Origin of the sequence: Neotabrizicola shimadae (assembly GCF_019623905.1) — a bacterium.
GTDB lineage: Bacteria > Pseudomonadota > Alphaproteobacteria > Rhodobacterales > Rhodobacteraceae > Neotabrizicola > Neotabrizicola shimadae.
In genome coordinates this window covers 960,911-1,069,852 of record NZ_CP069370.1, presented here as the reverse complement: position 1 = coordinate 1,069,852, position 108,942 = coordinate 960,911, and the positions used below count along the sequence as shown (strand labels likewise).

The 108,942-nt window shown below is 66.9% G+C and carries 118 protein-coding genes and 2 tRNA genes (2 of these 120 only partly in view); 31 read left to right on the top strand and 89 right to left on the bottom strand.

Going from position 1 to position 108,942, the window contains the following annotated elements:
- From JO391_RS05095 to JO391_RS05000, 20 genes are all read right to left on the bottom strand, one after another.
- Window positions 1–521 carry the 5' portion of a phosphatidate cytidylyltransferase gene (locus JO391_RS05095; RefSeq protein ID WP_220663109.1) on the bottom strand. The gene continues 430 nt to the left of window position 1, outside the view, so only the first 521 of its 951 coding nucleotides appear in the window; it begins with the start codon at window positions 519–521; its stop codon lies beyond the left edge, outside the window.
- On the bottom strand, window positions 518–1,174 hold the full coding sequence (locus tag JO391_RS05090; RefSeq protein WP_259444827.1) for a lysophospholipid acyltransferase family protein: 657 nt from the start codon (window positions 1,172–1,174) through the stop codon (window positions 518–520). Before JO391_RS05090 ends, JO391_RS05095 begins: the two co-directional genes overlap by 4 nt.
- A gap of 19 nt (window positions 1,175–1,193) precedes the next feature.
- Window positions 1,194–2,003, bottom strand: coding sequence for a serine O-acetyltransferase (cysE, locus tag JO391_RS05085; protein WP_220663108.1), 810 nt, complete (start codon window positions 2,001–2,003; stop codon window positions 1,194–1,196).
- A gap of 55 nt (window positions 2,004–2,058) precedes the next feature.
- Complete coding sequence (locus JO391_RS05080) at window positions 2,059–5,955, bottom strand: baseplate multidomain protein megatron (protein WP_220663107.1); 3,897 nt, start codon at window positions 5,953–5,955, stop codon at window positions 2,059–2,061.
- 11 nt (window positions 5,956–5,966) lie between these two features.
- The gene (locus JO391_RS05075) at window positions 5,967–6,401 is read right to left on the bottom strand and encodes a C40 family peptidase (RefSeq protein WP_220663106.1); all 435 of its coding nucleotides are present in this window, start codon (window positions 6,399–6,401) and stop codon (window positions 5,967–5,969) included.
- Window positions 6,398–7,285, bottom strand: coding sequence for a phage/gene transfer agent baseplate hub protein (locus tag JO391_RS05070; protein ID WP_220663105.1), 888 nt, complete (start codon window positions 7,283–7,285; stop codon window positions 6,398–6,400). The genes JO391_RS05075 and JO391_RS05070 overlap by 4 nt, the downstream gene beginning before the upstream one ends.
- Window positions 7,282–7,914, bottom strand: a complete 633-nt coding sequence (locus JO391_RS05065) for a DUF2460 domain-containing protein (RefSeq protein ID WP_220663104.1) — start codon at window positions 7,912–7,914, stop codon at window positions 7,282–7,284. The genes JO391_RS05070 and JO391_RS05065 overlap by 4 nt, the downstream gene beginning before the upstream one ends.
- A gap of 9 nt (window positions 7,915–7,923) precedes the next feature.
- Window positions 7,924–8,574, bottom strand: coding sequence for an RcGTA-type gene transfer agent tail tape measure protein (locus tag JO391_RS05060; protein ID WP_220663103.1), 651 nt, complete (start codon window positions 8,572–8,574; stop codon window positions 7,924–7,926).
- Complete coding sequence (locus tag JO391_RS05055) at window positions 8,492–8,788, bottom strand: rcc01693 family protein (protein WP_220663102.1); 297 nt, start codon at window positions 8,786–8,788, stop codon at window positions 8,492–8,494. The genes JO391_RS05060 and JO391_RS05055 overlap by 83 nt, the downstream gene beginning before the upstream one ends.
- Window positions 8,785–9,102 carry a gene transfer agent family protein gene (locus JO391_RS05050; protein WP_220663101.1) on the bottom strand — a complete coding sequence of 106 codons (318 nt, stop codon included), beginning with the start codon at window positions 9,100–9,102 and terminating at the stop codon, window positions 8,785–8,787. Before JO391_RS05050 ends, JO391_RS05055 begins: the two co-directional genes overlap by 4 nt.
- Complete coding sequence (locus tag JO391_RS05045; RefSeq protein ID WP_220663100.1) at window positions 9,102–9,515, bottom strand: phage major tail protein, TP901-1 family; 414 nt, start codon at window positions 9,513–9,515, stop codon at window positions 9,102–9,104. The genes JO391_RS05050 and JO391_RS05045 overlap by 1 nt, the downstream gene beginning before the upstream one ends.
- Before the next feature lie 21 nt (window positions 9,516–9,536).
- The gene (gene gp17 / locus JO391_RS05040) at window positions 9,537–9,935 is read right to left on the bottom strand and encodes a tail completion protein gp17 (RefSeq protein ID WP_220663099.1); all 399 of its coding nucleotides are present in this window, start codon (window positions 9,933–9,935) and stop codon (window positions 9,537–9,539) included.
- Window positions 9,932–10,270, bottom strand: a complete 339-nt coding sequence (locus JO391_RS05035; RefSeq protein ID WP_220663098.1) for a head-tail adaptor protein — start codon at window positions 10,268–10,270, stop codon at window positions 9,932–9,934. The genes gp17 and JO391_RS05035 overlap by 4 nt, the downstream gene beginning before the upstream one ends.
- A complete protein-coding gene (locus JO391_RS05030; RefSeq protein ID WP_220663097.1) occupies window positions 10,267–10,863 on the bottom strand; it encodes a head-tail connector protein in 597 nt (198 codons plus the stop codon). The genes JO391_RS05035 and JO391_RS05030 overlap by 4 nt, the downstream gene beginning before the upstream one ends.
- A 142-nt stretch (window positions 10,864–11,005) precedes the next feature.
- Window positions 11,006–12,193, bottom strand: coding sequence for a phage major capsid protein (locus tag JO391_RS05025; RefSeq protein ID WP_220663096.1), 1,188 nt, complete (start codon window positions 12,191–12,193; stop codon window positions 11,006–11,008).
- Between the two features lie 24 nt (window positions 12,194–12,217).
- Window positions 12,218–12,772, bottom strand: coding sequence for an HK97 family phage prohead protease (locus tag JO391_RS05020; RefSeq protein WP_220663095.1), 555 nt, complete (start codon window positions 12,770–12,772; stop codon window positions 12,218–12,220).
- Between the two features lie 3 nt (window positions 12,773–12,775).
- The gene (locus JO391_RS05015; protein WP_220663094.1) at window positions 12,776–13,003 is read right to left on the bottom strand and encodes a GTA head formation protein, RCAP_rcc01685 family; all 228 of its coding nucleotides are present in this window, start codon (window positions 13,001–13,003) and stop codon (window positions 12,776–12,778) included.
- Window positions 13,000–14,193, bottom strand: a complete 1,194-nt coding sequence (locus JO391_RS05010; protein WP_220663093.1) for a phage portal protein — start codon at window positions 14,191–14,193, stop codon at window positions 13,000–13,002. The genes JO391_RS05015 and JO391_RS05010 overlap by 4 nt, the downstream gene beginning before the upstream one ends.
- Window positions 14,194–14,290: 97 nt before the next feature.
- Entirely contained in the window at window positions 14,291–15,640 is a 1,350-nt protein-coding gene (locus JO391_RS05005; protein WP_220663092.1) for a DNA-packaging protein, read from the bottom strand.
- Window positions 15,597–15,914, bottom strand: coding sequence for a hypothetical protein (locus JO391_RS05000; RefSeq protein ID WP_220663091.1), 318 nt, complete (start codon window positions 15,912–15,914; stop codon window positions 15,597–15,599). The genes JO391_RS05005 and JO391_RS05000 overlap by 44 nt, the downstream gene beginning before the upstream one ends.
- A gap of 264 nt (window positions 15,915–16,178) precedes the next feature.
- On the opposite strand from JO391_RS05000, the gene JO391_RS04995 reads away from it, so the two are divergent.
- The gene (locus JO391_RS04995) at window positions 16,179–16,823 is read left to right on the top strand and encodes a Crp/Fnr family transcriptional regulator (RefSeq protein WP_220663090.1); all 645 of its coding nucleotides are present in this window, start codon (window positions 16,179–16,181) and stop codon (window positions 16,821–16,823) included.
- Between the two features lie 72 nt (window positions 16,824–16,895).
- Window positions 16,896–17,102 (top strand): YgaP family membrane protein, encoded by a 207-nt coding sequence (locus JO391_RS04990; RefSeq protein WP_220663089.1) that lies wholly within the window; start codon window positions 16,896–16,898, stop codon window positions 17,100–17,102.
- Between the two features lie 120 nt (window positions 17,103–17,222).
- On the opposite strand, the gene JO391_RS04985 is transcribed toward JO391_RS04990, so the two are convergent.
- The 6 genes from JO391_RS04985 to JO391_RS04960 form a co-directional block, all read right to left on the bottom strand.
- A complete protein-coding gene (locus tag JO391_RS04985; RefSeq protein ID WP_220663088.1) occupies window positions 17,223–17,525 on the bottom strand; it encodes a hypothetical protein in 303 nt (100 codons plus the stop codon).
- Window positions 17,526–17,639: 114 nt separating this feature from the next.
- On the bottom strand, window positions 17,640–18,818 hold the full coding sequence (mltG, locus tag JO391_RS04980; protein WP_220663087.1) for an endolytic transglycosylase MltG: 1,179 nt from the start codon (window positions 18,816–18,818) through the stop codon (window positions 17,640–17,642).
- Window positions 18,818–20,080, bottom strand: a complete 1,263-nt coding sequence (gene fabF / locus JO391_RS04975; RefSeq protein WP_220663086.1) for a beta-ketoacyl-ACP synthase II — start codon at window positions 20,078–20,080, stop codon at window positions 18,818–18,820. The genes mltG and fabF overlap by 1 nt, the downstream gene beginning before the upstream one ends.
- 99 nt (window positions 20,081–20,179) lie before the next feature.
- A complete protein-coding gene (locus JO391_RS04970; protein WP_220663085.1) occupies window positions 20,180–20,950 on the bottom strand; it encodes a glycosyltransferase family protein in 771 nt (256 codons plus the stop codon).
- A 14-nt stretch (window positions 20,951–20,964) separates the two neighbouring features.
- On the bottom strand, window positions 20,965–22,203 hold the full coding sequence (locus JO391_RS04965; RefSeq protein ID WP_220663084.1) for an MFS transporter: 1,239 nt from the start codon (window positions 22,201–22,203) through the stop codon (window positions 20,965–20,967).
- Window positions 22,204–22,356: 153 nt separating this feature from the next.
- Complete coding sequence (locus JO391_RS04960; RefSeq protein ID WP_220663083.1) at window positions 22,357–23,229, bottom strand: NAD(P)-binding domain-containing protein; 873 nt, start codon at window positions 23,227–23,229, stop codon at window positions 22,357–22,359.
- 306 nt (window positions 23,230–23,535) lie between these two features.
- Between JO391_RS04960 and JO391_RS04955 the strand changes: the two genes are divergently transcribed.
- Complete coding sequence (locus JO391_RS04955; protein WP_220663082.1) at window positions 23,536–23,976, top strand: GbsR/MarR family transcriptional regulator; 441 nt, start codon at window positions 23,536–23,538, stop codon at window positions 23,974–23,976.
- Window positions 23,977–24,241: 265 nt separating this feature from the next.
- Here the strand turns inward: JO391_RS04955 and JO391_RS04950 are convergent, their stop codons facing one another.
- From JO391_RS04950 to fabD, 4 genes are all read right to left on the bottom strand, one after another.
- A complete protein-coding gene (locus tag JO391_RS04950; RefSeq protein ID WP_220663081.1) occupies window positions 24,242–25,180 on the bottom strand; it encodes an arginase family protein in 939 nt (312 codons plus the stop codon).
- 130 nt (window positions 25,181–25,310) lie between these two features.
- Window positions 25,311–25,544: an acyl carrier protein gene (locus JO391_RS04945; protein ID WP_220663080.1), complete on the bottom strand. Its 234-nt coding sequence runs from the start codon at window positions 25,542–25,544 to the stop codon at window positions 25,311–25,313.
- 149 nt (window positions 25,545–25,693) lie between these two features.
- Window positions 25,694–26,431, bottom strand: coding sequence for a 3-oxoacyl-ACP reductase FabG (gene fabG / locus JO391_RS04940; protein ID WP_220663079.1), 738 nt, complete (start codon window positions 26,429–26,431; stop codon window positions 25,694–25,696).
- Between the two features lie 14 nt (window positions 26,432–26,445).
- Window positions 26,446–27,375: an ACP S-malonyltransferase gene (fabD, locus tag JO391_RS04935; RefSeq protein ID WP_220663078.1), complete on the bottom strand. Its 930-nt coding sequence runs from the start codon at window positions 27,373–27,375 to the stop codon at window positions 26,446–26,448.
- A gap of 350 nt (window positions 27,376–27,725) precedes the next feature.
- Between fabD and rpsF the strand changes: the two genes are divergently transcribed.
- The 4 genes from rpsF to JO391_RS21700 all read left to right on the top strand — a co-directional run bounded on the left by rpsF (window position 27,726) and on the right by JO391_RS21700 (window position 30,523).
- On the top strand, window positions 27,726–28,175 hold the full coding sequence (rpsF, locus tag JO391_RS04930) for a 30S ribosomal protein S6 (RefSeq protein WP_220663077.1): 450 nt from the start codon (window positions 27,726–27,728) through the stop codon (window positions 28,173–28,175).
- 29 nt (window positions 28,176–28,204) lie between these two features.
- Window positions 28,205–28,432: a 30S ribosomal protein S18 gene (gene rpsR / locus JO391_RS04925; RefSeq protein WP_220663076.1), complete on the top strand. Its 228-nt coding sequence runs from the start codon at window positions 28,205–28,207 to the stop codon at window positions 28,430–28,432.
- Window positions 28,433–28,445: 13 nt separating this feature from the next.
- On the top strand, window positions 28,446–29,015 hold the full coding sequence (gene rplI, locus JO391_RS04920; RefSeq protein ID WP_220663075.1) for a 50S ribosomal protein L9: 570 nt from the start codon (window positions 28,446–28,448) through the stop codon (window positions 29,013–29,015).
- 158 nt (window positions 29,016–29,173) lie between these two features.
- Complete coding sequence (locus JO391_RS21700) at window positions 29,174–30,523, top strand: calcium-binding protein (protein WP_220663074.1); 1,350 nt, start codon at window positions 29,174–29,176, stop codon at window positions 30,521–30,523.
- Window positions 30,524–30,550: 27 nt separating this feature from the next.
- Here JO391_RS21700 and JO391_RS04910 read toward each other — a convergent pair whose 3' ends face one another.
- From JO391_RS04910 to JO391_RS04900, 3 genes are all read right to left on the bottom strand, one after another.
- Window positions 30,551–31,525, bottom strand: a complete 975-nt coding sequence (locus tag JO391_RS04910) for a DMT family transporter (protein ID WP_220663073.1) — start codon at window positions 31,523–31,525, stop codon at window positions 30,551–30,553.
- 145 nt (window positions 31,526–31,670) lie between these two features.
- Window positions 31,671–33,005, bottom strand: a complete 1,335-nt coding sequence (tig, locus tag JO391_RS04905) for a trigger factor (RefSeq protein WP_220663072.1) — start codon at window positions 33,003–33,005, stop codon at window positions 31,671–31,673.
- A gap of 24 nt (window positions 33,006–33,029) precedes the next feature.
- Window positions 33,030–33,114, bottom strand: a tRNA-Leu gene (locus JO391_RS04900).
- Between the two features lie 179 nt (window positions 33,115–33,293).
- Between JO391_RS04900 and JO391_RS04895 the strand changes: the two genes are divergently transcribed.
- A complete protein-coding gene (locus tag JO391_RS04895; RefSeq protein ID WP_220663071.1) occupies window positions 33,294–33,773 on the top strand; it encodes a Hint domain-containing protein in 480 nt (159 codons plus the stop codon).
- Between the two features lie 3 nt (window positions 33,774–33,776).
- On the opposite strand, the gene JO391_RS04890 is transcribed toward JO391_RS04895, so the two are convergent.
- Window positions 33,777–34,934 (bottom strand): low temperature requirement protein A, encoded by a 1,158-nt coding sequence (locus JO391_RS04890; protein WP_220663070.1) that lies wholly within the window; start codon window positions 34,932–34,934, stop codon window positions 33,777–33,779.
- An 86-nt stretch (window positions 34,935–35,020) separates the two neighbouring features.
- Between JO391_RS04890 and JO391_RS04885 the strand changes: the two genes are divergently transcribed.
- The 7 genes from JO391_RS04885 to JO391_RS04855 all read left to right on the top strand — a co-directional run bounded on the left by JO391_RS04885 (window position 35,021) and on the right by JO391_RS04855 (window position 41,678).
- The gene (locus tag JO391_RS04885) at window positions 35,021–35,935 is read left to right on the top strand and encodes a DMT family transporter (protein ID WP_220663069.1); all 915 of its coding nucleotides are present in this window, start codon (window positions 35,021–35,023) and stop codon (window positions 35,933–35,935) included.
- Window positions 35,936–36,028: 93 nt separating this feature from the next.
- Entirely contained in the window at window positions 36,029–37,159 is a 1,131-nt protein-coding gene (locus JO391_RS04880) for a hypothetical protein (RefSeq protein WP_259444826.1), read from the top strand.
- A gap of 197 nt (window positions 37,160–37,356) precedes the next feature.
- Entirely contained in the window at window positions 37,357–38,217 is an 861-nt protein-coding gene (locus JO391_RS04875; RefSeq protein WP_220663068.1) for an ATPase, read from the top strand.
- A gap of 47 nt (window positions 38,218–38,264) precedes the next feature.
- The gene (gene metA / locus JO391_RS04870) at window positions 38,265–39,188 is read left to right on the top strand and encodes a homoserine O-acetyltransferase MetA (protein WP_220663067.1); all 924 of its coding nucleotides are present in this window, start codon (window positions 38,265–38,267) and stop codon (window positions 39,186–39,188) included.
- Window positions 39,178–40,137, top strand: a complete 960-nt coding sequence (locus JO391_RS04865; RefSeq protein ID WP_220663066.1) for an alpha/beta fold hydrolase — start codon at window positions 39,178–39,180, stop codon at window positions 40,135–40,137. Before metA ends, JO391_RS04865 begins: the two co-directional genes overlap by 11 nt.
- A 52-nt stretch (window positions 40,138–40,189) precedes the next feature.
- Window positions 40,190–41,065, top strand: a complete 876-nt coding sequence (ppk2, locus tag JO391_RS04860; protein ID WP_220663065.1) for a polyphosphate kinase 2 — start codon at window positions 40,190–40,192, stop codon at window positions 41,063–41,065.
- 1 nt (window position 41,066) lies between these two features.
- Window positions 41,067–41,678, top strand: coding sequence for a TetR/AcrR family transcriptional regulator (locus JO391_RS04855; RefSeq protein WP_220663064.1), 612 nt, complete (start codon window positions 41,067–41,069; stop codon window positions 41,676–41,678).
- 151 nt (window positions 41,679–41,829) lie between these two features.
- Here the strand turns inward: JO391_RS04855 and JO391_RS04850 are convergent, their stop codons facing one another.
- From JO391_RS04850 to JO391_RS04830, 5 genes are all read right to left on the bottom strand, one after another.
- Window positions 41,830–42,906 (bottom strand): ABC transporter ATP-binding protein, encoded by a 1,077-nt coding sequence (locus JO391_RS04850; protein ID WP_220664448.1) that lies wholly within the window; start codon window positions 42,904–42,906, stop codon window positions 41,830–41,832.
- 17 nt (window positions 42,907–42,923) lie between these two features.
- Entirely contained in the window at window positions 42,924–43,730 is an 807-nt protein-coding gene (locus JO391_RS04845) for an ABC transporter permease (RefSeq protein ID WP_220663063.1), read from the bottom strand.
- Entirely contained in the window at window positions 43,731–44,618 is an 888-nt protein-coding gene (locus JO391_RS04840) for an ABC transporter permease (RefSeq protein WP_220663062.1), read from the bottom strand. It lies immediately after the preceding gene.
- Between the two features lie 329 nt (window positions 44,619–44,947).
- On the bottom strand, window positions 44,948–45,208 hold the full coding sequence (locus JO391_RS04835; protein ID WP_220663061.1) for a hypothetical protein: 261 nt from the start codon (window positions 45,206–45,208) through the stop codon (window positions 44,948–44,950).
- A 197-nt stretch (window positions 45,209–45,405) separates the two neighbouring features.
- Window positions 45,406–46,806, bottom strand: coding sequence for an aminotransferase-like domain-containing protein (locus tag JO391_RS04830; protein WP_220663060.1), 1,401 nt, complete (start codon window positions 46,804–46,806; stop codon window positions 45,406–45,408).
- 85 nt (window positions 46,807–46,891) lie between these two features.
- Between JO391_RS04830 and JO391_RS04825 the strand changes: the two genes are divergently transcribed.
- Window positions 46,892–47,107, top strand: coding sequence for a DUF1127 domain-containing protein (locus JO391_RS04825; RefSeq protein ID WP_220663059.1), 216 nt, complete (start codon window positions 46,892–46,894; stop codon window positions 47,105–47,107).
- 153 nt (window positions 47,108–47,260) lie between these two features.
- On the opposite strand, the gene rpsI is transcribed toward JO391_RS04825, so the two are convergent.
- From rpsI to JO391_RS04805, 4 genes are all read right to left on the bottom strand, one after another.
- Window positions 47,261–47,752: a 30S ribosomal protein S9 gene (gene rpsI / locus JO391_RS04820; protein ID WP_220663058.1), complete on the bottom strand. Its 492-nt coding sequence runs from the start codon at window positions 47,750–47,752 to the stop codon at window positions 47,261–47,263.
- Between the two features lie 2 nt (window positions 47,753–47,754).
- On the bottom strand, window positions 47,755–48,219 hold the full coding sequence (gene rplM, locus JO391_RS04815) for a 50S ribosomal protein L13 (protein ID WP_220663057.1): 465 nt from the start codon (window positions 48,217–48,219) through the stop codon (window positions 47,755–47,757).
- A 271-nt stretch (window positions 48,220–48,490) separates the two neighbouring features.
- Window positions 48,491–48,721 (bottom strand): hypothetical protein, encoded by a 231-nt coding sequence (locus tag JO391_RS04810; RefSeq protein WP_220663056.1) that lies wholly within the window; start codon window positions 48,719–48,721, stop codon window positions 48,491–48,493.
- Complete coding sequence (locus JO391_RS04805; RefSeq protein WP_220663055.1) at window positions 48,721–49,050, bottom strand: TraR/DksA family transcriptional regulator; 330 nt, start codon at window positions 49,048–49,050, stop codon at window positions 48,721–48,723. The genes JO391_RS04810 and JO391_RS04805 overlap by 1 nt, the downstream gene beginning before the upstream one ends.
- A gap of 145 nt (window positions 49,051–49,195) precedes the next feature.
- Between JO391_RS04805 and JO391_RS04800 the strand changes: the two genes are divergently transcribed.
- Both JO391_RS04800 and JO391_RS04795 read left to right on the top strand, forming a co-directional pair.
- Complete coding sequence (locus JO391_RS04800) at window positions 49,196–50,059, top strand: MBL fold metallo-hydrolase (RefSeq protein ID WP_220663054.1); 864 nt, start codon at window positions 49,196–49,198, stop codon at window positions 50,057–50,059.
- A 111-nt stretch (window positions 50,060–50,170) separates the two neighbouring features.
- A complete protein-coding gene (locus JO391_RS04795) occupies window positions 50,171–50,599 on the top strand; it encodes a protein tyrosine phosphatase family protein (RefSeq protein ID WP_220664447.1) in 429 nt (142 codons plus the stop codon).
- A gap of 4 nt (window positions 50,600–50,603) precedes the next feature.
- Here the strand turns inward: JO391_RS04795 and JO391_RS04790 are convergent, their stop codons facing one another.
- The 13 genes from JO391_RS04790 to JO391_RS04730 form a co-directional block, all read right to left on the bottom strand.
- A complete protein-coding gene (locus JO391_RS04790) occupies window positions 50,604–51,548 on the bottom strand; it encodes a FliM/FliN family flagellar motor switch protein (protein ID WP_220663053.1) in 945 nt (314 codons plus the stop codon).
- A gap of 72 nt (window positions 51,549–51,620) precedes the next feature.
- Window positions 51,621–54,314, bottom strand: coding sequence for an ATP-binding protein (locus JO391_RS04785; protein ID WP_220663052.1), 2,694 nt, complete (start codon window positions 54,312–54,314; stop codon window positions 51,621–51,623).
- Window positions 54,315–54,620 (bottom strand): hypothetical protein, encoded by a 306-nt coding sequence (locus tag JO391_RS04780; RefSeq protein ID WP_220663051.1) that lies wholly within the window; start codon window positions 54,618–54,620, stop codon window positions 54,315–54,317.
- A gap of 7 nt (window positions 54,621–54,627) precedes the next feature.
- Window positions 54,628–55,020 (bottom strand): response regulator transcription factor, encoded by a 393-nt coding sequence (locus JO391_RS04775; RefSeq protein WP_220663050.1) that lies wholly within the window; start codon window positions 55,018–55,020, stop codon window positions 54,628–54,630.
- Window positions 55,021–55,105: 85 nt separating this feature from the next.
- Window positions 55,106–56,356 (bottom strand): XRE family transcriptional regulator, encoded by a 1,251-nt coding sequence (locus JO391_RS04770; protein WP_220663049.1) that lies wholly within the window; start codon window positions 56,354–56,356, stop codon window positions 55,106–55,108.
- A 101-nt stretch (window positions 56,357–56,457) separates the two neighbouring features.
- Window positions 56,458–57,441 carry an ABC transporter substrate-binding protein gene (locus tag JO391_RS04765; RefSeq protein ID WP_220663048.1) on the bottom strand — a complete coding sequence of 328 codons (984 nt, stop codon included), beginning with the start codon at window positions 57,439–57,441 and terminating at the stop codon, window positions 56,458–56,460.
- Window positions 57,442–57,485: 44 nt separating this feature from the next.
- Window positions 57,486–58,331: an ABC transporter permease gene (locus JO391_RS04760; RefSeq protein WP_220663047.1), complete on the bottom strand. Its 846-nt coding sequence runs from the start codon at window positions 58,329–58,331 to the stop codon at window positions 57,486–57,488.
- A gap of 9 nt (window positions 58,332–58,340) precedes the next feature.
- Window positions 58,341–59,438, bottom strand: coding sequence for a porin (locus tag JO391_RS04755; protein ID WP_220663046.1), 1,098 nt, complete (start codon window positions 59,436–59,438; stop codon window positions 58,341–58,343).
- A complete protein-coding gene (locus JO391_RS04750; protein ID WP_220663045.1) occupies window positions 59,435–60,307 on the bottom strand; it encodes an ABC transporter permease in 873 nt (290 codons plus the stop codon). Before JO391_RS04750 ends, JO391_RS04755 begins: the two co-directional genes overlap by 4 nt.
- Window positions 60,308–60,320: 13 nt before the next feature.
- Window positions 60,321–60,836: a hypothetical protein gene (locus JO391_RS04745; protein WP_220663044.1), complete on the bottom strand. Its 516-nt coding sequence runs from the start codon at window positions 60,834–60,836 to the stop codon at window positions 60,321–60,323.
- Window positions 60,833–61,165, bottom strand: coding sequence for a DMT family transporter (locus JO391_RS04740; protein WP_220663043.1), 333 nt, complete (start codon window positions 61,163–61,165; stop codon window positions 60,833–60,835). Before JO391_RS04740 ends, JO391_RS04745 begins: the two co-directional genes overlap by 4 nt.
- Window positions 61,165–61,683, bottom strand: coding sequence for a hypothetical protein (locus JO391_RS04735; protein ID WP_220663042.1), 519 nt, complete (start codon window positions 61,681–61,683; stop codon window positions 61,165–61,167). The genes JO391_RS04740 and JO391_RS04735 overlap by 1 nt, the downstream gene beginning before the upstream one ends.
- Window positions 61,680–62,477, bottom strand: a complete 798-nt coding sequence (locus tag JO391_RS04730; RefSeq protein WP_220663041.1) for an ABC transporter ATP-binding protein — start codon at window positions 62,475–62,477, stop codon at window positions 61,680–61,682. The genes JO391_RS04735 and JO391_RS04730 overlap by 4 nt, the downstream gene beginning before the upstream one ends.
- A gap of 170 nt (window positions 62,478–62,647) precedes the next feature.
- Between JO391_RS04730 and JO391_RS04725 the strand changes: the two genes are divergently transcribed.
- Window positions 62,648–62,818 carry a hypothetical protein gene (locus JO391_RS04725; protein ID WP_220663040.1) on the top strand — a complete coding sequence of 57 codons (171 nt, stop codon included), beginning with the start codon at window positions 62,648–62,650 and terminating at the stop codon, window positions 62,816–62,818.
- Between the two features lie 98 nt (window positions 62,819–62,916).
- On the opposite strand, the gene JO391_RS04720 is transcribed toward JO391_RS04725, so the two are convergent.
- The 3 genes from JO391_RS04720 to JO391_RS04710 all read right to left on the bottom strand — a co-directional run bounded on the left by JO391_RS04720 (window position 62,917) and on the right by JO391_RS04710 (window position 66,404).
- Window positions 62,917–63,576 (bottom strand): SDR family oxidoreductase, encoded by a 660-nt coding sequence (locus JO391_RS04720; protein WP_375155698.1) that lies wholly within the window; start codon window positions 63,574–63,576, stop codon window positions 62,917–62,919.
- Between the two features lie 38 nt (window positions 63,577–63,614).
- The gene (gene hydA, locus JO391_RS04715; RefSeq protein WP_220663038.1) at window positions 63,615–65,066 is read right to left on the bottom strand and encodes a dihydropyrimidinase; all 1,452 of its coding nucleotides are present in this window, start codon (window positions 65,064–65,066) and stop codon (window positions 63,615–63,617) included.
- 87 nt (window positions 65,067–65,153) lie between these two features.
- Complete coding sequence (locus tag JO391_RS04710) at window positions 65,154–66,404, bottom strand: Zn-dependent hydrolase (RefSeq protein ID WP_220663037.1); 1,251 nt, start codon at window positions 66,402–66,404, stop codon at window positions 65,154–65,156.
- A 132-nt stretch (window positions 66,405–66,536) separates the two neighbouring features.
- Between JO391_RS04710 and JO391_RS04705 the strand changes: the two genes are divergently transcribed.
- Complete coding sequence (locus JO391_RS04705) at window positions 66,537–67,190, top strand: TetR/AcrR family transcriptional regulator (protein ID WP_220663036.1); 654 nt, start codon at window positions 66,537–66,539, stop codon at window positions 67,188–67,190.
- An 8-nt stretch (window positions 67,191–67,198) separates the two neighbouring features.
- On the opposite strand, the gene JO391_RS04700 is transcribed toward JO391_RS04705, so the two are convergent.
- From JO391_RS04700 to pip, 9 genes are all read right to left on the bottom strand, one after another.
- Window positions 67,199–67,275, bottom strand: a tRNA-Arg gene (locus tag JO391_RS04700).
- 53 nt (window positions 67,276–67,328) lie between these two features.
- A complete protein-coding gene (speB, locus tag JO391_RS04695) occupies window positions 67,329–68,306 on the bottom strand; it encodes an agmatinase (protein WP_220663035.1) in 978 nt (325 codons plus the stop codon).
- A 9-nt stretch (window positions 68,307–68,315) separates the two neighbouring features.
- Entirely contained in the window at window positions 68,316–69,440 is a 1,125-nt protein-coding gene (locus JO391_RS04690) for an aminotransferase class V-fold PLP-dependent enzyme (protein WP_220663034.1), read from the bottom strand.
- Between the two features lie 57 nt (window positions 69,441–69,497).
- A complete protein-coding gene (locus JO391_RS04685; RefSeq protein WP_220663033.1) occupies window positions 69,498–70,889 on the bottom strand; it encodes a phosphomannomutase in 1,392 nt (463 codons plus the stop codon).
- Window positions 70,890–70,976: 87 nt separating this feature from the next.
- Window positions 70,977–72,566, bottom strand: coding sequence for an ABC transporter ATP-binding protein (locus tag JO391_RS04680; protein WP_220663032.1), 1,590 nt, complete (start codon window positions 72,564–72,566; stop codon window positions 70,977–70,979).
- Window position 72,567: 1 nt separating this feature from the next.
- Entirely contained in the window at window positions 72,568–73,689 is a 1,122-nt protein-coding gene (locus tag JO391_RS04675) for an ABC transporter permease subunit (RefSeq protein ID WP_220663031.1), read from the bottom strand.
- Entirely contained in the window at window positions 73,682–74,605 is a 924-nt protein-coding gene (locus JO391_RS04670) for an ABC transporter permease subunit (RefSeq protein ID WP_220663030.1), read from the bottom strand. The genes JO391_RS04675 and JO391_RS04670 overlap by 8 nt, the downstream gene beginning before the upstream one ends.
- An 84-nt stretch (window positions 74,606–74,689) precedes the next feature.
- The gene (locus tag JO391_RS04665) at window positions 74,690–76,267 is read right to left on the bottom strand and encodes a peptide ABC transporter substrate-binding protein (protein ID WP_220663029.1); all 1,578 of its coding nucleotides are present in this window, start codon (window positions 76,265–76,267) and stop codon (window positions 74,690–74,692) included.
- A gap of 82 nt (window positions 76,268–76,349) precedes the next feature.
- Window positions 76,350–77,309 carry a prolyl aminopeptidase gene (gene pip / locus JO391_RS04660; protein WP_220663028.1) on the bottom strand — a complete coding sequence of 320 codons (960 nt, stop codon included), beginning with the start codon at window positions 77,307–77,309 and terminating at the stop codon, window positions 76,350–76,352.
- Between the two features lie 191 nt (window positions 77,310–77,500).
- On the opposite strand from pip, the gene JO391_RS04655 reads away from it, so the two are divergent.
- Window positions 77,501–78,388, top strand: coding sequence for a lysophospholipid acyltransferase family protein (locus JO391_RS04655; RefSeq protein WP_220663027.1), 888 nt, complete (start codon window positions 77,501–77,503; stop codon window positions 78,386–78,388).
- Between the two features lie 6 nt (window positions 78,389–78,394).
- Here the strand turns inward: JO391_RS04655 and JO391_RS04650 are convergent, their stop codons facing one another.
- From JO391_RS04650 to JO391_RS04640, 3 genes are all read right to left on the bottom strand, one after another.
- Window positions 78,395–78,964 (bottom strand): RSP_2648 family PIN domain-containing protein, encoded by a 570-nt coding sequence (locus JO391_RS04650; RefSeq protein WP_259444824.1) that lies wholly within the window; start codon window positions 78,962–78,964, stop codon window positions 78,395–78,397.
- A complete protein-coding gene (locus JO391_RS04645; RefSeq protein WP_220663026.1) occupies window positions 78,961–80,187 on the bottom strand; it encodes an RSP_2647 family RNA methyltransferase in 1,227 nt (408 codons plus the stop codon). Before JO391_RS04645 ends, JO391_RS04650 begins: the two co-directional genes overlap by 4 nt.
- A gap of 66 nt (window positions 80,188–80,253) precedes the next feature.
- On the bottom strand, window positions 80,254–80,937 hold the full coding sequence (locus JO391_RS04640) for a DUF6778 family protein (protein ID WP_220663025.1): 684 nt from the start codon (window positions 80,935–80,937) through the stop codon (window positions 80,254–80,256).
- A 296-nt stretch (window positions 80,938–81,233) separates the two neighbouring features.
- Here JO391_RS04640 and edd point away from each other — a divergent pair, with 296 nt between their 5' ends.
- The 3 genes from edd (at window position 81,234) to JO391_RS04625 (ending at window position 84,385) form a co-directional block, all read left to right on the top strand.
- Window positions 81,234–83,039 (top strand): phosphogluconate dehydratase, encoded by a 1,806-nt coding sequence (edd, locus tag JO391_RS04635; RefSeq protein WP_220663024.1) that lies wholly within the window; start codon window positions 81,234–81,236, stop codon window positions 83,037–83,039.
- Between the two features lie 81 nt (window positions 83,040–83,120).
- Entirely contained in the window at window positions 83,121–83,762 is a 642-nt protein-coding gene (gene eda / locus JO391_RS04630; RefSeq protein ID WP_220663023.1) for a bifunctional 4-hydroxy-2-oxoglutarate aldolase/2-dehydro-3-deoxy-phosphogluconate aldolase, read from the top strand.
- Between the two features lie 161 nt (window positions 83,763–83,923).
- Complete coding sequence (locus JO391_RS04625; protein ID WP_220663022.1) at window positions 83,924–84,385, top strand: VOC family protein; 462 nt, start codon at window positions 83,924–83,926, stop codon at window positions 84,383–84,385.
- 21 nt (window positions 84,386–84,406) lie between these two features.
- On the opposite strand, the gene JO391_RS04620 is transcribed toward JO391_RS04625, so the two are convergent.
- The 3 genes from JO391_RS04620 to JO391_RS04610 form a co-directional block, all read right to left on the bottom strand.
- Window positions 84,407–85,291 carry a DMT family transporter gene (locus JO391_RS04620; protein WP_220663021.1) on the bottom strand — a complete coding sequence of 295 codons (885 nt, stop codon included), beginning with the start codon at window positions 85,289–85,291 and terminating at the stop codon, window positions 84,407–84,409.
- A gap of 208 nt (window positions 85,292–85,499) precedes the next feature.
- Window positions 85,500–85,769 (bottom strand): hypothetical protein, encoded by a 270-nt coding sequence (locus JO391_RS04615; RefSeq protein WP_220663020.1) that lies wholly within the window; start codon window positions 85,767–85,769, stop codon window positions 85,500–85,502.
- Window positions 85,759–88,566: a [protein-PII] uridylyltransferase family protein gene (locus JO391_RS04610; RefSeq protein WP_220663019.1), complete on the bottom strand. Its 2,808-nt coding sequence runs from the start codon at window positions 88,564–88,566 to the stop codon at window positions 85,759–85,761. The genes JO391_RS04615 and JO391_RS04610 overlap by 11 nt, the downstream gene beginning before the upstream one ends.
- 58 nt (window positions 88,567–88,624) lie before the next feature.
- Between JO391_RS04610 and JO391_RS04605 the strand changes: the two genes are divergently transcribed.
- The 4 genes from JO391_RS04605 to JO391_RS04590 all read left to right on the top strand — a co-directional run bounded on the left by JO391_RS04605 (window position 88,625) and on the right by JO391_RS04590 (window position 91,114).
- A complete protein-coding gene (locus tag JO391_RS04605; RefSeq protein WP_220663018.1) occupies window positions 88,625–89,113 on the top strand; it encodes a YbaK/EbsC family protein in 489 nt (162 codons plus the stop codon).
- A gap of 93 nt (window positions 89,114–89,206) precedes the next feature.
- On the top strand, window positions 89,207–89,686 hold the full coding sequence (locus tag JO391_RS04600; RefSeq protein ID WP_220663017.1) for a DUF2852 domain-containing protein: 480 nt from the start codon (window positions 89,207–89,209) through the stop codon (window positions 89,684–89,686).
- Between the two features lie 62 nt (window positions 89,687–89,748).
- A complete protein-coding gene (locus JO391_RS04595) occupies window positions 89,749–90,201 on the top strand; it encodes an RDD family protein (RefSeq protein ID WP_220663016.1) in 453 nt (150 codons plus the stop codon).
- 67 nt (window positions 90,202–90,268) lie between these two features.
- Window positions 90,269–91,114 carry an arginyltransferase gene (locus JO391_RS04590; protein WP_220663015.1) on the top strand — a complete coding sequence of 282 codons (846 nt, stop codon included), beginning with the start codon at window positions 90,269–90,271 and terminating at the stop codon, window positions 91,112–91,114.
- 336 nt (window positions 91,115–91,450) lie between these two features.
- On the opposite strand, the gene JO391_RS04585 is transcribed toward JO391_RS04590, so the two are convergent.
- The 12 genes from JO391_RS04585 to coxB all read right to left on the bottom strand — a co-directional run bounded on the left by JO391_RS04585 (window position 91,451) and on the right by coxB (window position 101,807).
- A complete protein-coding gene (locus tag JO391_RS04585; protein WP_375155684.1) occupies window positions 91,451–92,854 on the bottom strand; it encodes an FAD-binding oxidoreductase in 1,404 nt (467 codons plus the stop codon).
- A 39-nt stretch (window positions 92,855–92,893) separates the two neighbouring features.
- Entirely contained in the window at window positions 92,894–93,700 is an 807-nt protein-coding gene (locus JO391_RS04580) for an MBL fold metallo-hydrolase (RefSeq protein WP_220663014.1), read from the bottom strand.
- A 69-nt stretch (window positions 93,701–93,769) separates the two neighbouring features.
- Complete coding sequence (locus JO391_RS04575; protein WP_220663013.1) at window positions 93,770–94,291, bottom strand: DUF1697 domain-containing protein; 522 nt, start codon at window positions 94,289–94,291, stop codon at window positions 93,770–93,772.
- A 27-nt stretch (window positions 94,292–94,318) separates the two neighbouring features.
- Window positions 94,319–94,903 (bottom strand): GNAT family N-acetyltransferase, encoded by a 585-nt coding sequence (locus tag JO391_RS04570; RefSeq protein ID WP_220663012.1) that lies wholly within the window; start codon window positions 94,901–94,903, stop codon window positions 94,319–94,321.
- Window positions 94,903–96,159: a M16 family metallopeptidase gene (locus JO391_RS04565; RefSeq protein ID WP_220663011.1), complete on the bottom strand. Its 1,257-nt coding sequence runs from the start codon at window positions 96,157–96,159 to the stop codon at window positions 94,903–94,905. The genes JO391_RS04570 and JO391_RS04565 overlap by 1 nt, the downstream gene beginning before the upstream one ends.
- Before the next feature lies 1 nt (window position 96,160).
- Complete coding sequence (thrC, locus tag JO391_RS04560; RefSeq protein WP_220663010.1) at window positions 96,161–97,546, bottom strand: threonine synthase; 1,386 nt, start codon at window positions 97,544–97,546, stop codon at window positions 96,161–96,163.
- A 10-nt stretch (window positions 97,547–97,556) separates the two neighbouring features.
- Window positions 97,557–98,234 carry an SURF1 family protein gene (locus JO391_RS04555; protein ID WP_220663009.1) on the bottom strand — a complete coding sequence of 226 codons (678 nt, stop codon included), beginning with the start codon at window positions 98,232–98,234 and terminating at the stop codon, window positions 97,557–97,559.
- 64 nt (window positions 98,235–98,298) lie between these two features.
- Entirely contained in the window at window positions 98,299–99,111 is an 813-nt protein-coding gene (locus tag JO391_RS04550) for a cytochrome c oxidase subunit 3 (RefSeq protein ID WP_220663008.1), read from the bottom strand.
- A 52-nt stretch (window positions 99,112–99,163) separates the two neighbouring features.
- The gene (locus JO391_RS04545) at window positions 99,164–99,733 is read right to left on the bottom strand and encodes a cytochrome c oxidase assembly protein (RefSeq protein WP_220663007.1); all 570 of its coding nucleotides are present in this window, start codon (window positions 99,731–99,733) and stop codon (window positions 99,164–99,166) included.
- Window positions 99,730–99,912 (bottom strand): cytochrome c oxidase system small membrane protein, encoded by a 183-nt coding sequence (locus JO391_RS04540; RefSeq protein WP_220663006.1) that lies wholly within the window; start codon window positions 99,910–99,912, stop codon window positions 99,730–99,732. Before JO391_RS04540 ends, JO391_RS04545 begins: the two co-directional genes overlap by 4 nt.
- A gap of 1 nt (window position 99,913) precedes the next feature.
- Window positions 99,914–100,846, bottom strand: coding sequence for a heme o synthase (gene cyoE, locus JO391_RS04535; RefSeq protein WP_220663005.1), 933 nt, complete (start codon window positions 100,844–100,846; stop codon window positions 99,914–99,916).
- A gap of 67 nt (window positions 100,847–100,913) precedes the next feature.
- Window positions 100,914–101,807 carry a cytochrome c oxidase subunit II gene (coxB, locus tag JO391_RS04530; RefSeq protein WP_220663004.1) on the bottom strand — a complete coding sequence of 298 codons (894 nt, stop codon included), beginning with the start codon at window positions 101,805–101,807 and terminating at the stop codon, window positions 100,914–100,916.
- 163 nt (window positions 101,808–101,970) lie between these two features.
- Here coxB and tldD point away from each other — a divergent pair, with 163 nt between their 5' ends.
- Complete coding sequence (gene tldD, locus JO391_RS04525) at window positions 101,971–103,392, top strand: metalloprotease TldD (protein WP_220663003.1); 1,422 nt, start codon at window positions 101,971–101,973, stop codon at window positions 103,390–103,392.
- On the top strand, window positions 103,389–103,808 hold the full coding sequence (locus tag JO391_RS04520; RefSeq protein WP_220663002.1) for a hypothetical protein: 420 nt from the start codon (window positions 103,389–103,391) through the stop codon (window positions 103,806–103,808). Before tldD ends, JO391_RS04520 begins: the two co-directional genes overlap by 4 nt.
- Window positions 103,809–103,818: 10 nt before the next feature.
- Here JO391_RS04520 and JO391_RS04515 read toward each other — a convergent pair whose 3' ends face one another.
- From JO391_RS04515 to JO391_RS04505, 3 genes are all read right to left on the bottom strand, one after another.
- Window positions 103,819–105,132 (bottom strand): calcium-binding protein, encoded by a 1,314-nt coding sequence (locus tag JO391_RS04515; RefSeq protein ID WP_220663001.1) that lies wholly within the window; start codon window positions 105,130–105,132, stop codon window positions 103,819–103,821.
- A gap of 128 nt (window positions 105,133–105,260) precedes the next feature.
- Window positions 105,261–106,100, bottom strand: coding sequence for a class I SAM-dependent methyltransferase (locus JO391_RS04510; protein ID WP_220663000.1), 840 nt, complete (start codon window positions 106,098–106,100; stop codon window positions 105,261–105,263).
- Between the two features lie 5 nt (window positions 106,101–106,105).
- Complete coding sequence (locus JO391_RS04505) at window positions 106,106–108,436, bottom strand: Tex family protein (protein ID WP_220662999.1); 2,331 nt, start codon at window positions 108,434–108,436, stop codon at window positions 106,106–106,108.
- Between the two features lie 179 nt (window positions 108,437–108,615).
- On the opposite strand from JO391_RS04505, the gene JO391_RS04500 reads away from it, so the two are divergent.
- Window positions 108,616–108,942: the 5' end (the start) of a dimethylarginine dimethylaminohydrolase family protein gene (locus tag JO391_RS04500; protein ID WP_220662998.1), read on the top strand. It continues 474 nt past the right edge of the window; only the first 327 of its 801 coding nucleotides appear in the window; its start codon is at window positions 108,616–108,618; its stop codon lies beyond the right edge, outside the window.

The following is a 108,942-nucleotide window of genomic DNA, read 5'->3' as shown; positions in this document are numbered from 1 at the left end:
AGGTTGAGCAGGGCTGGCACATATGACGCACAATAGATGGCCAGCATGATGGCCCACTGTGTCTCTGCAATCCGATCAAGAAACCGGTCGGGCCCACCGCGCAGGGCCGAGAGCACGGGCAGCAGTAGGAAAGCGTATACGGGAATGAAGATCGAGTAGAGACCGTACCAGTCATGCCAGACCAGCAAATACTGAAGCGGCAGGATGACGTAGAACGCCAGAAGCAACGACCAGTGGTCGGCACGCGCCGTTCTGGTCAAACTGAGGAATTCGCGCAGGGCAGCGAAGGAGCAGACCGCGAACAAGAGGACAATTCCGGTCCGACCGGCCAGAAGTGCCAGCCCGATCAACACGACCATCGCCCACCAGGAGGCTATGCGCGCGTTGATCTCTTCGATGACCGGATTGGTTCGGTCAGGTGCCACACGTGACCGCAGGGTCTGGCCAGCGATGGTGGCAATCGAAAGGATGGCCCCGACGGCGACAAGGAAGCTGACGAGCTCAGACGGAGGGGCCGTCATGTCGCCACCGGCGCCAGCGCACGCAACTCGTTCGCGGCGCGAAGAAGGAAATCCGCCTTGGCCTCGCCTTCGTTCAGACGCAGAGGCGCGCCGAAAGTTACAGTGCAAAGCAACGGTAGCGGAATGATTTCGCCCTTGGGCATGATGCGACTGAGATTCGCGATCCAGACCGGGACGAGATCGACATCAGGTCGCGCGGCGGCAACATGATAGAGACCCGTCTTGAAAGGAAGCACCGCCTCGGCTGTCGTATTGCGCTTGCCTTCAGGGAATAGGATCAGGGAGTAGCCGTCGTCCAAAGCCGCAACAATCTGATCAACCGGGTTTTCAGTCCGCATGTCTGGTCGCCGGTCGATCAGAACTGCATTGAATACCCACCGCCCCGCAAAGGACCGCAGCCGCGAGGCCAGCCAATAGTCCGCTGCGGCGACAGGCCGGGTCTGCGATCGAAGAGACGGAGGAAGCGCCGTCCATACAACAACGAAGTCGCCGTTCGACGTGTGATTCGCAAAATAGACACGCTTGTCGGCGATGGGCTCGCAACCCAACCAGACAGGCCGAAGCGCCGTTATGAGGCGCGCGAAGAGTGACACCGCCGCACCCGTCACGCGGGCTATCGCATTGTACAGGTAAAGGCGAGCCTGCTCGATCACACGGCCTCTCGCTGCCAGATCAATCGCCGGACAGGATCTGGTTCATCGAGAGCGCCGGTTGATCACATCCCGCCTTGCCCACAACGCGTGCCGGGACACCGGCGACCGTCGTGTTTGGCGGGACGTCCTGAAGGACAACCGAACCCGCAGCGATGCGAGAGCACGAGCCAACCGAAATGTTCCCCAAAACCTTTGCGCCCGCCCCGATCAGGACGCCATTGCCGATCTTCGGATGCCGGTCTCCGTTCTCTTTGCCTGTGCCTCCAAGTGTAACGGAGTGAAGCATGGAGACATTGTCGCCCACAACCGCGGTCTCGCCGATGACGATGGAATGGGCGTGGTCGATCATGATGCCTTGGCCAATCTTCGCCGCCGGATGGACGTCGACACCAAAGACTTCCGATACGCGCATCTGCACGAAATATGCCAAATCGGTCCGGCTGTGCTGCCACAGCCAGTGACCAATGCGGTAGGCTTGGATCGCCTGGAAGCCCTTGAAGAACAACACGGGTTGAAGGAATCGGTGGCATGCTGGATCGCGGTCATGGACAGCAACGACGTCTGCTCGTGCCGCGCCTCCGATCGAGGGATCCGAAGCGAATGCCTCATCTGCGATCTCCCTAAGTATCTGCTCACTCATCTCGCCCGACGCAAGCTTAAGCGAAAAACGATAGGCTAGAGCGCGTTCCATCGTCGGGTGATGCAGAAGGCTCGAGTGGATCAAGCCACCGAGCAACGGCTCAAGCGCCACGGCATCCAGTGCCTCCGCGCGGATGCGTTCCCAAACCGGGTCAACAGATTTCAGCTTTGCCCTGGCGTCCGTGCTCATCCTCGACCTCCGCGTCAAGACATGAGCAGCACAGAAGCATGCGACAGTGGAAAGATCAAGAATCGCCCCATTCCGGAACGGCCGACGCCGCAAACGGGCCAAGTCCGAAGCGGGCCGATCCCTGGGCCACCGCTACCGTCAGGCGACCATACGACCTGTCTGCCAAGAGCAGTTCTTCAGCGTAAACCCACTCCGGTTCCGCGACACGATCTTCCCGCAGCAAAATCGCGCCCGCGTAGACTCTGATCACATACCATTCGCCCTCTTCCGCCAAGGGCACATCGAAGCCATCCCAGTTGTCGCCGTCGATGCGCGTGCGACGCGTCCAGCGCACTGTTGCCCCCCCGTCGCCACGAGCCACGACCTTCAGATGCACGACTGAGTATGGACGTAGACCATTGCCCGAGAACACCTCGGTTCGGACTTCGGTGCGAGAATCTGCGTAGCCCAATGAGGCAACGCCCGTCCGGTACACGCGTGTCAGACCACGCTGGTTGGGCGCAATGCCAATTTGCTGGAGTGCGCTGTCGATGATCACCACCAAGCATCCAGGCGGCCATTCGGCAACCATGTCACTTTCGGTACCTAGCTGCGCCCGAAGCCGCATCGAGAGTTCATACTCATCGGGGCCAACAACTGTCGCATCCGCGAACTGGAACAGCTCCCACCCACTGGCAGCCCCAGTTCCGATTGCCGCCAAGTTGGCCCCAGAGAGGACCGCCTCCCAACTTGCAGCGCTGACATCGCTGCGCGAGAACGATACTCTCAACGGCGCTCCGCGGTCCGGCAATCCAGGTTGTGCGGCGAGGAGAGAGTTTCTTGTAACACCCACAACCGCCGGCGAAGTGATGAGGGTATTCAAGCCAAACCCGTCTTGGCCAATTGCATCCCAGATTGCAACCGGCCCCGGCCATGAGGACGCAGCAACCGCCACATGGGGGGCATAAGGAATCTCGTCGCCACGTAGCAATGGCAGGTCTAGAAATACGACCTCTGGCTGCGTGCTCGTCATCGGCACCATGCAAGGTACCGCCTCGTCATCACTCGACACTGCCTCGAAGGCAGCCTGGTCTGTCCGGACCCCTTCAAGGATCAGATGGCCGGATCGCTCAACTCGGTCGATCCGAAACGGCGTCCGATCAATCAGAACGACATCGCCGGGCCCCAAGGCCGACTCCGACAAGGGCAAGGCAAGCTTGATCGTTTCACGGCCAAGGGAAAGCTCGGCATGCCAACGCTCAACAAGGGCACGGGCTTCCTTCTGCGTCAGAACCATCGGCACTTCCGACTCCGCGCGGCCTTTGGCAACTCCCAAGGCCTGCAAAGATTGGACTGTCGCTGTTTCAAAACTTCCTTGATCGCGCATGTAGGAGACGATGATGCTTTCGGCGTCCGACTCAGGCGCTTGGCGTTTACGCTCAACAAGGCCACCGAGTTCACTCTCAACCACTTCCCTTGCAGGGTCGATCGCCAACGTCGAACGAGCCGATCGGCCACGAATCTGTACTTCTCCATCGCGTTCGACGACATCAAGGCCGAATGCCAGCATCAGCGGCTGGATCGAGGACCGCGCCGAAGACAGACGAGGCACGCTGTAGCCGCGCACTACCCGGGGAATGTCTTTCACCACCAACCCGCCTTGAGTGAGTGAGGACAGGTCCTTGACAACGTTCTCGACACACTCGGAACCACTCCTTCCGTTTATCCAATGCCCAAGCTCAAAGTTCGGCCCGTCTGACCAAACCTCCCCAAGTGTCGGAAAGCTGGGAAACGGACGCGCATCCCAAGCCCAGGCAAAAGCATGTGTCATGTCGACCATCGACCCATTGTATAAGCCAGACGTCGGGTTGTTCTCGGGTCTATTCCAGAACTCTGCTATGGCCGAAAAGTAACCTATCTGAATGAAGTCATCACGTACCCCGGATGAACCTCTTGGCAACAGCGACTCGGACGACCTCTTGTCCACAAACACATTAGGCTGGTTCGTACCGAGATGAACCGCCGGGCACCCGTATTCCGTAAACCAAACGGGCTTGAGGCCGGGAACCCACGCAGTAGCTCGGCGCTCGCCAGAAACTCGATCGAAGTGCTCGTTCTCCCACCAACTGCGAATGTCCTTGACCCGAAATACCCAAGGCTCTCCAAATTCCCCATCAGATATTTCCGTGCGGCGCTGCTCCAATACCGCTTCTTTCGAGTCATAGTACCAGTCGAACCACTCGCCACCGGCGACATTGTTGTAGAGATAGTCCGGATTTGCGCAACTCCCCCACGGGCCATCCAAATTGCTGCCAGAGTCACGCCAGTCGCTCAACGGCAGATAGTTGTCGATGCCGATGAAGTCCAAGTTGGGATCTGCCCAAAGAGGATCCAGATGGAAGTACAGGTTTCCATCAGCCGCGTGATTGGCATACTCCGACCAATCCGCCGCGTAGCCGATCTTTGTCTTCTGCCCAAGTATTGAACGGACCTCGGCAGCGAGATCGATCAAGTGCTGAACAGCAGGGAAGGAGTCCCCTGAGGCCCGAATACAAGTAACCCCACGAAGCTCTGACCCGATACAGAATGCATCGACACCGCCGGCCAGCGCGCAAAGGTGAGCATAATGCAATACGAACCGCCGGTAGCCCCACTCGATTGGCCCGTTGTATGTGATCTTGCCACCTTGGACACGAAAATGTGCCCCGGTTGCGGTCCCGAAGAAGGCATCGACCTCGGTCTTTGCTGCGTCGGTACCGTCGGTTGTTCCGGGCTGTCCCGGAGCACGGTTCAGTGTGATACGGCCGCGCCATGGAAGTTGCGGTTGCTCCGTGTCGGGAGCCCAAGGGGTTGGCTTGCCATTTCCCTCAAGAATATCCATCAGGACGAACGGATAGAACATCACTTCCTGTCCACCCGATTTGATCGCCTTGATCGCTTCAACAACAGATTGATCCGAAGGTGTTCCGCCGTAAATGCTGCTGCCATTCAGTTTCGGCAGGATCTGGGCGGCCTTCCGTTCGATGCCGCCGGCTCGCCATTTCATGTTGCGGCCATCAACATCCTTCTGTTCGACCTTCGGACGGATGCTGCATGAGCCGCAGCGCAGATCATCTCCGAACCATGACACAACAAGCGAGACCGCCTTCACTTTCGGCAGTTCACCACGCAATTGGTCAAGCGAGACAGTAATGTCGGAAAGACCCTCTGCCGTGTTGACGTTGACAGTCCGCGAAGCGCCCGGAGCGGCTTCGAGTGTCACAGCGGTGGTCGCCAGAGCGTATTCGCCCGTTCCGGGGATAAGCGCGACCGCCTGAATTGTGTCGGCAAGCGTGGGCACGCGGTCAACGACATTCGCACAGCGCACCACCTCGAAACTGAACTGAGGGACGCGGTTGCCAAATCGCCCGAGGTCGAGGTCCTCGATGACAACATAAGCTGTCCCACGATAGGCGCATGCCAACCCATCGCCTTCGATCGCGTCGATCAGCGGGTCAGGGATCTGGTCATCCGTTCCTTCGTAGACTCGCATGTTCAGGCTTGATTTCGCGATCTCGTTGCCATCGGCCCAAACCCGACCAACACAACGGATGGGACCCTCGCAAAGCGCGATCGCCAAGCTTACCGAATATGCGTACTCGGTAACCGTCGTCTTGCGCCCGCCCCCCTTGCCACTTGACCGGCGGTTGAGGTCCTCGCGGAACCTGCTGGCCCAGATGACCTGGCCGCCAACCCGGAACCGCCCCCAGACACGCGGGATTGCCGCCCCCTCACTCGCTCCCATCAGCCGAAATCGGTCAACCCTGCCGACCTCGACCGCTTCGGAACCCGAACCGAGCAACTTCTCGTCGATCGACCGTCCGATCACAGCGCCCGCGGCCTGCCCCAAGGCCGCACCCGCGACCCCGAGGAATCCGGCACCCAAGGCACCACCAAGTGAGGCACCCACGGCCGACAGGATCAAAGTCGCCATCTTCTACCCTTTCAAGGAAACGAGAACCGGCCAGTGACACGGCGCGCCCAGGGGGCGGAAAGCGGGCTTTCAACCACGCCCTGCCCTGAATAGGCATGAATGATGCAAGGCGAAGCCTCGGTGCGGGAGACAATCGCCAGATGCTTGGCGACAGAAGCGTCATGCATCCTGAACAGCAGCACGATCCCTGGCACCAGGGGGCCGTCGGGGCATGGCCGCAGCCAGCGCCGCGCCGCCGCAAGCAGGTCTTCGCGACCCGAGGCTTCGGACCAGTCAGGCGTATAGGCAGGAACAGCCTCTGGCTCCTCACCAACCAGTTCCCTCCAGATTCCGCGGATCAGACCGAGGCAGTCGGTGCCCGCACCCCGACACGACTGCTGATGGCGGTAAGGCGTGCCAAGCCATGCCCGAGCCGCAGCGACAACATCTTCACGCGGCGCGGTCATCGCAGTTTGCCTCCGGAGTGAGCGCTGCCCGATGTCGGAAAGGACGTAAGCCAATCCTCGCCAGGAATGGTCGGGAACCCTCGAAAGTTCAGGAAGTTGGTGAACTTGTCTCGGCAGGTGGCCGCGCGCTTGTCGCATCCGGCTGTCAACTGCACTCGGTCACCTGGCTTTGGTGTGACGCCGAACGGCGTCCACACGGCGATCTCACGTCCCGCCGGCAGGCTTTGGTCAAGCCTGACCAGCGCGGCCTGCCCGATCCCCTCGCCGTTCAGAAGGCGCATCTGGCCACGGGCAAACCAACGGTCGGCAAAGCCTTCCAGGGGGGCAAATCCGAACCGGAACCCCTCCTCGATCCAAAGGATATCCGCCTCGGCCTGGTATCCCGCACGTTCAAGATCGAACCCGCACCGGGCATCGCCGAGACTGGCATCACAGCCGGCCTGAAACACGCGCCCCGTGGTCTGGTTCAACACGTCGGTCAACCCTCGCAACTCCACGCGAAAGCTGTTGCCGGCACGGACGATATCGCCCGTGCGGCCCGCGAACTCGATCATTCGCTCGTCCGGGTTTGCCCAATTCACCAGCCAGACGCGCACGACCGCGCCATCGTAGCGCCCCGCCAGGATGTCCTGCTCGTTGACGGCATCGCTTGACAGTATGCCAAGCGCCTCGGCGTTGTCGGGCGCCATGCCTGTGACCTGTTCAAGGACACTCGCGGTCAGGCCCGCTCCCGCCGCGAACCGGATGCCCTCGAACTCGAGGTCGCAATCATGATCCGTGAACCCAAGGACAGCCCCGTCCGTCCGATGCACCGACCAGGTGCGGCAGACGGTGGTTGTCCCGCTGGCCAGATGCGCCAGCAAGGCATCCTTCGATCCGCTCACAGGCGCACCTCCACAACCGGTACGCTCGGAACGTCACCCGCCTGAAACGAAGCGAGCGAAACCTGGATACGGTCGGTGTCGAAACGCACAGGCACATCGAACTCGAATCCGGCCGTGACCCGTGCACCGCGGGCTGGCGCCTCGAAGAACGTCACCAAGCCCGTCACGGTATCGACCATGAAGTCCGAGCCCTCCATCTGCGGCAACCCCGCGACCGCCACGCGGACCGACCCGGCAACCGGCTTCGCCACGGGCCGCACATAGGCCTGCTCGCCCGAGGCATAGCGCTTCATCAGCGCGAAGCGGTCCGTTGCCGCATCACCGACCCCCAGCACCTGATCCTCGGCCGACACAGTTCGCGACGCGGGACAGGACTTGAAATCCGACCAGTCCTTCCAGCGAAACCCGTACAACTGGCCCTGTCGCGCCTCGAAAAAGGCAATCAGCGCCTCCAGATCTTCCAGCGACCTCAAGCCGACCCCGGCATCATAGCGCCGCCGCGAATGGGCCCAGGGCGTGTTTCGCTCTTCGTGGCCGCTGGCCAGTGTCACGATGTCCGTCCGGCGTTCAGGCCCGCCCTGAGAACCGAAGCTCAGGTTTGCGGGAAACCGCACCTCATGAAACGCCATGGTCCCTCCTCAGCGGATGCGCTGGCTTTGCGACAAAGCGCGGGCCGCCCGCGCCGCAATCTGGGCGCGGCTGCGCTCGAACCCGGCAACATCGGGTGTCTGGATGTTCATCACCACGTTCACGGAACGCCCGCCGCCGCCGGCCCGCACCCCCAGCCGGCCATCCGGCCCGCGCGCCAGCGGCATGATCGCTTCGGGGCCCGCTTCGCCCATCAGCCCCGTCCCGCCCCGCATCGGAAAGCTCGTCGGGCTGGTCACCACCCCGCCCTGCGCAAAGGGCATCACACGGCCCTGGGCGAAAGGGGCGCCGTTGGCGAAGGGCAGAAGGTTGCTGACGATGCCCGAAATCCCGGTGCTCAGTGCGTTCGCGATGCCCTGGTTCAGCGGCTTCAGCGCCGCCGCGTAGGCCGCATCCAGCATCGACCGGCCCAGAAGCGACAGCGCGTCCGACAGCTTCATGCCATCCATGACCAGCCCGTCCATCGCCCGCTTCAGCCCGGACGAAAACCCCGTGGTCATCGACCCGGTCTCCTGACCGGTCGTCGCCATCGACTCCCTCATGCGAACGAGGGCGCTTTCAAAGGCCCCGACCATCGCGACCGACTGGTCCAGCGACGAATCCAGCGCCGAAAGTTCCTCTTCCAGTTTCCCCGTATCCATTCGTCTCTTCCCTTGTCAGGTCAGGAAAGGCCGCGGCCAGTTCGGCCAGCCGCGCCCGTGTCAGGGGGGCCGATCCGGCCTCGATCCCCAACATCATCCGAAGTTCCACGGGCGTCAGGCGCCAGAAACGCTCCGGCTCCAGCCGCAGCACCCGAAGCCCCGCCCGCATCAGGCCCGGCCAGTCCAGCCGCCGCTGCGTCTCGCCCTCGTTCATGTCCCCGCGGCCCCGAAGGCCCGCGCCAGCAGCATCGCCGCCACACGCGCCGCCTCGACCGGTCCTCCGCCGATCTCCACCGCCAGCAGGTCGGCCGCAGAGCCCCGCCAGCCGCCACCGCGCAGCCCGGCGACCACCAGCGCAAGGACATCACGGCTGGAAAACCGCCCCGCCTCGAAGCGCTCCACCAGATCGACCAGCCCGCCGACCTGCAGCTGTGCCTCCAACTCGGCCAGCGCGCCAAGCGTCAGCTTGGCGACATGAGGCACGCCATCCAGCAGCACTTCCACTTCGCCCGCGTAAGGATTGGCCATCAGAGCGCCGTGAAGCCCAGCACACCGGCCGAGGCGAGCGTCAGCTCGTAGGTCGCCTCGCCATTGTAGCTGCCGGCATATTCGATGCCGGTAATCTGGAACGGCCCCTGCACCACGCCGAAATCCGGGATCACCACCTGGAACTGCGGCACCTCGCCGTCAAAGAAGATCTGCCGCGCCCGCTCGTCGGTCGAGGCATCGCGGAACACGCCCGATCCCGAGATCGAGGCCGACTTGACCCCCGCCCCGGCCAGCAGCTCGCGCCAGCCGCCGGCGCTTTCAAGGCTCGTCACATCCACCGTCTCGGCGTTGAAGCTGATGCGCGTCGCGCGAAGCCCCGCCACCGTCTCGAAGGACCCGTCGCCCGTCAGGTCCACCTTCACCAGCAGATCCCTGCCGCTTTGCACGCCCATGCCCGTCTCCTTGCCTGTATCTCAGATCTCGACCCGCAGCCGGAAGGTCAGGTCGATGCGGCGCCGACGCCCGTCGTCGATCCGCCGCGCCACCGCCTTCACGAAGACCGTCTCAACCACCCGGCCCCGCGCCATCGCCGGCCGGCTGCCCGTCACGGCATCCGACACCGCGACAGCGGCCGCCTTTGCCGCGGCAAAACCTGCGGCATCGGTGATCACGCTCACCTGCACCCGATGCTCGGCCCCGCCGCCCGACCCGTCCGACCGGTCCAGCACCTCCTCCGGCCCGATCAGCACGAAGGTTCCCGTGCCGCCGCCCTTGGGCACCGCATCCATCACCGGCACACCGGCCAGGGCCGGAACCGCCGTGAGCAGATCGTAAAGGGCAGTCTGCACCGCCGCCGCCGCGCCATAGCTCATGCCGGGACCTCCTCGCGCGCCATGCAAGCCAGGTAGCGCCCGCACGCATCGCGCTCGCTCACAGCCAGGATGCGGAACAGCCGCCCCCCCTCGCGGAACCGCTGGCCGGGCTTCGGGCGGCGGGCATCGCCCACCGCCGCCGCCCGAACGGTGATCCGCAGCGGCACCTGCGCCGCCCAGACCTCCTCGCCTGCCGCCTCCCGGCCCGCGCCGGGCGCCACCTCGGCCCACAGCACCCCCAGGGCGACCCAGCTTTCCGCCAGCCCCCCCGCGCCGTCCCCCGCCGACTGCGCCTCTTCCAGCACCAGACGACGCCCCAACCGGATGCTGCTCATCCCGCACCCCCGCCGAGCACGCGGACGGTGCGCCAGCGCGCGATCAGCGCCTGCACCGTGCCCGGAAGCGCCGCCACCGGATCCCCCACCTCGTGCCGCCGCTCGTAGAACTCGGCCGCCAGCAGCAGGACCGCCTGCGCCAGATCGGGCGGCAGCGCCGCCCAGTCCGGCCCGAAGCCCGCCTCGAACACCACCTCGACACGGCCCTCCACCGGCACCACGGGCAGGGCACCGCCCTTGCCCGCCAGCTTCGGCCGGTGCGTGTCCCGCACCAGTCGGAACCGGCCGGCATCGACAGCCACCGCTTCCCCCGCCGCATCCACCAGCGTGACCGATGCGACCGAGACCACGGGCGCCAGCGGCAGGGGCTGTTCGACCCCCCGCCAGTCCTCCAGTTCCAGCCGGAAGGCCCGTGCGATCAGCGCCTTGCCGATCCGCCCCTCGATCGCCGCCATGGCGGCGCGAAGATGCCCCTCCAAGAGCCCGTCCTGCAGATCGGCCCCGGCAAAGCCCGACCCCAGCCGCAGATGCTCCCGCAGCGCCGCCACCGGCAGCGCCACGACCGGCACCTGGCTTTCTTCAACCAGCATCATCGCCAAACTCCTTACGCCCCATTCCGCAGGCCGTGGACGCGCGCCCCGCACCGCTCGGTCAGAGGGGGCTGGACAGCACGGGTTCCCGGCGCGCGCCCACCGCCGCGACAGGCCCGGCCCGCCGCGGCGTCAGGAACGCCCGTCAGGACAGGGCGAACTTCAGAAGCTTGATCGCCGCAAAGTCGGTGACGTCGCCGCCGACGCGCTTGGTCGCGTAGAACAGCACATGCGGCTTGGCCGAGAACGGGTCGCGCAGCACCCGCAGATCCGGGCGTTCGGCGATGGTGTAGCCCGACTTGAAATCGCCGAAGGCGATGGCATAGGCGTTGGCCGCGATGTCGGGCATGTCCTCGCAGATCAGCACCGGATAACCCATCAGCCGCGCCGGCTCCGCCGCCGCGAGGCCATCCGACCACATGAAGCGCCCGTCGGCGTCCTTCATCTTCCGCACCGCGCCGGCGGTCTTGGAATTCATAACGAAGGTCGCATTGGCCCGGTAATCCGCCGCCAGCGCATAGACCAGGTTGACGATGCAATCCGCTGCATTCGTCGTGGGGAAGTCCGACGCCGCGCCCGAGGGCACATAGCCAAGGCTGCCCCAGGTCCAGCTCGCATTGGCCACCTTGGCCGGAGTCAGGAACCCCTTGGGCTTGTCCACGCCGTCGCCGCTGACGAAAGCCGCCGATTCCGCACGGATGAACCGCGTGGCGATCTTGCCGGCCAGCCAGCCCTCCACGTCAAAGGCGCTGTCATCCAGCAGCCGCTGGCTCGCCTTGGGCATCGCCGACAACTCGTGCAGCTTGATCGAGATGCGCTCGATGGCCGGCGTGGCGCTTTCCGTCACCGCCGAGGCCTCGGTGATCCAGCCCGAGCCCACCTCGCTGCGGTCGATCAGCACGTCGAAGGACAGCGCCTCGACATGGGCCACCGAGGCAATCGACCGGATCGACGACGTCGAAACAAGCATCGAGCGGATCGTATCCGCGGTCTGCGGGTCGATCAGATAGCCGCCATCCGCTGCCACGGCGGTGGACATGGCCTTGCCCTCCAGCGCCAGGCCACGCAGCCCGTCGTCATCGCCCGACCGCAGATAGGCCGCAAAGGCCTTGCGGTGCGGCACCTCGACCTCGGCCGCCACCGAAAGCGCGGGGCGGGCATGGGTCATCGTCTTGCGGTCCAGCATCGTCATCCGTTCGTCCTGTTGTTTGAACGCCTGTTGCACGTCGCCCTGAAAGCTTTTGAACTCCTTCAGGAAACCTTCCATCGCGGCCAGCGCCGCGCCTTCCTGCGGGGACAAACCTTCCCCGGTCCGAGAACTGATCCCGGTCATCCGCCACCTGCCTTTCCGATCAAATCAGCGCGCCGCCAGCTCGGCCCGCGCCGTCTCCAGCACCTCGGCCAGCCGCTGCCAGCCCAGTCCCGTCCCCTCGCCCTTGGCCTGCACCCGCGCCTCGGGCAGCATCGGAAACGTCACCAGGGACACCTCCCAAAGCTCCACCTCGGCCAGCCGCCGCACCCCCTTGGCATCGCGCTCGGACCTTACCGTTCGATAGCCGATCGACAGCCCGTCGATAGCCCCCGCCGCCAGCAGGGCCGCCGCCTCGCGGCCCCGTTCCACCTCGGTCAGGATACGCCCCTTGACCCAGAGGCCGCGCTCATCCTCGCGCACTTCGTCCCACACGCCGATGGGCGCCGCCGGATCATGCTGCCACAGCATCTTCACCCGCCGCCCCGCCGCGCCCAGGGCCTTCAGCGAGGCACCATAGGCCCCCGGCAGCACCACATCGCCCCCCTGGTCCTTGCGGCCAAAGAGCGAGGCATAGCCCTCGACCACCCGGCCTTCCGTCACCACCAGCCCCGCCTCGGGGCGGTGATATTTCCGCTCCGGGGCGCCATATGCCCAGTCCATCCGTCACCTCGTCGCCGCGTGAATGATCGCCTCGGCCCCCTGCGCCAGCAGAAAGGCCGCCACCCCGTAAACCCCCAGCCAGATGCGCTTTTCCAGCCGCTCCAGCGCCCCGTCGATCTGCGCGAGGCGAAACTCGAGCGCCGTCCAGCGTTCCTCCATCACGCGCTCATGCGCGTCGATCCGGGCCGAGGCCGCATCGAAACTGTCGTATAGGAACCGCGACCCGCTCATGCGCCCCCCGCCAGCCGCGGCAGGCCCAGAAGCACCCGCTTCTCCTCGTCGGTCAGGAAGGGCGCCGCCGCCACCCGCGCCCATAGCTGGTCGCGCTCCACCGCCAGCGCCGGCACCTGATCCAGGTCCACCTTCACCTCCACCGCCTCGCCAGTCTGGCCCGAAAGCCAGAAGGACAGATCCGCCAGCACCTTCTGCGCCATCGGCAGCACCGTCAGCCGGTAGAAGGCCCGGTTGGCCTCCTGGTAATTCGCGTAAGTGGCATCCCCCGGAATGCCCAGCAGCATCGGCGGCACACCGAACGCCACCGCGATTTCGCGCGCCGCCGCGAGCTTCGTCTCGTGAAACTCCATGTCACTGGGCGAAAACCCCATGGGCTTCCAGTCCAGCCCGCCCTCCAGCAGCATCGGCCGCCCGGCGTTTCGAGCGCCCTGATGATGGCTCTCCATCTCGCTGAGCAGCCGGTCGTACTGGTCGGGGCTCAGGGTCCCCTGCCCGTCCTGCCCGCGATAGACGATGGCCCCCGATGGCCGCGCCGCATTGTCCAGCAAAGCCTTCGACCAGCTGGATGCCGCGTTGTGCACATCCACCGCCACCGCCGCCGCCTGCAAGGGAGACAGGCCGTAATGGTCGTCCTGCGGATGAAAGCCCTTCAGATGGCAGATCGGCTGCGCCTCGCCCGTCATGTCAAAGCGATGCGCCCGCCCGCCCACCGAATATTCATAGGCCACCGGCCAGCCATCCGGCCCCGGTACAAGCGCCATGCGATCCGGCCGCAGCACATGCAACTCGCCCGGCAGCGCCCCCGCCCCCGGCACCGCCTCGACATAGGCATTGCCGGACAGCAGCAGGAAGCCATACAGCGCCTCGAACAGCTCCGCCCGCCCCTGCGCCGGGTTGGGCCGCGCCAGAAGCGCACCCAAGGGATGCAGGTCATAGCGCCGGTCGGCATCCTGCACCACCAGCGGCAGGGCCGCCGCCGCTTCGGCCACCATCTTCACCGCGCGGAATCCGACCGGGTTGCCCTGGAACCCCGCCCGCGTCAGCGACACGGCATCGCGCGGCGACCAGGCCACCCGGCCCGAGCTCGCAAAGGCCACCACCCGCCCGGTTGCCGAGGCCTTCGTCTCAGGCACCCCGACCGGCGCGGCGGCCGCAGGGCCACCGCGTTTCAGGAAATCGAACACCATCCCGCATCTCTCCTTGCCCGCCTGGCAAAGCCAGCCGGCACCCGACCGCACGCATTCGAGTCAAATGCGCTTCATCTCGGCTCTACCGCTCCGCCAGCTACCCCAGCGTCCGCACCCGTGGCGCGCCCCGCAGCCGCTGCGCCGGCTCCACGATCAGCTCGGTCAGCGCCCAGACCAGCGCATCCACCCGGTCGGGCGAACCGCGCCCGGCATAACCCGTCACCGCCATCTGCCGCATCTGGTCCTCCAGCCGTCCCAGACCCGGCAGATGCGCGACACGCCCCTGCTCGTACAGCGCCGCCACCGGCTCGGCCCGCACCACCTTTCCCCGGCTCGCATGCACGCAGCGCAGGGGCACCGTTGCATCCAGCGACCGGATCACGCTCGCCACCAGATCGCCGCCCTGGTTCACCTCGGCCACCAGCCGGTCCGCGCCATGGCGGTCCATCGCCGCCAGCGCCGCTCGGGCCCAGCCCTCGGGGCTCGCGCCCTGCACGGTCGCATCCTCCAGAACCACCGCCCGCCAGTCCTGCGGCGGGCCGTCGGTCACGGCCCCGACCACCACGATGCCACATTCGTCCGACGTGCCCGTCCCGCTGACCGGCGGGTCCACCGCGACGACAACCCGCGACAGCCGCCCCGCTTCGGCCACCCGTGCCCGATCCAGCGTCCCGGCCGTCCACAGCGCGCCCTCGACCTCCTCGGTCAGCACACCGTCCAGCTCCCGCCGGCCGATGGTGGACCCGCCATAGCGCGCCCTCACCTCTTCCAGGAAGCTCGCCGCCAGATGCGCCTTGTTCGCCTCGGTCGGGGCATGGGTCACAACCGAAGACGGGTTCCGCAGAATCGCCTTCAGCACCCCCACATTGCGCGGCGTCGTCGTCACCACCGCCCGAGGGCTCTCCCCCAGCCGCAGTGCAAACTGCAGCTGGTCCCAGGCGTCCTCGGCCTTGGGCCATTTGGCCAGCTCATCCGCCCAGGCCGAATCGAACTGCGGCCCCCGCAGCGCCTCGGGATCATGCGCGGAATACAGCCGCGCCTCCGCCCCGTTCGGCCAGACCAGCCGCTTGCGCGTCGCCTGCCACTCCGGCCGCCGGTCGGGGGGCGAACAGGCCATGATCCCGCTCTCGCCCATCACCATCACCTCCCGCGCCTGCTCGATGGTCTCGGCCACCAGCGCCACCTTCCGCGCCCTGCCGGGGTCCGAGGGGGTGGCGCCTTCCACCTGCGCCCGCACCCACTCGGCCCCGGCCCGCGTCTTGCCGGCACCCCGCCCCCCCATGATGACCCAGGTGGACCACACCCCGTCAGGAGGCAGCTGATGCGGCAGCGCCCAGAACTCGAAAATCCAGGGCAGCGACAACAGCGCGTTGTCGCTCAACCCCCCAAGGAATTCCTCCACCTCATCCGGCGTCGCGGAGGCGAGCCAGCCGGCGCCCGATCTCATCGCGCGCGGCTCCCAGGTCGAGGGCGCCGGCTCCGACAGCCCCCGCGATCTCTCTGCGGCTCTTTTCAACTCGGTTCCTCTCTTCCATCACCAGATGAAGCGCGGCGCGAAGATCCTTCACCGCCTGCGTGGCGGTCTTCACCTCGCCCAGACTGCCCGCGCGGATGCCCTGCATCGCGCGGATCAGCTCTTCCGCCGTCTCCCGGTACAGCCCCTCGGTTGCCGCCAGCAGATCCACTGGCGGGTCGTCTCCGGTATCGAACCTGATCGTCATGCGCTGCCGTCCGCCTTTCCGTGTCACCCCCGACCGAGCGGAAATGAAAAAGCGGCACCGGGGTTGCCCCCAGGCCGCTTGCCCACCTCTTCCAGCATGTCACAAGGGATACACCGGACCGGCCGCGGGGTCAAGATAAAAATTCAGTCATAACAACGACTTGTTGCGCGCTGCATCAATAATTCGTTAACCCTTTCCGCCGCCCCTCAACGGCCTCCCCCGCCAGACACTTGCGTTTCGCCCCACATGGGCCATCACTGTCCCATGCCCTGGACCGATCACCTCACCGATCTCTCCGATCGCGCCAGCCACGCGCTTGCGGCGCTCCCGCCCCGCGACCTGCCCGCCGGCACAGTGCTCTTCCGCCCGGGCGACAGGGCGCAAGGCTTCCTCGTCGTGGTCAGCGGGCGGGTCGAGGTCTTCCTCACCGGCGCAACGGGCCGAGAGATCCTGCTTTACGCCGTCGAGCCGGGCCAATCCTGCATCCGGACCACGCTCGGCCTCATCGGCGGCGAGGCCTATACCGGCGAAGCCATCGCCGCCCATTCCCTTCGCGCAGTCCTGATCCCGGCCGGGCTCTTCGACCGTCTCATGCAGGACGAACCGGCCTTCCGCGGCTTCGTGCTGAAAAGTTTCGCCCGCCGCATGGCCGATGTCACCCGGCTTCTGGAACAGGTGGCCTTCGCCCGCGTCGAAAGCCGCCTCGCCGCAGCCCTGCTGGACCTCGCCCGCGACGGCACCGTCCATGCCACCCAAGCCGAACTTGCGGCCCGGATCGGCACCGCGCGCGAAGTCGTGTCCCGCCGGCTCGAAGCCTTCCACCGCGCGGGCTGGGTCGAAACGCAGCGCGGCGGCGTCCGCCTCATCGACAGCGCCGCGCTGGACCGCGTCGCCCGCGACGGACTGTGACCAGATCACAGACAGCCGCAGCCGCCCGGCGCAGTATGGTCACATCGGGATTGCCCCGCACAGGAGGTTCAGATGTTCAAGAGCAATGTCGGCGGCGCGGACCGCATCATCCGCATCGTGGTGGGGCTCGCCCTGCTTGTGTGGTTCTTCGTCGATCAGGGTTCAGGCACGGCCCACTGGCTCAAGCTCATCGGCATCGTGCCGCTGGTCACCGGCCTCTTCGGCACCTGCCCGCTCTACTCGATGCTGGGCTTTTCGACCTGCCCCGTCCGGGGCTGACGACAGCGCATAATGGGATTCGGGCCGTCTGACGCCCTTCTCCCTTTGCCGCCTCCGCCCCGAAGCAGAGATGCAGCAGGAATGTGCTCCGGGCGGTCCTGCCGCCCGGAGCACGACAGATCACTTGTTGACCAGGTCGATGACCACCTGGTTCACGTCCTGCCCGTCGCAGGCGCGGTTGATGGCGTTGCGCGCATCCGTGTCCGACAGGCTCAGGATCGCCGCCTGCAGCTTGGCGGTGTTCGGCGCATTGGCTGCATCCGTCGCCCAGGCCTTGGCATTTCTCAGGAAGGCAATCTGGACCGATTCATTGGAATCCCACCACTGAGAGCAGGTGAACGTGGTGGGGTCCGGGTCCATGGCAAGCGCCGGCAAAGCCAGCATCGGCGTCAGCAGAAGTGCAGCAAGAATACGGGTCTTCATGGCAGCCTCCTCCAGATAAGGGAATCAATTCTCCCCGGAATGCATCCTACACCATGCAACCGGAAACAGATCCGTGACGACATCGCAGTTCGTGACAAGACAGCGCGCGGGGCCTCAGTTCCCCTGCACGCCGCCCTCTTCCGCCTGCCCCCGCTCGGCCTCGATGGCCCGCCAGCGCGCGACATTCTCGTTGTGCTCGTCCAGCGTCGCGGCAAAGGCATGGCCACCCGATCCGTCTGCCACGAAGAACAGGTACTCCGTGACCGCCGGGTTCAGCGCCGCCTCGATCGACAGCTTGCCGGGGTTGGCAATCGGCGTCGGCGGCAGCCCGTCGATGACATAGGTGTTGTAGGGCGTCTCACGCCGCAACTCGCTCTGCCGCAGCCCCCGCCCCAGCACGCCTTGCCCGTTGGTGATGCCATAGATCACCGTCGGGTCCGTCTGCAGCCGCATCCCCTGCGCCAGCCGGTTGATGAAGACACTCGCCACCTGCGGCCGCTCTTCCGGCACGCCGGTTTCCTTCTCCACGATCGAGGCCATGATCAGCGCCTCTTCCGGCGTGTCATAGGGCAGACCGTCCACCCGCGCGGCCCACAGGTCCGCCAGGATCGCCGCCTGCCGCGCCGCCATCTGGTCCAGCAGTGCCTGCCGGTCGTCGCCGCGCGCCACCTCATAGGAATCAGGCGCCAGCGCCCCCTCGGGCGGCACGGTCTTCACCTCGCCCGTCAGGAACTCGGCCCGCTTCAGCGCCTCGACCACCTGCCAGCTCGTCACACCCTCGGCCAGCGTCACGCGGAACCGCACGTCCGGCTCCCCTGACACATCCACATAGGCCTGGGGCACCGCCTCCACGGCAGGGTCGAACTTCACCACCTCGACATAGCGGTTCGTCGCCGGATCCAGCTCGCGCAGGATCACGTCGGCCGCATTCACCCCGATGCGGAAGTTGATCTCGCGCCCGCAGGTCGATTGCCCGCTCGCCGTCAGGTCATCCAGCACCTCAGCCATCGAAGACCCCGGCCCGATCAGGTAGGACCCGAACTTCAGCCCACTGCCCTTGCCGGAATAGTCCGCCCCGATGCGGAAGATCCGCGCATCGCTGATCGCCCCCTGAGCCTCCAGCCCCCGGCTCACCGCGCTGAGCGAAGCCCCTTTCTCGACCCGGAAACAGATCGCCTCGGTCAGGGGGCCAGGCCCGGAATACTCCTGCCGGCCCCAGGCCAGCACCCCCGCCGCGACCACCAGGATCACGATGAACAGCGTCAGCGCGTTCGAGGCGACCGACCGCCACATCAGCCCGTCACCCGCTTCAGCACCAGGCTCGCATTCGTGCCGCCAAAGCCGAAGGAGTTCGACAGCGCCACGTCAATCCTGCGCGGCCGCGCCGCATTCGGCGCCAGGTCCAGCTTCGGCGCCACCGCCGGATTGTCCAGGTTGATCGTCGGCGGCGCCACCTGGTCGCGGATCGCCAGCACGCAGAAGATCGCCTCAACCGCGCCCGCCGCCCCCAACAAATGCCCGATGGACGACTTGGTCGAAGACATGGTCGCCCCCGCCGCCGCATCACCCATCAGCCGCTCCACTGCGCCCAGCTCGATCGTGTCGGCCATGGTGCTCGTGCCATGCGCGTTGATGTAATCCACGTCCGCGGGGGTCAGCCCCGCCCGCTTCAACGCCGCCGCCATCGACCGATAGCCGCCATCGCCATCCTCCGACGGCGCGGTGATGTGATAGGCATCGCCCGAAAGCCCATAGCCCACAACTTCCGCATAGATCTTCGCGCCGCGCGCCTTCGCGTGCTCGTATTCCTCCAGCACCACGATCCCTGCGCCTTCGCCCATGACAAACCCGTCGCGGTCCGCGTCATAGGGCCGGCTCGCCTTCGCCGGCTCGTCCGCCCGCTTGGTCGACAGCGCCTTGCAGGCGTTGAACCCGGCAATGCCGATCTCGCAGATCGGGCTCTCCGCCCCTCCTGCCACCATCACATCGGCATCGCCCCACATGATCAGCCGCGCCGCATCGCCAATGGCATGGGCGCCCGTCGAACAGGCCGTCACCACCGAATGGTTCGGCCCCTTGAAGCCAAAGCGGATCGACACCTGACCCGAGATCAGGTTGATCAGCGCACCGGGAATGAAGAAGGGCGACACGCGCTTCGTGCCGCGTTCCTTGATCAGCACCGCCGTCTCGGCAATCGAGGCCAGCCCGCCGATGCCCGATCCGATCATCACGCCCGTGCGCAGCTTTTCCTCTTCCGAGGGGTCCTCCCAGCCGGCATCGCGCACCGCCTGCACTGCCGCCGCCATGCCGTACAGGATGAAGTCATCGACCTTGCGCTGCTCCTTCGGCTCCATCCAGTCGTCCGGATTGAATGTGCCGTCAGAGCCGTCGCCGCGCGGAATCTCGCAGGCGTATTTGGTGATCACGGTCGAGGCATCGAACCGCGTGATCGGCCCCGCCCCCGATTGCCCGGCCAGAAGCCGGTTCCACGTCTCTTCCACCCCGCAGGCCAGCGGCGTGACCAGACCCAGACCCGTGACGACAACCCGACGCATGTCCCCTCCGCGCGCAGTTTCGCGCCCTGATACACGGCCCCCCCCACCGGCGCAACAATCGCCGCCCGAACGCGCAGCCCGACCGGCGGCGCCGCGCCCTCAGCCGCGCATCCGCCGCTTCACGCCCCGCGCCAGCCGCACCACCGGCGCCAGCAGGCCCACCCGGTCGAACCAGGGCCGCCCCAGAATATCGGTGGGCGAGGGCCGCTGAACGCCCAGGGGCGGCACCGCGGCCAGCGTCAGCCGATGCGGATGCGCCGCCCGATACCAGGAATAGGCCCCGTCCACATGCATCGGCCCGCCCTCGGGGCTGCCCGCAGGCCGCGCCAGCATCGCCTCCAGATAACCCACCAGCTCGCCGATGGCCGGCCCCCGCACCGCCATGAAATGCGTGCAGCGCACTCCCGCCGCCGGGTCCAGCCGCACCAGCCCCGCACCCGCGCGCTCGCCAGCCGGCACCTCGCCATAGCCGCCATAGAACAGGCTCCAGTCCTGCCCCTCCAGCGCGGACAGCACGGCCGGCAACCGCCCCGCGATGTCGGGCACGAAATCCAGATCATCCTCCAGGATCATCACGCGATCCCAGCCCGCCTCGCGCGCCAGACGCAACACGCCCAGATGGCTCAGGAAACAACCGCGCGTGCCGATGGTGGGAAACCCGCCCGCCTCCGCCGGCCGCACCGCCGCGAACAGCCGCACCGCCGGCCCATCCACCGCCAGCCCCAGCCGCGCCAGCTCCCCCGCCATCTCCGCCCGCCGGTCCGCCCGTTCGGCCAGGTTGATCACAACCCCCGGCCCCAAAGCCGCCACCAGGGCCGCGCCCGCCTGTTCGTTCATGCCCGCCGCCACCGCCCCCTGTCCTGTCCGCATCCGACTCCGCCCCCTCAGTCGAAGCGCAACCGCAGCACCGCATAGGCCATCAGCCCGGCACAAACCGCCGCCGCCACCAGATAGGGCGCATGAAGCGCCGCCTGCCGACCGATCTCTGGCGTCAACACCGTGACCAGCGCGCCGGCCGCCATCGCCCCGAAAGGCATCGCCCCCCAGCCGAAGAAGCGATAGACCGAATTCACCCGGCCCAGAAGCGCATCGGGGATCAGCCGCTGGCGATAGCTGACCGTGACCACGTTCCACAGCATCCCCGAAGCGGCCTCCAGGAACAGCGCCGCCGCCGCCAGGGCGGGGATACTGCCAAAGCCCAGCATCAGGTTCAGCGCCACGAACAGGCCCAGGGCCACCAGAAGACTCCGCCGCATCCCCAGCCGGGCCGCGACCTTCGGCGCGAGCAACCCGCCCGCCACCCCGCCCAGGGCACCAAAGGTCAGAAGCAACCCATAGCCCGCCGCCGACAGCCCCAGCACCTCCTGGGCATAAAGCACCAGGATCGTCGTGCCGCCGATGAAGACCGCATTGATCACGCCCAGCATGATCGCCAGCCGCAGGATCACCGGGTTCCGCCGCATCCAGCCGAAGCCCTCGCGCAGGGCCGGCCAGAACCGCGCGGTCTGCCCGGCGGCGCGCGGCGGCAGGGCGATCAGCCACAGCAACCCGGCCGAAAGCGCATAGATCGTGGCGTCCAGACCGAAGGGAAGCACCACCGCCGCCCCGATCAGAAGCCCGGCCAGCGGCGGGCCGACGAACTGCCCGGCCACCTGCTCGGCACTCCACATCTGGCCATTCGCCCGCTCCAGATCGCCCGCCGCAACAATCGAGGGCAGGATGGTCTGCGCCGCATTGTCCCGCACCACCTCGGCCGACGCGATCAGGAAGGCCACGAGGATCAGCGTCAGGACCGGCCCCGACCCTGTCTCTGCCGGCAAGGCCGCCTGCGACATCACCATCAGCACGGTCACGACCATCAGCGCGACCCGCACCAGGTCCGCCCGCACCATCAGAAGCCGCCGGTCCGCCCGGTCGGTCCAGACCCCGGCCGGCAGCGAGAACAGGAACCACGGCAGACGCTGCGCCGTGGCCACCGCCGCGACCAGCATGGCATTGTCGCTGAGCAGCGTCGCCAACCAGGGCAAAGCCACCGCGAGGACACCATCGCCAAGGTTCGAGACCGAACTCGCCGTCAGAAGCAGCCGATAGTCCCGGTTGGTCCGAACCAGAGCCCAGGCCATTTCCGCCCCCTGCGTGACACCGCCCAAGCCTAAGAGACAGGCCGCGCCGGACGCAAGCCGAAGAAACCCCGGCCTGCCCCGCCGCAGGCCGGGGTCCACCCCGCCATTCCCCTGCCCTCTGGCACGGTTCCGGCGCCTAAGACGGTCAGACGATCAGCCCTCCAGGGGCGCGGGCGCCTGCGCCACGAGCAGGCTTTCGAAAACGGCCGAGCCATCCTTGCCACCGAAACCTGCCGCCGATGCCCTGGCGAACATCGCTGCCATGGCCTCCAGAACGTCGGTGGGATAGCCCATGGCGGCAAAATCCGCCACGGCGTTGTCGGCCAGCGCCCGGAAGGCATCGACCGAGGCCGAAGCATCGGCATAGGCCCGCGCCATCATCTGCGGTACGGCATATTGCGCGGCGGGCAGGGCCGGATAGACATAGGTCGCAAGAATATCATCGGGCGTCCGGTCCCGTGCCACGACAGCGGCGACATGGGCTGCGGCGACCAACCCGAAAAGATAGGACATCAGAAGCGGCAATTCGGCCCGCGATGCATCTCCCACCTCCCCCGCGCGATGCACCACGCTTCCGATGCCGGTCAGAAGCCCGGTCCAAAGACCGGTGTCCGTCTCCGAGGCGCCCAGCAGATACATGCCCTGGCCTTCGCGAATCTGATCGGGGCCGACATTGACCGAAACCTCGGCCAGATCGGCGCCCTTGCCGGCAAGATCGGCGGCGATCTCGGCGATCTCGACCACGCGCGTCGTCGATGCATTCAGTATCTTTGCGCCGGATAGTGCCGCGGCCGGGATGCCGTCCAGCACCGCCTTGAGCGCCTTGCCATCCGTAACCGCCACCAGGACGACCCCGCCGGCCGTCATGGCCGCGGCGGGTGTGGCGACATGGGTCGCACCCAGGGCAACGAGACGCGCCACTTTGTCGGCAGAGCGGTTGTAGACGGTGACCTGATGGCCAGCCTTCAGGAACGCCTCGGCAAAGGCACTGCCGATGGCGCCGGTTCCCAGAACGGATATCTGCATGAAGGGTACTCCTTGGTTTTGCCCGGTGTGAACGCCCCTGTCAGGGGCGTCCGGGCGGGATGGTGTCTCTGGGTCGCCCGCCCGCCCTTCGCCTGCCTCTGCGCGCCCGAGGTGGCGGGCGTCGGGCGCTGTCAGGTCCGTGCAAAGCCGGAAGCGCCGTGCTGGCTTTGCCAGGGAAGGAAATGCGCGGCTCTGGCAAGGCAAGGTCGAGGCTTATTGTTCAGTTTGCACTGAACGCTCAGATAGGGGGGCTGGATAAGGCTGTCAACCGGCTCTATGTCGAATTCGGACAACCCAGGGTTCGCCATGGACAAACGCGCCGAGTTCATCGCCTTGATGCAGCGTATCGCGCCCCAGCAGGGCATGACGCCAATCGCCGGCGGCATTCTTGCCGTGCTCTTGTACGACGGGTCAGAACTGTCCTTCGGCGATCTGGCACGGGAACTGCAAGTCAGCCGCGGCAGCATCAGCACCAACACGCGCATGCTTGCCTCGTGCCATGTGATCGAACGCCTGCGCAAACCCCAAGACCGGCAGGACTATTTTCGCATCACCGGCGATCTCCATGTCGGTCTGCTGGGAGAGATGGTACGAAACTTGACCGAAACCTCAGAGGAAATCCTCGCGCTCAGCCGGACACTGCCGCCAGAAGCGGAAAGCCCCCGCACCCGGATCGCGGCCTATGCTTCGTTCTACGCCGACATCGCAAGCGCCCTCGGCGCCGTGATCGAACGGGGCAAGGGCTAGCGAACGGTTGGGTGAAGCCCACAGACCGGCAACACCAAGACTAGACTGCGGCATTCCCCCACCGCTGCAACAACGGTCACAACGCTTTGTTGCGCCCCCTCACCTGCGACGCCTTTGGTTCGGTGGGCTGGTCTCTCGGTTGGTCACCCTTCCAACCCGCGTAGGTCGGGGCTCACCCTTGGACAATCCTTAAGTCCAAGTTAATCCGCGCCAGTAACCCATTGAAATCACTATCACCACCAAAGCGTCCGAGCTCGGACGCCCCTCACCCCTGCCGGGCGATGACCCCCAGCACCCCGGTCAGAAGCTGGGCCGCGACCAGGGCCCCCAGCCCATCTATATCCCGGTCGGGCATGAACTCCGTCAGGGCAAAGCCCCCGATCCGGGCCCGCTCCGCCACCCCCCCGATCAGCTCCATCACCTGCCAGTAGGACAGCCCCCCCGAGGTCCGCCCGATGACCGCCGGCATGACCGAGGGGTCCAGGGCATCCACATCCAGGCAGACCACGACCTCGGACCCCTCGGGCACCAGATCCACCGCCCGCCAGACCCCGTCGCGGGCCACCTCCCCGGCGGGCACGAAGCTGACCCCCCAGTCCAGCGCCGCCCGGGCATCCTCCATCCGGGCCGAGCCGATGCCCCGCTGCCCCACCTGGACGATCCGCTCCACATGCCCCATCTCGCTGGCCCGCCTCATGGTGGACGACAGCCCCCACCGCTCGCCCCCCACCTCGTCCCGCCAGTCCACATGGGCATCGATCTGAAGCACGGTCAGCCGCCGCCCCCGCCCGGCCCAGGCGCCCAGCATCGGGATCGGCAGGGAATCGTCGCCCCCCAGCAGCACCGGTACGCCCCGCCGGTCCAGCACCGCCCCCACCGCCGCTTCGATCCGCGAACGGTTGCCCACCGGATCGTCGGGCGCCACGGGGATGTCCCCGGCATCCACCGCGGCAATGGCCCCCGGAAAGACCGGCCCGCCCAGATCAAAGTTCACATGGGCCAGGTTCGCCGCATAGGCCTGCCCCGCCGCCCGGATCGCCGCCGGCCCGCCGGCGCAGTAGAACCCGACCGAGGGATAGGGCGTGCAACCATCCGCCCCCATCACGGCAATCCGCCGGTCCAGCTGCCGCAGGTCGGCGCAGGCCGGAAGGCCGAGGAAGGTCTTCGCCTCCCCCGCCCCGAACATCGCTTTCAGACTGGCCATGTCACCCTCCCCGCTGCGCCGGGAGATCATGCCAGAGCCTCGACGGCGCCGCAGTGACAATTCGCCGGGACCTGCGGAAAAAGCAAAGGGCGCCCCACGGGGCGCCCTGCTGTCCGTCCTGACGGAAGGATCAGACGGCGGAGGAGATGAACTTCACCGCATCGCCGAAGGTCTGGATGGTCTCGGCCGCGTCGTCCGGGATCTCGATCGAGAACTCTTCCTCGAAAGCCATCACCAGTTCGACGGTATCCAGCGAGTCTGCGCCGAGGTCGTCGATGAACGAGGCATTCTCGGTCACCTTGTCCTCTTCCACGCCCAGATGCTCGACGACGATCTTCTTCACGCGATCGGCGATGTCGCTCATGTCACTTCCTCTGTTCCCGCGGGCCCTGCCCGCCTAGTTGTCTCTACCCTGGCCTGTACCAAGGGGGGCCGGTTTCCCGACCCGCATCGTTCGCTCCCATAGCAAGCGGGGGGACGCAAGGCAAACGCTTTCCCGCAGCCAAGGGGACGTCAGATCATGGCCATACCGCCATTGACGTGAAGGACGGCGCCGGTGACATAGCCTGCCTCGGGGCTGGAAAGGTACAGGACTGCCGCGCCGATCTCTTCTGCCGTGCCCATGCGGCCGGCCGGAACCTGCGTCAGGATCCGCGCCTTCTGGTCGTCGTTCAGCTTGTCGGTCATGGCCGTGGTAATGAAGCCCGGCGCCACGCAGTTCACCGTGATGTTGCGGCTTGCCACCTCGGCGGCGAGGCTTTTCGACATGCCGACCATCCCGGCCTTCGAGGCCGCATAGTTTCCCTGGCCCGGGTTGCCGGTGGCCCCCACCACGGAGGAGATGTTCACGATGCGGCCCCACCGCGACTTCATCATGCCGCGCAGCACACCGCGACAAAGACGGAAGGTCGAGGTCAGGTTGACGTCGATCACCGACTGCCATTCCTCGTCCGACATGCGCATGAAGAGGTTGTCGCGGGTGATGCCGGCATTGTTGACCAACACGTCAACCGCACCCATCGACTCGATCGCCTGCTTGGGCAACGCCTCGACGGCGGTGGCATCAGAAAGGTCGCAGGGTAGCACATGCACACGCGACCCCAGTTCTGCCGCCAAGTCTTCAAGCGGCCCGGTGCGCGTTCCCGACAGGGCAACCGTTGCTCCGGCACCGTGCAGCGCCTTGGCGATGGCACCGCCGATCCCGCCCGAGGCGCCGGTGATCAGCGCCGATTTTCCCGTCAGATCGAACATGTCCGTTCCCTTCTTCAGCCCTTGAGCGCCGCGATGTCTTCGGGCGTGCCAATCGACCGTGTGGCTGCGTCCTTGGCGATGCGCTTTACCATGCCCGAAAGCGCCTTGCCGGCGCCGATTTCCCAGAACTCGGTGACGCCCTGCCCGGCCATCCACAGGACCGACTCTCGCCAGCGGACCGAACCGGTAACCTGTTCCACCAGGAGGCGACGGATCGTCTCGGGGTCTGTCACCGCCTCGGCGCGGACATTTGCGACCACCGGTACAGCAGGTGCCCTGATCGTCACCTCGGCCAAGGCAAGGGCCATGCGGTCTGCGGCGGGCTGCATCAGGGCGCAGTGGAAGGGGGCGCTGACCGGCAGCAGGATCGCCCGCTTTGCGCCGCGCGACTTGGCAATCTCCAGGGCCCGCTCGACGGCGGCCTTGTGACCGGAGACGACGACTTGAGCCGGGTCATTGTCATTTGCGGCCTGGCAGACTTCGCCCTTGGCCGCCTCTTCCGCCACTTCGGCGGCGGCGGCGAAATCGAGCCCGAGAAGAGCCGCCATGGCGCCGAGGCCAACCGGGACGGCTTCCTGCATCGCGATGCCGCGGATGCGCAGCAGACGGGCGGTGTCGGACAGGTCCAGCGCGCCTGCGGCACAAAGCGCCGAGTATTCGCCGAGCGAATGGCCGGCCACGAAGGAGGTGAGGTCGAGCCCGAAGCCTTCGGCCTGCATGGCGCGAAGGGCGGCGATCGAGGTGGCCATGAGGGCAGGTTGCGCATTGGCCGTCAGCGTCAGGTCTTCGATGGTGCCGGACCAGATCAGGTCGGACAGCTTTTCGCCGAGTGCGGCATCGACTTCCTCGAACACGGCCCTGGCGGCCGGATAGGCCTCGGCCAAGGCCTTGCCCATGCCGATGGTCTGCGCGCCCTGTCCCGGAAAGACGAATGCCTTGCTCATCTGGGTCCCCCTGTTTGGCCCCGAATAGCCTTTGGCCGCGAAAGGCGCAACGCCGGGTCGCTGCGAGAGGCTTGCGACGGCCCGGCCCTGGCAGGGGCGTCCGAGCTCGGACGCTTGGCACGACCATTTAAAATCAATGCGTTACGTTTTCGTATTAACTCGGCGTTCATAATTGCCCATGATCGCCCGTCCAACACCTTAGCTTTCCGCGACTTCGCGCTTGCATCCAGGGCGCGGGCGTTTATAAGGCCGCATCCCGCCGCAAGCCCTGCTTGACCCGGCGCATACTCTCGTGGACGGAGCGGCCGGGATCGCCGTCCTTTGAAATGCGCCCGAAAATCGGAGTACACATGCCGCTTTACGAGCATGTCTTCATCTCGCGCCAGGATCTGTCCAGCGCCCAGGCCGAAGGCCTTGTCGAACACTTCTCCACCGTCCTCGCGGACAACGGCGGCAAGGTCGTGGAAAGCGAGTACTGGGGCGTCAAGACGATGGCCTACAAGATCAACAAGAACCGCAAGGGCCACTATGCCCTGCTGAAGTCGGACGCCCCGGCGGCCGCCGTGCAGGAAATGGAACGCCTGATGCGCCTGCATGACGACGTGATGCGCGTGCTGACCATCAAGGTCGACCAGCACGCCGAAGGCCCGTCGGTCCAGATGCAGAAGCGCGACGAGCGTGACCGTGGCGACCGTGGCGACCGTCCCGAGGGCGGCTTCGGCGGCGGTGAGCGTCGCGAGCGCAGCTTCGGTGACCGTCCCGACCGTGGCGACCGCCCGGCCGGCGGCTTCCGTCGTTGATCCAAGGCTTCAGGAAAGGACCATAAACCATGGCCACCAAACCGTTTTTCCGTCGCCGCAAGGTTTGCCCGTTCTCGGGCGACAATGCCCCGGCGATCGACTACAAGGACACGCGTCTGCTGCAGCGCTATATCTCGGAGCGCGGCAAGATCGTGCCGTCCCGTATCACCGCCGTTTCGGCCAAGAAGCAGCGTGAGCTTGCCGCCGCTATCAAGCGCGCGCGGTTCTTGGCTCTTCTGCCCTATGCCGTGAAGTGAGGAGATTACTGAAATGCAAGTGATCCTTCTCCAGCGCGTGGCCAAGCTCGGCCAGATGGGCGAAGTCGTGACCGTCAAGGACGGCTACGCCCGCAACTTCCTCCTGCCCCAGGGCAAGGCGCTGCGCGCCAACGAGGCGAACATCAAGTCGTTCGAGGCCCGCAAGGCACAGCTCGAAGCCGACAACCTGGAAACGAAGAAGGAGGCCGAAGCCGTCGCCGCCAAGCTCGACGGCCAGGTCTTCGTCGTGATCCGTTCGGCTTCGGACGCCGGCGCGCTTTACGGCTCGGTCACCAACCGGGACGCGGCGGATGCCGCGACCGAGGCGGGCTTCACCCTTTCGCGGTCGCAGGTCACGCTTGACCGTCCGATCAAGGACCTGGGGATGCACACCGTTTCGGTGGTGCTGCACCCCGAAGTCGTGGTCAAGGTGAAGCTGAACGTCGCCCGGTCGGTCGAAGAAGCCGAACTTCAGGCTTCGGGCAAGTCGATCCAGGAACTGGCGGCCGAGGCGGAAGCTGCGGCCGAGTTCGAGATCGCCGAACTGTTCGACGACATCGGCGGCGCTGCTTCCGAAGAGTGATTTCTGCCAAAAAGGCGGAAGAAAAGGCGCCCTCCCGGGCGCCTTTTTTCATTCTGTCTGACTATTCATCATTCCAACAAGCATGTTAGGCTCCACCGGGTTATGCAGCCTGCCCCGGCAGATTGTGACTTTGGCATTTTCCCAGGAGTTTCAGTTCAATGGCAATCAAGACCGGCACCCCCGACCCGGAGCTGCTGCAAGGCACGAACGACCCCGATTCCCTTTCTGGTCTGGGGGGCGACGATTCCATCTATGGCATGGACGGGAACGACACCCTGAAAGCCGGTGCCGGAAATGACCTGATCAACACCGGCAACGGCGGCGATCTGGCCTACGGCGGGGACGGCGATGACACGATCCTTGGGGGGTATGGGGGCATCGACACGTTGTATGGTGGCGCGGGGAGCGATGTGATGCAGTTGATGGAAGTCGTCACTGCCGGCCTGAGCGTTGCCTACGGCGGCACCGGGGACGACTATTTCAGCTGCACGGCAATCGGCAACGCCACTGTCTATGGCGGCGCGGGGATCGACGCGCTTGGGCTGTTCTGGCTGACCGACCTGACGCCCGCCGACATCTCGATCAGCGGGCCTTCGATCCATGCCCGCACTCTGGGTGGTCTGGAAGCCACCTTCACCTCGGTCGAGCGCCTGATCGTGCTGGTGGGCGACCGGGACGACACGATCCGGGGCGGCGCCTACGACGACAGCGTGACCGTCGGTGGCGGCGCGAACGAAGTGTCGATGATGGGTGGCAACGACACGCTGATGTACACACCGGTCGAGGCAAACACCCTGTACGGCGGGGCCGGCGATGACCTGCTTCGGGTCATGCAGGCAGACAGCTCGATCTATTTCATCGTCGACGGGTCGGATGGCAGCGTCGATGATGGGCAACTGTCCGTCATCCGCGGCTTCGAGCGATATGAGGTCATCGGATCGAACCACGATGACGTGGCCTCGACGTGGAACGGCGACGATATTCTATATGGCTGGGAGGGCAACGATACGCTGTTCGGAGCCGGTGGAAACGACATGATCCAGGGTGGCCAGGATGACGACCAGCTGTTCGGGGGCGCGGGAAATGACACGATCGCGCCCGGGCATGGCGCCGATACGGCAGATGGCGGCGAAGGCAATGACAGGCTGTTCTCGTCTGCCGATGGCGCGACGCTGACCGGAGGGCTTGGGAGCGACCTTTTCGTCTTCCGCAATTCAGAGCTGGGTCGCACCCTTGTCACGGATTTCGAAACCGGTGTGGACCGCCTGTCCATCGCCGCTTTCTATGCCACCGGCTACGAGCTGACCGGCCGGTTGCCCGAAGACAGGCTCTCGGTCGGAACGGCAGTCGGGCCCCAGGGCCAGTTCGTTCTGGTCTATGACAGTGTCGCCAACGAGACGATGCTGGTTTGGGACCGCAACGGAAGCGATCCCTCAGGCGGCGTGGATGCCATTGCCTTCTTTTCCGGAAATGTCTCGATGCAGGCTTCGGACATACTGCTGAGCTGAGTCCGGGGTTGGACCGGCCCAGATCGCCTATCTGTCGGACGTGGGATCGCTTCCAGGGGCCTCGACCGCGTGCCCCGACTCGCGCGGGGCAGCGCGGGCCAAAGCCATGGCAAGCCCCGCCCCGATGATCGCGGCGATCCCGAGCCAGCCAAGGGCATCCGGCCATTCGCCCCAGATCGTCCAGCCCCAGATCACGCCCCAGATCATGGCCGTGTATTCGAAGGGCGCAACCGTGCTGGCCTGGGCCAGCCGATAGGCGGTGGTCAGAAGCCACAGCCCGATTGCGGCGATCACGCCGGTCGCGGCCATGAGGCCAAGATCGGGAAGCGGGGCAGATTCCCATCCGCGCATCAGGAAGGACAGGCTGGGGTGCATGTCCCCGCCAAGGGACCCCCCTGCAAAGACCAGCGCCAAGCCCGCCGCGATGACAATGAAGACGGCGTTTCCCCAGAAGGCCATGGCTCCTGCGGACTCGGTCGCCCCCATCTTCCGCGCCGCGATCATCGCGACCCCGTAGGTCAGACCGGACAGCACCGGCAACAGCGAGGCCCAGTCGAAGATCCCGCTGCCTGGGCGCACCATGACCACGACGCCGGCAAAGCCGATGAGGACGGCCGCCCAACCCACAAGTCCGACTCTTTCTCGCAGAACCAGGACCGACAAGAGGGTGATGAACAGTGGCCCGGAGAAGTAGAGCGCAACCGAGGTCGGCAACGGCAGGGCCGCCAGGGCAAGGTAGAAGGCGGCGTAGGCCACGAACATCACGACCCCCCGCAGGATCATGGCGGGCAGGCCGGGCGTGAACAGAAGGTGCAGGCCGCCCTCGGCCCGGACCATGAGAAGAAGCAGCGGGAAGCTGACCAAGCCGCGCATCAGCATGATCTGGTAGAGCGGATAGCGGCTGGAGAGGAGTTTCAGGACGAGGTCCTGAACCGAAAAGACCGCGAGCCCGACAAGCAAGCACAGGATGCCGGCCAGCGGCGCAGAACGAAGGAATGGCATGAACGGAGCCCGGGTTTTCGCAACCCTATGCGCCGGCCCTTCGCCCTGCCCGCGCCAGCGCGACACAGGCTGTCGCAAGATGACGCGAAAGCGAAAGGGCGGCCCTTCGGCCGCCCTTCTGCCGATCCGCGTCGGTGCTACGCGATCAGAGCTCGTCCAGAGCCTCGACGGCCTTCTGCAGGTCGTCCTTCGAGGTCTCCTTGTCGGAAACCTTGGCCATGGCCACGATGTGATCGACAACCTTGTCTTCGAAGATCGGCGCGCGCAGTTGCTGCTGCATCTGGGCGTTCTTCTGCACGAATTCGAAGAAGGCGCGTTCCTGGCCCGGATACTGGCGGGCCGCCGCAAGCACGGCCTGGGTCATCTCGGCATCGCTGACGGTGACTTCGGCCTTCCGGCCGACCTCGGCCAGCAAGAGGCCCAGGCGCACGCGGCGTTCGGCAAGCATCTTGTGCTCGTCCGTGGCCTCAATGGACCCATGCTGGTGGCCGTGCTCTTCCGGATGCTCTTCGTGCCACAGCTGGTGGGCGATCTGCGCGGCCTCGGCCTCGACCAGGGCCGGCGGCAGGTCGAACTTCACCAGCGCGTCCAGCTGGTCCAGAAGCTTGCGCTTCAGCACCGCGCGCGAGGCGCCCTTGTATTCGGCCTCCAGGCGCTCGGCGATCTGGCCCTTCAGGGCGGCCAGATCCTCGGCACCGAACTTCTTCGCCAGTTCGTCGTCGATCTCGGCGGGCTTCGGCTCCTTCACCGACTTGATCGTGCAGTCGAACACGGCGGCCTTGCCGGCCAGATGGGCCGCGCCATAGTTTTCCGGGAAGGTCACGTTGACCTTGACCTCGTCACCGGCCTTGGCGCCCACCAGCTGCTCTTCGAAGCCGGGGATGAACGACCCCGATCCCAGGACCAGCGGGTAGTCTTCAGCCGAGCCGCCGTCGAACGGCACATCGTCCACCGAGCCCTTGAAATCAATGACGACCTGATCGCCATCCTTGGCCTTCGAGCCCTTCTTGCGGTCGTCGAAGCTCTTGGCCGAACCGGCGAGGTTCTCCAGCGCTTCTGCGACGGCCGCATCGTCGGCCTTCACGACAAGGCGCTCCAGCACGATGCCGGTCGCGTCGAATTCGGGAATCGGCGGCAGGGCTTCGTACGACATCTCGACCACGACATCCTGGCCTTCTTTCCAGCTGTCGCCGCCGACCATCTTCACGTCAGGCTGCAGCGCCGGGCGGTCGCCGGTGGCATCGAAATGGCCCTTCATGGCAGAGTCGATGGCTTCCTGCATCGCATCGCCCAGAACACGCGAGCCGAACTGCTTCTTCAGGATCGCCAGCGGAACCTTGCCCTTGCGGAATCCCTTGATCTCGACATCGGGCTGCGCCTCGATGAGCTTTTCCTGGACCTTGGCGTCCAGTTCGGCCGCCGTCACCGTGATGGTGTAGGCGCGCTTCAGGCCTTCGTTCAGGGTCTCGGTGACCTGCATCCGTCTTCTACCTTTCCGTTCCTCTGGTGCGGGTGAAGGGATTTGAACCCCCACGCCTTGCGGCGCCGGAACCTAAATCCGGTGCGTCTGCCAGTTCCGCCACACCCGCAAACGGGTCAGCCCCCGGCCCCTCCGGCCGAGCACCCCCCGAAAATCCGCGTCCTTCTAGCAAGAAGGCCAGTGGGATGCGAGAGGAAAAAACGCGCCGCGAAAACCCCTATCGCGAGCCGTATTCCTGCCCTATTCTACCACAAAACATAAAGAGCAGCAGTAACAGGACATCTTCGGATGATCATCACCCACCAGGGGCAGTCCGCTTCTGTCGCAGAGCCGCGCCAGATCGCGACCCCGACCACGTCCATGGGTCTGGCCTTCGGGTCGACCGTGCTGACCGCCCAGGGCGAACGCGCCGTGGAAACGCTGGCGCCCGGCGACAGGATCATCACCCGAGACGGGATCCGGCGGCTGACCGCAGCGATCACCGACGAACTTGCTGGCACGGTCATCCGGGTTTCGGCTTCGGCGCTTGGCCATGACCGCCCCGATGCCGATGTGTGCCTGGCGCCCGGTCAGTTGATCCTGTTGCGCGACTGGCGGGCACAGGCGCTTTACGGAACGGCGACGGCTCTGGTTCCCGTTTCGCGCCTGGTCGATGGCGAATACATCAGCATCGAGGACGCCGAGACGGTTTCGGTGGTGACACTTTGCTTCGAGTCCCCTTGCGTGATCTACGTCCACGGGCTGGAGGTCGCCTGCCCCGCCGGCTGACGTTCAGGCGGACGCGCGAGAATGGGAGGCGAGAGACCTGTCCTCCCAGATCGCGACAAGCACCAGCACAAGTGCCGACCCCAAGTTCAGCATCAGCAGGTCCAGCCAGGGCGCCAGCAGGAACAAGCCGGCAAGAAGCCCAAGGCCGAAAAGATGCGACAGCGGGAACCATTTGGACACCGCCTTGAACCAGCCGTTCCCGGCCAGGAACAATGCTGTGCCACCGACGATGGATGCGGCTTCACCCAACGAGCCCGGCGCATGAGGATGGGCGATGGCGCGTTCGGCGCCAACGGCAGCCAGCACGATTCCGGCGACTATGGGGATGTGGGCATAGGTGAACGCAAGGCGGGCGATGCGACCGGGATCATCCGACGTTGCGATCTGCGTGCTTCCCCGGTGGTATCCGATGTGGAAGTAGACCCACCACATCGCGATTGACGAGGTTGCCGAGGACAGGAAGGCCAGAAGACCGGCAATGTCCCAATGGAGGTCGGCAAAGGTCGCCCCAGAAACAAGCAGCGTCTCACCCAGGCAGATGATGACGAAGAGGCCCGCGCGTTCGGCAATGTGTTCGCCTTTCACGTTCCAGTTGGACGAGACATCCCTGCCAAGGCCCGGCAGCCAGAAGCCTGCAGCCGGTCCGACATACTCCACCACAAGGGCGGCCAGCCAGAACCAGAGCCGCAGATTCGGGTCTGCAAGGCCACCGCCGATCCACAGCAAAGCTGACGGAACGAACCAGATGAAGATCCGCAGATAGGTGCGCTTGACCACCTGGTCGTTTCCGGCCGCGAGGTACATGAAATGGGTGCGGCCGAGTTGCATGGCGGCGAAAGCCAGACCGAAGACCCACCCCCGCTCCCCGAATGCCTCCGGAATCGACATCGACAGGAACAGGCCGCAGACCATCATGGCGAAGATCAACCCGCGAACTGCGGGCGCTTCGGGGTCCAGGCGGTTCAGCACCCAGGTCGTGTAGATCCACACCCACCAGACAGCGAGGAGGATGAGCCCGGATTGGACCGCGCCCTTCACATCGTAATGGTGCAGAAGAAGGTGGCTGATCTGCGTGATCGCGAAGACGAAGACCAGATCAAAGAAGAGTTCCGCGAAACCGACGCGGTGGTCATGCTCTCCCCGAAGAAGCTTCTTGGTCACACCTGCCCCCCTGTTGCAGGGCCAGCCTAGCAGTCTGGACTTCGCCGGCAAGGCGGGAGATGAAGGCCTCCCTTGCCGGAGCCCGCATGTTGCCCCCCGCCCCTTCCAGGCCGGCCGACCGACCGCTGACTGCCGCGCTCTGGATGTCGGGCTCGATCACGGCATTCAGCGCCATGGCGATCGCTGGACGTGCCGTTGCCGAGCGACACGACACCTTCGAGATCATGACCTGGCGGTCCCTTGTGGGGTTCATCCTTGTCATCCTCGTCGCAGGCGGCCTTGGACGGTTGCGCGAGGTCCGGTCAGACCGGCTGGGCAGCCACTTCATGCGCAACCTCTTTCACTTCACGGGCCAGAACCTGTGGTTCTGGGCGCTCACCATGATCCCGCTGGCCCAGGTCTTTGCGCTGGAGTTCACCTCGCCGATCTGGGTGATCCTTCTGTCGCCGCTGGTGCTGGGTGAACGGCTGACCCGGCTGAAGGTCCTCGCTGCGGCGATGGGGTTTGCCGGCATCCTCATTGCCACCCGACCGGATTTCACCGCAATTCAACCCGGCATGGTTGCTGCTGCCGCCTCGGCGATCTGCTTTGCCGCCACCTCGCTGATGACAAAGGCGCTGACCCGGGGCGAAAGCATCGTGTCGATCCTGTTCTGGCTGACCCTGATGCAGTTCTGCTTCGGGCTCATTTTGGCCGGATGGGACGGCGTGCTGCATCTGCCGGATTCCCACACCCTGCCCTGGCTTGCCCTGATCGGCTTTGCGGGGGTCACGGCGCATACTTGCCTGACGACCGCCCTGTCCATGGCGCCGGCCAGCTTTGTGGTGATGGTGGATTTCCTGCGCCTTCCGGTCATCGCCGTTGTCGGAGCAATCTGGTACGCCGAGCCTCTGGACCCGCTGGTCATCGTTGGCGCGGCAATCATTCTTGCCGCGAACCTCGTGAACCTGAGAGCCCAGACCGTGCCGCAAGATCGGGTTCCTAACGTCACAAAACCGTGACGCAACGAAACAGATTGACCGACGACGGCGAGTCTTGAACTCTGGCCCAGGGGACAGCGCGGCGCGAAAGCCGTGCATCTGAGGGAGAAAAACGTGAAGACTTCGCTCGTGGCGATCAGCGCCGTGCTTGGCGCAGCAGGCGCAGCCCATGCCGGCGGCATCGACCGGTCAACGCAATCGGCCATGCTCCTGTTCGAACAGGGCAACTACGCCGAGTTCACACTCGGTACACTTGTCCCGGACGTGTCCGGGGTCGAGGTCAGCCCGTTCCTGGGCAACCAGTCTTCGGGCAGCATGGCCACCGACTACACCCTGTTCAACGGTGGCGTGAAGTTCGACATGCCCAACGGGTTCTCGGGCGCCGTCATTCTCGACAAGCCCTTCGGCGCCGATGTCGATTATCCTCTGGACACCGACTATTTCGCCGAAGGCTCGACGGCCACGCTCGACACCGGATCGATCACAGGCCTGCTGCGCTATACCACGCCTGATCAGATCAGCGTCTTTGGCGGTGTCCGGTACCAGACGCTTTCGGCCGATGCGCTGATCCCCTTCGTCACGGCTGGCAAGGGCGTGCCCTATCCCGGCGCGCCGTACGAAGCCTCTGGCGACGAAAGCGGCGAGTTCGGCTATGTCGTTGGCGTCGGCTGGGAAAAGCCCGAGATCGCGGCCAAGGTCGCGCTGACCTACAATTCGGCCATCGACTATGAGATGGCCACCTCGGAAAGCTCGGCCATCGGCTCGCTGGACAGCACCACGCCGGTGACCACGCCGCAATCGGTGAACCTGGATTTCCAGACCGGCGTGGCGCCCGGCTGGCTGGTGTTCGGTTCGGTCCGCTGGGTCGATTGGGAGCAGTTCGAGATTGCGCCCGAGATGTATGCGCAGCTGACCAACGGCGCCGCGCTCGTGTCGTACAACGGCCCGACCACGACATCGACCATCGGCGTCGGTCACCAGTTCAACGAAACCTGGTCCGGGGCCGTGACCTATACCTATGACACACCGCTGAGCGGCTATCAGTCGAACCTGAACCCGATCAACGGCTACAATGCCGTGGGCCTTTCGGCGACCTACACCTCCGGCCCGTTCAAGGTGACCGCGGCCGCGCGCTATTACGCGCTAGGCGATGCGGAGACGGCGGTCGGGCAAATCGCCCCGGCGGCCAACTTCGAAGACAACGACGCGATGGCCTTCGTCCTGCGCGTGGGCTACTCGTTCTGATCCAGGCAGGGGGCCGGCCCGGTCCGGCCCCCCTGCCGCGCGGCCCCTTTCAATTGTGTATCACAGAGCCCGTGAGGCATCGCCGGGATCTGTCGGATCATCCTGACGCGCAGCATTCAAGGGCCAAAGCACGCAAGAAACCGCGTGAATCCGTCGCCGCCCCGCGCTAACAGACGGCATATGGGCGAGAGGCGGGCATGATCTATCCAACGGGCGCAGAATGGCGGGCGGCAAAGGCAAAGCGGGTGCTGCTGTTCGGCATGTCCGGGTTGGGCAAGACCTACCTGTCCAACATGCTGCGCGACCAGGGGCACTGGTTCCATTACTCGGTCGATTACCGCATCGGCACCCGCTACATGGACGAATACATCGCCGACAACTTCAAGCGCGAGGCGATGAAGGTCCCGCTGCTGCGCGAGTTGTTGATGTCGGACTCGGTCTACATCGCCTCGAACATTACCTTCGACAACCTGGCGCCCCTGTCCACCTATCTTGGCAAGCCGGGCGATGCGGCCAGGGGCGGCCTGCCCTTTGCCGAATACTGCAAGCGGCAAGAGCAGCATCGGATCGCCGAGGTTGCGGCCATGCTGGACACCACGCATTTCATCGACCGGGCGCACGACTTGTACGGCTACGATCATTTCGTCTGCGACAGTTCCGGCTCGATCTGCGAGGTAGTCACGCCCGAGGATCCGAAAGACCCCGTGTTGTCAGAGCTTTCCAGCCACCTCCTGATGGTCTGGATCAAGGGGGACGAGGCGCATCGCGCCGAACTGATCCGCCGCTTCGACCGTGCGCCAAAGCCGATCTACTACCAGCCTGGCTTCCTGCAAGACCTGTGGGACGCCTATCTGGCGCAGGAAGACCTGCCCGCCGACCGGGTTGACCCCGATACCTTCCTTCGGTTCGGCTATGCCCGGCTCTTGAACCACCGCCAGCCGCGATACGAGGCGATGTCGCGGTGGGGCGTGACTGTCAGCGCCGATGAATTGGCGACTGTCCGAAACCCCGAGGACTTCGACAACCTCATCGCCCGCGCCATCGACCGCACCCGTTGAACCCAACGCCGATCCGGCCTAGATACGGCTCCCCCAAGGAGTAAGCCATGCCCATCACCCTGCCCGCCACCCTTCCCGCCTTCGACGTTCTGCGGAACGAAGGCGTGATGGTGATGTCGCCCGAACGCGCGGCGCGGCAGGACATCCGGCCGCTGCGCATCGGGCTGTTGAACCTGATGCCGAAGAAGATCCAGACCGAGAACCAGTTCGCCCGCCTGATCGGGGCGACGCCTCTGCAGATCGACCTGCAGCTGATCCGCATGACCGAGCATCAGACGAAGAACACCGCCGCCGACCACATGGCAACCTTCTACCGCCCCTTCCAGGAGGTGAAGGCCACCGGCGAAAAGTTCGACGGCCTCATCATCACCGGCGCTCCCATCGAGCATCTGCCTTTCGAACAGGTCACCTACTGGGACGAGTTGTGCGAGGTCATGGCCTGGACGCAAAGCCATGTTCATTCCACCTTCGGCGTCTGCTGGGGCGGCATGGCGATGATCTACCATTTCCACGGCGTGCAGAAGCACATGCTGGACCACAAGGCGTTCGGATGTTTCCGGCACCAGAATCTTGCGCCCACCTCGCCCTACCTGCGCGGCTTCTCGGATGACTTCGTGATCCCGGTCAGCCGCTGGACAGAGATGCGCCAGGCCGAGATCGACGCAGCACCGGGGCTGAAGACGCTTCTGGGGGCGCAGGAGACCGGGCCCTGTCTGGTGGAAGATGCAGGGCACCGCGCGCTGTATATCTTCAACCATTTCGAATACGACAACGAGACGCTGAAGCAGGAATACGACCGCGACGTGGCGAACGGCACGCCCATCAACGTGCCGATGAACTACTATCCGGACGACGATCCGTCACGTCCCCCCTTGAACCGCTGGCGCAGCCACGCTCATCTTCTTTACGGCAACTGGATCAACGAGATCTACCAAACCACGCCGTTCGAGATGGAGAAGATTGGCAACTAGCCTCATCCTCGGCGCGGCCGCCCTTGGCGGCAGCGGGCTTCTGACGTCCCGGCGCGCGCGTGAACGCGAGCGCGCCGCAGAGGCGGCTTACCCGCCCATCGGCCAACTTGTGCCAGTGGGCGGCGGCATGGTCCATGCCCATGTCATGGGCTCGGGTCGCGACATCGTGCTGCTGCATGGCGCCAGCGGCAACATCCGCGACTTCACCTTTGGCCTTGCCCAGACCCTGGCCCATCAGTTCCGGGTGATCCTGCTGGATCGCCCCGGCCTTGGCTGGTCTTCGGACATGGGCCCGGACGATCAGGCACCTGCGGCTCAGGCCCTGCACCTGATGCAGGCGGCCGAAGTTCTGGGCGTGCGCCGCCCGCTCGTCCTGGGTCACAGCTACGGCGGGGCAATCGCCCTGGCCTGGGCGCTGGAGGCGCGCGGCGCGCTTGCGCCAGCGGCCGTCGTGGTGCTGGCCGGCGCCTCGATGCCCTGGGAAGGCGGGCTGGACCGCTGGTACACCTTGACCGGCCACCCGGTCATTTCGCAGCTGGCCGTGCCGGCCATCGCCGCCTTTGCCACACCCGCCCAGATAGAAGCCTCGATCACGGGCATCTTCGCGCCCGATCCCGTGCCGCCAGGCTATGCCGCACATTTCGGGGCGGGCCTCACCCTGCGGCGCTGGTCGCTGATGGCCAATGCCCGCCAGGTTCGCGGCCTGAAACCCCACCTGCGCCAGATGGCCGGGATGTATCCGGGTCTGCGGATGCCGGTCGAGATCGTCCATGGAACATCGGACGGCGTCGTACCGGCGGACATTCATGCCATCCCGCTGGCTCGGCTGCTCCCATCCGCCAGGCTGACCCTGCTGCCGGATACCGGCCACATGCCGCACCACACCGCACCAAAGCCTGTGATGGACGCGATCCGCCGAGCCGTCGCCGCGAGCGATGGCGCAGGATGATTGCGGTGCCGCCACCAATCGCCATACTCGGCGCAAAGAGGGGAGGGTGAGCATGGATTTGCCGTTCGACGGAGCGATCACGCGGTACTTCAAGGAAGGCGCACCGAAGGAGGTTCGAAAGGCTATCGAAGAGGCGGACAAGGACGACATCCTCGACAAGACCTACCCCTACCGCGAGGAGATGGCCAAGACGGACTACGAGGACCGGATGGAGGCGCTGCAGTTGCAGCTCGTCCGGATGAATGCCGACATCAAGGCCACCGGCAAGCGGGTGGTGGTGCTGTTCGAGGGGCGCGACGCCGCCGGCAAGGGGGGCAGCATCGACGCCATGCGCGAGAACCTGAACCCCCGCGTGGCCTCTGTCGTGGCACTGTCGAAGCCGTCCGACCGCGAGGCCACGCAGTGGTACTTCCAGCGCTACGTCGATTGTCTGCCGGCGGCGGGCGAGATGGTGATGTTCGACCGCTCCTGGTACAACCGGGGCATTGTCGAGCATGTGTTCGGCTTCTGCACCCCTGAACAGCGCGTGAGGTTCTTCCAGCAGTTGCCCGGCTTCGAGCGGATGTTCCTTTCTGAAGGCATCACGCTGGTCAAGTTGTGGCTTGAGGTCGGGCGGGCCGAGCAGCTCAAGCGGTTCCTCGACCGCGAGAAGGACCCGCTCAAGCAATGGAAGCTGTCCTCGATCGATATCGACGGGCTGGACAGGTGGGATGCCTACAGCGAGGCGATCACGGCGACGCTGGCGATGAGCCACACGCCGGAGGCGCCCTGGACCGTGATCCTGTCGGATGACAAGAAGCGGGCCCGCATTGCGGCGATCCAGACGGTGCTGCAGGCGGTGGACTACAAGGGCAAGGATCTGAAGGCCATCGGCGAGGTGGACCGGCGCATCGTGGGCGGTCCCGAGATCCGGCCCAAGAAGGAATGACGTGAAGCGGGGCTATCATCACGGAAACCTGCGGCAGGCGCTGGTCGAGGCGGCGTTGCAGTTGATCGAGGAGACCGGGCCGCAGGGGTTCACCCTGTCGGAGGCCGCGAAGCTGGCCGACGTGACCCCGGCGGCGGTGTACCGGCATTTCGCGGGGCGGGATCAGTTGTTGGCCGAGGTGGCGCGGCAGGGCTATGACATCTTCGGGGCGCTGATGGAGTTCGCCTATGACGGGGGCAAGCCCTCGGCTCTGGCGGCGTTCGAGGCGACGGGGCGGGCTTACCTGGCCTTTGCCCGCAAGTACCCCGGCCACTACAAGGCCATGTTCGAGGCGGGGTTGAGGCTGGCCGATCACCCGGAATTGGCCCAGGTGGCGGCGCGGTCGCGGGAGGTTCTGGAGAAGGCGGCGGAGGGGCTTTGGGCCAACATGGCGCCGGGGCGGCGGCCGCCGGCCAGCATGGTCTCGGCCCATGTCCGGGCCATGAGCCACGGGGTGGTGGAGCTGTACATGAGGGGGGGCGACGGGGCCTCGCCCTTTGCGCCGGAGGACCTGCTGGAGGCCGGGATCGGCATCTATCTGAGGGGGTTGGGGCTGTTGCCGCCGGACCGGTGAGGGAAGGCGTCCGAGCTCGGACACCCCATCACATCAAGCAAAATCAATGGGTTGAAGGCGCGTCTTAACTTGGACTTAACGCTTGTCCAAGGGGATCATGCCCCCTTGCGGGTTGCGGCGCGGAAACCGGGGCGGTTCCCGCGCCAATCGGTCAGCGGAACAGCACCAGCGCGTGCGGGCTCCAGGCGAGGCGGGCGCGGGTGCCGATGTCCAGCACCGGGCGGCCCGGCACGTTACGCATCGAGATGCGGATCGGGTCCTTGGTGCCGTCGATGAGCAGGTCATAATAGGTCATGTCGCCGTAGTAGACGACCTCGGTGACCGTCGCCATGCTTTCGCGTTCGGTGGCGGTCTGGCCTTCGTACAGCAGCGTCATCGTCTCGGGGCGGAAGCCCACGCAGACCCCGTCCTGGCCGGCCGCGCCGCCCGACCGCTCGGCGTCGATCAGCACGCGGCCGAAACCTTCGGCCTCGACCTCGACCCCTGCCGCGCCTTCGCTGATGACGCGGGCCGGCAGGAAGTTCATCGTGCCGATGAAGTTGGCCACGCGGCGGCTGTTCGGGCGGCGGTACAGCGTTTCCGGATCGGCCAGCTGCGCGATTTCGCCTTCGAACATAACGGCGATGCGGTCGGACATGACAAGGGCTTCTTCCTGGTCATGCGTGACCAGAACGAAGGTGATGCCGACCTCGCGTTGCAGGCGGATCAGTTCCATCTGCATCTGTTCACGGATCTTCTTGTCCAGCGCCGAAAGCGGCTCGTCGAGCAGGAGAACCTTCGGCTTGAGGATGAGCGCGCGCGCGAGTGCGACGCGCTGGCGCTGGCCGCCCGAAAGCGCATGGGCGGCTCGGGCGCCATAGCCCTTCAGCCCGACCATGCCGAGCGCCTCTTCCACGGCCTTGGCCTTTTCGTCCTTGGACCGCGGGTCCTTGCGGAGGCCGAAGCCCACGTTTTCGGCCACAGTCAGGTGGGGGAAGATGGCGTAGGACTGGAACACCATGTTGGTGGGCCGCAGGTTTGGCGGCACAGAGGCCATGTCCTTCCCGTCGATCAGCACGGCGCCGGAGGAGATGCCTTCGAACCCGGCGATGGTGCGCAGGAGCGTGGTCTTGCCGCAGCCCGAGGGGCCAAGCAGCGAGAAGAACTCGCCCGCCTTGATGCTGGCCGTGATTCCGCGCAGCGCGTGGTAATCGCCATAGTATTTGTGGACATCCCGGAACTGGATCATGTCGGGCCGGTTGTTGGTCACAGGAAGCCTCCGGTATCCTTGCCGCCGGTCTTGGCGATGCCGCGGCGGCGGAAGTATTCGGCGATCGCGAGAAGGGTGATGGAAAGCAGGACGAGGATCGTGCCGAGCGCGAGGATGACCGGCACCGCCTGCGGGAAGCGGAACTGCGAGAAGATGTAGACCGGCAGCACCGGCTCGGTTCCCGCGATGAAGAAGGAGATGATGAATTCGTCCAGCGAGATCGTGAAGGCGATCAGCATGGACGAGATGATGCCGGGCATGACCAGCGGGAGGACGATAAGCCGGAAGGTCGAGGCCGGGGTTTCGCCAAGGTCCATCGCCGCCTCTTCCATCGACTTGTCCAGCGTCTGGAAGGCCGAGGTCAGGATGGCGATGGAGAACGGCGTACAGACCAGCGTGTGACCGAGGATCACGGTGAAGATCGACAGCTTCACGCCGAGGCCCAGGAGCACCACGAGGAGCGAGATCGCGAGAATGATCTCTGGCAGGACGAGCGGCATCATGATGAGGCCGACGATGCCGCCCTTGAACGGGAAGTTGTAACGCGTGGTGGCGCGGGCCGTGAAGATGCCGAGCGTGGTGGCGAGGATCGACACCGAAACGGCGATAATCAGGCTGTTCTTCACCGCCTGGTGCAGCGGCGGGTTGTTCCACAACCCGTCGAACCACTTGGTGGTGAAGCCCGCCAGCGGGAAAGCCACGACGGCGCTGTCGTTGAAGGCGAAGATCGGCAGAAGCACGATCGGCGCATAGAGGAAGACGAGATAGACGAGCGTGTAGCCCCTGAACCAGCCGGCCTTCATTTACTTGGGCCCCCTCAGGTAGCGGCGATTGAGGAAGAGGAACGCCAGCGCGACGGCTCCGACGATGAGCATGGCCGAAACGGCCACGGCCGAGCCGAGCGGGTAGTTGTCGAGCTTCAGATATTGCAGCTGGATCACGTTGGCGATGAGGCGTCCTTCCGGACCGCCCAGGAGCTGCGGCGTGACGAAATCGCCGATGGTCGGGATGAACACGATCATCACAGCGCCCACGACACCCGGCATGGCAAGGGGCAGGGTCACGCGGCGGAAGGTCGCGAAGGCGCTTTCGCCGAGATCCTGCCCGGCTTCCAGCAGCGAGCGGTCGATCTTTTCAAGGGCGACGAAGATCGGAAGGATGGCGAAGGGCGCATAGGCATGGGCCAGAGCGGTGACGACGGCGCCCATGTTGTAATTGATGGCGGTGATCGGCTCGTCGATGATCCCGAGCGACATCAGACCTGAGTTGATGACGCCGTTGTAGCCCAGGATCACTTTCCAGAGGAAAATGCGGATCAGGTAGCTGGTCCAGAACGGGATGGTTATGAGGAACAGCCAGAGCGACTTGCGCGAGGGCTCGGCGTAGAAGCTGACGTAATAGGCGACCGGGAAGGCGAGGACCACGGTGATGAAGGTCACGCCGATGGAGACGGCCAGCGACTTCAGCATGATCAGCCGGTAGAGCGGATCGGTCCAGGCCTTGATGTAGTTGTCGAAGGTGAAATCGCGGACGATCTCAAGATAGCCGTCCGTGAGGAAGCTGTAGATGACGATCGTGGCGATGGGCATCGCCAGAAGCAGAAGGGCATAGAGCCCCGGCGGTGCGATGAGCGTAAGCCCTGACCGTGCTTCCTTGTCCAGGAAGCCGTCCGTTCCCGTCCCCTGCGCCATCGCGCCCCCTGTCGTCCTGGTGCGGCCTTTGCCGGCCGTCGATTTCGAAGTTTGATCAAATTACGCGAATCCCTCGCTGCATGGCAAGCCGGGATGGGCAGAGGATTGGCTTTGACCGGGCGGCAAGCAAGGAAAAGCGGCGGTGCAGGCATGGTAAAATGAAAAGTGCCCGCGGGGCGGGCACTTGAGGTTCGTGTCAGAGAGTATTGTTATTGTTGTACGTTCCCCTGTCATCGGTCACGGCGGCCTTCTGGCCTGCGGCACGGCTGCCGGAAATGGCGGCAGACCGCTTCGCGGCAGGCACCCGGCCGGGCGCGGCGAATCGGGGGCTATCTTCCCACCGCCTCGATGGCGATGGAGCGCTTGCGCAACTCGTCGTAGAGAGTGGGTAGGACGCGGAGCGCGCCGACCGCGACTTGAAGTGCGTCGGAAAGGCGTTCTTCGTGGCCGGGGCGCACGTCAGCGCGCCAGACCAGACGGCGCGCGACGCCGTCGTCATACACGATCTCTGTACCGCCGGCGCGGGTGCGCCGCCAGCCAAGGAAGTCAGCGCCCCCGTGAGGGGCGTGGAAGGATGCCTGATGTCCCATCTTTGCGGGCCCGATTGTTTTGCTGCTCTGTATTGAAGGTGAGGCGGATCAGGGGTTTGCGTCAACAATCTTGGCGAATGGCGGCGAAATCGCGGCGGGGGCGGCACGTTTCGGCAACAGTTGCCGGGGCTTGGGCGGGGGCGGCCTTGGCGGCGCCTTGAGGTTGCCACAAAGCCGCCACAATCGGGACGAATCGGTCAGACCTCGGCCTCTTGCGGGGGGCGTTGCAGGAGGCGGGCCAGGCGGTCGAGCGCGGCGGTGAAGTCGGGCCAGGGGGCGCGGCCGGCGAGCGCCAGGCGCACGGCATTGGGGGCGCGGATGCCGGGGGCGGCGAATTCGTCGGCGGGGCGGAGGAAGACGCCCTCAGCCTCGGCGGCGCGGGCGAAGGCGGAGGCCTGCCAGCCGGGGCGCAGGCGCAGGTAGAGGAACTGCACGCCGGGCTGCCAGGAGAGATCCTGGCCGTCCAGCGCGGCGACCACGGCGGCAAGGCGGCGGTCCTGTTCTTCCTGCACCAGCGCGCGCAGGCGGCGGGCCTCGCCGCTTTCCAGGAGGTCGAGGGCAAGCTCGGTCAGCGGGCGCGGCAGGGCGAAGAAGCTGTGCTGGGCGGTGAGGCGGCCGGACTGGCCCAGCCCGCGCGGGCAGGCGATGTAGCCAAAGCGAAGTGCGGGGGAGATCGACTTGGACCAGGAACCGACGTGCCAGCAGCGTTCGGGGGCCAGGGCGCGCAGCGAGGGCAGGACGGAGACGGAGAGGGCATAGCAGTCGTCGTCGATGATCTGCAGGTCGTAGCGGCGGGCGATGGCGACGATGGCCTCGCGCCGGGCGGGGGTGAGGCGGGCGGTGGTGGGGTTCTGCGCCTCGGCGGTGAGGCAGAGGACCTGGGCGCCGTGGCGGCGGCAGGCGGCTTCGAGCGCGTCGGGGACCATGCCTTCGCGGTCGGTCTCGATGCCGATGACCTCGGCCCGGGCGAGGCGGGCGGCGTGGCGGAAGCCGGGATAGGACAGGTCTTCGGTCAGCACCACGGGGCGGTCGCCGCGCAGGCAGCACAGAAGAACAAGGCTTATGGCGTTCTGGCCGCCCAGGGTGAGCGCCACGTCTTCGGCGTCGAGGGGACCGAGCGCGCGGTCGGAGAGCCAGTCGCAGATGGCGCGGCGGAGGGGGGCCTCGTCGGTCTGGCTGGGATAGTCGTGCCAGGCGACCGAGATGCCCCGCCCGATGCGGTCGAGCGCGGCGGCGAAGGCCGGGGCCTGGCCGATTTCGGGCAGCGTGGGGGCGCGCATGTTCACCTGGCCGGCCACGTCGCGCGGGCGGTCGATGTGCAGGGGCTGGGTGGGGCCGAGGCGCGGCGCGGCGGCGGCGACGAAGGTGCCGCGGCCCACGGTGGCCGCCAGAAGCCCCTCTTGCGTGGCCTGCTGATAGGCGCGGGCCACGGTGCCGGGGGTGACGCCGATGGCCCAGGCGAGTTCGCGCACGGGCGGCAGGCGGGCGCCGGGGGCCAGTTCGCCCGCACGGATCGCCTCGCGCAGGGCGCGCGAGAGGCCAAGATACTTGGGCCCTGGGAAGGCCGTGAGGTCGGGCGTCCAGTTCGTATCCGTCACAATGTTCCTCTGGCGACTCAATCGCGGGGATTGTATCACTTACTTATCCGAACGACCGAATTGTATCAACACAAAGCAGGACAGCATGACCACCCGCACCCAGACCCCCGCCCTGTTCGCCCCCGGCGCCCCTGCGCTGGTTCGTGCGCGTCAGACCGTGGTCGGGCGCGTGCTTGCCGCCCTGTACCGCCAGCGCACGCGAAACCGCCTGGCGCTGCTGGACGACCGGATGCTGCGCGACATCGGGCTGGACCCCGTCGAGGCAGAGACTGAGATCGCGAAGCCCTTCTGGCGCGACTGACGCGCCCCCAACGAGCTCATCCCCGACTGGGCCGGCGCGTCGCAAGACGGCCGGTCCTTCTTTATGCGCGGGCAAGCGCCCTGCCCTGCGGCCCCGCGCAAATGCGAAGGGCGCGGCCGAAGCCGCGCCCTTGCAGAAGCCATGTGAAGCCGATCAGCGCTTCGAGAACTGGAAGCTGCGGCGTGCCTTGCGCTTGCCGTACTTCTTGCGTTCCACGACGCGGCTGTCGCGGGTCAGGAAGCCCGCGGCCTTGAGCGCGCCACGCAGGGCGGGTTCATAGAGTTGCAGGGCCTTCGACACGCCGTGCTTGACCGCACCGGCCTGGCCCGAGAGCCCGCCGCCGGCGACGGTGGCGTAGACGTCGAACTGGCCTTCCACGTTGGCAACGGTGAAGGGCTGGCGCAAGATCATCTGCAGCACCGGGCGGGCGAAGTATTCCGCCATCGGCTTGCCATTGACCACAACCTTGCCCGAGCCGGGCTTGATCCAGACGCGGGCGACGGCATCCTTGCGCTTGCCGGTCGCATAGGAGCGGCCCAGCTTGTCACGGACGGGAGCGCGGGGAGCGGCTTCCGGGGCAGCGGCTGCAGGAGCGGCACCGGCGACGGCGGCCTTCAGATCGTCGAGAGATTTCAGTTCGGCCATGATCACGCGCTCCGGCTGTTCTTCGGGTTCATCGACTTGACGTCGAGGACGGTCGGCTGCTGCGCCTCGTGCGGATGGGCGGCACCTGCATAGATGCGCAGGTTCGTCATCTGCTGACGGCCCAGGCGGTTGCGGGTGATCATGCGTTCGACGGCCTTTTCCACCACACGCTCGGGGTGGGCGCCTTCGAGGATCTGGCGCGCGGTGCGGCTCTTGATCCCGCCGGGGTGGCCGGTGTGCCAGTAGTAGACCTTGTCGGTGCGCTTCTTGCCGGTCATCTGCACCTTGTCGGCGTTGATGACGATGACATTGTCACCCATGTCCATGTGGGGGGTGAAGGTCGGCTTGTTCTTGCCGCGCAGGATGTTGGCGACGATCGTGGCGAGGCGGCCCAGAACGACGCCTTCGGCGTCGATCAGGATCCACTTCTTCTCGATATCCGCCGGGGTAGCGGTAAAGGTTTTCATGTGGTCGGTCCCATGAGGTCTGGCGGGGGCTTCCCCCCGGAATCTCGGATGGCGGCTTTTCGTTCATTTCGGCGCAGAGGTCAAGCGCGGGAGCTGAGATTAAGTCATTCCATTTCAACAGGTTATGATAAAGGTATCATATTACCCCACAGGAGATCGCGGAAATGGCGTGCCGCCCGGCCAAAAAACGGACGCGCCGCGCGGCGGGGCCGGCGGCGCGGAGGGAGGATGGCTGGGCCGCTGCTCCGGCCCCCTTCCGGGTGAAGAGGCTCTAGACGGGCATGTTGTCGAAGCCTGCTTCCACCGCAGCCTCGACGGCGCGGCGTTCAGCTTCCTGGCGCGCCTCGTCTTCTTCGGAGGGCGCGAGGCCGGGCATCAGGGCGGTCAGGGCATGATATTCGGCCTGAAGCAGTTCAAGCCCCGCCTTCTGGGCCGTCGCCGTGGCCTCGGCAAGACTGGTGGCGAGATCCATCATCGCGCGTGTGGGGTCGGTATTGGTCATCACGTCGCTCCTTTTGCTGCGCAGGTGCGGCAGAATGGCGTCCAGGGGATCAGGTCCAGCCGGTCCTGACCGATCTCGGCGCCGCAAGTCACGCAGAAGCCGTATTCACCCTCTTCGATGCGGTGAAGCGCCGCCTTTATGCCGCGGATTTCCTGCTTGCCGGCGGCGCCCATGTTTTCGAGGACTTCATCGCCCTCACGCTCGGTGGCAAGCTCTTCCCAGTCGCGGGCCTGATGCGAATCGAGTTCCTGCCCGATGCTGTGCAGCCGGCCCGTGAGGTCGGCGAGCCGGGACAGGAGTTGGGCCTTGCGTGTGGCAATGGGGGTCATGGTCTTCTCCGTTCCGGGGTCAGACTAGGCAGAGGGTCCCTGCCCCGCCTTGATGCAGGTCAAGACCGGACGGGAATACACATTCAACGATTGAAATATGACCTCCACCTGCCTATCTTCGCCTCGTGACACCGGGAGAGTGCCGATGAAACCTGCCGTTCATGCCTTCTTCGACGAAGCGACGAACACCATCACCTATGTCGTGCGTGAGCCCGAGGGCCGGGCCTGCGCGGTGATCGATTCCGTTCTGGATTTCGACTATGCCTCGGGGCGGACCGACACACGGTCGGCCGATGCAGTGATCGAGTTCATTCGCGCCGAGGACCTGAAGCTGGACTGGGTGCTGGAAACCCATGTCCATGCCGACCACCTTTCTGCGGCGCCCTATATCCAGGAGCGCCTGGGCGGCAAGATCGGCATCGGCGATCGCATTACCGTTGTGCAGGAGACCTTTGGCAAGATCTTCAACGAAGGCACGCGGTTCCAGCGCGACGGGTCGCAGTTCGACCGGCTGTTCCAGGAGGGCGACAGCTTCATGATCGGGCAGATGCGCGGCGATGTGCTGCACACGCCTGGCCATACGCCGGCCTGCCTGACCTATGTGATCGGGGATGCGGCCTTTGTGGGCGACACGCTGTTCATGCCGGATTTCGGCACGGCGCGTTGCGATTTTCCGGGCGGATCGGCCGAGGTGATGTTCGCCTCGGTGCAGAAGATCCTGGCGCTGCCGGACGAGACGCGGGTGTTTGTCGGCCACGACTACAAGGCGCCGGGGCGCGACGTCTATGCCTGGGAATCGACGGTGGGCGAACAGAAGGCGCGGAACGTGCATGTGGGCGGCGGGCGGTCGAAGGACGAGTTCGTGGCGATGCGCGAAAAACGCGATGCCACGCTGGCGATGCCGCGGCTGATCATCCCGTCGTTGCAGGTGAACATGCGGGCGGGCCAATTCCCCGAGGCCGAGGACAACGGGCAGGTCTATCTGAAGGTGCCGGTGAACGGGCTTTAGGCGCGAGCCAACGGGCGGCTTGATTTTCCGGGCTTGCGTGGTCATGCAGGGAGGGCCGGCGCGGGGAGCCGCGGCGGCGCTTTCGTGGCCGCCTGCCGGAGAACCCTGATGCTGGACATCCGCCCCCTGACCGAAACCTATGCCGTCGCGCCGCAGATCGGGCCGGAGGACATGCAGGCGATCCGCGCAGCGGGCTTTGCGGTGCTGATCGACAACCGGCCCGACCCCGAGATTCCGCCCGAACTGCATACGCCGGTGATGCAGGCGGCGGCCGAGGCGGCGGGGCTGGTCTTCGTGGTGAACCCGATCATCGGGGGCGCGATGACGATGGACAACGTGACGGTGCAGGCCGAGGCTTTGGCGGCGGCACGGGGGCCGGTGCTGGCCTATTGCGCCTCGGGCAACCGGTCGTCGCAGGTCTGGGCGCTGACCCAGGTTGGGGTTCAGCCGGCGGATGAGCTGATCGGGATTCCGGCGCGGTACGGCTATAACCTGGAGCCGCTGCGGGCGCTGATCGAGGATCTGGCGGCGCGGGGCTGAGGGGTCAGGCGGCGGTGCCGATCGGCGCTGCGACGGGCGCCGGTTCGGCCGGCGCGGCGGTCTCAGCCGGCGGGTCCAGCGTGAGCCGGATGGCGCGCATGCCCTGGGTCTGACCCAGCCGGGCCGTGGCGAGGCGGCGGCCGTCCAGCCCATCCACCGAGATGCGATCCAGCGCGGCCTGTGGCAGAGCAAGCACCTGGCCGGGTTGCAGGGTCATGATTTCGGCCAGCGGGAGCGTGAGGCGGGCGATCTGCGCCTCGACCAGGGCGGGGGCGGCGAGGACCTGTTCCCCGAGCGCAAGGGTGAAGGCGGGGCCGGTTTCGGCGGGTTCGGCCTGGGCGCCGCGGGGCGCGGGGCGCTGGCCCCGGCCTTCGGCGGGCAGGGCGAGGATCACCTCGCCCGTCTTGGCGCCGAGGGCGAGGCTGACTTCGGCCCGGAGCACGCGGTAGCTGGCGTCTTCCAGGAGAAGGCCGAGCGGGCGCGCGTCTTCGAGGAACGAGGCGTAGCGGAAGCCGCCCGCCCAGACGAGATCGGCCTCTTCGCGCAGTTCGTCCTGCAGGCCGGAAAGGGCAGCGTCGATCAGGCCGGCGACCAGTGCGGCATCGGTGCGCGTGGGCCGGCGCGGCGCGGGGGGAAGGTTCGTCACGCGACCGATGGTCTGCATTTCGATGATGCCGGCGAGGACGGGGGCCGAGAACACGAGAAGCCCCAACCCGTCGCCCGGGCCTTCCAGGATGGCGACCAGAGCGCGTTCGGGCGGGAGTTCCAGCAGTTCGGCAAGGGTGAGAAGGTCGATGGTGGCCCAGGCCACCTCAAGCGACAGATGCGCCTGATCGCGCGCGGCGCGGGCCAGCGACAGCCGCCAGGACCGATCGGCGCCGGGGCCGCCTTCGGCGGCGGCCAGAGCGCCCGCTGCCAGTTTCCGCCGCATGGCCGAGGATGCCGCCATGTTCTGCCCCCGATCTTCCTTTTCGGGAGGAGACTGGCGGCAAGGCGTGAAGAAACCGTTGCCGACGCCGGTTCAGGCCGCCTGGTCGCGGCGCAGTTGCAGGGGCAGCGTGAGGCGGAAGCCAGTGCCGCCCTGCCCCGGCAGATAATGGATCGAGCCGCCGAGATTGGTCATCACCTCGCGGCAGATCGCGAGTCCGAGGCCGGCGCCGCCGGCCTTGGAGCCATCGGAGAGGCGGGCGAACTTCTCGAAGATCAGGCTTTGCTTGTCTTCCGGTATGCCGGAGCCGTTGTCCACGAAATCCACCGTCACGCGGCCGCGTCGCTGGCGCACGGTGATGCGCAGTTCGGCCTCTTCGGCGGCACAGTATTTGCGGGCATTCGACACGAGGTTGATGAGCACCTGGACAAGCCGGTCCGGGTCGGTGCGCAGGAAGAGGTTCTCGGCCGCCAGGTCGCGGACCACCGTGAAGCTGCGGTCGGGCCGGGTGTTCGAGGCCGAGGCGATGGCACGGTCGATCAGCGACGAAAGGTTCGCAAGCCCCAGGTTCAACTGCACGGTGCCGCTTTCCAGAACGGACAGGTCCAGCAGGTCATCGAGAAGCCGCGTCAGGCGGATCGCTTCTTCGTGGATGATGCGGCCATAGCGCACGACATCGGCTGGCGGCATGTCACCTTCGGACAGGATTTCCGAGAAGGCGCGGATCGAGGTCATGGGCGTGCGCAGTTCGTGGCTGATCTGGCCAAGAAAGGCGTCCTTCTGCTCTGACAGCCGCGTCAGCTTTTCGTTGGCCTCGCGCAATTGCCGGGCGGTGCGCGACAGTTCCTCGGACTTCGCTTCGATCTGCGCGGAATATTCCATGATCTGCGCCGCTTCGCCTGCGACCTTCATCAGGTCTTCAACCGTGACGGTGGCCCCGCCGGCGATCTGGGACAGCATGGCATGGGCAGTGGCCGCCCCGACCGAGCCGGCAAGGCGCCGTTCGAGAATGGCAAGGAAGGCGGGCGTGGGGTCGGGAAGATAACCTTCCTTGCCCTGGGCGCGGGCGCCCTCTTCGAAGAAGGCGAGCGCCTCGTCTTCGCCCAGGATGCGCCGGGCCATCGTGAGCAGGTCTTCCGCTGTGGCGCCGCCGCCGCGCGCCCAGCCTTCCGGGCCGGCCAGCCCCGTTTCGAACACGTTGACGAAGGCCGCACTTTGGACCCGTTCGACCGGGCCGGGAAAGGTGACGAGCGACACCCCGAGGAAGGCAGCGATGTTGAGGCTGAGCGACCAGAACAGCGCGTGAAGCAGCGGATCCATGCCCTGCACGCCGAACAGGGCCTGCGGGCGCAGCCAGTCGATTCCAAGAGGGCCATTGGCGAGGATCGCCTCGACCATCATCCCCCCCTGCCCCACCGATGGCAGCAGGAGCGCATAGGCCCAGACCACGAAGCCCAGAACCATACCGGCGGCGGCTCCGGCCCGCGTGGCGCCCCGCCAGAGGATGCCACCCAGCATGGCCGGCAGAAGCTGGGCCACACCGGCGAAGGCGATGAGGCCCATGGCAGCCAAGGCAGCAGAGCCGCCCGACAGGCGGTAGTAGAGAAGGCCAAGACCGAGGACGGCGATGATCGACAGCCGCCGCGACCGCAGCACCAGCCGGCGCACATCGCCCGACATGGCATTTTCCGGCCGGAACCGGAGCCAGAGCGGCATGACGACATGGTTCGAGACCATTGTGGCCAGCGCGATGGATTCGACGATCACCATGGAGGTGGCCGAGGAGAAGCCGCCTAGGAAGGCCAGCATCGACAGCCATTCCGCGCCCTCGGCCAGCGGCAGGGTCAGCACGAACATGTCGGGGTTGGTCGTATCGGGCAGGCGTTCCAGGCCCATCACCGCGATGGGCACGATGAACAGGCTCATCGCCAGCAGGTAGGCCGGGAAAGCCCAGCCGGCGACGGCAAGGTGCCGTTCCTCGACGTTTTCGACCACCATCACCTGGAACATGCGCGGCAGGGTGATGACCGCCGCGGCAGACAGCAGGATCAGACCCGTCCAGCGGCCCGGCACCAATTGCCAGTCGGAAACCGGCGACGCGGCGATGCGGTCGATCATAGGGCCGACCCCCCCGGCAAGTCCCCAGACCACATAGACACCGACCAGGACAAGCGCCACGAGCTTCACCACCGCCTCGACGGCGATGGCCGTGACGATGCCGTGATGCTGTTCCTTGGCATCGAGATTGCGGGTGCCGAACAGGATGGTGAAGAGCGCGAGCCCCGCCGCCACCCAGATCGCCACCCCGCCCTGATCGGACAGCATCCAGCCCTGCGGCGCATCTGAGGCGAAGGCGCCGAAGGACAGGGTCACGGACTGGAGTTGCAGCGCGATATAGGGGGTGGCGGCGACCACGGCGATCATCGTGGCGATGACGCCAAGCAGGTTGGACTTGCCGAAGCGCGATGAGATGAGGTCGGCGATCGAGGTGACGCGGTGGCGGCGCCCGATGCGCACCAACTTGCGCAGGACAATCCACCAGCCCACGAAAACCAGCGTCGGACCGAGGTAGATCGTCAGGAACTCCAGCCCCGAGCGGGCGGCGTAGCCCACGGCGCCGTAGAAGGTCCAGGCGGTGCAGTAGATGGACAGCGACAGGGTGTAGATCAGCGGAGATCGCAGCCAGCCGGCGGCGCCGCGTTCGGCACGGCGTTCCACGACGAAGGCCACGGCGAACAGGAAGGCGACATAGACAAGGCAGGCCAGGACGAGCAGGTCGAAGGACATTCAGCGTTCGTCCTGCGGGAGCGGCCTTTGCCCTGCGTCGGGGTCATCCTGGGGTGGGTCGGCACTGAGCCCCGGCGCCATGAGTGCGGCGGCGAGAATGAGGAGTGCCCAGGCCGCGAAGAGGTAAAGCCCGTCCATCGCGGTGTCGCGCCCCACCCCCGCCGGCAGGTCGGAGGGAGCCCAGAGGACCGGCAGCAGGAACAGGAAGGCGCCGGCCAGCGGCAGGAGCCGGGCCGCGTCGATCAGGCGGCGGCGGCGATAGCTGGCGCGGGCCAGGAACAGCGGGCTGGAGGGACGGACCGGCATCGGCCCGTCACGCGCGGGCGGCGGCGCGGCCGGGGCCGGCGGCCAGGGCCCGAACGGCGGCCACCATGTCGGCATTGGCGAAGGGCTTGGTCATGAAGCAATCCACGCCCGCACGCTCGGCCGCCTCGCGGTCGCGGCCCTGGCCCTTGGCGGTGAGCATCAGCACCGGAAGGCCGGTTGTCGCCGGGTCGGCGCGCAGCGCGGCGAGGACGTCGAGACCGGACCGATCGGGCAGCATGAGGTCGAGGATGATGAGGTCGGGGCCGATTGCGCGCACCGTGGCCTCGGCCTGTTCGCCGCTGGACAGGACCGTGACCTGCCAGCCGTCGCGCGACAGGATGAAGCGGATCGCTTCGGCGATATTGGTTTCATCCTCGATGAGCAGAACTTTCCCGGCCATCCGGGTCCTCCCCTCACGGTCCCCCCGCGGCCTGGCCGCCGCGCCGTTGGGCGACTATCCGCCGAAAGCGGCGCCCTGTCAAAGATTAGGCGAGCGAGAGGATGGAGGATTCGCGGCGCGCCGGGCAGGCGATGGCTGGGCAGATGCGGCAGGTGGAACCGACTTCGGGCAGCGGGCCGGGGGCCGGGAGGGGGTCGGGCTCGATCAGCATGGCGGCCTCGCGCAGTTCGGGGCCGCCGAAGCCGCCGGGCCATGAGGGCTGGCAGAAGGCGCGCAGGCGGAAGCGGCGGTTGCGCTGGCCGGCGACCTGGAGCCGGGCCTCGACCGGGCGGAGCGGCGTGCCCAGGGCGGCGTAGAGCGGCCAGAGCGGACAGGCCGCGCCGAAGCGCGGGACGGCGAAGCCCTCGGCGGGCTTGCGGAAGGTGAGCGTGCCGGAGGCGTCGCACAGGACGAGGCCGGCGCGGGAACCAGGCAGGAGCGCGATGCGGCGCAGGACATCGGGGATGGTCACCGCAAAGCGGGCGGCAAGGATGGCCGGGTCGGCGCCTTCGTCCAGGGCCGCGCGAAAAGTGGGTTCGGGCATGTCCGTGGCGTCGCGGATGGCGCGGGCGGCAAGGTCGCGGGCCAGCGCGCGGGCGGCGGCCGAGGCAAGCTGATCGAGCCCCTCTTCGCTGGCCTGCCAGTCGCGGGCGGCGAGCCAGTGTTCGACCTCTTCCTGGGGCGAGGCGACGGCGTCCTCCCGGGCAGCGTCGGAGCCGTCGAGATAGGCCACCAGCGCCTCGGCCCCGATGGCGAGGCGTTCGCTGTCTTCGGCGAGGCTGCGGTGGAAGCGGTCGCTCCACTCGGCTTCGATGTCATCGGTTTCGGCGAGGATCCCGGCGATGGAACGGACGGAGGCGGCGGCGGACAGAACCTCGTGCAGCGAGGCGGAGAGGTGCGGGTCATGGCCGAGACGGTCGTTCAGCGCCTCGACCGCGCGGGAGAGCTGGCCCGAGCGGCGGGCCAGCGCGGCGGTCAGGCCGGCCCAGCCGGGAAAGCGGCCGATGAATTCCTCAACGGCGGAGACTTCAGCTTCGGTGCCCTCTTCGGCGGCGGCTGCGGCGCGCAGCTCTTCGGCCAGGGCTGCGCCGGCGCCGCCCTCCAGAATCTCGGGCGCAACCGAGAGCGCCGTGGCCAGACGGGCCAGGACCGCAGGGCCGATGCGGCGGCGGTTGTGTTCGATGAGGTTGAGATAGGAGGGCGACAGGCCGGCGGCGGCGGCCACCGTGGCCTGTTTCAGCCCCAAGGTAAGCCGCCGTTCGCGCACGCGGCTTCCTGTCAGTGCGGTTCCCGGCATCCTGGCTCTCCCGAGGGTTTACAGCCGCAGAAAACTTCACTGGAACGGAAAAGAAAAGCGCCCGGGTTGCCCCGGGCGCCGTCCCGCCGAAGCGAGGATGCTTACTGCAGTGCCTTGTCAGTGATCGCGAGCGTGTAGGCGCCTTCCGGGGCCTTCGAGATCACGGGATCGGAGCCGCCACCGAGCAGGACCTTCACGGTGCGCTCGTAGTCGGCCGGGTCCAGCGCGCCGTTCGAGCCGGCGGTGAGCTTGGCCACCTCGCCCATCATGCGCTTCTGGTGGTTTTCGGTCTGCGCGCCGGTCTCGTCATTTTCCAGCACGATCATCGCGGCTTCGTCGGGATTTTCCTCGGCGTATTTCCAGCCCTTCATCGAGGCGCGGACGAACTTGACCATCTTTTCCTCGAAGGCCGGGTCCTTCAGGTTCTCTTCCATGACGTAGAGGCCGTCTTCCAGCGTCGCCACGCCCTCGTCTTCGTACTTGAAGGTGACGAGCTGTTCTGGCGTGATGCCGGCGTCGATGACCTGCCAGTATTCGTTGTAGGTCATGGTCGAGATGCAGGCGGCCTGCTTTTGCAGCAGCGGATCGACGTTGAACCCCTGCTTCAGCACCGTGACGCCGTTCGCGCTGCCATCCGTCGGGATGCCAAGCGTCGCCATCCAGGACAGGAAGGGATATTCGTTGCCGAAGAACCAGACGCCCAGGGTCTTGCCGGGGAAGTCCTTCGGGCTGGTGATGCCGGTTTCCGCAAGGCAGGTCAGCATCATGCCCGACGACTTGTAGGGCTGCGCGATGTTGACCAGCGGCAGGCCCTTTTCACGGGCGGCGAGGGCCGCGGGCATCCATTCCACGATCACATCGGCACCGCCGCCGGCGATCACCTGGGTCGGCGCGATGTCGGGGCCGCCGGGCTTGATCGTGACGTTCAGGCCCTCTTCCTCGTAGAAGCCCTTGTCCTTTGCGACATAGTAGCCCGCGAACTGGGCCTGGGTTACCCATTTCAGTTGCAGCGTCACATCATCGGCCGCCCAGGCCCCGGCCGAGGCGAAGGCCAGGAATATTGCGCCGGTCACCAGTTTCTTCATTCTTTTCAACCTCCGTGTTGTGCCCCGTCTGCCGGGGCTTTTCGTTACCTGCGTTGCGAGGGGTGCCAGAACGTCACCCCCTTCTCGGCCAGCGACACCAGCCCATAGAAGACGGAACCCGCGATTGCCGCAACGGCAATCTCGGCCCAGACCATGTCGAGCCCCAGGCGGCCGACCTCGGTCGAGATGCGGAACCCCATGCCGACGATGGGACTGCCAAAGAATTCAGCGACAATGGCGCCGATCAGCGCCAGCGTCGTGGCGATCTTCAAGCCGTTGAACAGGAAGGGCATGGCGGCGGGAAGCCGGAGCTTCCACATGGTCTGCCACCAGCTTGCGCCCCAGGTGGCCATCAGGTCGCGCTGCATCCGGTCGGTCGCCTGAAGGCCCGCGACGACGTTGACCAGCACGGGAAAGAAGACCATCACCACCACGACGGCGGCCTTTGAATGCCAGTCGAAGCCGAACCACATCACCAGGATCGGCGCGACTCCGACGATGGGCAGGGCGGCGACGAAGTTGCCGACGGGCAGAAGCCCGCGCGCAAGGAAGGGCGAACGGTCGATCAGCACGGCGACCACCACGGCGGCGCCACAGCCCAGGACATAGCCGGTCAGCGCCCCCTTCACGAAGGTCTGGAGGAAATCGCCCCACAGCAGGTGGCCCGAGGCCGCGAACTTCGCGGCAATGGCAGTTGGTGCGGGCAGGATCACGGGATTGATTTCCAGACCGCGGACCATGCCTTCCCACAAGACCAGGAGCGTGACGCCAAAGACTGCCGCAACGGTAATGCGCCCGGCCCTGGTCTGGCCGAAGGCGGACCGCGCGAGCCAGACGTTGAAGGCCCAGGCCGCCAGCCAGAAAAGGGTCACGAAGACGATCCAGCTCATGTCATGCCCCTAGAATGTCCAGCGTGAGCCGAAGACGAAGGATTCGGAATCGCGGAAGGCGGTGCTTGTTCCGGTCAGCGCGTAGTGGCGGTAGCCGATGTAGAACTCGGTCGAGAGGCGGTCGAAGCGCTGGAGCGCCATGAGGCCCCAGGAGCGCCCAGAACCTTCGAAGCCGATGCCGCTTGAGCCGTAGTATTCGGCGGCAAGGGCGGTCTGGCCCGCGGGCACGAAGGTCGTGATCCAGCCCAGCTTCGCATAGATGTAGCTGCCGCCGTCGATCTGCCGGCCCGCCGCCAGCGCGGTGTTCAGCCCTGTCGGCCTGTCCAGCACGGCAATGGACCCCATGACGGCGCGGCTGTCGCTTTCGCCGGGCTTTTCGGTCAGGGCGTAGCCGATCCCGCCGCCCATATGAAAGCGGCCGTGGTCGTTCACATAGCGCAGGGCGGCGTCGTAGTAGGTGCCCGGCTTGTCATTCAGCTCGTCGTTGCCCGCTGCGGCCGAGAGGGTGAAGCCCGCCCTGTCGGGGCTGTCGTAGCGCAGGCGAAAGCGGCGGCTGCCTTCAAGGTTCACGAAGACATCGCTGATGACGATCTGGGACGGCGTGCCATCGGCCTGCACGAAGGCGAAACCCCCGGCGATGGCCTGGTAATCGGAATACCCCGCCACCACGGTGCCGGATTCGTCGAATTCGGCCACGGCATAGGTGGCCATGTCGCCCTGGCCTGCCCAGAAGGTGCCCGCGTCCGTTCTGGCGAAGAGTTCGAGCTTGCGGATGTCTTCGGTGCTCCAGTCGATCCAGGGTGTGCCGTCCAGCCCCTGCATGGTCAGCTGGTTGGACTGGAAGAAGCCGAGCGCGGTTTCGAAGTTGAAGGTCAGTCTTGCGTCATCGTCCAGGGACCAATCCAGCAGCACGCCGATCCGGCTGTTGGAATCGTTGTTGTCCACGATCTGGCCAATGCTTTGCGCGCCATCGTCGAAGGACAGCCAGACCGGGCTGAGCTGGCCGTAGACGTTGCCCTTGCCCGCATCCGGCAGGCCGAAGTCCAGCGCCTGCGCGGGGAAGGCGGCAAGCAGGACGAGGCCGGCACTGGCGGGATTTGGGGTCATGCGGCCACCTTTCCGAGCCGGCGGTTCATCATCCGCTCGACCGCGCCGACGACCAGGATCAGCATCCCGGCGAGGATCGCGGTGGCAAAGAGCGCGGCCCACATGATCATGGGTTCGCCGAACTGGCTGCCGACCAGCATCCGCGCGCCAAGCCCTTCGGTCGCGCCCGAGGGCAACTCGCCCACGATGGTGCCGACGAGGGCGGCGGCGACGGCGACCTTCAGCGAGGCGAAGAAATAGGGAAGCGAGGCGGGAAGGCGCAGCTTCCAGAACACCTGCGCCTGCGAGGCGGAATAGGTCTTGAGGAGGTCAAGCTGCATGGAATCGGGGCTGCGCAGGCCCTTCACCATGCTGACCAGCACGGGGAAATAGGACAGGTAGGCCGCGATGATCGCCTTGGGGACCAGCTTGCCCTCGATCCCCACCTTGTCTGACAGGACGATGATCATGGGCGCGAGCGCCACGATCGGGATGGTCTGGCTGATGATGGCCCAGGGCATGACCGACAGGTCCATCACCCGGCTTTGAACGATGGCGATGGCCATGCCGACGCCGATGACGATGCCAAGGGCAAAGCCCCACATCGTGGTCTTGAGCGTGAGGAAGCCGTGCCAGACAAGGCTGCGCTTCGAGGTGACGGATTGGCCGGCGATGCCCTTCCAGAGCTCGGCCGCGACCTGATGCGGCGCGGGCAGCACGGGGCGGTCCAGGCTCATGGTCTGGCGCACGAGATCGCCGAAGGGCACGGGGCCGGTGCCGGCGCGAACCGCCTGATCCTGCACCCAGGCGGCGTTCAGCCAGATCACGCCCAGGTACCACAGCACCAGGATGATCAGGAGGACGGCCAGGACCGGCAGAACGTTCTTCATGCGTCGTCCCTGTTCACTGCTTGCCTCCGCTGAACCCATAGGTGGGCATCAGGGTGAGCCGGGCGCCCGAGACGGTGTCTGTGATGTCGATCCGGACGCCGCTGGTGCCATCGGGGTCATCATCGGTGGGGCGGAAGACGGTGGTGACATCCAGAAGCAGCCATTCGCCCTTGGCCACATCGCGCTTGCCGTCGAAACAGGTGCCCTGCTTGACCGGGTCGGACAGGGTGCCATCGGCACCGACGAAGCGCAGGGTGCAGTCCAGTGCTACGGTTCCCGCCGGAAGGTCGGCCCCTGGCAAGAAGCCGGCTTCGAAGCGCAGGCGGTCTCCGGGCGCCGATGTCAGGGCAAGGTCTTCGCTGCTGTCCATCACCACGCGGGCACCGACGCGCAGGCCGTTCTTCATGAGGTTCAGATCCTCGGGCATGGGCGCGGCGGTGGGGCCAAGGTCTCTGCCCTGCCCGACAATGCCGGCTGCCGCCGCAAGGGGCAGCACCGCCACGAGACACGCCGCGATGATGTTCCTCATACCTCGCCTCCCTGCGGCCAGACGATCATCGTCACCGCGACCAGTCCAAGACCCATGCCGGCCAGTTGCAGCGCCGTGGGCCGTTCGCCGAACACCACCATCGCCATCAGGCTGATCGCGACCAGCTGGAAAACCGCCGAAAGCGATATGGCAAGGCCAAGCCCGCTGGTGCGCATCACCTGCACCATCAACGTATTGCCGATGCAGAACAGCGCCAGCGCCCCGGCCAGCACCCAGGGGCCGCCCTGCGTGGCGTAGGTCTTCAGCACGGCATTGGCCGCCACGAACACCACGGTGGAGGCCGCGAGCCAGGGAAGCGCGCCGCCCATCACCGCCCGCCCTGCCAGTTGTAGGTCGGCGCCAGCGCCACGCCGTCGCCGATCACCGTATCCTTCACGCGCACCACAACCGCGCTTGTGCCCTTCGGGTCGGAGGCGCGCGGCTTGAAGCGGAAGTTCAGGTCCAGCGGCTGGAACTGTTCCAGCCCGTCGTGCAGCCGGCCTTCATAGCAGGGCTCGTCGGTCAGAACCTCGTCCGATCCTTCGCCCCGCGCGTCGTAGAAGAAAACCGAGCAGGTCAGGCGAATGGGCCGGTCCTTGGCGCCCGGCTGGACGTAAAAGGCCAGGTCCAGCGTCAGCGTCTGGCCGGCCTGCACGACCGGGGCCAGCGAGCCCTTCTTGCCCTTCACGATGCGGGCGCGGATCGAAAGTTCCTCGTCTATCTTCGTCCATTCCTCGGGCACCGGCTTGTGGTTGCCCAGGCCATAGGCATCCACCAGCGTCTCGGACGCGACCGGCGTTGTCAGCATCAGGGCCGCCAGGGCGGCAAGGGCGAAGCGCATGGTCATTCGTAGCTGTGCCCCGCCCGAAGCCCCTCGCGCACGCGGTGGGCAATCTCGATGAACTCGCGGCTGTCACGGATGTCGAGCGGCCGTTCGCGCGGAAGCGGGCTGTCGATCACATCGGTGATCCGGCCAGGCCGCGGCGACATGACCACGATCTTGGTGGAAAGATAGACCGCTTCGGGAATGGAATGGGTGACGAAGCCGATGGTCTTTTCGGTGCGGGCCCAGAGCTTGAGCACCTCTTCGTTCAGGCGGTCGCGCACGATCTCGTCCAGCGCCCCGAAGGGTTCGTCCATCAACAGGATATCGGCATCGAAGGCCAGCGCCCGGGCGATGGAGGCGCGCTGCTGCATCCCGCCTGAAAGCTGCCAGGGGTACTTGTTGCCAAAGCCCGACAGTTCCACCAGGTCCAGGACCCGTTCAACCCGCGCGGCCTGGTCCTGCGCGGAAAATCCCATGATCTCAAGCGGAAGCGAGATGTTCTTCGCAATCGTGCGCCAGGGGTAAAGCCCGGCCGCCTGGAAGACATAGCCATAGGCGCGCTTGCGACGCGCCTCGTCCGGCGTCAGGCCATTTACCGTGAGCGTACCCCCGGTCGGGTGTTCCAAGGCCGCCACGCAACGCAGGAAGGTGGTCTTGCCGCAACCCGAAGGGCCGATGAAGCTGACGAAATCCCCCTTCGAGATCGTCAGGTTCACGTCCCTCAGCGCCTGGACCGGGCCGTCATTCGTCTGGAACACCAGGTTCAGGCCGCGTGCCTCGATCACCGGGGTGGTTTGGGTAAGGGTGTCCTTCATCGCCGGCTGTTCCCGTCTGTCGTCATGCTGTTTCCGGCTGCTTCGGGTTGAGTTTGCGCCCGGACGTCGATGGCCGGGATGATGGCGCCTTCACATTCCCGTTGCCGGCGGCTGGCAAGATTGCGGTGACCCGCCGGATTTCCCATGTCACCAGCAAAAGGAGACGACCGATGCAAAGCACTCTCGCCTTCGCACCCGAGCCCGAGGACATGGAAGACCTGGATCTCGACAGCGCCATCCTGACCTTCGCGCCGCCGCCCCGGACCGCGTATTGCGATGCGCGGGTCGAGGCGGCCCTGGCCAGTGAGTTGCCGACCACGTTGCAGGCAGAAGCCCACTGAACGCCCCCCGCAAGCGCGGGACACGGATCCGTCGTGCCGCGCGTCCAGGCTGCGGACATGCTGGCGCAAGGGCCGGAGGCATTGGTTCCGGGCTGGGCTCATACCGACCGTGTCAGCCCCCCGTCCACGCGCAGGTTCTGCCCGGTGATGTAGCCCGCCCCGTCCGAGGCGAGGAAGACCACGGTCTTCGCGATCTCGTCCGACGTGCCATATCGCTTCATCGGCACCGAGGCCGCGCGCTCGTCGGTCTTGGGCAGGCTGTCGATCCAGCCGGGCAGAATGTTGTTCATGCGGATGTTCTTCGCGGCATAGGTATCGGCGAAGATCTTGGTGAAGGCCGCCAGCCCCGCCCGCGCCACCGCAGAGGTCGGGAACATCGCCGCCGGTTCAAAGGCCCAGGCGGTTGAGATGTTGATGATCGCGCCGCCACCCTGCGCCTCCATCAGCGGCACGACCAACCGCGTCGCACGCACCACGTTCAGGAAATAGACCTCCATCCCCTTGTGCCAGTCGGCATCGCTGATCTCCAGCAAAGGCCCACGCGGCCCGTGGCCGGCGGAGTTCACCAGCACGTCCACCCGGCCCCACCGATCCTTGGCCGCCTGCACCAGACGGGCGATGTCCGCCTCTTCCTGGTTCGACCCGGTCACGCCGATCCCGCCCAGTTCCGCCGCCAGCGCCTCGCCCTTGCCGGATGAGGACAGAATACCGACCCGATACCCCTCCCCCGCCAGCGCGCGGGCGGCGGCGGCCCCCATGCCGGACCCGCCGGCGGTGATGAGTGCGACTTTCACCCTCACACCCCCGTCGCCGGCACGCCCGTCCGCACCACAGGCCGCGGCGCGGTCAGGTCTTTCCATTGGCTCAGCGCACGGTTCACTGCGGGGCGCGGCTCGCGGGCGACGAACTGGCCATGGCCTTCGCGGGTGCGCACCTCGCCGTCGTGGATCGCCACATGGCCGCGGGTCAGGGTAAAGCGCGGCAGGCCTTTCACCTTCTGCCCCTCGAACACGTTGTAGTCGATCTTCGATTGCTGGCTGGCGGCGCCGATGGTCTTTTCCTTCGCCGGGTCCCAGACCACCAGGTCGGCATCGGCGCCCACCAGAATAGCGCCCTTTTTCGGGTAACAATTCAGGATCTTGGCGATGTTTGTTGAGGTCACAGCAACAAACTCGTTCGGGGTCAGCCGGCCCGTGTTCACGCCATGCGTCCAGAGCATCGGCATCCGGTCCTCCAGCCCCCCGGTGCCGTTCGGAATCTTGGCGAAGTTGCCGAGGCCAAAGCGCTTCTGTTCGGTGGTGAAGCTGCAATGGTCGGTCGCCACCACCGAGAGCGAGCCCGATTGCAGCCCGGCCCAGAGGCTGTCCTGGTGCTTCTTGTCGCGGAAGGGCGGCGACATCACGCGGCGGGCGGCGTGGTCCCAATCGGGGTGGAAGTATTCGCTTTCATCCAGCGTCAGGTGCTGGATCAGGGGCTCGCCCCAGACGCGCTTGCCCAGCATGCGCGCGCGACGGATCGCCTCGTGCGCCTCCTCGCAGGAGGTGTGCACGACATAAAGCGGCACGCCCGCCATGTCGGCGATCATGATGGCGCGGTTGGTCGCCTCGCCTTCCACCTGCGGCGGGCGCGAATAGGCGTGGGCCTCGGGGCCGGTATTGCCCTCGGCCAGCAGTTTCGCGGTCAGTTCCGCCACCACATCGCCGTTCTCGGCATGGACCATGGCGAGGCCGCCCAACTCGCCCACGCGGCGGAACGAGGCGAACAACTCGTCATCGTTCACCATCAGAGCGCCCTTGTAGGCCATGAAATGCTTGAAGCTGGTGATGCCGGCATCGACCGAGGCCGACATGTCCTCCCACACCTTCTGGCCCCACCAGGTGATGGCCATGTGATAGGAGTAATCGGCGCAGGCCCGCCCGGACTTGTTGTGCCACATCTGGGCCGCATCCATCAGGCCCTGGCCCTGGCCGGGCAGCACGAAATCCACCACCATGGTGGTGCCGCCCGCCAGCCCCGCCCGCGTGCCGGATTCGAAATCGTCGGCCGAATAGGTGCCCATAAAGGGCATCTCCAGATGCGTATGCGGGTCGATGCCGCCGGGCATCACATAGCAGCCGGTGGCGTCGAGTTCCGTGCCGCCCTTGAGGTTCGGCCCGATCTCGGCGATCACGCCGTTCTCGATGCGCACGTCGGCCTTGTAGGTGAGGTCGGCGGTGACGATGGTGCCGTTACGGATGATAGTGGTCATTCGGCTCGCTCCCTGAAGGCCCTGCCTTCTTTCGTTCCCCAATATCCTCGGGGGGTCCGGGGGGCAGACGGCCCCCCGGCTTCTCCATCAGTCGACGACCCCCGCCACCTCAAGCACGGCATGCAGCAGCACGTCCGTCCCGGCCGCGGCCCATTCCGGGGAAATCTCCTCGGCCTCGTTGTGGCTGAGGCCATCCACGCAGGGGCACATGATCATCACCGTGGGCGCCACGCGGTTGACCCAGCAGGCGTCGTGGCCGGCGCCCGACACGATGTTCATGTGGGAATAGCCCAGCTTCTCGGCCGCCCCCCGCACCACCTTGACCAGCGCCGGATCGAAGGCCACCGGGTCGAAATGGCCGACCTCCTCGATGGAACAACCCAGGCCCAGTTCCGCCGCCACGGCATGGGCGTGGCGGATGACCTCGGCCTTCATCGTGTCCAGCTTCGCCTGGTGCGGCGAGCGAATATCCACCGTGAAGACCACCTTGCCGGGGATCACGTTGCGCGAGTTGGGGAATACCTTCACCTGCCCCACCGCCCCCACCGCATCGGGCAGGTGGCTCATGGCGATCTGGTGCACCCGCTCGGTGATGCGCGCCATGCCGAGGCCCGCGTTCACCCGCATGTGCATCGGCGTCGAACCGGTATGGGCGTCCTTGCCGGTGAGCGTGATTTCCAGCCACCACAGGCCCTGGCCATGGGTGACGACGCCGATCTCCTTGCCCTCGGCCTCCAGAATCGGGCCCTGCTCGATGTGCAGTTCGAACATCGCATGCATCTTGCGGGCGCCGACCTCTTCGCTGCCCACCCAGCCGATGCGCTCCAACTCCTCGCCGAAACTCTTGCCCTCCAGGTCGGTGCGGCCATAGGCGTAATCCATGGTGTGGATGCCGGCGAAGACGCCCGAGGCCAGCATGGCCGGCGCAAAGCGGGCGCCTTCCTCGTTGGTCCAGTTCGTCACAACGATCGGGTGCCTGGTACGGATGCCAAGATCGTTCATCGTGCGCACCACTTCCAGAGCGCCGAGAACCCCCAGCACCCCGTCATACCGCCCGCCAGTGGGCTGGGTGTCGAGGTGGCTGCCCATGTAGACCGGCAACGCCGCCGGGTCTGTGCCGGGGCGAGTGGCGAACATCGTGCCCATCTTGTCCACGCCCATGGTCATGCCCGCCGCCTCGCACCAGCGCTGGAACAGCGCCCGGCCCTCGGCATCGGCATCGGTCAGGGTCTGGCGGTTGTTGCCGCCCGCCACGCCGGGGCCGACCTTGGCCATGTCCATCAGGCTGTCCCACAGGCGCGCGGGATTGATGCGCAGGTTTTCCCCGGGTGCAGACATGGTGGCTCTCCCTGACCGGGTCTCTTCGGGACCCTTGCGGCGACTCGCTTCCTGACCATATGGTCAGGTCATACGGCATCACAACCTGACCAACCGGTCAACGAAAATCACAGGACCATCCGTCGCGCCCGCATGACCGAAACTGCCCGTTTTTCCCGCACCAAGCAGGCCAGGCGCACGGATATCCGGCGCGAGAATGAGCGTTTGATCCTGGAAGCTGCGGAGAAGGTCTTTGCAGAGGCGGGGTTTGGCGGTGCCACGATCCAGCTGATCGCCGACATGGCGGGCCTGCCCAAGGCCAACCTCCTGTACTACTTCCCCACCAAGGAAGACCTCTACCGCCGGGTGGTGGGCAACATCTTCGAGATCTGGCTGCAGGCGGCCGAGGCGATGGACAATGCCCCCGGTCCGGTGGAAGGGATCGGCGCCTATATCGACGCCAAGATGGAGATCTCGCGCCGCCACCCGCACGGATCCAAGGTCTGGGCATCGGAAGTGATGCACGGCGCGCCGGTGATCCAGGACTATCTGGAAACCACGCTGCGCGACTGGACCGAGGGCCGCGTCACGGTGATCCGCCGCTGGATCGACGAAGGACAGATGGCCCCGGTGGACCCGCGACACCTGTTGTACATGCTCTGGGCCACCACCCAGCACTACGCCGATTTCGGCCACCAGATCGAGACGCTGAACGCCGGCAAGCCCTTGAGCGCCCGGCAATGGGCCGAGGCGAAGGAAAGCGTCAAGCGCATCATCCTGACCGGGATCGGCGCACTGAAGGGCTGAGGGGAAGCTGGCGCACCCGACACGATTCGAACGTGTGGCCTTTGCCTTCGGAGGGCAACGCTCTATCCAGCTGAGCTACGGGTGCGTGGCGCGGTCTATAGCGGCTTGGGGGCGCAACCGCAACGGGGGAAACGCCGATCAGACATCGGGCCGCGCGCCCTGCGCCCAGGCTTTCAGGCACAGCATCTCGATGGCGATCATCGCGGCGGCGTTCGAGGTCATCTCGGCGTGGTCGTAGGGCGGCGAAACCTCGACGACGTCCATACCGGTGAAATCCACGCCCTTCAGCGCGCGCAGGATCGCCAGCGCCTGATAGCTGGTTAGCCCCCCGGGCACCGGCGTGCCGGTTCCCGGCGCCGTCGCCGGATCAAGGCAGTCGATGTCGAAGGTCAGATAGGACGGGCCGTCCCCAAGCGTCTCGCGGATGACCTGCGCCACCGCTTCGGCGCCCATCTCATGCACGCGGTCGGCGTGCAGGATGGTGATGCCGTGGCTTTGCTCGCCGCGGAAACAGGTGCGGATGCCGACCTGCACCGACCGACTGGGGTCGATGAGCCCCTCGCGAACGGCATAGGCAAACATGCTGCCATGATCGAGCCGGCCGTCATCGCCCTCTTCCACATCGCGGTGCGCATCGAACTGTACGATGCCCAAGGGTCCGTACTTCGCGGCATACGCGCGCAAGGTGGGATAGGTGGTGAAATGGTCGCCGCCCAGGTTCAACGTGGTAGCCCCGGCGGAAAGCACGCTCGCCACATGTGCGGTGATCGCATCGGGAATGGTCTGGGGGCTGCCCCAGTCCCACTCACAATCGCCGTAATCCACACAGGCCAGCGTATCGAACGGGTCAAACCGCCAGGGCCAGACCGGCCCCCAGGCGTGCTGCGCCGTGGCCCGGCGAATCGCCTCCGGGCCAAAGCGCGTGCCGGGACGGTTCGACACGGTGATGTCCAGCGGGATGCCCGTTACCGCCACATCCACGCCGGTCAGGTCACGGGTGTACTTGCGCCGCATGAAGGACAGCGTCCCGGCATAGCTGGCCTCGAAGGTCGAACCCTTCAGGTCATTCCGCCGGAACGCCGCATCGGTCAGCGGCTGGCCCACATCCTTGCCCATGCCCGCCCCCTACAGCGCCGCGTCCAGCGCTCGGGTCAGCCTCGCCACGGTGCCTGGCACGTCCTTCAGCTTGTCCAGCCCGAACAGACCCAGGCGGAAGGTTCGGAATTCGGCCCCCTCGCCCACCTGCAAGGGCACGCCCGCCGCGATCTGCACACCCTGAGCGCGGAACTTCGCTCCGTTCTGGACATCGGGATCCTCGGTGTAGCTGACCACCACGCCGGGCGCCTGAAAGCCCTCCGCCGCAACCGAGGGGATACCACGGCGGCCAAGCTCGGCCCGTACCGCCCGGCCCAGTTCCCATTGCGCGGCCTTCGCCGCCTCGAAGCCCATGGCCTTCGTCTCCATCATCGCGTCGCGGAAACCCAGGATGGCATCGGTCGGCATGGTGGCGTGATAGGCGTGGCCGCCGCCCTCGTAGGCCGCCATGATCGCCCGCCACTTCTTCAGGTCCAGCGCGAAGCTGTTCGACGTGGTCGCGGCCAGTCGCTCCTCGGCCCGGGGCGACATCACCACAACGCCGGCCGAGGGCGAGGCAGACCAGCCCTTCTGCGGGGCCGAAACCAGCACATCCACGCCGGTCTTGCCCATGTCCACCCAGATGCAACCCGAAGCGATGCAGTCCAGCACCATCAGCGCGCCGACCTCATGGGCAGTAGCGGCCAGGGCGGCGATATAGTCGTCGGGCAGGATGATGCCGGATGAGGTTTCCACATGCGGCGCAAAGACCGCCTCCGGCTTCACCTCGCGAATCTTCGCCACGACCTCTTCGATGGGCGGCGGCGCATAGGGCGCACGCGCCGTGTTGCCGGCCGGGCGGGCCATGACGACATGGGTTTCGGCGGCAAAGCCGCCGGCCTCGAAAATTTGTGTCCAGCGATAGCTGAACCAGCCGTTCCGCACGATCAGTGCGGTCCCGCGCCCGAACTGGCGCGCGACGGCCTCCATTGCATAGGTGCCGCCGCCGGGAACCAGGGCCACGGCAGAACCGCCGTAGACCTCTTTCAGGGTGGCCGAGACGTCGCGCATCACCTGCTGAAAGCGGGCGGACATGTGGTTCAGCGAGCGGTCGGTGAAGACGACCGAGAATTCTTCAAGGCCATCTGGGTCGATATGGGCGTGCAGTCCGGGCATGGGTTCCTCCCTTGTTGGGCGAAGCCTAGTGCGCCGGCGCGCCGGCGTCAGCCCCTCTCACGCCCCGAGCTGTTTCGCCAATTTGCCCAGGTATCGCGCCAAGAGTGCTTCGGCCCGGTCGGCGGTGTCGGCTTCGGCATAGCAGCGGAACTCTGGTGCATTGCCGGAGGGGCGCAGGTGCAGCACGTCTCCGCCGGCGAAGGTCACGCGCAGGCCGTCGGTCAGGTCGATGCCCGTCTCCGGCCCCATGTCATCGAAGAAATCCGCGCGGGCGGCGCCATCGGCGATCAGGGATTTCAGGAAAGGGGCAGAGGCTTCGGTCGGGATGCCCACCACCCGGTCGGCGGCGGTAAAGCGCGGGGGCAGCGTGGCCACAAGATCGGCCAGCGTCTTGCCGGCCGCCTTGGCCGCAGCCAGCGGCGCAAGGATCGGCAGCAGGCAATCGCGCGTCATCAGCGGCGCAAGCGGCCCGGCGGGCAACTGTGCCGTAAAGCCCAGAAGGAAGCCGCCATTCGCCTCGTAACCCACGACCTTCGCCGCCGGATCGGCGGCGAGGATCGCCTCCATCCCCGCGATGACGAAGGGCGAGCCGATCTTCGTGCGGCTGACGGTGAACCCCATCTGGTCCACCAGCGTGTTCGACGACACCGGCGTGACGATGCGGGTCGCGCCCAGATATCGCGCCGTCAGCGGGCCCAGCACGTCGCCTGGCACCACGCGGCCCGCGGCATCGGCCACCAGCGGCCGGTCGGCATCGCCATCGGTCGAGACCACCGCATCCAGCCCATGCGCCTTCGCCCATACCGGCAGTGCCGCGCGCACCTCGGGCTCCACCGCCTCGGTATCCACCGGGATGAAGGTCTCCGACCTCTCGATTGCCACCGTATCGGCACCCAAGGCGCGCAGCACCTGGTGCATCACGTCGCGGGCAACGGTGGAATGTTCATAGACCCCGATCCGCAGACCCTTCAGCGCCTCTGGCCCGAAGGCATCGGCATAGCGGCGCGCATAGGTAGCCAGAACGCCGGCATCCGAGCCAGGGTCGAAGGCCGTGCCCTGCCCCGCACCCTTGCCCAGATTTGCGAGGATCGCAGCCTCGTCGGTCTTGGCGATCTCGCCCGTGGGCACATAGAACTTCAGCCCGTTCCGGTCGGCCGGGATATGGCTGCCGGTGACCATCACCGCGGCATGGCCCGCCGACATCGAACTCAGCGCCAGCGCCGGCGTCGGCACCAGACCGGCGCCGATGGGCGTCATCCCCGCAGCCTTCACCGCCCCCGCCACAACGGCGGCAATGTCCGGCGACGAGGGGCGCAGGTCCCAGCCGATATGCACGGCACCGCCGTTCGGGCAGGCGGCGATGAAGGCCTGCACATGGTCGGCCACCAGGTCGGGGGTCAGTTCCGTGACCAGGCCGCGAAGACCGCTCGTGCCGAACTTGGGTGCCATATGCCGCTCCTTCAAATGCCGGGATGAACCGGGGCGCATATGGGCAAAGAAGCCGGCCGGATGCAACGCCCTCCGGCCGGCCCTGCCTCAGGCGAAGGCAGCGGCCATCAGTCGGCGGGTATAGGCCTCGCGCGGGGCGTCCATCACCTCGTCGGGGCTGCCCTCCTCGACCAGCTTGCCGTCCTTCATCACCAGGATGTGGTCGGCCATGGCCCGCACCACCGCCAGGTCATGGCTGATGAACAGATAGCTCAAGCCATGGGTCCGCTGCAGGTCGCGCAGCAGTTCCACGATCTGCTTCTGCACCTGCCGGTCCAGCGCCGAGGTCGGCTCGTCCAGCACCACGACCTTCGGCTTTAGGATGATGGCCCGCGCAATGGCGATGCGCTGGCGCTGCCCGCCGGAAAACTCGTGCGGATAGCGGTTGCGCAAGCTCGGGTCCAACCCAACCTCCACCATCGCCTGCGCGGCGCGCCGCTCCCGCTCGGCCGAGGTGATCGAGGGTTCATGAACCAGCAGCCCCTCGGTGATGATCTGGCCCACGTTCATGCGGGGGCTGAGCGAGCCGAAGGGGTCCTGCATCACGATCTGCACCTCTCGGCGCAGCGGGCGCATCTGGGCCACGTCAAACCCTGTGATGTCACGCCCTTCCAGCCGGATCGCCCCGGTCGAGGGCAGAAGCCGCAACAGCGCCCGCGCCAGGGTGGACTTGCCCGAACCCGACTCGCCCACGATGCCGATGGTCTGGCCCTGCTGCAGCGTCACCGACACCTGGTCCACGGCCCGGAACATGCGCCCGCCAAAGCCCAGGAACCCGCCGCCCAGGTCGAAATCCACCACGATGCGCTGACCCGAAAGCACCACCGGCGCCGAAGGCGCCACCGGCGCCTTGCGACCCTCGGGCTCGGCGTGGATCAGTTCGCGCGTGTAGGCGGCCTTGGGGTTGGCGAAAAGCTCCGCCGTCGGCGCCTCTTCCACCACCTCGCCATGGCGCATCACCGCCACGCGCGTGGCAATGCGGCGCACCACGTTCAGGTCATGGGTGATGAAGATCATCGCCATGCCAAGCCGCTTCTGCAGGCCCGCCATGAGCTCCAGGATTTCCGCCTGGATCGTCACGTCCAGCGCGGTTGTCGGCTCGTCCGCGATCAGAATGTCCGGTTCGTTGGCCAGCGCCATGGCGATCATCACACGCTGGCGCTGCCCGCCCGACAGTTCGTGCGGATAGGCCTTCATGCGCCGTTCGGGTTCCGGCACCTTCACCAGCCCCAGCATCTCCACTGCCCGGGCGTGCGCTTCGGCCCGGCCGATGCCCTGGTGCTGCATGATCGGCTCGATCAGCTGGCTGCCGATCGGATACAAGGGGTCCAGCGAGGTCATGGGCTCCTGGAAGATCATGGTGATCTTGCGGCCGCGCACCTTGTTCAGTTGCGCCTTCGGCAGGCCGATCAGGTTGGTCCCGCGATAGCTGGCGGTGCCCGAGGCCCGGCCGTTCGCGGCCAGCAACCCCATCACCGCCATCATGGTCTGGCTCTTGCCCGAGCCCGACTCGCCCACCACCGCCAGCGTCTCGCCGGGGCGCACGTCCAGCGCGATGCCCTTCACCGCCTCGGACGGGCCGTCGATGGTGTCGAAGGTGACGCGCAGGTCGCGGATGGAAAGGATCGGTTCGCTCATCTCAGCGGTCCTTCGGATCAAGCGCGTCGCGCAACCCGTCGCCCAGGAAGTTCAGGGCGAAGAGCGTGGAAATCAGGAAGAAGGCCGGGAAGAACAGCAGCCAGTTCGCCGCCGGCATGTTCTTGGCGCCCTGCGAAATCAGCACGCCCCACGACGACATCGGCTCCTGCACACCAAGGCCCAGGTAGGACAGGAAGGATTCCAGGATGATCACCTGCGGCACCAGAAGCGTCATGTAGATCACCACGGGGCCAAGAAGGTTCGGCACGATGTGGCGGATCAATATGCCCCACCGGCCCACGCCCATCGCCTCGGCCGCCTGCACGAATTCCATCCGCTTCAGGGCCAGCGCCTGGCCGCGCACGATGCGCGCCATGTCCAGCCACATCACCGCCCCCACGGCCAGGAACATCAGGATGAAGTTCCGGCCGAAGAACACGACCAGCATGATGACGAAGAAGATGAAGGGCAGCGAATAAAGGATGTCTACCACCCGCATCATCGCCTCGTCGGTCTTGCCGCCGATGAAGCCCGCCGCCGCGCCATACAGCACGCCGATCACCACGGCGACGATCCCGGCCAGAAGCCCGATGGTCAACGACACCCGCCCCGCCACCAGCGTCCGGGTCAGAAGGTCGCGCCCGGTGTTGTCGGTGCCGAAGTAGAAGAACTTCTGCTGCACGCCCGTCGTCATGGTGGCCGACTTGCCGTCGGGCGCCATCTCGGTCACCGCCGTGCCCTCGAACATGTCCGACCGGTCGATGTAGCGGCTCACCCGCTCGTCAATCTCGCGCTTGGACGCCACGTTCAGCGTGATGAGCGAGCCGTCCTGCGACCAGTCCACCAGTTCCAGCCTGCCCTTCTTCACCGCATCTTCCAGCGAAGGCTCGATCATCTCGGGCGTGGGATAGGCCGATAGCCGCGGTGGCACGCGGGTGTAATCCTGGTTGATCGTGGTGAAATTGTTCGGCGTCACCATCGGCCCGAAGATGCACAGCACAGCCATCAGGATCAGGTAGGCCCCGCCGACCATGGCGGCCCGGTTGGCCTTCAGCCGCGCCCAGGCATCGGCCCAAAGCGAACGCCCGCCGGTCGCGGCGGGAAGGACGGTCATGTCAGTCATAGCGCACCCGCGGGTCGACCACGGCGTAAAGCACGTCGACGATCAGGTTGAAAAGGATGGTGAAGATGGCGACCACGATCACCGTGCCCATCACGATGGTGTAGTCGCGTGCCAGCGCCGCATCCACGAAATAGCGGCCGATGCCGGGAATGCCGAACACGGTCTCCACGATGATCGAGCCGGTCAGCAGCGCCGCGGCGGCCGGGCCGGCATAGCTCAGGATCGGCATCAGCGCACCGCGCATGGCATGGCGCACCACGATGGACCAGTCCGAAAGCCCCATCGCCCGCGCCGTCCGGATGTGGTGCGACCGCATCGCCTCGATCATAGAGCCGCGCATCAGGCGCGCCACGATGGCCAGCTGTGGCAGGGTCAGCACCAGGATCGGGCCGACCTTGTTCACCCAGGCCCCGTCACCCCAGCCGCCGACCGGAAACCACTTCAGCGACAGCGCAAAGACCAACTGGAACACCGGCGCCACCACGAAGTTCGGGATGGTGCTTCCGGCGGTGGCGAGAGTGATCACCGCGTAATCCGCAGGCTTGTTCTGCCGCAGCGCCGCCAGCACGCCCAGGGCCGATCCGACCACCAGCGCCAGCGCCAGCGCCGTGGCGCCCAGCTGGATTGAGATCGGCAGGCCGGTGGAGAACAATTCGGCCACGGTGAACTCGGGCCGCGTGAAGGACGGGCCGAAGTCCAGCCGCAAAAGGCCCTTCAGGTAATTCAGATATTGCTGCCAAAGCGGCAGGTCCAGTTGGTACAGCCGTTCCAGGTTTGCCTTGACCACGGGGTTCAGCGGTTTTTCCTGCGCGAAGGGGCCGCCGGGGGCGATGCGCATCAGGAAGAAGCTGATCGTCACGATCAGGAACAGGGTCGGGATCGCGGTCAGGAACCGCTTGAGAACGAAGCGCAGCATCGGCGGGCTCCGGGGGCGTTCGGGAAAAAGGGAAAGGCCGCCCCTGCCCTGCCGGGTCAGAGGCGGCCGAAGGTCAGACGCGCATCAGTCCTTGGACATGAAGCGGGTCGGGTGGATGTCCATCACGTTCGGCTCCCAGCCCTTGACCTTGTCGGACACGATGGAATGGAAGCTGTAGAACATCAGCGGCACGATGCACTGGTCACGGGCCACGCCGATGGCTTCGGCCTGTTCCAGCAGACGGAAGCGCGCGGCCTGGTCGGCGGTGCCGGCAGCCTCGGCCAGAAGCGCGTCATATTCAGCATTGGAATAGACGGCATAGTTGTTGCCCGCGCCGGTCTTGCACAGGGCCAGGAAATTCTCCGGGTCCTTGTAGTCGGCAATCCAGCCGGCCCGCGCGATGTCCATGTCGCCATGCTGTTCCAGATAGGCGTAATGGGTCGAGGCGTCGGTGTTCAGAAGCGAAACCTCGATCCCCAGGGGCTTCAGCTGCTCCTGGATCGCCACGGCGGTGTTGTTATGGTTTTCCGAGGTGTTGAAGCGGATTTCCATCTTCAGCGGATTGTCCGGGCCATAGCCCAGCTTGGCCAGAACCTCGGCCGCCTTGTCCTCGCGGTCGATCTGCGGCAGGGCGGCCCATTCCGGAGCCTGCGCGGTGAAGCCGTCGATGCCCGGCGGCACGAAGGAATAGCCGGGCAGCATGGTGTTCTGCCAGACTTCCTCGGCCAGGTAGTCGCGGTCGATCGCCATCGAAATGGCGTTGCGCAGTTCAACGTTGTCCCACGGCGCCTTGTCGGTCTTGAAGGCGTAGTAGTAGGTGCCCAGGTACGGGCCGATCTTCACCTGGTCGCCGAACTTGGCCTTCATGTCGGTCAGCTGTTCGGTGGGGAAGTCGTCGTTCATGTCCAGCTCGCCCGCCTCGAAGCGCTTGATGGCGGCGGACCGGTCCTCGGTCGGGATGTAGTTGATCGCATCCAGGCTGACATTCGCCGCATCATGGAACAGCGGGTTCTTCGTCAGCACGATCTTGTCGTTCGGCACGAACGAGGTCAGCGTGAACGCGCCATTCGAGACCAGGTTGCCCGGCTTGGTGAAGTCCGCGCCGAACTTTTCGACATTGGCCTTCGACACGGCATAGGTCGCCTGGTGCGTCAGCATTTCCAGGAAATAGGGCGTCACCGCATTCAGCGTGACTTCCAGCGTGGTGGCGTCGATGGCCTTCACGCCCAGCTCTTCGGGCTTCTTCTCGCCCGCGGTGATCGCCTCGGCGTTCACGATCGGGGCCAGCATGTAGGCATATTCTGCGGCGGTCTCGGGCGAGACCACGCGGCGCAGCGAAAACACGAAGTCATCGGCGGTAACCGGGGTGCCGTCCGACCATTTGCCATCGGCGCGCAGCTTGAAGGTATAGACCTTGCCGTCTTCCGAAACGGTCCAGCTTTCCGCGGCCCCCGGCATGATGTTGGCATTGGCGTCATGCGCCACCAGGCCCTCGAACAGATCGCGCAGGATGTTGGCTTCCTGCACCGTCGAGGTCTTGTGCGGGTCCAGCGATTCCGGATCGCCGGTGTTGCCGCGGTTCAGCGTGCCGGCGGCAAAGGCCTGCGTGCCGGCCAGCACCAGCGCGCTGCACAGAAGCAGCGACTTGAAGCTCAGGGTCATGGATCGTCTCCCTTGGTTCCGCCCCGCATCCTCGGCAGGGCCGTGATTCTTTGTCCCGCCCGAGGCGGCGTTGGACCGGGCCTCAGCCCAGGCCCGCATAGGCATCGGTCGTGCGCACCATCGCATCCTGGATGCCGGGTTCCATCCCCCAGTGCCCGGCATCAGGTATGATCAAAAGTTGGGCATCGGGCATCGCCTGCTTCAAAAGCAGCGCGGTGTCCAGAGGTGTCACTACGTCATACCGGCCGTGAATCATCGTGACCGGCAGGTGCGAAAGCTTGCGAGCCTCGTCAATCAGCCAGCCATCGCGCGGAAAGAAGCCACGGTTCACGAAGTAATGGCATTCGATTCGCGCCATGGCATCGGCGAACTCGTCCTCGCCGAAGGCCGCCTCGCGCTCGGGCACCGGCAGAAGCGACAGCGTCGCCCCCTCCCACACGCTCCAGGCACGGGCCGCGGCACGCCGCACCTCGGGGTCGTTCCCCGTCAGCCGCCGGTAGAAGGCCGCCACCAGGTCGCCCCGCTCGGCCTCGGGGATCGGCGCGATGTACTCCTGCCAGCGGTCGGGAAAGATCATGCTGGCGCCGTGCTGGTAGAACCAGTCGATCTCGGCCTTGCGGATGGTGAACAGCCCGCGCAGCACCATCTCGGTCACCCGCTCGGCGTGCGTCACCGCATAGGCCAGCGCCAGGGTCGATCCCCAGGACCCGCCCACCACCTGCCAGCGGTCAATCCCCAGGTGCTCCCGCAGTCGCTCGATATCGGCCACCAGGTCCCAGGTCGTGTTGCCCTCCAGCTCGGCATGGGGCGTCGACAGCCCGCAGCCCCGCTGGTCGAAGGTCACCACGCGATAGCGCGCCGGATCGTGCCCCTGCCGCAGGAAGGGCGATGATCCCCCGCCCGGCCCGCCATGCAGCACCACCACCGGCTTGCCGGCAGGGTTCCCGCTTTCCGCCCAGGCAATCTCGTGCAGGTCCGACACGCGCAGCCGCCCGGTGCGAAAAGGCTCGATCGGCGGATACAGGCTGCGGCGCTCGCTCATTCCGCCCGCGCCCCGGACAGACTGTCGGCGCAACGAGGAATCGGAACCATGGGCAACCTCCACAACCGTTACGGTCCTTGTGCCACGGCAACCGCCCGCCTGTCACCCGTGGGCTTGGTTCCGGCTGCGCCTTGTGGGGGTGCGGCCCTCTGCTATAAGCCCCGCGAATCGGGAACTCCGGGCGGGTGGGAATGGCCAAGCGGGACTCGTCGCTGCAGCTTGCGGTCGATTGGGTGTCGGATCGCATGATCCGCGCGCTGCTCTGGCTGCTCATGCGCGTGCCCTATGACCGCCGGGTCGTGCTGGCCGGCTGGCTTGCGGCGCATGTCCTGGCACCCATCGCCGGATACCGCCGCCGCATCCGCCACAACCTCGCACTCATCATGCCCGACCTGCCCGAGTCCGAGGTGCGCCGGATGCAGCGCAAGGTGCCCGAGAACCTGGGCCGAACCCTGATCGAGCTCTACTCCGGTCCCGAATTCGCGGCCCGCGCCGCGCGCGCCACCGTGACCGGCGAAGGCCTCCCCGCTCTGGACGCGGCCCATGCCGAAGGCCGGCCCGTGCTTCTCGTCACCGGCCATATCGGCAACTACGACGCCGTCCGCGCCGCCCTGCTGGCGCGCGGCTTCAAGGTCGGCGGGCTCTACCGCCCTATGAACAACCGCTATTTCAATGACCATTACGTCGAAGCGATCAGCCGCATCGGCAAGCCGCTTTTCCCGCGTGGCCGGCACGGGTTGTCCGACATGGTGCGCTTCCTGCGCTCGGGGGGCATGCTGGGCATCGTGATCGACCAGTACATGCGCGCCGGGGTCGAGCTGGATTTCATGGGGCACCCGGCGCTCACCGCGCTTTCTGCCGCGGAAATGGCGCTGCGTTACGACGCGCTCGTGGTGCCGACCTATGGCATCCGCCAGCCCAACGGGCTGGACTTCGACCTGGTCTTCGAAGCCCCGATCCCTTCGGGCACGCCCGAGGCGATGACCCAGGCCCTGAACGACAGTCTGGCCGCCCAGGTGCGCCTGCACCCGGACCAATGGCTCTGGACCCACCGCCGCTGGAAAAAGCCTCGGGTCTGAGGCCGCTCAGCCCGCCAGCGCCTTCGCCAGCCGCGGCAGCTTCGCGCGCTTCAACAGCGCCTTCATGGGCTGCTCCCGCCCCGAAATCCGCTCGGCCTTGGCCCGAACCGCCTCCACCGCCGCAGACACCGCCGCGGGCGAGCGCGCCCAGAGATCGCGCAGGAAGTTGTCGGGGTCCCAACGCGCCACGCCCTCTTCGGCCAAGAGCCCGCGCGGGAAGTCCGCCGCGTTGAAGGTCACGATGCCATCGGCATGGGCCGAAACCGCCAGCGCCAGCACATGCGCATCCGCCGGGTCCGGCAGCCACAGCCGCGCCTCCACCCCCGGCCCCGGCTCGGCCAGCGCCTGAGGCCAGTCCGCGCGCATCACGGCAATCTCGCCCCGAGCCACCACCTCGGCCCCCGGTCCCAGCTTCACAGTGGCCCGCGCCCATTCCTCCAGGATACGCGCCGACCACAGCGGCCGGTACAGCCCCGCCGCCGCCACACCCAGAAGGATCTCGCGCAGCACGGTTGGAAACAGCACGCAGGCGTCAAGCACCGCCTTGGGCGGGCCCGAGGTCAGCGGCGCGCTCACCCGTCCAGCCGAAAGAACAACGATTTCAGATAGGCGCTTTCCGCAAGCTGCGGCAGCATCGGATGATCCGAGCCGGCAAAGCCGGTGTGGATCAGTTGCGCCCGCCGCCCGCCCCGCCCGATGCCGCGCGCGCAGGCATTGCGAAAGGCCGACAGGTCGGCCGCATGGGAACACGAACACAAGACAAGGTATCCGCCCGGTGCGACCAGCGGAGCCGCGAGCCGCGCCACCCGCTCATAGGCGCGCAAGCCCGCCTCCAGCGCCTGCTTCGATGGCGCAAAGGCCGGCGGATCGCAGACCACCAGATCAAACCGCGCCCCTTCGGCCCCCAAGGCCTCCAGCGCGGCAAAGGCATCGCCCTGCCGTGTGGCAAAGCGGTCCGCCATACCCATCTTCGCCGCGCCCTGTCCCGCCAGATCAAGTGCCGCCGCGCTGGCATCCACCGCCAGCGCATGGTCCGCGCCCCCGGCCAGCGCCGCCAGGGCAAAGCCGCCGACATGGGAAAACACGTCCAGCACCCGCGCGCCGCGCGCCAGCCGTGCGGCAAAGGCATGGTTCGGCCGCTGGTCATAGAACAGGCCGGTCTTCTGCCCGCCTGTCAGGTCAGCCATGTAGATCGCGCCGTTCATCGGCACCGGCACCGGCCCTGCCACCCCGCCCGACAGGACAGTGGTTTCCTCAGCCAGCCCCTCCAGCCCCCGCGCCCGCCCCGATCCGTTCTTGATGATCGTCGTTACGCCCGTCACGGCACGCAGCGCTGCCGCCAGCGCCTCAAGATGCATCTCCGCCCAGGCCGCATTGGGCTGGATCACCGCCGCCCCGCCGAACCGGTCGATGATCACCCCCGGCAGGCCATCGGCCTCGGCATGGACCAGCCGATAGAACGGCTCATCGAACAGGCGTTCGCGCAGGGCCAGCGCGCGCGAAAGCCGCGCCGCGAGCCAGGCCTCGTCCACTTCGGCCGCCGGATCGCGGTCCAGAACCCGCGCCACGATCTTCGACGCCGGATTCACCGTCACCAGCGCCAGAGGCCGCCGCTCGGCATCCTCCAGCACCGCCAGCGCACCGGGCATCAGGCCCTGCGTGCGCCGGTCCAGCACCAGCTCGTCAGCATAGACCCAGGGAAAGCCGTGGCGGATCGCACGCGCCTCGGCCTTGGGCCGCAGGCGCACCACGGGCCGGCCGCGCGGCGCTTCGTCGGATTGGGAAAGGGAGGGCTCCATGCCCTCCCTTTATCCGCTCATCCGTCCGCGCGAAAGCCCGCGCAGTCCAGACCCGCTGGCCCGCGCTCAGTTCACCGGCGCCACGGTCAAGCGCAGGTCGCTGTCCGCCCGCGTCGTCTCCACAACCGCCATCGGCACCGCCACCGGCGCTGCCAGTTCGCGCTGCAGCACTTCGCTCAGCCGGTTCACCACCACCACGCGCTGCGTCAGCCCGCGCGCTTCTTCCTCGATGGCCTTCTGCCCGCCCGAAGCCTTCACATCGGCCACCACACGGCGCGGCCCGTCGATCGCCTCGCCCGTCGCGGCATTGGTCACCGTCAGCAGGAAGTGCAGCGAATGCGTGCCCCCCACGCTGTAGCGGGTCTTTTCCGTCAGGCAATGGAAGCGCGTCACCTCCACCGTCACCACCACGGGCACACCCTGTCCCATGCCGGACGTCGCTCGGTCGGCCGCTTCCCTCCAGATCGCCTCGACCTGCGCGAAACGATCCCCCCGCGGCTCGCCCCGCCAGACGATGTCGGCGACCGGGTAGTACTTGTTCGCCTCCGAGACCCTCAGGTTCTGCGGCACCACGATATCCACGCGCTGCACGTCATAGACGGCGGCGACCGGGCGCCCCTCTGTCGCGGTGGACAGCGTCGTCACATCGGAATCAAGCCGGCTCGCCACGCCGGTCGGCGCGCAGGCCGAGGTCAGCGCCAGAAGCCCAAGGGCAAGACCTGTACCAAGGACCGTCTTCGTCGCGATCATGTCAGTCTCTCCTCGCCGCGGATGCCGCCATCCGGCCGCTTTATGTGCGTTCCAACGACAAATGCCGTCAAAATGTGGCATGATTTCGCCAGACTGGCAGCAAATCAGAGGAATCCTGCCCACCTCGGCCCCTATTGTGTACGCTTGGGCACCAGTGGCCCGGTTGCGCCCGTGAAACTGCTCAGCCGCCCTTGCCGCCCCACCCGGAAAGCGCGATCAGTCTTAACCGGCAAGGCCAGTTGTTAGCGCTAACAATGCCTGCTATACTGCCACCCGATCAAGGGGAGCCCGCCATCATGGCCCTGAACGCCACCATCGCCCGTGTCACCGCCCGCATCCGCGCCCGTTCCGAAGCCAGCCGCGGCCTCTACCTCGACCGCATGGCCGCCGCCGCCCGCTCCGGCCCCGCCCGCGCACATCTCAGCTGCGGCAACCAGGCCCATGCCTACGCCGCGATGGGCCAGGACAAGGACACCCTCGCCCAGGCCCGGCTGCCCAACATCGGCATCGTCACCGCCTACAATGACATGCTCTCCGCCCACCAGCCCTACGAGGACTACCCCAGGATCATCCGCGAAGCCGCCCGCAAGGCCGGTGCCACGGCCCAGGTCGCCGGCGGCGTTCCCGCGATGTGCGACGGCGTCACGCAGGGCCAGGCGGGCATGGAGCTCTCGCTCTTCTCCCGCGACGTGATCGCGCTCGCCGCAGGCGTGGCCCTCAGCCACAACACCTTCGACTCCTCGCTCTACCTCGGCGTCTGCGACAAGATTGTGCCCGGCCTCGTCATGGCCGCCGCCACCTTCTCGCACATCCCCGCAGTTTTCGTCCCCGCGGGCCCCATGACCTCGGGCATCCCCAACGACGAGAAATCCCGCGTCCGCAATGCCTATGCCGAAGGCAAGGCCAGCCGCGAGGAGCTGATGGCCGCCGAAATGGCCAGCTACCACGGCCCCGGCACCTGCACCTTCTACGGCACCGCCAACACCAACCAGATGCTGATGGAGTTCATGGGACTCCACCTGCCCGGCGCCAGCTTCGTCAACCCGAACACGCCCTTGCGCGAGGCGCTGACCACCGCCGCGGTTGACCGCGCCGCCGCCATCACCGCGCTTGGCAACGATTACCGCCCGGCGGGCGAGATCCTCGACGAACGCGCCTTCGTCAACGGCATCGTGGGCCTCATGGCGACGGGTGGCTCCACCAATCTCGTGCTGCACCTGCCCGCCATGGCCCGCGCCGCCGGCATCCACCTCGACCTCGAAGACTTCGCCGAAATCTCCAACGTCGTGCCGCTGATGGCCAAGGTCTATCCCAACGGCCTCGCCGACGTGAACCACTTCCACGCCGCGGGCGGCCTGCAATACATGATCGGCCAGCTTCTCGACGCGGGCCTCCTGCACGACGACGCCCGCACCGTCGCGGGCGACGGCCTCACGCTCTACCGGCAGGAACCGAAGCTCAAGGCGGGCAAGCTCGCCTGGGAACCCGGCCCCGCCACCACGCTCAACGACAAGATCCTCCGCCCCGCGACCGAACCGTTCCAGCCCATCGGCGGGCTCAAGCGCCTGGCCGGCAACCTCGGCACCGGCGTCATCAAGGTCTCGGCCGTCGCCCCCGAACGCCATGTGATCGAAGCCCCCGCCCGCATCTTCCACGACCAGGAGGCGGTAAAGCGCGCCTTCAGGGCGGGAGAGTTCACCTCGGACTGCATCGTCGTCGTCCGCTTCCAGGGGCCGCAAGCCAACGGGATGCCGGAACTGCACTCCCTCACCCCCACGCTCAGCGTCCTGCAGGACCGCGGGCTCAAGGTGGCCCTCGTCACCGATGGGCGCATGTCCGGCGCCTCCGGCAAGGTGCCCGCCGCCATCCATGTCTCGCCCGAAGCTGCCTGCGGCGGCCCGCTGGCACGCTTGCGCGACGGCGACCTCATCCGGCTCGATGCCGATGCCGGCACGCTGACCGTCTTCGCCGAGGATTTCGATCACCGCCCCGCCGTCACCGCCGACCTCTCGGCCAATGGCCATGGGCTTGGCCGCGAGTTGTTCGAGGTCTTCCGCCGCTACGCCGGCCCCGCCACCACTGGCGGCGCGCTGGTGGTCTGAGAAACGCGCCTCCCTCCGGCGCTTCCCCTCACCCTCGTGGGGAGGGGTCAGGGGAGGGGGGCACCCGCAAAGGAAAATCACATGACCCCCGCCCAGCAATCCCTCGAAGCCATGCGCATCTGCCGCCTCGCCCCGGTCGTCCCGGTTCTGGTGCTGGATGACGTGGCCCATGCGCGACCCCTCGCTCAGGCGCTGGTCGCAGGCGGCCTGCCCGCGCTGGAAGTCACGCTCCGCACACCCGTGGCGCTCGACTGCATCCGCGCCATGGCCGAAGTCGAAGGCGGCGCCGTCGGTGCCGGCACCCTCCTCACCCCCGCCGACGTCAAGGCCGCCAAGGCCGCCGGCGCCACCTTCGGCGTCTCGCCCGGCGCCACGCAGCGCCTGATCGACGCCTGCTGCGAACATGACCTGCCGCTCCTCGCTGGCGCGGCCACGGCGTCCGAGATCATGTCACTTCTCGAAGCCGGTTACACCGCGATGAAGTTCTTCCCCGCCGAACAATCCGGCGGCTCGGCCTTCCTCAAATCCATCGGCTCGCCCATCCCCCAGGCGAAATTCTGCCCCACCGGCGGCATCTCGCTGAAAAATGCGAAGGATTACCTGTCGCTTTCCAACATCCTCTGCGTCGGTGGAAGCTGGGTCGCGCCCAAGGACGCCATGGCCCGCGGCGACTGGGCCGCGATCACCGCGCTTGCCGCCGAGGCCGCCGCGCTCAAGGCCTGAAGCCACACGCCTCCGCGCCCCGCGCCTCCCCTCCCCCTTGTGGGGAGGGGTCAGGGGAGGGGGGCAAGGGCATGAACAGCCGTTCCGCCCCGCAACGAATCCTCCCCCACCTTCCCCCGCTTGCGCTATCCTCGCCACACTAACCAGGACGAGGCCGCGCCATGTCTCCCACCGTGCAAACCTGCCTGTGGTTCGACCACCAGGCCCAGGACGCCGCCGAAACCTATGTCTCCCTCCTGCCCGACAGCCGGATCGTTGCCAGCTACCCGGCGCGCGGCAATCCCGGCAAGACCTTCCTCGTCCATGTCGAGCTCTTGGGTCAGCGCTACTCCTTCCTGAACGGCGGTCCCCATTACAAGCTTACCCCCGCCGCCTCGATCGAGGTTCATCTAGACACCCAGGCCGAGGTGGACCGCCTCTGGGACGCCCTGCTTGCCGGAGGCGAGCCCATGCGCTGCGGCTGGCTCACCGACCGTTTCGGCGTGTCGTGGCAGATCATTCCCCGCGTGCTCATCGACCTGATGCTGACCACCGACGACGCCGTTGCCGGGCGGGTGACGCAGGCGATGATGGGCATGGTCAAGCTCGACATGGCGGCGCTGGAGGCCGCGGCGCGGGCCTGACCGCGCCGGAGGTAACGCCCTTCAGCTTGCCCGCGCCGTCCGGATCGCCACCGCCACGCCCGCGCCGGCCACCAGCACGATGCCGACCAGCGTGACGGCATCCGGAACATGGCCAAAGACCAGCCAGCCCAGCCCCGCCGCCCAGACGAGATGCAGGTAGTTCACCGGCGCCAGAAGCGAGGCCGGCGCCTCGCGGTAGGCTGAGGTGAATAGGAAATGCCCGGTAGTCGCAAGCGCCCCGAGCGCCGCCATCATCGCAAGGTCGCCGGGCGGCAATACCAGGCCCGGCAGGTCCGGCAGGGCCAGCACACAGAAGACGACAGTGCCGACCAGAGCGACGTGGAACAGCATCGCCTGCACCGTTTCAGTACGCGACAGCTGCCGGGTCATCAGGTGATAGGCGGTGGCGAATAGCGTGTTGACCAACGCCATCACCACGCCCCATGGCGCAAGCCCCCCGCCCGGCCGCACGATCAGCAGCACTCCGGCAAAGCCGGCGGCGGCGCCGAGCCAGCCAGCCAATGGCACTCTTTCGCCCAGGAGCGGGATCGCCAGAAGCATCACCAGGAAAGGCGAGAGGTAGATGATGGCAACCGTCTCGGCCACCGGCATAAGCGTCAACGCGATGCCCATCGTCAGCGAGGCAAAGGCAAGGCAGAGCGCGCGCAGCATGACTAGAAGGGTCCGGTCGGTCCGCCACAACGCCCGCCCCTGGCGCGGCGCCAGCAGAACCACCAGCAGCGCAAGGTTCACCAGATAGCGCACGGCGATGACCACGGTGACCGGGTGCCGCTCCGCCTGCAGCTTCGTAAGCACATCGGCCAGCGCGAAGGCCAGCACCGCCAGCACCACCAAAGCCACCCCACGCAGCGGCCGTGCCGCGGGCATTGCCGGGGCCGCTGTCATCGTGGGTCGCCCTGCGGGGCGGCTTGACCGGATTGCCCCTGTCCTTCCAGGGCCGCCTCTGCGGGGATGCCATCGTGCCGGCGCCCAAGCGCCCGGCCAGAGCGGGCCGAGCCGGAACGCAGCAGGCAAATTCCTAACGCCGAGTTAATTCCCACATGCAACCCATTGATTCTAAATCATCAGGCCAAGCGTCCGAGCTCGGACGCCTTCAGGCCCCCACCCTCGCGGCCCGGCCGCCTCGGCGGCGGGGGGTGTCGGGTGGGGTCAGGCCCTCGGTCATGACCCCGGTCATCGGATGCTCCTCCGCCCCCGGCCCGTAATGGGCCAGCAGGGCCCGCAGGGCATCGGGGATATTGGTCCCGCCCGGCAGGCCCAGGGCCCAGTCCAGAAGGATCGACCGGCACTCGCCGGGGGTGATCCCCTCGATGGCATAGGCCTCCCGCACCAGCCCCTTGGGGTCCGCCTCTTCAACCTTCATCGCCCGTCTCCCCATCCTCGCCCCCGACCCTGGCCGAGATCACCGCCCCGGCCTCCGCGACCGCCCGGTCCAGCCGCGCCGACAGGGCCGCCGCATCGGCCTCCCCCGTCTCGCGCAGAAGGAACGCCCGCCCGCCCTCGCCCAACCGCTCCAGCTCCAGCGGCCGGTCGGTCAGCAGCCTCGCCCCGGCCTGCAGCTGCCACAGAAGCCTGTAGGCCTCCATCAAGGCCGTCTGGTCCGAAACCGACAGGATCGCGCCCTTCACGCCAGAGGCCAGCTGCGTCTCGACCCCGCGCGCCGCCGACCCCGACTGAAGGGCCGCCATCTGGGCCAGAAGCTCGATATCCAGAAGCCGCCCCGGCCCGTTCTTTGCCTCCCAGGCCCCCTTCGCGGGCTTGGCCTCGGCTAGCCGTGCCCGCATCGCAGCCACGTCGGCCCGCACCCCCGCGCCCTGTCCCTTGGCCTGGATCACCCTCCGCCGCACCGCCTCGACATCGGCCGCCAGAGTGGCCTCCCCCGCCAGCACCCGCGCCCGGGTCAACGCCAGATGCTCCCAGGTCCAGGCCTCGGTCTCCTGGTAGGCGGTGAACGAGGCCAGCGAGGTCGCCACCGGCCCCTGCCGCCCCGAAGGCCTGAGCCTCATGTCCACCTCGTAAAGCCGCCCCTCGGCCATGGGCGCAGTCAGTGCCGTGACGAAGGCCTGGGTCAGACGGGCGAAATAGGGCCGGGCGGCCAGCGGCCTGGGACCCTCTGACTGCTCCACCCCTTCGGCGTCATAGATCACGATCAGGTCCAGATCCGAGGCGGCGTTCAACCGCGCCGCGCCAAGCGAGCCCATGCCCAAAACCACTGCGCCCCGCCCCGGCGCGGGCCCATGCTTGCGGGCAAAGTCGGCACCCACCACGGGCCAAAGCCCGGCGATCACCGCCTCGGCCAGATCGGCATACTCCTTCGCCGACTCGAACCCGTCGATCAGGCCGCGCAGGTGATGGACCCCGACGCGGAAGTGCCATTCCTTCATCCATCGCCGGGCCGCATCCAGCTTCCTTTCGTAGTCCGGCACGGCCTCCAGCCTGTCCGCCAGTTCCTTCACCAGCGCCGCCTTCCCAGGCCAGGGCGCAAAGAAGCTGCCCCCGATCACCGCATCCAGCACCGAAGAGTTGCGCGAGAGATAGGCCGCCAGTTCGGGCGCGGTGCCGGCAATGTCCACGATCAGGTCGATCAGCGCCGGGTTCGCCTGGAAGAGAGAAAAGACCTGCACCCCAGCCGGCAGCCCCTTGAGGAAGCCGTCCAGCGCCATCAGTGCCTCGTCCGGATTGGCCGCGCGCGACAACCGCTTGAGGAAGGCCGGACGCAGACGCCGGAAGATCCCCTGCGCCCGGTCCGACCGCAGCGCCGGATAGCTGCCCCAGCCCTGTACGATGGCACGGGCGGTTTCGGAAAGCTCCGGCCCTTCCTCGGCCTCGGAGGGTGCGAAGAAGCCCTCGGTCAGCCGGTCGGTGCGGGCGAGGCGATCCAGGAACCCCGCGCGGAACGCTGTCTCGTCCTGCCCGCAGAAGGCGGCGATGCGGGCCACGCCCTCGGCCGTCGAAGGCATCTCATGGGTCCGGGCATCCTGCACCATCTGCAGCCGGTGTTCGACTTCGCGGTGCGCCCGGTAGAGCGCAGTCAGATCATCCGCCACATCCACCGGCACCCAACCGGCCGCCGCCAGCGCAGCCAGGCCGCCCACCGTGGTACGGTCGCGCAGGCTCGGGTCGCGCCCGCCGGCAATCAGCTGGCGGGTCTGGGTGAAGAACTCGATCTCGCGGATGCCGCCCTGCCCCAGCTTTATGTTGTGGCCTTCCACCTTCAGCGGGCCATGCAGATGGCGATGTTCACGGATGCGCAGGCGCATGTCATGGGCATCCTGGATGGCCGCGAAATCCAGATGCTTGCGCCAGACGAAGGGCGTCAGCGCCGCAAGGAACCGTTCGCCCGCCGCGATGTCGCCGCCGCAGGGCCGGGCCTTGATATAGGCCGCGCGTTCCCACGTGCGGCCCTCGGCCTCGTAGTAGGCATAGGCCGCCGACATCGACAGGCAGACTGGGGTCACACTGGCATCGGGGCGCAGCCGCAGATCGGTGCGGAAGACGTAGCCCTCGCCCGTCTGGTCGGACAAGAGCGCCGTCATCCGCCGCGTGACCCGGATGAACGCCGCCCGCGCCTCGACGGCCTCGGCCCCATATCGTGCATCGTCGAACAGGCAGATCAGGTCGATGTCGGAGGAATAGTTCAGCTCGCCCGCCCCGGTCTTGCCCATGGCGATGCTCACCATCCCGGCAGCCGTGGCTGCATCGTCCGGCCCCTGCCCCGGCAGCTTGCCGCGACGGATCTCTTCAGACACCAGCACCTGCATCGAAAGGTCCACCGCCCGGTCGGACAGCCGGGTCAGCCAACCCGTTACCTCTTCCAGCGGCCAGACGCCGCCCAGGTCGGCAAGGGCCGTCAGCAGGGCAATGCGTCGCTTGGCCTGCCGTAGCGCCGGGCCAAGCCGGTCGGGTGGCAGGGGTGCCAGACTGGCCAGAACCTGAGCAGCCGCAGTTTCGGGAGCGCCGGACAGGGCATGGCGCAACCAGTCGCCCTCTCGCGTCAAGAGGGTGTTGAGGTAGGGACTGCAACCGGCCGCACCGGCGATCAGCGGCTGCAATTCGGTGCCAAGGTCAAGGAACGCGCGGGCCGCATCGGTGCCCGCCTGTTCATCGAACGGGATCGGCGCACGGGTCAGGCGGGCGGCAAAGGGAAGAGGCTCTGTCATGCGCGGACCTTGCGACCAGCCCTGACCGCGGTCAATCCTGACGCGAAACGGAGGACCCATGAGCAAGAGCCTGAAAAGGGTTATCGCGGCACTCGAAGCGGCGGGGATTGCGACCGAGGTGCTGGAGACCGGAGCCGAAACGCGGACCGCCGAGCAGGCGGCGGCCGCGGCCGGCTGCGAACTGGACCAGATCGTGAAGTCGATCCTGTTCCGGGGAGAGACGACCGGTGGTCTGTTCCTGTTCCTGACGGCAGGCGGCAACCGCGTAGATGCAGAGGCCGCCGCCCACCTGACGGGCGAGCCGATGGGACGTGCCGATGGAATGCTGGTGCGGCAGGTCACGGGCTTTGCCATCGGCGGGGTAGCCCCGGTCGGGCACCTCAGTCCACTGCCCGCCTGGGCCGACCCGCGGCTGATGGATTTCAGCTGTGTCTGGGCCGCTGCCGGCACGCCGAGACACATCTTTCCGGTGGAACCAACGGTGCTTTTGCGGATCAGCGGTGCCCGGCTTGCCAGCTTTGCCATGCCAGCCCCGGCAGACATGTAAAATAGTTTCACATACCTCTTGAAGCAGCGTCTTGCCGGGAGCATCTTCGCTCATGTGAAAAGCATTCACATGTTCTTACCGGAGAGACCGCCCATGTACTCAACTTCGTACACCGCTGCCCCGGAGCGCCCCTCCGGCTGGTTCCGCCGGACGGAAGCCTGGCTGGACGATCGCGGCAAACCCGCCTGGATCGCCGCGATGATCCTGGGCTTCGTCCTGTTCTGGCCGCTCGGCCTTGCCATCCTTGCCTACATGATCTGGAGCAAACGCATGTTCAACCGTTCCGCCTGCCAGGGCCGCAATGCCCGCAACTGGGAAGAGATGTCGCGCCGGCGTCACCACATGTTCAGCGCGATGCGCCCCTCGGGCAACGTGGCATTCGATGCCTACAAGGCCGAAACGCTGCGTCGGCTGGAGGAAGAGCAGGAAGCGTTCGAGACTTTCCTGCAGCGCTTGCGCGAAGCCAAGGACAAGCAGGAATTCGACGCCTTCATGGACGACCGTGCCCGCGCCGCCCGCAGCACGCCTCCGGCTGCGCCGCAGGGTGACGCGCCTGCGCCTGGCGCCTATTGATCGCAGATGCTCCGGCTTCGGCCGGGGCATCATCTTCACCGATACATCAGCACGAGTGACCGATGACCTTCTATTCCGAAACGATGTTGCCCGATCCTGTGCGCCATTCCGAGTTCTATTCGGGTGTCGCGCTGAAGCGCGGGTTGGCCTGGATCGTGGATTTCGTCGTGATCTCGGCGCTGACCGCGGTGGTGGTGCTTTTCACGGCTTTCCTGGGTCTGTTCTTCCTGGGCGCCCTGTTCCTCGCGGTGGGGTTCCTCTACCGCTGGGTCACCATCTCGCGCGGGGCCGGAACCTGGGGGATGCGGCTCTTTGGCATCATGCTGCTTGACCGGTGGGGCCGTCCACTGGACGTGGCCACCGCGCTTGGCCACACGTTGGGCTATACAATCTCGATGGCCTTCGTCTTCCCTCAGTTGATTTCGGTCGCCTTCATGATCCTCAGCCCGCGCGGTCAGGGCTTGACCGACATGGTGCTGGGAACGGTTGCGATCAATCGGCCGTCTGATCGTTGAACTCGGCGCTTGGCGGCTGCATTGGGGCTTGCTAACGTGAGGGGGTTGTCCACCTCTCGCTCCCAAGATGCGCCACACCCTTCCCATTGCGCCGCAGTTCTATGTGACCGCTCCGCAGCCCTGTCCGTACCTTGACGGGCGGATGGAGCGGAAGCTGTTCACGGCGCTGCAGGGGGACCATGCGCAGCGTTTGAATGATACCCTGTCCAAGCAGGGGTTCCGGCGCAGCCAGAACGTGCTGTACCGGCCCTCTTGCGCGGAGTGTTCGGCCTGTCTTTCCGCCCGCATCCGGGTGGAGGATTTCGAGCCGAACCGGACACAGCGGCGGCTGATGGCGCGGAACGGGGCGCTGAGGCGGAATGCCACCAGTCCCTGGGCGACCGAGGACCAGTTCGCGCTGTTCCGGCGCTACCTGGACCACCGGCATGCCGATGGGGGCATGGCCGACATGGATATCTTCGAGTTCGCGGCCATGATCGAGGAGACGCCGATCCGCAGCCGGGTGATCGAGTATACCCGGCCGGCGGAGGCGGGGGAAAAGGGGCGGGCGCTGGCGGCGGTCTGCCTGACCGATGTCTTCGATGACGGGCTGTCCATGGTCTATTCATTCTATGACCCGGACCTGACCCGCATGAGCCTGGGGACCTATCTGATCCTCGACCACGTCGAGATCGCCCGGGAGGCCAAGCTGCCCTATGTCTACCTGGGCTACTGGGTGCCGGGGAGCCGGAAGATGGGCTACAAGGCCGGGTTTTCGGCCCTGGAGATCTATAAGGGGGGCCGCTGGCAGGAGATCGGCGACCCGGCGGACCATTCGGCCGAGCTGCACCCCCTGTCGGTGGACCCGATTGCCGAGCAGGTGGCCCGGATCAGCCTGCCCGAAGCCCGGGGGCCGCGGGACCACAAGAGCTGAGGCCCCAGGGCGTCCGAGGGGGCGTCCGAGCTCGGACGCTTTGCTGATCCATTTTTTATCAATGACTTACGCGCCCAAGTTAACTTGGACTTAACACTTCTCGTCACCATGCGAGAGGCGCCGCGCGCGCGCATTTCTGGATGAGTCACACCCGCCGTTTCGACTGGTGGCGGCCGAGACTCCGACGGCACGAGCCTCAGGGATTTCATTCACCGTGTCGTCATCCTGTCGGCCCGGAGCCTGCCTCTGACCGCAGGACCGATCCTTGCCGCAAACTCCGTTCCCGCAAACCGCTGGATTCACGGCACCTTGACCAAGGGGCCGGGTTCGGGCGCCCTATCCCAGCACCGCGCCGGGGTTCATGATGCCGAGAGGGTCCAGCGCCGTCTTGATGGCGCGCATCGCGGCCAGCCGGGCCGGGTCGCCGTAGCGGGTCAGGTCCCCCACCTTGAGCCGCCCCACCCCATGCTCGGCACTGACCGAGCCGCCCCGTGCATGGACCAGATCATGCACCAGCCGCTGGACGGCCTTTCCGTCATACTCTTCCCGGCCCCGCCCCACCGCCGGGAAGGCATTGTAGTGCAGGTTTCCGTCGCCAAGGTGCCCGAAGCAGTTGACCCGCAGGTCGCCGAAGGCCGCCAGTTCGCGGTCGGCCTCGGCGATGAAGCCCGCCACTTCGGACAGGGGCAGCGAGACATCGTGGCTGGAGACCGCCCCGATCTTGCGATTGGCCAGCGGGATCGACTCGCGCACCTGCCACAGCGCCTGGGCCTGTGCGCCCGAGGCGGCGACCACCCCGTCGCTGACCAGCCCCGCCTCCATCGCCTCGTCCAGAAGGCTTGCCATCGCGCCTTCCGGGTCCAGCCCTGCGGGCAGACCCAGTTCCACCAGCACCGACCAGTCGGGGGCCACGGCGAAGGGCTGGCGCACCTCGGGCATTGTCTCGGTCAGGAAGCGCAGCCCCTGCCCAGCGATCAGCTCGAAGGCCGAGACCAGCCCGGCGAAGCGCCCCTGCGCCAGGGCCAGCAGGTCCAGCGCCACAGCGGGGCTTTCGACCACCAGCATCGCCACGGCCACGCCCGAGGGCGGCGCCACCATCTTCAGGCTGGCGGCGGTCAGGATGCCCAAGGTCCCCTCTGCGCCAATGAGCAGGTGGCGCAGGTCGTAGCCGGTGTTGTCCTTCCGCAGCCGCTTCAGCCCATGCAGCACCGACCCGTCGGGAAGCACCGCCTCGATCCCAAGGCACAGGTCGCGGGCATTGCCATAGCGCAGCACCCCCGTGCCCCCGGCATTGGTGGACAGGCAGCCCCCGATCCGGGCCGAGCCTTCCGAGGCCAGCGACAGCGGGAAAAGCCGCCCCACCCGCTCTGACTGCGCCTGCACCTCGGCCAGCACCATGCCGGCCTCGACCACCAGCACGTTCTCCTCGGGCCAGACACCGCGGCAGGCCACCATCCGCTCCAGCGAGACGACCAGCGGCAATGGCCCCTCGGGCATCACCTGCCCGCCCACCAGACCCGTGCCGCCACCCAGGGGCACGATGCCCACCCGCGCCGCCGCACAGGCCCGCACGATGGCCGCCACCTCATCGGTGCTGCGCGGCAGGGCGACGGCGCCAGCCTGCCCCGTCCAGCGTCCGCGCGGCTCTTCCAGATCGCGCGGCTCGGGCGCGCGCAGTGTTCCGGGCGGCAGAAGGCCGGCCAGCGTTTCGACAAAGGCGGGGGAGCAATCCATCAGCATGGGCCCACAATCCGCCGCCGCCCCGCGGGGTGCAAGGGGTCAGGGCAGCCAGGCCGGGCGCAGAACCACGATGGTCGGCCGGTCGGGCAGGCTTTGCAGCGTGACCTCGACCTCTGGCCCTTCTGACCTCACCACCTCGAATTCGGCGGACATGCCGGTCAGAAAGGTCTCGAGCGAGGCGCCGGAAAACCAGTGCATCGGAATGACCATGCTGGCCCGCAATTCCTTGACCACCCCCATCATCGAGGAAAGGTCCATGGTGTAGCCACCGTCCACGGGCACCATCACCACGTCCAGCCGCCCGATGGCCGCATATTGCGCCGGGCTCGGGATCTGGTGCAGGTGGCCCAGATGGCCGATGCAGAGCCCCCCTGCCTCGAAGATGAAGATCGAATTGCCATCCGCCCGCGCGCCTTCGCCGAACGGTCCCCGCGTGTCGGTGGTGACGTTGCGCACCAGCATCTCGCCCAGATCCAGCTCGTACCAGGCCGGCTGGCCCTCTTGCGGCCAGCCGCGCAGCACATTCGGGATGCGTGGATCGGGGTTGTCGGTCCAGTGCGATGAATGGGCGTTGTTCATCGTCACCACGTCCGGCACCACATCGGGGTTGCCGATCCATCCGGTGTAGTCGGTCACGGCCAGCAGACCCCCCGCCTCGATGGCAAAGGAGGCGTGATCGAGATAGCGGATGCGCACCGCATCCTCGGCCAGCGGGTCGCCGAAGGCCGCCGTCATCACCCGCTCGGGCCCCGCATCGGCCAGGGCGATGCAATGCGAGGGGATGCGGGCATGGGCCGGCAGGGCAAGCGCAAGAAGGGCGGCCAGCGGGCCAAGCAGGCGAAGCATCGGTCAACCTCCGGATCAGGGAAGCCTGATCCTGACCTAGGGTCAGCCAAACCGGCGATCACGCTTGCGTCAGCCGGCCGCCATGGCGGCCAGTTTGGCCACGGTGTTCAGGTTGCGTGCCGTATGCGCAGGCAGTTGCCGCGCCAGGCGCTCGGCCAGCCTTGACCGGCCGATGCCAGCGGGCAGGAAGACCGTCACCCGACCGGGCGCCACCGCCCAGGCATCCCCCGGCGCAGCCGCCAGCCTGAGCGCCGCCTCGTCCAGCACCGGCGCTTCGCGCAGGAAGAAGACATGCACCGCCTTGCCCTCGGCCCCGGCAAAGGGGTGATCTGTGGCCGCCGCGGCCATTTCAGAGGCGGAGCGCAGGAAGACTTCGGGCGCAAAGCCATAGTGCCGGCCGATTGCGTCGCGGATCGCGGCTTCCAGTGCCGTCGCCTCTTCATCCGCCTGGAACACCGCGTTGCCGCTTTGGATCAGCGTTTCGACGCGTGCGAAGCCCAGGCCTTGCAGCAGCGCACGGAACCCGGCCATCGGCAGCTTGCCCGCCCCGCCCACGTTTACCCCGCGCAAGAGCGCCACGCGGCGGGTCATGCGCCGGCATCCGGCCGGCGCGCGGGACTAGCCCACATCGGTGCGGCCCCGGCGGTCGCTGCGCAGGTTGGCGTAGAGCACATGGTTGCGCCAGCGGCCGTTGATCTGCAGATAGCTTTGCGCCACGCCTTCGTACTTGAAGCCGCTCTTCTCCAGCACGCCGCGCGAGGGCGCGTTTTCGGGCAGGCAGGCGGCTTCGATGCGGCTGAGGTCCATCACGTTGAAAGCATGGTGCACGACGGCCTGGATCGCCTCGCGCATGAAGCCCTGGCGGGCATGGACCTGCCCCATCCAGTAGCCAAGCGTTCCGGCCTGGGCCGGGCCGCGGCGGATGTTGTCCAGCGTGATCGCGCCCAGAAGCGCCTGGTCCTCGCGGCGGATCAGGAGAAGCGGCAGCGCCGCGCCCGAGGCTTCGGCGCGCTGCGCCCAATAGACCCGGTTGGTGAATGCCTTGCGGCTCAGATGGTCGGGCGACCAGGTCGGCTCCCAGGGGGTCAGGAAGGCGGCCGAGCTTTCGCGCAGCTCGCTCCAGGCCCGCCAGTCGCCATGCTGGGGCAGCCGCAGCGTCAGGCGCTCGGACTCCAGCTTCGGGCGCCGGCGAAATCCCAGCATCAGGCGGCGAGCCTGCCGCGGATCGCCTCCAGCCCCGGCGCACCGGAGACCGGGCCGTAAAGCGCCAGCGCCGAACGGGCCGACAGCATGGCCCCCGCCCAGTCGCGCACCGCGCCCGTGCTGACCGCGTCGATCTTGGCCACGGCTTCGGCCACGTCGGGCACCCGGCCCCAGATCGACAGAAGCCGCGCGTTGCGTTCGGCCCGGTTCGACGGGCTTTCCAGCCCCATCAGCATCCCGGCCTTGAGCTGCGCGCGGGCGCGGGCCACCTCTGCCTCGCCCATGTCGTCGGCCGAGCGCTTCAGCTCGTCCAGCGTGAGCTGGGTCAGTTCGCCGATCTCGTCCTCGGAGGTGCCGGCGTAGATGGTGACCTGGCCGGTATCCTCATAGGCGCCGGACTGCGCGTAGATCGAATAGCAGAGCCCGCGTTCCTCGCGCACCTTCTGGAAGAGGCGGCTGGACATGCCGCCGCCGAGTGCGGTGGCATAGACCTGCGCGGTGTAGACCGTGTCGTCGCGGTAGCCGGGCGATTCGAAGGCCAGGGCGAAATGCACCTGCTCCAGGTCCTTCACCTCGCGCCGCTCGCCGCCGGCAAAGCGGGCCGGGGCCAGACCCAGATCGCCCACCGGCTTCAGCGCGCCGAAGATGGCCGTGGCCTGCGCCACGATGGACTCGTGGTCCACGCCGCCGGCAGCCGACAGGATCATCTGGTCGGGCCCGTAGTGTTCGCCCACGAAGCCCGTCAGATCCTCGCGCGAGAAGGCGCTGACGCGTTCCTCGGGGCCAAGGATGGTGCGGCCGAAGGGCTGGTCGGGATAGGCGACCTCGTGCAGCCAGTCGAAGATGATGTCGTCGGGCGTGTCCAGTGCCTGGCCGATTTCCTGCAGGATCACATGACGCTCGGTCTCGATGTCCTGGGCGTGGAAGGCCGGGTTCAGCACGATGTCGGAAATCACGTCCAGCGCCAGCGCCACGTCGCCCGCCAGGACCCGCGCGTAATAGGCCGTCATCTCGCGCGAGGTATAGGCGTTGATGTAACCGCCCACGTCCTCGATTTCTTCGGCGATCTTCAGGGCGGTGCGCCGGGCCGTGCCCTTGAAGGCCATGTGTTCCAGGAAATGCGCGATGCCGTTCTGCTCGGCCCGCTCGTGCCGGCCGCCCGCCGTCACCCACAGCCCGACCGAGGCCGACATGAGGCCCGGCATGGATTCGGTCACAATGCGAAAGCCGTTGGGCAGCGTCGTGGTCCGCAGCATCTCAGGCCCCCTTCCGCGCGCGCACCAGCGCCTCCAGCGCGGCCAGGTCGTTCGGCACCCGCGTCACCCGTTCGGGCCGCTGGAACAGGTCGGCCATGCGCGGTGGCAGGGCCGGGCGGATGCCGGTCGCGGTTTCGACCGCATCGGGGAACTTGGCCGGATGGGCGGTGGCCAGCGTGATCATCGGCACCTCTGACAGATGCTCGGACGCAACCTTCACCCCAACTGCGGAATGGGGGCACAGAAGTTCGCCCGTCGCGACAAGCGTTGCAGCGATGGTCGCGCGTGTATCGTCTTCCGACGCCCGGCCCGACCCGAACTCCTCGCGCAGGCGCTGCAACGCGCCCTGGCTGATGGCAAAGCGCCCGGCCTTCAGCTCGCCCATCAGCTGCGCCACGGCGGCGCCGTCGCGGCCATAGGCATCAAACAGCGCGCGTTCGAAGTTGGATGAGACCTGAATGTCCATCGACGGGCTGATCGAGGGCGCGACGCCCTTCGTCTCGTACACGCCCGACCGCATCGCCCGGTCCAGGATGTCGTTCTGGTTGGTGGCGATCACCAGCCGCTCGATGGGCAGGCCCATCGCACGGGCGATATGGCCGGCGTAGATGTCGCCGAAATTCCCCGTGGGCACGGTGAAGCTGACCGGACGGTGCGGCGCGCCAAGCGCCACGGCAGCGGTAAAGTAATAGACCACCTGCGCCAGGACCCGCGCCCAGTTGATGCTGTTCACCCCCGCCAGCCGCACGCCGTCGCGGAAGGCGAAGTCGTTGAACATGTCCTTCAGCCGGGCCTGGCAATCATCGAAATCGCCGTCCAGCGCCAGGGCATGCACGTTGGTCTCGGCGGGCGTGGTCATCTGTCGGCGCTGCACCTCGCTGACCCGGCCATGCGGGAAGAGGATGAACACATCCACATTGGCCAGCCCCCGGAACGCCTCGATGGCGGCCGAGCCGGTATCGCCAGAGGTCGCACCGACGATGGTGATGCGTTCCCCGGTCTTGGCCAGCTGCGCCTGCATCATCTGGCCGATGATCTGCATGGCAAAGTCCTTGAAGGCCAGCGTCGGCCCGTGGAACAGTTCCAGCAGGAAATGATTGGCGGCCAGTTCCACCAGCGGTGCCCGGGCGGCGTGACCGAAACCGGAATAGGCTTTCTCGATCAGCCCGTGGAACTCTTCATCGGTGAACGCGCCGCCGATGAAGGGGCGCATCACGCGGAAGGCCACCTCTTCGTAGGGCAGGCCCGCCAGCGCCGCGATCTCGGCCTTTGCCATCTGCGGCACCGTTTCGGGCACATAAAGCCCGCCGTCCCGCGCCAGGCCCGTCATCATCGCCTCGGCGAAACTCAAGGTCGGGGCCGCGCCGCGGGTAGAGATGTATCGCATCGTCAAACCTTCACACTGTCCGGCGTCTGATACGCCAGAGAAGATAGGCTGTCATCCCCAGCCACACGATTGCCATGCCGAACCACTGGATCGCATAGCCGAAATGGTCGTTGGGGATGCCGCTGGTATCGGCCGGCATCGGCTCGATCCCGTCGCCGGTGTCTGACTTCGCCACCACCAGCACCGGCTCGGCCTGCAGGGCCGCCGCCATGGCTGGCACGTCGCGGGCAAACCACAGCCCGGCCTTCGGGTCGGGCGGGGGCGTGAAGCCGTCCACCTCGGACGGCCAGTGCAGGTTGCCCGTCACAATGACCTCGCCCGCCGTCAGGACATCGTCCTTGCGCGCATCGGGCAGGAAGCCCCGGTCCACCATCACGCGGCGGCCGTCGGCCAGGGCCAGCACCTCGATCACGCGGACGCCTGGCCCCACTTCCTTGCGGCTGACCAGCACGCGCAGCGTCTCGCCCGTCAACCGGCCTGAGACCGTGACGGGCAGATAGCGCAGTGCCTCGGTTTCCGTGACAGGCGCGGGCGGCAGCGCCACCGGATCGGCCCCGATCTTCGCGGTGATCTCGGCCAGGATCGCCTCTTTCCAGGCCAGCCGCTGCATCTGCCAGATGCCCAGACCGATCAGCACGGCCGCGCCGGCCAGGCCGAAGATCAGGGCGACAAGGAAGCGGCGTGTCATGGCGGTCCTTCAAACGAAAGCACGGGCCCATGGGCCCGCGCTTCATGCCGTCAGGCAGGGGCGGTCAGCGGCCCCAGACGTAGATCGCGGCAAACAGGAACAGCCAGACCACGTCAACAAAGTGCCAGTACCAGGCGGCGGCTTCGAAGCCCACGTGCTTTTCCGGGGTGAAGTGGCCCTTGTAGACGCGGATCAGGCAGACGGTCAGGAAGATCGTCCCGATCACGACGTGGAAGCCGTGGAAACCGGTCGCCATGAAGAAGGACGCGCCATAGACGTTTCCGGCAAAGCCGAAGGCCGCGTGGCTGTATTCGTAGACCTGGAAGAAGGTGAACAGCACACCGAGCAGGATCGCGAGGATCAGGCCGTTCTTCATGTCCTTGCGGTTGTTCTCGTGCACCAGCGCATGGTGCGCCCAGGTGGCGGCCGCGCCCGAGCACAACAGGATCAGCGTGTTGATCAGCGGCAGGTGCCAGGGGTCGAAGGTCTCGATCCCGGCGGGCGGCCAGGGGCCGTCCACCATGGGATACTCCGGACCCAGGGGATACAGCGCGTTCTTGAAGAAGTTCCAGAACCATGCCGCGAAGAACATGACTTCCGACATGATGAACATGATGAAGCCATAGCGCAGGCCGATGACCACCACCGGCGTGTGATCGCCTGCCAGGCTTTCCTTGATGACATCCGACCACCAGGCGAACATCACGTAAAGAACCAGCGCCAGGCCGATCAGGAAGACCCAGGGCTGGCGATCCTCGATCTGCGGCGAGATCATGTGGACCGCGCCCCACAGCATGACGAAGGCGCCCACGGCACCCAGGAAGGGCCAGATCGACGGCGGCAGGATGTGGTAGTCGTGGTTCTTGGCATGCGCCATGTCGGTTCCCTCGTTGTTGCGTCCGGCCTCTGGCGGGCCGGAGCGGTCGGTCTCAGTTCACGGACTTGCCGTCGTCCCCGGCCAGGGCGGCCTGTTCCTCGGGCAGGGGCGTTTCGTGGAAAGTATAGGATAAGGTGATCTCCTTGACGAAGCGCCCTTCGGGATCGGTCACGATCGAGGGGTCCACGAAGAAGGTCACCGGCATCTCGACCCGCTCGCCGGGTTTCAGCACCTGTTCGGTGAAGCAGAAGCAGGCGATCTTGTCGAAATAGCCGCCGGCGGCATCGGGCGTGACGTTGAAGGTTGCCGTGCCCGCCACCACCCGGTCGGTGGGGTTGTAGGCTTCGTAGAAGGCCATGCCGGTTTCGCCGATGCGCAGATCCATCGAGATCTGCACGGGCTTGAACTCCCACGGCATCCCCCGTTCCAGCGAGGCGTCGAAGTTCACGCGGATCGTCTGGTCCAGGATCTCGCCGGGGGCGGCCAGCGCCTCGCCCGTGGTGCCGCCGTAGCCGGTCACCTTGCAGAACCAGGAATAGAACGGCACCGCCGCGAAGGAGGCGCCGACCATCACGGCGACGATGCCGCCCAGCATGAACCCGGTGCGAGCTTGCGGCGTCATGGCGTGCCCTCTGCCGGCGCCTCGGGAGCACCCGAAACCGCGCGCATGGGATCGCCCCCGGTGACCTTCACCACGGTCAGCGCAAAGACCAGCACGACGAAAGCCGCCAGCGCCACGCCCAGGCCGACGTTCCGACCGAACCGGCGGCGGTGCATTTCATGGGCGGGCTTGAATGCCATGTCACCAGCCTCCCAGGCCCTGCGTCTTCAGCGCCGCTTCCACCAGGAAGGCCACGAAGTGCAGGAACATGTAGTACAGCGAAAAGCGGAAGAACGCCTTTTCCACCGCATAGCTGTCGGCCTCGGCCATCGCCTCGTCGCGCCGCCAGATGCGGACGGCGCCCAGGATGAACCAGCCGTTCAGCGCCAGCGCCACCGCCAGATAGACCGGCCCGCCGATCGAGGTGAAAGCGGCGCCCACGGCGACCGGCGCGAGCGCCAGCGTGTAGGCCAGGATATGCGCCCGCGTCGCCTTGCGCCCGTGGGTCACGGTCAGCATCGGCACGCCGGCGTTGTGGTAATCGCCCTTCAGGAACAGCGCCAGCGCCCAGAAATGGGGGGGCGTCCACATGAAGATGATCAGGAACATCAGCACCGCCTCGACCGAGACGGAGCCCGTGGCGCAGACCCAGCCGATCATGGGCGGGAAGGCCCCGGCCGCGCCGCCGATCACGATGTTTTGCGGTGTCAGCCGCTTCAGCCACATCGAATAGACCACGGCGTAGAAGAAGATGGTGAAGGCCAGCAGGCCAGCTGCCAGCAGGTTCGCCGCCAGACCAAGCATCACCACCGCGATGCCCGACAGCGCCAGCCCCAGGCCAAGCGCCTCGCCCGGAGCCACGCGGCCTGCTGGAATGGGCCGGCTGCGGGTGCGCCGCATCTTCTGGTCGATGTCGGCATCCCACCACATGTTCAGCGCGCCCGAGGCCCCTGCCCCAAGCGCGATGAACAGGATCGAGGCCAGCGCCACCACGGGATGAACGTGGACCGGCGCCACCAGAAGGCCGACCAGGGCGGTGAACACCACCAGCGACATCACGCGCGGCTTCAGCAGGGCGACATAGTCGCCGAACTGCGCCTCGCCGGTGCCTTCGTAGGAGCTCAGGTCAGTCATCTTCTGCCGTCTGGTGGAAGGATGGGGCCGCCCCGCTGCCGGGCCGGCCCTGAAAAGGGGCGCCGTCTCAGTTCGACGCGACCTGCACCGTCGAGGGGGCCGCGCCGGCATCGGCCACGGTGCCGCCCATTTCGGTGACCCACTGGTCATAGGCTTCCGGGCTGACCGCCTTCACCATGATCGGCATGTAGGCATGGTCCTTGCCGCACAGTTCCGAGCACTGGCCGAAATAGATGCCTTCCTTGTCGACCTTGAACCAGGTCTGCGCCAGGCGTCCGGGCACCGCATCCTGCATCACGCCAAAGGCCGGCACTTTCCAGGAGTGGATCACATCCGCGCCGGTCACGGTGACAACCACGATCTTGCCCACCGGCACGACCACGGCGTTGTCGGTGGCCAGCAGGAACTGTTCCTTGCCCAGTCCCATCGCCTTCAGCTGTTCCTCGACCTCGGGCGTCAGGCGGTTCTCGCCGGCGCCGACCATCATGGCATCGAAGGACAGGCCTTCCTTCGGGTATTCATAGGACCAGTACCACTGGTTGCCGGTCGCCTTGATGCTGACCTCGGCCACCGGGATCTCTTCCTGCTTGAACAGGACGGGCAGCGAATAGGCGCCGATGAACACCAGGATCAGGATCGGCACGAGCGTCCAGGCGATCTCCAGCGGGCTGTTGTGGGTGAAGCTCGCGGGCTTGGGGTTGGCGCGCTGGTTGTAGCGCACGATCACCCAGATCAGCAGCCCGGTCACGAACACCACGATCACCGAAATGATGATCAGGATCATGTGCTCCAGCGCGAAGGTATGCTCGGCCACGATGGTCGAGGCCGGCTGGAACCCGATCCCCTTGTCCAGGGGCTGGCCGATGATCGGCAGATCCTCCGCTTGCACGGCGCCGGCCAGGGCCAGGACCATTGCAGCAGCGGTCGCTCCGAGTGACTTGCTCAGAAGACGCATGTTCATTTCCCGTTCTGATCGCGGCTTTTCACCGCTTGTCTGGTCTATGCCGCCCTTGCAGGCAGAATCCCGTTGTGGGCTGTGTTTTTGAAACCATATTACGGGTGCGACGACAAGCACCCCCGTTGCGGCAAACAGCCGCCAATTGACCCAGATCAAGGACTGCCCCATGGCCGAGGCCCCGTTCCGCCCCTTCGACACCCATCTGGACGAGGCCGCGGCGCTGAATGTCCTGCGCGCCGCCACTGCCGGCGCCGAGGATGGCGAGCTTTACCTCGAACGCCGCCGGTCCGAGGCCATCGTGCTGGACGACGGCCGCATCCGGCAGGCCAGTTATGACGCCTCGGAAGGCTTCGGCCTGCGGGCGGTAACGGGCGAGGTCGCTGGCTATGCCCATTCCACGGAGATCTCGGAACGCTCGCTTGCCCGCGCCGCCGAGACCGCGCGTCTTGCCGTGGGCCAGGGCGGCGGCGTGCTGGCCCCGCCCCCGAAGGGCACGAACGTGAAGCTCTATGGCGACATGGACCCGATGGAGGACGCCACCTTCGCCGTGAAGATCGACCTCCTGCGCGAGATCGACGCCTATGCCCGCGGCCTTGACCCCCGCGTGGTGCAGGTCTCGGCCACCCTGTCGGCCAGTTTCCAGGAGATCGAAATCCTGCGCCCCGAGGGCCTGCGCCTGACCGACATCCGCCCGATGGCGCGCATGAACGTTTCGGTCATCGTCGATCAGGGTGGCCGGCGCGAAAGCGGCGGCACCGGCGGCGGCGGCCGCTTTGGCCTGGCCCGGCTGATGGAGGCCGGCCACTGGCAGCCCCTGGTGCGCGAGGCGCTGCGCATCGCGCTGGTAAACCTGGACGCCGAACCCGCCCCCGCCGGTGTGATGGATGTGGTGCTTGGTCCCGGCTGGCCCGGCATCCTGCTGCACGAGGCCATCGGCCACGGGCTTGAAGGCGACTTCAACCGCAAGAAGACCTCGGCCTTCGCCGGCCTTCTGGGGAGCCAGATCGCGGCGAAGGGTGTCACCGTGCTGGACGACGGCACGCTGCCCGACCGGCGCGGATCGATCAGCGTGGATGACGAGGGCACGCCCTCGGGCAAGAACGTGCTGATCGAGGATGGCGTCCTGGTGGGCTACATGCAGGACCGCCAGAACGCCCGCCTGATGGGCGTGGCCCCCACCGGCAACGGCCGGCGCGAAAGCTTTGCCCATATCCCCATGCCGCGCATGACCAACACCTACATGCTGGCCGGGCAGGATGACCCGAAGGACATCCTCGCGGGGCTCAAGGACGGCATCTGGGCCGTGGGCTTCGGCGGCGGGCAGGTCGACATCACCAACGGCAAGTTCGTGTTTTCCTGCACCGAGGCCTACCGGGTGAAGGATGGCAAGGTCGGCCGCCCGGTGAAGGGCGCCACGCTCATCGGCGACGGCGCCACCGCGCTGAAACACATCCGCGCCATCGGCAACGACCTCGCACTCGATCCCGGCATCGGCAATTGCGGCAAGGCCGGTCAATGGGTGCCTGTCGGCGTGGGCCAGCCCACGCTGATGATCGGCGGCCTCACCGTGGGCGGCTCGGCGGCATGAGCCGCCACCTCCGCTCTGCCCCCGGCGGGCTTGCGCTGGTCGGGCGGGTGCGGCTGGTGCTGACGGCCACGGTATTGTGGCTTGCCCCCGGCGCCGTCGGTGCGGCCCTGTTCGCCCTGGCCGATCCGGGCGCGGGCGAGGGTGGTTACCGGCTCTGGCAGATCGCTTCGGCGCTCGGTGTGTCGCCGCTCTTCTCCTGGGCGGGCTGGCTGATGGCCCTGCCGCTCACCGCCCTTGCCCTGCACGTCGGCTGGTTCGGCTGGCTGCCCGCCGCCCTGATCGGCGCCTTTGCGGGCTGGCTCATCGGCCTTTATGCGGCGGCCGACTACGCCGGCGCCTTTGGCATGGTCATGCTGCTTGCCCTGCGCGCCATTCTCGGGGCCACCGCCCCCGCCGCCTTCGACCCCGGCAGCTGAGCCTGCGCCGTCAGGCGAAGAGGAAATCCGCAGCCGTCAGCTCGCCCACCCAGGAAAAGGCCACGATCATGTCGGTCCTTGCGTCGCCATCGCTGTCTATGCGCAGGAACTCACCGTCATAGAAGCACGATGCGAGCCCGTCGCGCCGATAGTCCAGATCCTCCAGCGACGCAACGCCGAGGGCGCTCAGGTCGATCTTGTCAGTGCCGCTGGCGAAGCCCTCGATCCGGTCGATCGTGGTTCGGGTCAGCCCGCTTTCGCCCGCGCGCAGCACCACGGTGTCGGCGGCCTGCGTCGTCTCCCAAAGCTGGATCAGGTCCGCGCCTCCGCCGCCGATCAGCAGGTCGGTGCCTTCACCGCCTGACAGGGTGTCATTGCCGGCCCCGCCGAACAGCCGATCTGCGCTGTCGCCGCCATAAAGCTTGTCAGTGCCCGTCCCACCGTCCAGCCGGTCGCGCCCGGCACCGCCGTGCAGGATGTCCAGCCCGTCCTCGCCCCACAACTCATCGTCGCCGTCATCGCCGTACAGAGTGTCGTCCCCTGTCCCGCCCTTCAGCGTGTCCAGCTCGGTGCCGCCGCCCAGCACGTCATTGCCCCCGGCCCCCAGAAGCAGGTCGTTGCCAGCCTCGCCATACAGCGTGTCATGCCCGCCTTCCCCCCACACACGGTCAGACCCCTCCCCGGCACCGACCCGGTCGTTCCCTGCCCCGCCATAGACCTTGTCCGCGCCAAGGCCGGACCAAACCTGGTCATCGCCGCCGCCGGCATAGAAGGTCTCGCTCCGGGCCGCCGCGAAATAGGCGTCATAATCCGAGGTTCCAAGCGACTCGGCCCCTTCCGTGCCGAACACCACGCTGCGCCCGTTCAGGAAGTAGTTCAGCCAACCCGCCACGTCACTCAGCGCGGCATTGGTGTTGCCGTCCTCGTTGAAATAGTTGCCGTCCTGAACCTGAAAGCCGAAGTGGTAGATGCTGTCGGCGATGGTGTCCGCAAAGTTGCGGCCGCGGAACTCCAGCTGCCCCCCGTCGTTCTGCAACAGGTGATAGCCGGTCTCCACCGTGCCGCTGTCATTTCCATGCGCCAGCCAGAACTCGCGCCAGGGCTGCGCATTGGCAGGCTTCCAGATTTCATCCGAGATCGCCTGCATGTCTTCGGGGGTGATCAGTCCGTCATTGTTCACCCCGGTCTGCGTGATCATCATCAGGAGGATGCGGTTCAGCTCCTCCGCAGCTTTCAGCCCATCGGCCAGCTGCTGTGCGGGAAGGGCCTGAAGCCCGGGATCATTGGCAAGGGCATCGGTCAGAGATTGCAGCGAAAGGGCCATGGCTGGGCTCCGGCTAGGGGGGCGGTGGCGAGACCTGGGTTAGGCGTCCTCCCGTTTCACGGCGCGCCAGCGTCGCAATCATGGCGGAATCATGGCACCCCGACCTGCCGGCGGTCCGCCGCCGATCCTCAGCCTGCCCGCGCCGTGAACAGGTTCACCCGCGCCGGCAGCCGCAGCCCCTCCGGCCCGTCATGCTCCGCCCAGGCATCGCGCAGCGCCGCCTGGATCGCCGCCATGTCCTCGGTCGTGCCGCCCCGTTCGCGCATCAGCCGCGACAGGCCGCCGATGCCGGTCAGCATCTCCAAGACCGGTTCGATCCCGCCCGGATGCACCAGCGCCAGATCCACCGCGCGGCCTTCGACCGCCTTGAGCCCCGCCGCCTGCAACAGCCCCGCCACCCGGTCGATGTCCCGAAAAGCCATCGGCCCCGGACCGTCCGGGTCAGTGGGCGGCAAGGCCCCAAGCCGCGCGACGCCGATCCGCCCCGGATCGCGGAAAAACGGATTGGCCTCCACCCCCGCCCAAGCGGCCAGCACCATCCGCCCGTCCGGAGCCAGCGCCCGGCCCAGGTTGCGGAAGGCCGCCACCGGATCGCTGAAGAACATCACGCCGAACCGCGACACCACCAGGTCGAAGCGCCCCGCCTCCAGCTCCGCCACCTGCGCATCGGCCTCGGCAAAGGCCAGCTGCGGCAGGCCCGCCGCCCGCTCGCGCGCCCGCGCCAGAAGCGGTGCCGACACGTCCAGCCCCAGAACCTGGCCGCCCGGACCGGCCGCTTCGGCAAAGGCCAGGGACGTGGCCCCCGCCCCGCAGCCCACGTCCAGCACCCGCCCGCCCGGCCTGGGCGCCGCCTCGTCCAGCAGAAGCCCGGTCACGCCGCCCAGAAACAGGTCCATGTCCGGCTGGAACCGCACCCACATCCGGCCGGGGTCGGCATTCCAGAACGCAGTCTGATCAGCGTTTTCCATGGCCCTCACCGCCCGAACTTGCCCTTCAGCGCATCGGCAAAGGCATTGCCCCCGCCCGCGCCGCCCTGCCCCTTGGGCCCCGCCTGCATCGGCCCCGGCTTGCCCTTGGCCACCGGTGCCCCCCGCTCGCGCGCCGCATCCCGCGCCTGATCGCGTGCGGGCGCGCTGTCCGACCGCATGGTCAGGCCGATGCGCTTCCTCGCCACATCGACCTCGACCACCCTGACCTTCACCACATCGCCCGCCTTCACCACCTCATGCGGGTCCTTCACGAAGCGGTCGGCCAGCTGGCTCACATGCACCAGCCCGTCCTGGTGCACGCCGATGTCCACAAAGGCGCCGAAGGCGGCAACGTTGGTGACGGTCCCCTCCAGCATCATCCCCGGCTTCAGGTCCTTGATATCCTCCACCCCATCGGCAAAAGCCGCTGTGCGGAACGAAGGCCGCGGGTCGCGCCCCGGCTTTTCCAGTTCTGCCAGGATGTCCTTCACCGTGGGCAGGCCGAAACGGTCGTCCACGAAAGCCCGCGGGTCAACCTTCTTCAACGCCGCCGCATCGCCCATCAGCGCGCGGATGTCGCGCCCGCAGGCCGCCACGATCCGCCGCGCAACGTCATAGGCCTCGGGGTGCACGGACGAGGCATCCAGCGGCTCCTTCCCCCCGGTGATGCGCAGGAAGCCCGCCGCCTGTTCAAAGGCCTTGGGCCCCAGCCGCGCCACCTTCAGCAACTCCCGCCGCGTGGCGAAGGGACCGTTTGCATCGCGATGGCTGACAATCGCCTCGGCCAGCGACGGCCCCACGCCCGAGACCCGCGCCAGCAGGGGCGCCGAGGCGGTGTTCAGGTCCACCCCGACCGCGTTCACCGCATCCTCGACCACGGCTTCCAGAGACTTGCCCAGCCGGTGCTGGTCCACGTCATGCTGGTACTGCCCCACGCCGATCGACTTCGGCTCGATCTTCACCAGTTCCGCCAGCGGATCCTGCAACCGCCGCGCGATGCTGACCGCGCCGCGCAACGACACGTCCAGGTCGGGAAACTCCTTCGCCGCCAGTTCGCTGGCCGAATAGACCGAAGCCCCAGCCTCGCTCACGATCACCTTCACCGGCTTCTCCGCGCCCGGAAGCACCGCCAGCAGGTCCGCCACCATCTTCTCGGTCTCGCGGCTCGCCGTGCCATTGCCGATGGCGATCAGCCGCACGCCATGCTTCGCGATCAGTTGCGCCAGCGTGACCTGTGCGCCGCGCAGGTCGTTCTTTGGCTGGAACGGATAGACCGTGTCGGTCGCCGTGACCTTGCCGGTCGCATCCACCACCGCCACCTTCACGCCTGTCCGGATGCCGGGGTCCAGCCCCATCGTGGCCTTGCCCCCCGCCGGCGCCGCCAGAAGCAGGTCCTTCAGGTTCCGCGCAAAGACGCGGATCGCCTCCTCCTCGGCCCGCTCGCGCAGGTCCGCCATCAGGTCCAGCACCAGCGATGTGCGAATCTTCACCCGCCAGGCCCAGGCCGCCGCCTCGCGCAGCCATTGGTCGCCCGGCCCCCGGCCAGTCGCCTCCAGCGCCGCCGCACAGGCCCGCTCCGCCGGGCTTTCACCTTTGGCCGCCTCGGCATCGACCTCCAGGTCCACGGTCAGCACGCCCTCGTTGCGCCCGCGCAGCATGGCCAGGACACGGTGCGAAGGCGCCGTGGCCCAGGGCTCGTTGTGGTCGAAATAGTCCGAAAACTTCGCCCCCTCCGCCGCCGCGCCCTCGGCGACCCTGGCCACGATGCGCCCCACATCCTTCATGTGCGACCGAAGCCGCCCCAGAAGCGTGGCGTTTTCCGCCAGACCCTCGGCCAGAATGTCCCGCGCGCCTTCCAGCGCCGCCTTCGCATCCGGCACCGCCTCGCTCACATAGCCCGCCGCCAGCGCCGCCGGGTCCGCGCCCCTGTCGGCCAGGATCGCCTCATACAGCGGCCCCAACCCGTTTTCCCGCGCGATCATGGCCCGGGTCCGGCGCTTGGGCTTGTAGGGCAGATAGATGTCCTCCAGCTCCGCCTTCGTCGCCGCCTTCGCCAGCGACAGCGCCAGCGCATCGGTCATTTTCCCCTGCTCGGTGATCGAGGCAACAATCGCCGCCCGCCGCGCCTCCATCTCGCGCAGGTAGGCCAGCCGCTCGGCCAGAGTGCGCAACTGGGAATCGTCAAGCCCGCCCGTCACTTCCTTGCGATAGCGCGCGACGAAGGGCACCGTCGCCCCCCCGTCCAGAAGCTCCACTGCCGCGTTCACCTGCCCCGGCGTGGCGCCGATCTCTGCGGCAATGGCATGGGCAATGCGGATCTGCGTGGCGTCAGTCATGGAATCCTCCGTTCGGGAGGCCGGACCATAGCCAGCCCCGCGCGCGACAGGCAAGCCCGGCGCGATGCTTGCCCCACCCGGCAAACCCCGCCCCGGCGAAGGCCGGGGCCTCGACGCCCCACACCCTCTGGCCCCCGCCCGCGCCTTCTGCCACCCTGCCGCCAAACCCGGAGTGACCCATGCCCGCGCGCGACCCTGCCTTCCCCTACCGTTTCACCCATGCCATCACCCGCGCCCCCGCGACCTCCATCATCCGCGGCCTGCGCGCGGTCGATACCGGCAACCCCGACCTCGCCACGCTCCGTGCCCATCACGACGCCTACATCGCCACGCTGCGCGAAACCGGCGCGACCGTGGTCGAGCTCGGCCCCCTGGAAGACTTCCCCGATTCCGTCTTCGTCGAGGATACCGCGCTTTGCCTGCCCGAAGGCGCCGTGGTCATGCGCCCCGGCGCGCCCTCGCGCCTGGGCGAGGCCGCCGAAATGGCCCCGCATCTCAAGGCGCTT

What these genes read in the sequence shown, in the direction of transcription:
- cysE (WP_220663108.1), bottom strand. Translation starts at nt 2,003, where the DNA reads ATGAGCACGGACGCCAGGGCAAAGCTGAAATCTGTTGACCCGGTTTGG.
- JO391_RS05080 (WP_220663107.1), bottom strand. Translation starts at nt 5,955, where the DNA reads ATGGCGACTTTGATCCTGTCGGCCGTGGGTGCCTCACTTGGTGGTGCC.
- JO391_RS05075 (WP_220663106.1), bottom strand. Translation starts at nt 6,401, where the DNA reads ATGACCGCGCCGCGTGAAGATGTTGTCGCTGCGGCTCGGGCATGGCTT.
- JO391_RS05065 (WP_220663104.1), bottom strand. Translation starts at nt 7,914, where the DNA reads ATGGCGTTTCATGAGGTGCGGTTTCCCGCAAACCTGAGCTTCGGTTCT.
- JO391_RS05060 (WP_220663103.1), bottom strand. Translation starts at nt 8,574, where the DNA reads ATGGATACGGGGAAACTGGAAGAGGAACTTTCGGCGCTGGATTCGTCG.
- JO391_RS05055 (WP_220663102.1), bottom strand. Translation starts at nt 8,788, where the DNA reads ATGAACGAGGGCGAGACGCAGCGGCGGCTGGACTGGCCGGGCCTGATG.
- JO391_RS05050 (WP_220663101.1), bottom strand. Translation starts at nt 9,102, where the DNA reads ATGGCCAATCCTTACGCGGGCGAAGTGGAAGTGCTGCTGGATGGCGTG.
- JO391_RS05045 (WP_220663100.1), bottom strand. Translation starts at nt 9,515, where the DNA reads ATGGGCGTGCAAAGCGGCAGGGATCTGCTGGTGAAGGTGGACCTGACG.
- gp17 (WP_220663099.1), bottom strand. Translation starts at nt 9,935, where the DNA reads ATGAGCTATGGCGCGGCGGCGGCGGTGCAGACTGCCCTTTACGATCTG.
- JO391_RS05035 (WP_220663098.1), bottom strand. Translation starts at nt 10,270, where the DNA reads ATGAGCAGCATCCGGTTGGGGCGTCGTCTGGTGCTGGAAGAGGCGCAG.
- JO391_RS05030 (WP_220663097.1), bottom strand. Translation starts at nt 10,863, where the DNA reads ATGATGCTGGTTGAAGAAAGCCAGGTGCCGGTCGTGGCGCTGCCGGTG.
- JO391_RS05025 (WP_220663096.1), bottom strand. Translation starts at nt 12,193, where the DNA reads ATGACCGGGATCAGTTCTCGGACCGGGGAAGGTTTGTCCCCGCAGGAA.
- JO391_RS05020 (WP_220663095.1), bottom strand. Translation starts at nt 12,772, where the DNA reads ATGGACTGGGCATATGGCGCCCCGGAGCGGAAATATCACCGCCCCGAG.
- JO391_RS05015 (WP_220663094.1), bottom strand. Translation starts at nt 13,003, where the DNA reads ATGAGCGGGTCGCGGTTCCTATACGACAGTTTCGATGCGGCCTCGGCC.
- JO391_RS05010 (WP_220663093.1), bottom strand. Translation starts at nt 14,193, where the DNA reads ATGGTGTTCGATTTCCTGAAACGCGGTGGCCCTGCGGCCGCCGCGCCG.
- JO391_RS05005 (WP_220663092.1), bottom strand. Translation starts at nt 15,640, where the DNA reads ATGAGATCGGGCGCCGGCTGGCTCGCCTCCGCGACGCCGGATGAGGTG.
- JO391_RS05000 (WP_220663091.1), bottom strand. Translation starts at nt 15,914, where the DNA reads ATGACGATCAGGTTCGATACCGGAGACGACCCGCCAGTGGATCTGCTG.
- JO391_RS04995 (WP_220663090.1), top strand. Translation starts at nt 16,179, where the DNA reads ATGCCCTGGACCGATCACCTCACCGATCTCTCCGATCGCGCCAGCCAC.
- JO391_RS04990 (WP_220663089.1), top strand. Translation starts at nt 16,896, where the DNA reads ATGTTCAAGAGCAATGTCGGCGGCGCGGACCGCATCATCCGCATCGTG.
- JO391_RS04985 (WP_220663088.1), bottom strand. Translation starts at nt 17,525, where the DNA reads ATGAAGACCCGTATTCTTGCTGCACTTCTGCTGACGCCGATGCTGGCT.
- mltG (WP_220663087.1), bottom strand. Translation starts at nt 18,818, where the DNA reads ATGTGGCGGTCGGTCGCCTCGAACGCGCTGACGCTGTTCATCGTGATC.
- fabF (WP_220663086.1), bottom strand. Translation starts at nt 20,080, where the DNA reads ATGCGTCGGGTTGTCGTCACGGGTCTGGGTCTGGTCACGCCGCTGGCC.
- JO391_RS04970 (WP_220663085.1), bottom strand. Translation starts at nt 20,950, where the DNA reads ATGCGGACAGGACAGGGGGCGGTGGCGGCGGGCATGAACGAACAGGCG.
- JO391_RS04965 (WP_220663084.1), bottom strand. Translation starts at nt 22,203, where the DNA reads ATGGCCTGGGCTCTGGTTCGGACCAACCGGGACTATCGGCTGCTTCTG.
- JO391_RS04960 (WP_220663083.1), bottom strand. Translation starts at nt 23,229, where the DNA reads ATGCAGATATCCGTTCTGGGAACCGGCGCCATCGGCAGTGCCTTTGCC.
- JO391_RS04955 (WP_220663082.1), top strand. Translation starts at nt 23,536, where the DNA reads ATGGACAAACGCGCCGAGTTCATCGCCTTGATGCAGCGTATCGCGCCC.
- JO391_RS04950 (WP_220663081.1), bottom strand. Translation starts at nt 25,180, where the DNA reads ATGGCCAGTCTGAAAGCGATGTTCGGGGCGGGGGAGGCGAAGACCTTC.
- JO391_RS04945 (WP_220663080.1), bottom strand. Translation starts at nt 25,544, where the DNA reads ATGAGCGACATCGCCGATCGCGTGAAGAAGATCGTCGTCGAGCATCTG.
- fabG (WP_220663079.1), bottom strand. Translation starts at nt 26,431, where the DNA reads ATGTTCGATCTGACGGGAAAATCGGCGCTGATCACCGGCGCCTCGGGC.
- fabD (WP_220663078.1), bottom strand. Translation starts at nt 27,375, where the DNA reads ATGAGCAAGGCATTCGTCTTTCCGGGACAGGGCGCGCAGACCATCGGC.
- rpsF (WP_220663077.1), top strand. Translation starts at nt 27,726, where the DNA reads ATGCCGCTTTACGAGCATGTCTTCATCTCGCGCCAGGATCTGTCCAGC.
- rpsR (WP_220663076.1), top strand. Translation starts at nt 28,205, where the DNA reads ATGGCCACCAAACCGTTTTTCCGTCGCCGCAAGGTTTGCCCGTTCTCG.
- rplI (WP_220663075.1), top strand. Translation starts at nt 28,446, where the DNA reads ATGCAAGTGATCCTTCTCCAGCGCGTGGCCAAGCTCGGCCAGATGGGC.
- JO391_RS21700 (WP_220663074.1), top strand. Translation starts at nt 29,174, where the DNA reads ATGGCAATCAAGACCGGCACCCCCGACCCGGAGCTGCTGCAAGGCACG.
- JO391_RS04910 (WP_220663073.1), bottom strand. Translation starts at nt 31,525, where the DNA reads ATGCCATTCCTTCGTTCTGCGCCGCTGGCCGGCATCCTGTGCTTGCTT.
- tig (WP_220663072.1), bottom strand. Translation starts at nt 33,005, where the DNA reads ATGCAGGTCACCGAGACCCTGAACGAAGGCCTGAAGCGCGCCTACACC.
- JO391_RS04895 (WP_220663071.1), top strand. Translation starts at nt 33,294, where the DNA reads ATGATCATCACCCACCAGGGGCAGTCCGCTTCTGTCGCAGAGCCGCGC.
- JO391_RS04885 (WP_220663069.1), top strand. Translation starts at nt 35,021, where the DNA reads ATGTTGCCCCCCGCCCCTTCCAGGCCGGCCGACCGACCGCTGACTGCC.
- JO391_RS04875 (WP_220663068.1), top strand. Translation starts at nt 37,357, where the DNA reads ATGATCTATCCAACGGGCGCAGAATGGCGGGCGGCAAAGGCAAAGCGG.
- metA (WP_220663067.1), top strand. Translation starts at nt 38,265, where the DNA reads ATGCCCATCACCCTGCCCGCCACCCTTCCCGCCTTCGACGTTCTGCGG.
- ppk2 (WP_220663065.1), top strand. Translation starts at nt 40,190, where the DNA reads ATGGATTTGCCGTTCGACGGAGCGATCACGCGGTACTTCAAGGAAGGC.
- JO391_RS04850 (WP_220664448.1), bottom strand. Translation starts at nt 42,906, where the DNA reads ATGATCCAGTTCCGGGATGTCCACAAATACTATGGCGATTACCACGCG.
- JO391_RS04845 (WP_220663063.1), bottom strand. Translation starts at nt 43,730, where the DNA reads ATGAAGGCCGGCTGGTTCAGGGGCTACACGCTCGTCTATCTCGTCTTC.
- JO391_RS04840 (WP_220663062.1), bottom strand. Translation starts at nt 44,618, where the DNA reads ATGGCGCAGGGGACGGGAACGGACGGCTTCCTGGACAAGGAAGCACGG.
- JO391_RS04835 (WP_220663061.1), bottom strand. Translation starts at nt 45,208, where the DNA reads ATGGGACATCAGGCATCCTTCCACGCCCCTCACGGGGGCGCTGACTTC.
- JO391_RS04825 (WP_220663059.1), top strand. Translation starts at nt 46,892, where the DNA reads ATGACCACCCGCACCCAGACCCCCGCCCTGTTCGCCCCCGGCGCCCCT.
- rpsI (WP_220663058.1), bottom strand. Translation starts at nt 47,752, where the DNA reads ATGGCCGAACTGAAATCTCTCGACGATCTGAAGGCCGCCGTCGCCGGT.
- rplM (WP_220663057.1), bottom strand. Translation starts at nt 48,219, where the DNA reads ATGAAAACCTTTACCGCTACCCCGGCGGATATCGAGAAGAAGTGGATC.
- JO391_RS04810 (WP_220663056.1), bottom strand. Translation starts at nt 48,721, where the DNA reads ATGACCAATACCGACCCCACACGCGCGATGATGGATCTCGCCACCAGT.
- JO391_RS04805 (WP_220663055.1), bottom strand. Translation starts at nt 49,050, where the DNA reads ATGACCCCCATTGCCACACGCAAGGCCCAACTCCTGTCCCGGCTCGCC.
- JO391_RS04800 (WP_220663054.1), top strand. Translation starts at nt 49,196, where the DNA reads ATGAAACCTGCCGTTCATGCCTTCTTCGACGAAGCGACGAACACCATC.
- JO391_RS04790 (WP_220663053.1), bottom strand. Translation starts at nt 51,548, where the DNA reads ATGGCGGCATCCTCGGCCATGCGGCGGAAACTGGCAGCGGGCGCTCTG.
- JO391_RS04785 (WP_220663052.1), bottom strand. Translation starts at nt 54,314, where the DNA reads ATGTCCTTCGACCTGCTCGTCCTGGCCTGCCTTGTCTATGTCGCCTTC.
- JO391_RS04780 (WP_220663051.1), bottom strand. Translation starts at nt 54,620, where the DNA reads ATGCCGGTCCGTCCCTCCAGCCCGCTGTTCCTGGCCCGCGCCAGCTAT.
- JO391_RS04775 (WP_220663050.1), bottom strand. Translation starts at nt 55,020, where the DNA reads ATGGCCGGGAAAGTTCTGCTCATCGAGGATGAAACCAATATCGCCGAA.
- JO391_RS04770 (WP_220663049.1), bottom strand. Translation starts at nt 56,356, where the DNA reads ATGCCGGGAACCGCACTGACAGGAAGCCGCGTGCGCGAACGGCGGCTT.
- JO391_RS04765 (WP_220663048.1), bottom strand. Translation starts at nt 57,441, where the DNA reads ATGAAGAAACTGGTGACCGGCGCAATATTCCTGGCCTTCGCCTCGGCC.
- JO391_RS04760 (WP_220663047.1), bottom strand. Translation starts at nt 58,331, where the DNA reads ATGAGCTGGATCGTCTTCGTGACCCTTTTCTGGCTGGCGGCCTGGGCC.
- JO391_RS04755 (WP_220663046.1), bottom strand. Translation starts at nt 59,438, where the DNA reads ATGACCCCAAATCCCGCCAGTGCCGGCCTCGTCCTGCTTGCCGCCTTC.
- JO391_RS04750 (WP_220663045.1), bottom strand. Translation starts at nt 60,307, where the DNA reads ATGAAGAACGTTCTGCCGGTCCTGGCCGTCCTCCTGATCATCCTGGTG.
- JO391_RS04745 (WP_220663044.1), bottom strand. Translation starts at nt 60,836, where the DNA reads ATGAGGAACATCATCGCGGCGTGTCTCGTGGCGGTGCTGCCCCTTGCG.
- JO391_RS04740 (WP_220663043.1), bottom strand. Translation starts at nt 61,165, where the DNA reads ATGGGCGGCGCGCTTCCCTGGCTCGCGGCCTCCACCGTGGTGTTCGTG.
- JO391_RS04735 (WP_220663042.1), bottom strand. Translation starts at nt 61,683, where the DNA reads ATGACCATGCGCTTCGCCCTTGCCGCCCTGGCGGCCCTGATGCTGACA.
- JO391_RS04730 (WP_220663041.1), bottom strand. Translation starts at nt 62,477, where the DNA reads ATGAAGGACACCCTTACCCAAACCACCCCGGTGATCGAGGCACGCGGC.
- JO391_RS04725 (WP_220663040.1), top strand. Translation starts at nt 62,648, where the DNA reads ATGCAAAGCACTCTCGCCTTCGCACCCGAGCCCGAGGACATGGAAGAC.
- JO391_RS04720 (WP_375155698.1), bottom strand. Translation starts at nt 63,576, where the DNA reads ATGGGGGCCGCCGCCGCCCGCGCGCTGGCGGGGGAGGGGTATCGGGTC.
- hydA (WP_220663038.1), bottom strand. Translation starts at nt 65,066, where the DNA reads ATGACCACTATCATCCGTAACGGCACCATCGTCACCGCCGACCTCACC.
- JO391_RS04710 (WP_220663037.1), bottom strand. Translation starts at nt 66,404, where the DNA reads ATGTCTGCACCCGGGGAAAACCTGCGCATCAATCCCGCGCGCCTGTGG.
- JO391_RS04705 (WP_220663036.1), top strand. Translation starts at nt 66,537, where the DNA reads ATGACCGAAACTGCCCGTTTTTCCCGCACCAAGCAGGCCAGGCGCACG.
- speB (WP_220663035.1), bottom strand. Translation starts at nt 68,306, where the DNA reads ATGGGCAAGGATGTGGGCCAGCCGCTGACCGATGCGGCGTTCCGGCGG.
- JO391_RS04690 (WP_220663034.1), bottom strand. Translation starts at nt 69,440, where the DNA reads ATGCCCGGACTGCACGCCCATATCGACCCAGATGGCCTTGAAGAATTC.
- JO391_RS04685 (WP_220663033.1), bottom strand. Translation starts at nt 70,889, where the DNA reads ATGGCACCCAAGTTCGGCACGAGCGGTCTTCGCGGCCTGGTCACGGAA.
- JO391_RS04680 (WP_220663032.1), bottom strand. Translation starts at nt 72,566, where the DNA reads ATGAGCGAACCGATCCTTTCCATCCGCGACCTGCGCGTCACCTTCGAC.
- JO391_RS04675 (WP_220663031.1), bottom strand. Translation starts at nt 73,689, where the DNA reads ATGACTGACATGACCGTCCTTCCCGCCGCGACCGGCGGGCGTTCGCTT.
- JO391_RS04670 (WP_220663030.1), bottom strand. Translation starts at nt 74,605, where the DNA reads ATGCTGCGCTTCGTTCTCAAGCGGTTCCTGACCGCGATCCCGACCCTG.
- JO391_RS04665 (WP_220663029.1), bottom strand. Translation starts at nt 76,267, where the DNA reads ATGACCCTGAGCTTCAAGTCGCTGCTTCTGTGCAGCGCGCTGGTGCTG.
- pip (WP_220663028.1), bottom strand. Translation starts at nt 77,309, where the DNA reads ATGAGCGAGCGCCGCAGCCTGTATCCGCCGATCGAGCCTTTTCGCACC.
- JO391_RS04655 (WP_220663027.1), top strand. Translation starts at nt 77,501, where the DNA reads ATGGCCAAGCGGGACTCGTCGCTGCAGCTTGCGGTCGATTGGGTGTCG.
- JO391_RS04645 (WP_220663026.1), bottom strand. Translation starts at nt 80,187, where the DNA reads ATGGAGCCCTCCCTTTCCCAATCCGACGAAGCGCCGCGCGGCCGGCCC.
- JO391_RS04640 (WP_220663025.1), bottom strand. Translation starts at nt 80,937, where the DNA reads ATGATCGCGACGAAGACGGTCCTTGGTACAGGTCTTGCCCTTGGGCTT.
- edd (WP_220663024.1), top strand. Translation starts at nt 81,234, where the DNA reads ATGGCCCTGAACGCCACCATCGCCCGTGTCACCGCCCGCATCCGCGCC.
- eda (WP_220663023.1), top strand. Translation starts at nt 83,121, where the DNA reads ATGACCCCCGCCCAGCAATCCCTCGAAGCCATGCGCATCTGCCGCCTC.
- JO391_RS04625 (WP_220663022.1), top strand. Translation starts at nt 83,924, where the DNA reads ATGTCTCCCACCGTGCAAACCTGCCTGTGGTTCGACCACCAGGCCCAG.
- JO391_RS04620 (WP_220663021.1), bottom strand. Translation starts at nt 85,291, where the DNA reads ATGACAGCGGCCCCGGCAATGCCCGCGGCACGGCCGCTGCGTGGGGTG.
- JO391_RS04615 (WP_220663020.1), bottom strand. Translation starts at nt 85,769, where the DNA reads ATGAAGGTTGAAGAGGCGGACCCCAAGGGGCTGGTGCGGGAGGCCTAT.
- JO391_RS04610 (WP_220663019.1), bottom strand. Translation starts at nt 88,566, where the DNA reads ATGACAGAGCCTCTTCCCTTTGCCGCCCGCCTGACCCGTGCGCCGATC.
- JO391_RS04605 (WP_220663018.1), top strand. Translation starts at nt 88,625, where the DNA reads ATGAGCAAGAGCCTGAAAAGGGTTATCGCGGCACTCGAAGCGGCGGGG.
- JO391_RS04600 (WP_220663017.1), top strand. Translation starts at nt 89,207, where the DNA reads ATGTACTCAACTTCGTACACCGCTGCCCCGGAGCGCCCCTCCGGCTGG.
- JO391_RS04595 (WP_220663016.1), top strand. Translation starts at nt 89,749, where the DNA reads ATGACCTTCTATTCCGAAACGATGTTGCCCGATCCTGTGCGCCATTCC.
- JO391_RS04590 (WP_220663015.1), top strand. Translation starts at nt 90,269, where the DNA reads ATGCGCCACACCCTTCCCATTGCGCCGCAGTTCTATGTGACCGCTCCG.
- JO391_RS04585 (WP_375155684.1), bottom strand. Translation starts at nt 92,854, where the DNA reads ATGCTGATGGATTGCTCCCCCGCCTTTGTCGAAACGCTGGCCGGCCTT.
- JO391_RS04580 (WP_220663014.1), bottom strand. Translation starts at nt 93,700, where the DNA reads ATGCTTCGCCTGCTTGGCCCGCTGGCCGCCCTTCTTGCGCTTGCCCTG.
- JO391_RS04575 (WP_220663013.1), bottom strand. Translation starts at nt 94,291, where the DNA reads ATGACCCGCCGCGTGGCGCTCTTGCGCGGGGTAAACGTGGGCGGGGCG.
- JO391_RS04570 (WP_220663012.1), bottom strand. Translation starts at nt 94,903, where the DNA reads ATGCTGGGATTTCGCCGGCGCCCGAAGCTGGAGTCCGAGCGCCTGACG.
- JO391_RS04565 (WP_220663011.1), bottom strand. Translation starts at nt 96,159, where the DNA reads ATGCTGCGGACCACGACGCTGCCCAACGGCTTTCGCATTGTGACCGAA.
- thrC (WP_220663010.1), bottom strand. Translation starts at nt 97,546, where the DNA reads ATGCGATACATCTCTACCCGCGGCGCGGCCCCGACCTTGAGTTTCGCC.
- JO391_RS04555 (WP_220663009.1), bottom strand. Translation starts at nt 98,234, where the DNA reads ATGACACGCCGCTTCCTTGTCGCCCTGATCTTCGGCCTGGCCGGCGCG.
- JO391_RS04550 (WP_220663008.1), bottom strand. Translation starts at nt 99,111, where the DNA reads ATGGCGCATGCCAAGAACCACGACTACCACATCCTGCCGCCGTCGATC.
- JO391_RS04545 (WP_220663007.1), bottom strand. Translation starts at nt 99,733, where the DNA reads ATGACGCCGCAAGCTCGCACCGGGTTCATGCTGGGCGGCATCGTCGCC.
- JO391_RS04540 (WP_220663006.1), bottom strand. Translation starts at nt 99,912, where the DNA reads ATGGCATTCAAGCCCGCCCATGAAATGCACCGCCGCCGGTTCGGTCGG.
- cyoE (WP_220663005.1), bottom strand. Translation starts at nt 100,846, where the DNA reads ATGACTGACCTGAGCTCCTACGAAGGCACCGGCGAGGCGCAGTTCGGC.
- coxB (WP_220663004.1), bottom strand. Translation starts at nt 101,807, where the DNA reads ATGAACATGCGTCTTCTGAGCAAGTCACTCGGAGCGACCGCTGCTGCA.
- tldD (WP_220663003.1), top strand. Translation starts at nt 101,971, where the DNA reads ATGGCCGAGGCCCCGTTCCGCCCCTTCGACACCCATCTGGACGAGGCC.
- JO391_RS04520 (WP_220663002.1), top strand. Translation starts at nt 103,389, where the DNA reads ATGAGCCGCCACCTCCGCTCTGCCCCCGGCGGGCTTGCGCTGGTCGGG.
- JO391_RS04515 (WP_220663001.1), bottom strand. Translation starts at nt 105,132, where the DNA reads ATGGCCCTTTCGCTGCAATCTCTGACCGATGCCCTTGCCAATGATCCC.
- JO391_RS04510 (WP_220663000.1), bottom strand. Translation starts at nt 106,100, where the DNA reads ATGGAAAACGCTGATCAGACTGCGTTCTGGAATGCCGACCCCGGCCGG.
- JO391_RS04505 (WP_220662999.1), bottom strand. Translation starts at nt 108,436, where the DNA reads ATGACTGACGCCACGCAGATCCGCATTGCCCATGCCATTGCCGCAGAG.